Below are 115,343 nucleotides of genomic sequence, written 5' to 3' on the forward strand. Positions count from 1 at the left end.
ATCCGCCAGCCCATCACCGTGCTGGAAAACGGTGACTGGCTGCTACCGGTGTTCTACTGCCGCGTTCAGCCGGGAGAGAAATGGGTCGGTAACGATGATGACAGCGCCGTGAAAATCTCCAGCGATCAGGGTAAAACCTGGCGCGAATATCCGGTGCCAAACAGCACGGGCTGCGTACATATGAATATCACCCCATTGCAGGACGGCACGCTGCTGGCGCTGTACCGCAGCCGCTGGGCTGATTTCATCTACCAAAGCCGTTCAACGGATGGCGGTAAAACCTGGTCAGAGCCGGTAGCAACCGATTTGCCGAACAACAACTCGTCTATTCAGGTGACTACGCTGAAAAACGGTCATCTGGCGCTGGTGTTCAACCACATGAGCGCCGCCGATGCCACCGATCGCCGCCTATCACTGTACGATGAAATCGAGGATGAAGAAGACAAAGCCAGCGGTGCCAAAATGCCGGAAGTGCAAACCGGTGGTCGTAGCGCCTTCTGGGGCGCACCGCGCGCACCGATGACGCTCGCCATTTCGGAAGACGGCGGTAAAAGCTGGCCGTGGCAGCGCAATATCGAAGTGGGTGACGGTTACTGCATGACCAATAACTCAACGGAGAAGCTGAACCGCGAGTTCTCTTACCCCAGCGTCAAGCAAGCGCCAGACGGTAAGCTACACGTCGCGTTCACCTACTTCCGTCAGGCGATCAAGCACGTCGTGGTGAGTGAAGAGTGGGTCAAGGCGAGTTAAGGCTGTCGCTCCTTTAGAGCCTGAGATACACGGAGCGACCACGGGGCGAGGCTTCCCTACGGGAACCTCATCCCCGTGTTTCTCCTAAAAATAGGCTTAAGGTTAAACCGCGCTGCTTTTTCTCTTTTCCTGCGGGGCTCTCCCCCGCTATCTTCCTTCAGGACACTATTATGATTGCAGGAAACCTCAACACCCTCAAACTCGCCACGCTGCCCGATGCGCTGTGGGCCATTCTGTCCGCGCCGGGCATGTCGTTGGCTGAACTGAATGCGCTACCCGAAGGCCGTTATCAGCCAGAAGGGGCCGAATGGTTTTACAACATCGGCACCGTGAATACCGCGCCGCGCGCCACACGACATACCGAATTCCACAGCAACTATCTCGATATCCAACTGATTCTGGAAGGCGAGGAGATTATCGGTTACGGTCTGAATGATGTGCATGGGCAGCCCGCGACTGAACGTAAGCCAGATCTCTATATTCTGGAGAACCCACAGGTGCCGCATCAGATCCACCTACGGGCAGGCGACTTCGTCACCTTTTATCCGGGAGAAGCCCATCAGGCGCTGTGTGCGATTAACGACAGCCCTGCTCCGGTCAAAAAAGCCGTGTTTAAAATCCCCGTCACGTTGTTGTGATTAGAACAGTTATACCCTAAATAATTCGAGTTGCAGGAAGGCGGCAACCGCGCGAATCCCCAGGAGCTTACATAAGTAAGTGACTGGGGTGAGTAAGAGAAGCCAACGCACATGCAGCTTGAAGTATGACGGGTATTAAGGAGACATTGCATGTCAGCGACAGCCCCTAAACACGCCCTGATTACTGGTAGCAGCTCGGGGATCGGTGCAGCCATCACACAAAAATTACTGGCAGAAGGCTGGCGGGTAACCGGCCTGTCACGCAAGCCGGGGGATTATTCACATCCACACTTTACCCACCGTGCGGTGGATATCATGGATACGCCCGCGCTGACTCCCATTCTGGACGAGATTGTGCAGGTTGATGCCATCATCCATGCCGCGGGCATCATGAAGGCCGCCCCGCTCGGCCAGCTTTCCTTGGAGGACGGTGAAACGCTGTGGCGATTGCATATCAATGCAGCGCAGGTACTTGCCGACCGTCTGGTCGATAAGCTGCCGCAAGGTGGCAGAATCGTACTACTGGGCAGTCGCACATCTAGTGGCTCGGCAGGACGCAGCCAGTATGTCACGACTAAATCCGCGATGATCGGCATGGCAAGAAGTTGGGCCGCGGAATTGGCTCCGCGCGGTATTACCGTAAACATCGTTGCACCGGGCGCAACAGAAACCCCAATGCTGACGATGCCAGGTCGCCAGAGTTCGCCTCCGAAGCTGCCGCCGATCGGGCGCTTCATCCAGCCGCAGGAAGTGGCCGATCTCGTGGGTTACCTGCTCTCCCCGTCTGCCGCAGCCATGACCGGCCAGCAGTTGGTGATGTGCGGCGGTGCATCGCTGTAGCACTATCTGTTCCTTCGATTACAGGCCAATTATCTGAAGCGTAGATTGGCCTGAACTATCTCATCCTCTCTTGCTGCCTTCCTGCAATTAAAACCATGTAGAATATACAACCCCCTTTAATTTATTACTAATACACTCATTCGAAATAATTAATAATAAAATAATAATAAAAAACCCAATATAATAAAATAGAATAAATTGATCTCAATCAAATTATTATCCCACCATCGTTAAAATAGTGGCTACACTACCTTAGATGCCTAAATTAATTATTAAAAGACAGCGTTAGATAACCAATAAACTAAAAAACAAAATCACCATATAATTAGAATTCAGTTAATAACGCAATGGAATAGCAATGTAATATAAAAATCATTGAATATTTTTATAGAATAGAGAAGGATCGGCATCATAAAAACACGCCATTAATAAAAATATCAACATTCAGGCTGATATTCCCCCTGCCTATTCCACCTTTCGGATATTACACAGAGTACTTCCCTTATTGCCTTCTATTAAATCAGAAAAAATAACAGCAGGAGACTTTCGTATGGATAATGACACGTTAGCGCCAGACACAAACCATTTTTCATTCGGTAACAGCATAGTGAATACCGAAAAAATGGCCAGACGGGATAGCAGCAAAAAATCCTCCGCGGAGGAAAAAGTAGCGAAGCAAGAAATGCTTACGCCACGTATGCAACGCCTGCGCGCACGCTATTTGGAAGCGCGTCCCAGCATATCTATTTATCGTGCGTTAGCCTTTACCGAGGTCGCAAAAAACAACCCCGGATTGCCACCGATTCTGCTACGTGCGAAATCCTTCCGTAGAGCCTGCGAAACTGCCCCCATCTTGATTCAGGATGAAGAACTGATCGTAGGGCATCCCTGCGGTAAACCCCGAGCAGGTGCCTTTTCTCCTGATATTGCCTGGTGCTGGGTACGGGACGAACTGGACACCATGAGCACGCGGCCTCAGGATCCATTTCAGATTTCAGAAGAAGATAAAAAAACGATCCGCGAAGAAATTACCCCATTTTGGCAAGGTCGCTCGCTGGATGAAGTGTGCGAAGCACAATATCGTGAAGCTGGTCTCTGGGAATTCAGCGGAGAAACCTTCGTCAGCGATCTCTCTTATCACCAAATCAACGGCGGCGGCGATACCTGTCCGGGTTACGACGTGCTGCTCTTTACTAAAGGGATGAAGGGCATCAAAGCCGATGCACAGGCAAAGCTTGCTGAGCTGGGTATGGAAGACCCGGCTCATATCGATCGTATCTATTTCTATAAGGCGGCGATTGAAACCTGCGACGGCGTCATGGCCTATGCCAGCCGCATCGCAGCACATGCACGTGAACAGGCTGCACAGGAAAACGATGCCTTACGACGTGCTGAACTGCTGATGATTGCCGACGTAAACGAGAACGTGCCGGCCAATCCCCCCAAAACGTTGCAGGAAGCTCTGCAAAGTATTTGGACGCTGGAGTCTTTATTTGAAATTGAAGAAAACCAGACCGGTATTTCGTTAGGACGCGTCGATCAATACTGCTACCCAATGTATGAAGCCGACATTCAATCCGGTCGTCTGACGCGCGAGCAGGCACTGGAACTGCTACAGATGTTCATTATCAAATGTGCGGAACTGATGTGGATGTCCAGCGAAAGCGGCGCGAAATATTTCGCGGGCTATCAGCCGTTCATCAACCTGACGGTAGGCGGGCAGAAACGTAGCGGAGGCGATGCCTGTAACGATCTGACCTACCTGATCATGGATGCAGTGCGTTTTGTGAAAGTGTATCAGCCTTCACTTGCCTGCCGGATTCATAATCAATCGCCGCACAAGTACATGGAAAAAATTGTCGATGTGGTCAAATCCGGTATGGGTTTCCCGGCATGTCACTTCGATGATTCCCATATCAAGATGATGCTGCGCAAAGGCTTCGATTTTGACGATGCACGCGATTACTGCCTGATGGGCTGTGTAGAACCGCAAAAATCGGGCCGAGTTTATCAGTGGACATCAACGGGCTATACACAGTGGCCCATCGCCATTGAATTCGCCTTAAACCGTGGACGCATGATCCTATTCGATCGCGTTCAGGGGGTGGACACTGGCGAGTTAAGCTCGCTGGACACGTTTGAGGCTTTTGATCGCGCAGTGAAAACACAGATCGCACACATTATCCGCCTGTCGGCGATTGGCACTGTGATCAGCCAGCGCGTACATCGCGATATCGCACCCAAGCCTCTGATGTCGCTGCTGGTGGAAGGCTGTATGGAAAAAGGTCAGGACGTGGCTGCCGGTGGTGCATTAATCAATCATGGGCCTGGACTCATATTCTCTGGGTTAGCCACCTACGTCGATTCCATGATGGCTATTCGGAAACTCGTTTATGAGGATCGTAAGTACACACTGGAGCAGATGCGTGACGCTCTACTGGCTAACTTTTCAGGCTATGAAATGCTGCACAGAGAGTGCCTGAATGCGCCGAAATTCGGTAATGACGACAACGCCGTTGACCAACTCGCGCGCGATATCACCGAATGGACAGAACGCGAATGCCGCCAATACAAGATGCTCTATTCCACCTTTAGCCACGGCACCTTATCTATCTCCAACAATACGCCGATCGGCGCATTGACCGCAGCCAGTGCAAACGGGCGTTTGGCGTGGGCGCCGCTCTCCGATGGAATCAGCCCAACCCAAGGGGCAGACAAAAAAGGGCCGACGGCAAGCATCAAATCGGTCAGCAAAATGAATGTGGAAAGCATGAATATAGGCATGGTGCATAACTTCAAATTCCTTAAAGGCATGCTGGACACGCCAGAAGGTCGTAACGGGCTTATCACCCTGCTGAGAACGTCCTCCATTCTGGGCAATGGTCAGATGCAATTCAGCTACGTTGACGATGAGGTGTTGAGAAAAGCCCAGCAAGCGCCGGAGAAATACCGTGATTTAATCGTCCGCGTGGCGGGCTATAGCGCGTACTTCGTTGAGCTATGCAAAGAGGTTCAGGATGAAATCATTAGCCGCACCATGATTGAGAAATTCTGAACCATCAGCAGCGAACATGAATAAGGCGCACGCCTTGAACAAGGACGTTTATCTTGCCATGGGCGGGTGACATGTGGAGAGAGAGATGGAGCCAGCAAAAGACATCACAGGCCGAATATTCAATATTCAGAAGTATTCGATCTACGACGGGGATGGCGTTCGTACGCTGATCTTTATGAAGGGCTGCAATATTCGCTGCCCTTGGTGCGCCAATCCAGAGGGAATACGTCGCGCTTACCAAATCCTGTTCTCCCCTGATAAATGCCTGCACTGTGGCAAATGTGCCGAGGCGTATCCCCGCGGTATCCACACGCTGATCGCGGATGAATGTGGCTCGCGATTTCATCATATCGATCGCACTGTTCAATGCACAGGCTGCCGAAAATGCGAGGTGGCATGCCCCTCCAATGCCCTCGATATCGTAGGGAAAGACATGACAGTCGCAGAATTGATGGCCGTCATCATGCAGGACTACAGCTTTTATCAGTCTTCCGGCGGCGGCGTGACGCTCAGCGGCGGAGAGGTAAGCCTGCAAACGGATTTTGCCGTTGCACTCCTTCAGGCGTGCAAACAAAAGATGATCAATACCGCAGTAGAAACACAGGGGACAACGTCAATATCCCACTATGACCAACTGGCAGCGGTAACGGATATGTTCCTCTTCGATATTAAACATATCGACACGAATCAGCATAAAGCGCTGTTTGGCATAGGAAATGAGAACATACGGCGTAATCTGGAACATCTGGTCGAGTTGGGTGCCAATATCGTTATTCGTATGCCGCTCGTTCGCGGATACAACGATTCATATGACGCCATCATGGGTGCGATTCACTATGTAAAAAAGCTAGCGAAACGCGGCAATGTGCGACGCATCGATATCCTGCCCTATCACCAGCTAGGCCGTAAAAAGTACGAAAGGCTAGGCATGATTTATCCAATAAAAGCGGACCCCAGCTACAACGAGGAAGAGTTAAACCGTTTGGACGCTTTCTTTGACGAGTTTGATTTCGACATTCAGCTGGTTCGTCATTAAAGAAAAAACTAGACCCTAAATAATTCGAGTTTCAGGCAGGCGGCAAGAGAAGGACAAATTCGTCGGGAACGAATTTGACCAGCCGCTGGCTGGCCTCCGGTGAGAGACAGAATGTCTCTCATTTCATCCCGATGAGCTTACTCAAGTAAGTGATTCGGGTGAGTGACAAATCTGCCGGAGGCAGGTTTTAACGCTGCTGGCAGCGGCCCCAACGGGGCGAGACACACGTAAGTGTGCCGAGTAGCGTAGCCAACGCACATGTAACTTGAAGTATGACGGGTATAGACCACGAATTCTTAACAGCAGATAAATCAGGAGCAATACTATGTCACTCAGAAAGCAGTCATGGCTGTGGATGTTATTGGTCATCTTGTCAGAAACGTCCGCTACCTCCACGTTAAAAATGTTTGATAATAGTCAGGGAATGACAAAGGCAGCATTACTGGCGATTATTATTCTGCTGTACTGCGTTTGTTATTATTCACTCTCAAAAGCCGTAAGGCATCTCCCCGTTGGGCTAGCTTATGCCACCTGGTCTGGTACAGGTATTTTATTAGTTTCAACGCTCAGTATTATTTTTTACGGACAGCACCCTGATATCCCAGCAATCGTTGGAATGATCGTGATTGCTACAGGCATAACGATCATGAATCTCTTTTCTAAAATGGGCGTGGATGAACAGCCTGAAAAACTGGATAGCAGTAACCAGAGTCAGCCATTAGAGACAAAAATCATTCACTGAAAATAAGGATACTCATCATGTTCAACGGATTCTTATGGTTGGCACTTTCGATTGGTTCGGAAATTACTGGCACATCGATGATCAAAAAAACCGATGGCTTTAAAAAGCGCACGCCTTCCATTATCGTTATTCTCGCTTACTGCCTCTGCTATTTTTCGTTAACCCGTGCAATGGGCTATTTACCCGTGGGGATTGCCTATTCGTTATGGTGCGGCTTTGGCATCATCGGCGTGACATTTATTTCGATGCTGCTTTATAAACAAAAACCGGATTTACCCGCTGTATTTTCAATGGTACTTATTATCAGCGGGGGCGTTATCATGAACCTATATTCAAGCATGTAAAACGTATCCAATACGCTTCCTTTTACTGCTGTCCGCTAACTCATTAATCATCAGACATCGCTTTCTTCGCACGAACTCAAAGCCGAGGTACATAAATCACCCCGGCGGAGTGCGGACCTAACACGTTGACGGATTAGCTGTTCTACTTTCTATCCCTTGCTAGCTGCTGGCGCGGGGTTCGAAGATGAACGTCACTTTTTCCAGTACGGGTGGGCGATCGGCGTTATCCATCATGGCTAACACCAGACGCCCAACCTCCGCACCCAGCTTTTCATAGTCAAGCCGCATCGCGGTCAGTGCAGGGAACGTGTGTTCACATTGCTCAGAACCATCCAGACAGGCGATCGCCAGATCGTAAGGGACTTTCATCAGGCGGCGTTGGCATTCAAAGAGCGCGCCCAACGCAATTTCCTCATGGCTACAGATAATCGCGTCCAGTTCCGGCTGATTTTGTAGCAGTTCCGTCATGGCATAACGGCCAAACTGTAGGCTGGGGGCTTCCGGGATCGTAATCTTCAAATCCGCATTGTGATAATGCGCCAGCATGGCTTTATTCCAGCCGTTCAACTGCTGTTTTTGCAGTCGGTTATCGGTATGCGCACCGATATAGGCGACGTGACGATACCCCTTTTCCAGCAGCGAAAGGGTTAACTGCTCAGCTGCATCGGCAAGGGCGATATCAATATTGATATTCGCACTCAGCGCGGCAGCGCCGGAAACATTCACCGTAATGACGTTACTGGCCTGAATGAGATCTTGGGTACGTTGTGAAAGCTGCGCACTGAATAACACCAGCGCCGCTGGCCGCTGCTGCAAGAGCTTTTCAACCATTCCCGCTTCAGTGTGCTGACGATACTCATGGCAACCCATGATTAACGACACGTTATGTTTGCCAACCGCCTGCTGTAATGCCTGAACAAAACGGACGCTGGCACGATCTTGCTGAAAAGGATAAAGCACCGCAATCGTGGGCTGATAGGCGGATGCCAACGCACCGGCCGCACGGTTCGGTACATAACCCAGCGTTTTTATCGCATCGTCGATTTTCTTCTGCGTGGTATCAGAAACTAGCTCCGGCTCCCTTAATGCACGAGAAACCGTCATCACGCCGACACCCGCATGGTTCGCAATGTCCTGTAGCGTCACGCGGTTAGCGCTCTCGGTGAGCAGGCTGGCCTCTTGATTGGGCTCATAGCCTAATGTTCTGGCGGCCAGCTCCACTTTACTGCGTAACTTATCAGAGACCAGATCGGGCTTGCGCATCACGCGCGACACCGTCATCGTCCCTACGCCCGCGTAGTCGGCGACATCCTGTAGCGTAACCTTACCGGTACTGCGACGCTTACGCATGCTCACTTCCTCTCCATTCCATTCGTCATTTTTCTCAGCGTACAGCCGCGATAAAAACCTGTTAATTCATTGCGTTCAGGCAATGTACAGACACCACAACGTTCCGGTGACTGCATCACTTATGCCGTGCCATCCACAGTGTGCCTCTGTCTGTTCGCGGGGAACACGTCTTAGCCCCGCTTGTGCTAAGCCGGTCACAGTTAATGATAGGCATATCAGTTAGCGCTACCTTTTTAGATGTTAATCACATTATTTTCGACGCCAGCACACTATCCTGCGTTCAGAATGATACAGAGGTGACTCTAATGCTTAACACTTTACTAACACCAGATGTTGTTCAAATCTTACCTGCCTGTGACGACTGGCGTCATGCTATCGCTTTGTCCTGTAAGCCATTATTAGATAATGGCTCGATTGAACCCACCTATATTGAGGCGATCTATCGCTCCCATGAGGCAATCGGCCCTTACTATGTTGTCGGCCCTGGAATCGCCATGCCGCACGCTCGCCCAGAAGACGGCGTAAACAAACTCAGCGTCAGCCTGACGCTGATTCGTGACGGCGTGGCTTTCCATTCTGACGGTAACGACCCCGTACATTTGCTGATTGTTCTGGCCGCCACGGATAGCAATAGCCATATCGATATTATTTCACAGCTCGCTCAGTTGTTCGACACGCCTGATGACGTCGCCGCGTTAATTAACGCGACAGAGATAGAACAGGTGCTTTCCGTTATTTCTCGTTATTAAACGCCACCAGAGGACACAGATTATGAAAATTACAGTCGTATGCGGTAACGGCCTGGGTACCAGCCTGATGATGGAAATGAGCATTAAAAACATCGTTAAAGAACTCGGCGTAGTTGCGGACGTGGATCACGTGGACTTAGGTTCGGCGAAAGGAACGGACAGCGACATTTTTGTCGGAACCAAAGACATTGCCGAACAGCTCGTCGCGCAGGCGGTAGGGGGAAAAATCGTGTCCCTGAATAATATGATCGACAAAGTGGCGATGAAAGAACGCCTGTCGATCGCTCTGACAGAACTTGGCGCCTTATAAGCAGAGGGATCAAAAATGGAATTCTTCCGTTTTTTAATGAGTGATGTGCTGTCTGAACCGTCAATATTAGTTGGTTTGATTGCGCTTATCGGTCTGATTGCCCAGAAAAAACCTGCCACGGAATGCATCAAAGGGACGGTGAAAACCGTAATGGGTTTCCTGATCCTCGGCGCGGGCGCGAGCCTGATTGTCTCATCGCTAGGCGACTTCGCCGCGATTTTCCACCATGCGTTCGGTATCGCGGGTGTAGTGCCTAACAATGAGGCGATTGTCGCGGTCGCCCAGAAGAACTTCGGCACCGAGATGGCGATGATCATGTTCTTCGCGATGGTCATTAATATCGCGATCGCACGCTTTACGCCGTGGAAATACATTTTCTTAACGGGTCACCACACGCTGTTTATGTCGATGATGGTTGCCGTGATTCTGGCAACGGCGGGCATGAAAGGTGTGCTGCTGATTACCGTGGGATCGCTGGTGGTTGGGGTATCGATGGTGCTGTTCCCTGCCATTATTCACCCGTATATGAAGAAAGTAACGGGATCCGATGACGTTGCCTTTGGTCACTTCTCTGCGATATCACAGCTGCTGTCAGCGTTTATTGGTAGCAAATTTGGTAATAAAGAGAAATCAACAGAAGACATGGAAGTACCGAAGAGCCTGCTGTTCCTGCGTGATACGCCGGTCGCCATCGCCTTTACCATGTTTTTCATCTTCATTTTCACCTGCCTGTTTGCTGGCCCAGAAGCGGTGAAAACGATGAACGCGGGTGGGAAAAACTGGTTCATGTTTTCGCTGATCCAATCCATTACCTTTGCCGCTGGCGTGTATATCGTGCTGCAAGGCGTGCGTATGGTGATTGCGGAAATCGTGCCCGCGTTTAAAGGCATTTCTGACAAACTCGTCCCCAACGCTAAACCAGCATTAGATTGCCCCGTCGTCTTCCCCTATGCGCCAAATGCCGTTCTGGTCGGCTTCCTGAGCAGCTTTGCCGCTGGGGTGATCGGAATGGTGCTGCTCTACCTGCTGGGTATGACGGTGATCATTCCCGGCGTGGTGCCGCACTTCTTTGTCGGCGCGGCGGCTGGGGTTTTCGGTAACGCTACCGGCGGACGTCGTGGCGCAATTTTAGGCTCCTTTACCAACGGGTTGCTGATTACTTTCATACCTGTTTTCCTGCTGCCAGTGTTGGGCAGTATCGGGCTGGCAAACACCACGTTCAGTGATTCCGACTTCGGCGCGGTGGGTATTTTGCTGGGTATTATTGTGCGCTAAGCGCCACAGTATTGATGTCATCCGAAACACCGATTTCAGTACGGAGGAAATGATGGAATTCTATTTAGATACGGCTGATGTAGCCGCAGTGGAACGACTCGCTGGCGTGTTACCGATTAAAGGCGTGACCACCAACCCGAGCATTGTCGCACGCGGAAAATCCGATATTTATAGCGTGCTGCGGGACATGCAGGCCGTTATCGGCGCAGAAGGACAGCTGTTTGCTCAGGTGATGTCACGCGATCCTGACGTGATGGTGGAAGAGGCGTTAAAGCTCAGAGATGTGATTCCTTCTCTGGTCGTCAAAGTGCCGGTAACACATGCAGGCTTACGTGCCATTAAGCAATTGACAGAATTGGATATTCCCACCCTTGGTACCGCTGTGTACGGTGCAGGGCAAGGGTTTTATGCCGCGCTGGCGGGCGCTCGTTATATCGCGCCTTACGTCAACCGCATTGATGCACAGGGTGGAGACGGGATTGCGCTAGTGAAAGAGCTGCAAACCCTGATTAACCTGCACAGTCCGCAGACTCAGGTGCTGGCAGCCAGCTTTCGCACTCCGCGTCAGGTATTGGACTGCCTACTAGCGGGGTGTCAGGCTATTACGGTTGACCCAGCCGTTGCCGAGCTGTTCCTGCAAGATCCTGCGGTTGACGATGCACTTAACCGCTTCGATCACGACTGGCAGGCACGCTTTGGTCATGCCAATCTTGGCTGATTGATGGAGAACACCACTCGCCGAACGGGTGGTGTTTTCAAAACGATCGTGTCATTAAAACGATCGGATGACTAAAACGATCAATGCAGGATGAACTCGCGATACTTTTCCACCAGCGTCAGAAAATCATCCAGACCGCATAAAGACAGGCTCTCTTCGTCATAATAACTCATGCCCTCCTCCAGCTCATCCGTGGTGAAAGACAGTTGATTCGCCTGAACCATGACTTCTTCTTCATCCAGCAATAGCGTGTATTCGTGGCCCACGCGCCGCCACTGCCGTTCGCTACCTGCGACGGAACGCGCTCCATCCTCTACGTCAGTCAATACCGTCAGTTGGCCTTTTACTTCTTCATTGAACCAGTGCCCAATCGCTTCATGTCCCATCGACATACGAACGATGACCTGACCCGTCACATCCCGCAAAAATTCATAGTCCATGATGCCATCCTCACTGTGATGTCTCTTCTGTTTAGTTTAGTCGCCTCTACACCCTATCGTCGTGATGCACCTTCACCTTTGATGTTGCAGATGCACAAGGTGGAATGGAGCAGGCAGAAAAAAAGGAGGCACAAGGCCTCCTTCGGTGTAGGGATGCGAACTATAGCGAGTTAGACAGTCGTCTGGAAGATCACGCCATCGGCTTTCTCAGTATATTGACCTAACTGGTCAAAATTCAGATAGCGATAGGTGTCCTGCGCGGTTTTATCCACCTGCGACATGTAGGTCTGGTACTCTTCCGGCGTCGGCAAACGGCCCAGCAGCGAGGCAACCGCAGCCAGTTCAGCAGACGCAAGATACACGTTAGCACCGGTTCCCAAACGGTTCGGGAAGTTACGGGTCGACGTAGAAACAACCGTCGCGCCATCCGCCACGCGCGCCTGATTACCCATGCACAGCGAGCAGCCTGGGATCTCGATACGCGCTCCGCTTTTGCCAAATACGCTGTAATAGCCTTCTTCCGTCAGCTGTGCAGCGTCCATTTTGGTCGGTGGCGCAACCCACAGACGGGTCGGCAGCTGGCCTTTGTGGCTATCCAGCAGTTTACCCGCCGCACGAAAGTGTCCGATGTTGGTCATACAGGAACCGATGAAGACCTCATCAATCTTCTCGCCCTGCACGTCAGACAGCCAGCGCGCATCGTCTGGATCGTTCGGCGCACACAGGATCGGCTCTTTGATGTCAGCCAGATCGATGTCGATCACCGCCGCATACTCGGCATCGGCATCGGCTTCCAGCAGTTGCGGATCCGCCAGCCATTTTTCCATACCCTGAACACGACGTTCCAGCGTACGACGATCGCCGTAACCTTCGGAGATCATCCACTTCAACAGCACGATGTTGGAGTTCAGATACTCGATGATCGGCGCTTTATCCAGCTTGATCGTACAACCGGCTGCAGAACGTTCCGCCGAGGCGTCGGTCAGTTCAAACGCCTGCTCGACTTTCAGATCCGGCAGACCTTCGATCTCCAGAATACGACCAGAGAAGATGTTCTTCTTACCTTTCTTCTCAACGGTCAGCAGACCTTGTTTGATGGCATACAGCGGAATGGCGTGAACCAGATCGCGCAGAGTAATACCCGGCTGCATTTTGCCTTTGAAGCGCACCAGAATAGATTCCGGCATATCCAGCGGCATCACGCCCGTAGCCGCAGCGAACGCCACCAGCCCAGAACCCGCAGGGAAAGAGATACCGATTGGGAAACGGGTGTGGGAGTCACCGCCTGTACCCACGGTATCCGGCAGCAGCATACGGTTCAGCCAGGAGTGAATAACACCATCGCCCGGACGCAGCGATACGCCGCCACGGTTCATGATGAAATCAGGCAGCGTGTGGTGCGTGGTCACGTCAACCGGCTTAGGATAGGCCGCAGTGTGACAGAACGACTGCATCACCAAGTCAGCGGAGAAGCCGAGACAAGCCAGATCTTTCAGCTCATCACGAGTCATCGGCCCGGTGGTGTCCTGTGAACCCACGGATGTCATCTTAGGTTCGCAGTATTCATCAGGACGAATACCCGCGACGCCGCAGGCGCGACCGACCATTTTCTGCGCCAGTGAGAAGCCTTTTTTGCTGGCTTCAATGGCTTTAGAAATACGGAAGACATCGCTGTGCGGCAAGCCCAGTGACTCACGCGCTTTAGACGTCAGCCCGCGTCCGATGATCAGTGGAATTCGGCCACCGGCGCGCACTTCATCCAGTAATACGTCGGTCTTCAGGGCAAATGTCGCTAACACTTCATTAGTGCCATGACGGCGTACTTCACCTTCATACGGGTAGATGTCGATCACATCGCCCATATTGAGATCGTTCACATCGACTTCGATCGGCAACGCACCAGCATCTTCCATCGTGTTGAAGAAAATTGGCGCAATCTTGCCGCCCAGCACCACACCACCACCGCGTTTGTTCGGAACATGAGGAATGTCTTCACCCATGAACCACAGCACGGAGTTGGTCGCAGATTTACGCGACGATCCCGTACCAACGACGTCACCGACGTACGCCAGCGGGAAGCCTTTCTTGTTCAGTTCTTCGATCTGTTTGATCGGACCCACGTTGCCAGGCTGATCGGGATCAATGCCTTCACGGGCATTTTTCAGCATCGCCAACGCGTGCAGCGGGATATCAGGGCGCGACCAGGCATCAGGTGCCGGAGACAGGTCATCAGTGTTAGTTTCACCAGTGACTTTAAAGACGGTAACGGTAATTTTTTCCGCCAGTTTCGGGCGGGACAGGAACCACTCGGCATCAGCCCAGGATTGAATCACTTTCTTGGCGTGCGCATTGCCTGCTTTCGCCTTTTCTTCCACATCATAGAAGTTATCAAACATCAGCAGCGTCTGGGACAACGCTTTCGCGGCAATCGGTGCCAGCGTGTCGCTGTCTAACGCATCAATTAGCGGATGAATGTTATAACCACCTTGCATGGTGCCCAACAGCTCAATCGCTTTTTCCTGGGTAACCAAGGGGGAAGTGGCTTCGCCTTTAGCGACAGCAGCCAAAAAACCGGCCTTCACGTAGGCGGCTTCATCAACACCGGGTGGAACGCGGTTAATCAGCAGATCAAGCAATACTTCCTCTTCGCCTGCCGGGGGATTCTTGAGTGACTCAACCAGCGCGGCCATCTGCGTGGCATCTAACGGTTTAGGAACAATCCCCTGCGCAGCCCGCTCGGCTACGTGCTTACGATATTCTTCTAGCACGACGTTTTCCTCGCTCTCATTGTCTTCATTATGCCCGGCGCCCTTGTTCCCCATTATGGTGTCCATGCCTGGGTGTCAGGGTGTGGATGTAAGGTAGTAGAGTGTCCGGTCCAGCCTCGTCAGCATATCAGGATTTGAATCGATTGTTAATTCGTTCACATAATAGCAACATTAATTTTTATTCAACTGTGCTATGTGTCCAATGTCACTATCACTGAAAAATACCGACATCAGCAGAATAGCATGCCCCTGACAGCGCACACTAACTATGCTGATTTAACCATGCAATATGTGGGTTTTTAACAATATAACGTGATTAAGCATCGTCTAAAGACGCAGCGATAATCAGAATGTTCGCAATAGAGTCTGAATAAGTGTTAACAGATGATAGGTGCCCCCACGGCAATGATGCCGGATGGCTTCATTGATAACAGGAAAGACTCCATGAAGATGAAACGATATATGCACGTGATTTCTGCCACACTTCTGGCGTTCACCGCATCTGTCTATGCCGCACCTATTGAGCTGGAGGGTATCGGCTTAACACGCGATATTCCTTGCAATGGCAATGATGTCAGTATTTCAGGCAACGGCAATAACATCGCACTCACAGGCAAATGTGCCGCTATTTCCGTCACGGGTTCCGAGCACAACGTAACATTCGATACCGCGACATCCCTTACCGTGACCGGTTCCGAGATTGCCGTTACAGGTCAATCAACCGGAGACCTGACCGTCGCCGCCTATAAAAACACGATCCGCACTCACATTATTGCCGATGATAAGCCAGTAAAGGTGAACGTAACTGGCACAGAACATCATCTCGATTTGGATTTTAAAGGGCCTGCTCTGGTCTCCTTCAATGGCATCAGTAACCGCCTATCATGGGGCGGAACAGAGCCGCAATTCTCGTCTAGCGGCGCCAATAACGTCATCAAACAAAAGCCCTAGCCTGCATTTTTTCTCTGACGTTACCAGTCAAGTTGGGGAGAAATGTGGCAATGATATGGTAAGCTCAATACATTAGATATCACTAAATTAGTCAGTCGCGCAGGATGGTATGAATATGGCGTTGAGCAATGCGGATCGGGAATTCATGCAGGACGGTGCGGCAAAAGCCGCGGCATTGCTGCGCGCGATTGGCAACGAAAACAGGCTGCTGGTACTTTGCTTGCTTATCGAGCACAGAGAAATGTCAGTTGGTGCGCTGCTTGAACACATCCCGCTGAGTCAGTCCGCTCTCTCGCAACATCTGGCGAAAATGCGTGAGGAAGGGCTGATTAGCTATCGACGCGAATCACAAACGCTGCACTACCGCATCGAAAATCACGACGTAGAAAAAATCGTCGCCACCTTAAAAGCCCTTTTCTGTCCCTGATAGCGATAATAAAAAATTTCTGGGAGAAATTTTTAACGTTGCGCCGCAACGGCTCGCAGGGATGGCGCGCCATAAAAAACGCCACGGGATTTCCCGTAGCGTTTGCGACTCAGTATGACGGGTATAAGATCTAGAACGACGTATTCACGCTGACAAAGAAAGTCCGTCCCGGTTCGTTGTACGTTGCCGCACCTGCACCCGCAATGGTGACAACGTTGTTGTTCACCACATCCTGCGCATTACCGGCACGGAACAGCCGCTTATCAAACAGGTTATCGATCCCCCCTGTCACGCTCAGATTCTTATTAAATTTGTAGCTACTGCTTAATCCGAACAGCGCATAAGGGCTTAATTCATTGGTTGCGCTACCGGTTACGCGATCGCCTTTATAGTTATACATCTTCGGTTTCTGACGACCATACCAGGTCACATCAGCCAAGAAGGAAAGCTTCTCCGTCGCCTGCCAGTCCACCGATGAATTCAGGGTAAATTCCGGCGTAATCGACAAATAATCGCCCGTGGTTTTATTTTTTGATTCCAGCATCCAGGTCAGGTTATTACGCCAGTTGATCGTCTCTGTGACAGGAACGGTCAGGTTACCTTCCAATCCTTGAATGACGGCTTTCGGTACATTTCCCCATTGGAAGATATTGGCGTTGTTGCGACCCGTATTGTTTCCACCTACAGCGTTACCAATGACATTGTTTCCTGATTCAATTTTGTTGCGGTAATCATTGTGGAAGTAGGTGATACCAGCAATCAAACCGTCGCGGTGAAACTCTAAACCAATCTCTTTATTCAGGCTGGTTTCCGCTTTCAGGTCTTCATTGCCGATCAGGTAGCAAGCAGTACCGCCAGAACAACCTTGTCCACGGCTATAAAGGATGTAGTTCTCGTTAGTCTGGTACAGATTCGGCGCTTTGTAAGCGCGGGCGATACCCAGCTTCAACGTGTAATCGTCACCCAATTCCTGCGCTAGGTTGAGCGACGGGCTCCAGTTGGTGCCTGCCGTGCTGTGATTATCGACACGCAGCGCCGGTGTCAACATGGTGCTTTGCGTCAGTTGGATATTATCTTCCACGAAAGCGGAAGCCAGACGAGCAGAGGATCGCTCACTACGGCCACCACTACTAAGAGAACCCACACTGCCCGCTTCAGTTGTCGTCTGCGAGTTAGAAACTGGATCCTTCATCTTCTGTTCGTTCCACTCAACCCCGAACGTTAGCACCTGATCGACCCAGACATTGAGCGGAAGATTCACTTCGTTATGCGCAGTGAAATTATCCAGCTTTATCGTGCCATATTGGTTCGGACTCGTCGTATCAAAAATACCTTCTAAACCGCCAGACAGTCCCTCAAGGATGCGGGTATTGTGCGTACGCTCGTATTGCAGATACGACGTAGAGCTGACGCCGCTGTCCCAGTAGCCGCGATGCGTGACCGCAAAATTCTGGCGGTACATACGGTTAGTTTCCTTGCCATAATTGCTTACGACAAGCGGATTAGTATTGGTATTTTGCGAATCGCCCGCATAGATATTGCCCTGACGACTGGAGCCGGCTTCAAACTCCAGCGACTGCTGCTTAGTCATATCCCAACGTAGCAGGCCGCTGATATCTTTGTTGCGCACCCCTTCACGCCCAGAAGGCAGTGAAGCGGACTGATTACCGGCACGCGCTGACTGATGTCCTTCATTAATATCGCGCGCATCAGCCTCGGTTTTATTCAGATTACCGTAGAGGCGGAAGCTCAGGCTATCGGTCAGGCCGCCCATCAGGCTGAAATCGGTACGCTTGGTCGCACCTTCCGCGCTATGTTCCGGCGCGTTCAGATAAGTATTCCAGGTACCGTGCCATTCTTGCATCGGCTGTTTGGTGATGATGTTGACCACACCGCCCGCTGCGCCGTTACCATAGCGCGCCGCCGCTGGGCCGCGCAGCACTTCAATGCGCTCCACCATATCAGCAGGCACCCAGTTGGTGTCACCGCGGGTATCACGCTCGCCACGCCAGCCATAACGCACTTCTGTACGGCTCGACACCGGCTTGCCATCCACCAGAATCAGGGTGTTTTCTGGTCCCATGCCGCGGATATCGATCTGGCGATTGTTACCACGCTGGCCGCTGGTTGAGTTACCGGACAGGTTTACGCCCGGCATGGTGCGAATGAGTTCTGACAGATCGTTAGCGGGCGGGCGCTTGCTGATATCCTCAGCCGTAATCACCGATACACCTGGAGCTTGACGCGTTTGCTCCGCAGCCGTCACCACCATCGTATCGCCCGATGGACTGCTTTCGGCCTGATTCTGCACCTGAGGGGCAGGTTCTGTTGAAGGAATGGTCGAGGTCTGCGCCGCACTCAGAAACGAAGTCATCCCGCAGCTAACGCCAATGAGCGTCGCCAGATAACGGCGCGATTGTGGTAATTTCATCAAAATTATCCTGCCCTGTAAGAAATGAATAAGTAGCCTGAAAAAGGTTCAGCATCGTGATTGGTGCAGCGACACCTAACGACCATCAGCAAAGGCGCTGAATAACGGCGGAGATAAAACGCGCAGACATGGCGGTTATCGGGAGAGAAGCGTCATACAAACGGGGCATCACGTATCGTTGTTATGAAATACTGTGTGTAGTCAATCAGCCCTTTTCTCCGCATTGCCGGAAATGGAAAATACATTTATCGTGCAATGTGACCTCTCCAACGAAAAATGCTATTGAGAAGTATTTGCATTACCATTTTGGCGCGGTCATTGTTACATTTGTCATTCAGGACGGGGTTTGCTCTAGCAGCAAAATGTTTTGCCAAAGCATCAAAATGGAAGGCGCAGGTCGAAGGGTTTAATCAGGTAGGTAATCACGTGCGCAGCTTCACTCAGTCATCAAAGCCGATCTTCAAAGATCACATCGTTCAGCAATCGAGTCTGGTCGCGAATAATTACCGTTTTATTGGTCCCCGGTTGATCGATAACACGCCGGTGCTATTTGGGTCTTTCACGGTTGTGCAGCTCAATCCGCATCTGATCCTGCATACTGCGGATGTGATTAATCGTCACAACATGAAAACCCAAAACCTGCTGGATAGCGCGATCAAGCTAGCCATTGTGGTGAGCGGCAATGCGCATATTTCATTTGGCCATCAGGAACTGCATCTGGGAGAGAGCCAGCCAGCTTCGCTGATTGCGCTGACGGAACCGACGATGTTTACCCGCATCGGTAAGCGTGATGAATATGAACGCACCATTACGCTGACGTTCGATAGGGAATGGTTGTACGGCAATATGATGGATACCGTTGGCGACTGGCAGGCCATCCACGATTTCACGCAGACCCACCTTGCGACACACTTATGGACACCGTCCCGGCAGGCGCGGGCAATTGCCTTACAAACGCTGGATGCTAATCCTTGCCAAACGCCGCTCCAGCGCCTTTATCTGGAAACGCAGTGCATGAGCCTGATTATCGAAGCCTTTACTTCACTGACCGCCAGCGTGGCACAGGAGAAAAGCAGCGGTGTCACCTTACGCGGTTACCATCGTATCCAGCAGATCAGAGACATGCTGGAGAGCGGTAGCGCCGATCATCTTTCAATGAGTGAAATCGCTAAAAGCGTCAACATGAGTGAAAGCACGCTGCAGCGCCATTTTCGCCAAACGTTCAATATGAGCGTTTTCGAATACCTGCGTAACTGTCGCCTACAACGCGCCATGCTAGCCTTGCAAAAAGACGGCATCGGTATTGCACAGGCGGCCAGCATCGCGGGTTACAACAGCCCCGCCAACTTTGCCACCGCGCTACGCCGTGCATTCGGCATTACACCCGGGCAGCTAAAAGACCGCTTCTGATTCCGCTCGTTAATAACCAAATGGAATTTATTATTCCGTTTGGTTATTAATCGCCATTTGGCGATACACAGTAAATTAGTATTTTTCTGCCAAGATGCCTGACAACTCATGACCAATCAGACTGATATCACCGCAACGCTTGCCCACCACATTATCCATAGCGAGCCAAACCAAGACGCGATTGATGCCGCCCGTGAAGGGGTGACTGACTTCATCTCCACCGCGCTCCCGATCGCACAGGGTGCGATTGCCGATAGCGGGCTCGCGCCGTTAAAGCAGGTATTCAGCGGCACGGACAGCCTGACGCGAAGTCTGATTTTGGGTTATGCCGGCCACGTACTGGATTTTGACGATTATCATCCGGCGTTTCGCGGCCACCCCAGCACCGTTATTCTTCCCGCGCTGTTTGCCCTTGCCGCGGAGGATTCGTCCGTTACGGAAGACGCATTTTTGACGGCCTATGTGATAGGCGTAGAAGCCGCTGGCAGAATCGGGTTGGCATGCGGCCCGCGCCATTACAGCCTCGGTTACCACAACACAGCAACGCTCGGCGCTATCGCCGCCGCCGCCGCCGCTGCACGTCTGGCTGGCGCGTCGGTAGAACAGACACAAACCATTCTTGGCTTAGCCGCCACACAGGCCGCAGGGCTGAGAGCGCAGTTTGGTTCGGCGGTCAAACCGCTACACGCCGGACTTGCCGCCAGAGCAGGATTAACCGCCGTTAAGATGGGATTAGCAGGCTTCGAGGGCAACAAGCAGTTGGTAATTGAGGCGTTTCTTGCCGCGCATGGCGATCAAAAACAGCAGCCAGCGCTGCTGGTTGAAAACTGGGGAGCGCCGTGGCGCATTCTTTCCCCCGGTCTGGAATTCAAACGCTACCCAACCTGTGGTGGAACCCACAGCGCCGCCGAAGCCGCGTTTGCACTACGGGAGCAGTGGCATAAGCAGAACGGCGCGGATGCCGATCTGGCAGACGCCATCGAAAGTATCACGGTGACCTTCCCACCGGGTGGCGACGTTGCTCCTTTTATCCGTAACGCGACCAACGGCGTCGAGGCACGATTCAGTCTGGAATATGTGATTGCGGCGGCACTGATTGAAGGGGAACTAAAGCTGACGCATTTTTCAGAAGCGCCAGTTGAAGCAGCGATCGCCGCACTGGCGAATCGAGTCATACGCCGCACCGATGAAACCGCGCCACCCGATGAGCTTGACCCAGAAGCGCGTTTTCATGAAGTTACGCTGCATTTGCGTGACGGTAGCGCCCTAATTCAGCGCACAACGCGTCAGGAAACATCGGCACGCCCCACCGATCTGCGAGCCAAATTGCAGCAAACCATCGGTTCTCTGGCGCATCTCGACAGTAACCAGATCGCCGATCGTTGCACATTACGGCAAGAAGGCGATCTTCGCTATTTACTTGGGCTGTTGTTTTAACAAAATACTGGTTTAACGGGATGCGGGCTTTAACCATTGATCCAGAAAGCTAAAGACTTCGTCCTGCTGTTCCTGATAGAAAACATGTCCCAGTTCAGGCCAGATCTTGGTTTGCAGCTTGCTTTCCGCCTGTTGGGATTGCCACACCTTGTGCATTTTGGCGTAGGCATCCTCAACCGAGATCGTCGGGAACAGCTTATCTTTACCACCGTTAAACAACAGCATCGGCTTCGGTGCCGCCACGCTCGCCACATCCGGGAAATCAAAGCGCGTCGAAAGCCCCGGATGCAGCATATAGAATGCCGACTGCCCTCTGAGTACGTTATTACCCGGCGTCATTAACCCGTCGTATGTACCAATCCAAGATACCGCCGCGGTTGCCGCTACCTTGTCGGACAGCGCTGCTAGCTGCCAGGCACGATACGCACCCATTGAAAAACCAACGACGCCGATACGTTGTTTGTCAACCTGTTCAAGCGATGCCAGAAAATCCGTCGCCCGCATATCTTCGTAGGCCATCAGACCGGCGAGTGAACGCCCAAGATTAAAGAAATTGCTCGCCAGCGCCTGCTGCTGCTCATATTTTATCGGGCCGCGCGCTCCCCAGCCGAGCGCATCCACCGCCAATACCACATAGCCCCGCTTCGCCAGTTCATCCCCGACAAAACGACCGGTGAAAAACTTATCGGCCCACGCCTGTGCAGAAGCTAGCTGTTCGTTATTGCCCCATGGTTTGATCATCTTCTCTTTGCCGATATCAAACTTGGCGCCGTGGTCATGCAGCAGGATCACCGCCGGATGCGGCCCCGCGCTTTTTGGTGTTAGGAGCAGTGCGTCTACACGACTTTCATCAGTGAGGTTGAAGGCGACTTTCTCTGCAGTGTAACTGCCGCGATCCTGTTTTTCAATCGCCTGAGGCGCAAAGTCTTTAGTAGAGTCAGGCGTCAGAAGCAGCGAACGTAGCGTTTTTCTCGACTGGGATTGCCACTGGCTAAAATCTGCAAAGTTCCCAGATAGCCAGGAGTCGGAGTAGGTCATCTGCTGTTTAAGCTGCGGATAAAATGAAGGCAGCCCTTCATCCGTCACCGCCTGATCCGCCGCTATTTGAGAGTGAGGGTTCATATCGTTAGCCATCAGTGAAGGGCTGGCAAGCAACGCCGCCAGTAGCAAGACAGAAGAGCGTAAGACATTAAGATTCATCATAACCTCAAAAATAAAACATCGTTTCTTTTTTGAGGTTTGATTGTAATTGACGTGGCTAAAAATAAACGGACGGAACGTGTATTCTGCGAAGCCATAGGCAAAAAAATTTATCGCAGTAGTAGGACGACATCAGGCTACTGATTCGTCTCGTTTGCGTTCAGCCACCAGCACAACCCCTTTTCGCGATTCATTCGGTGCAAGGCTCCAGATATCGCTTTCGGGAATACTACGACCATCGTATCGGATTCGTTCTCCGTCATACGGCCAGAAAGCACGCTGTTCTGAGTCGAATACAAATACCTGAATACCAACCTCTTTACGTGCCATACGTGCCCACAACGCCTTCCCACCAGGGAATTGAACGTTATCACTCACCAGCACGATGCCGTCATTAATGAGCGCCTTATACATAGCGCTAGCGACATTGGCGTTTCGTTCACGTTTAGTGACAATCACACCTTCAACCTGAGCAAGGTTGTCATCCACCAGTTGCAGGTTCTCGTAATAACCGATGACCGCCAAAATAGTTTCAGTTTCGTCATCGCTGTTACGGGATTTCAGGTCAATTTTTGCGACGACAACATGCCGTAAATCACCGTTAACGTCATCAGGCTCTCCATATATGGCAACGCCGTGATGCCGCTCATTATGGATATAAATATCCACAGCGCGACCGTTCACACTCGTTTCGCCAATTTTCCGATATTCCCGCGCCATAGTGGCGGGGCTATATGACATTGGAAGAATCGCCATATCAAAACTCCCGCTATCGTTGAGTACTGGTGACATTGTAAGCATAGCCTGTTGCTCGTCGTTGGGGCCTATAATACCAAACATCATGCGTATTTATTAGCCAATTTACGCGGTAGCATTCCCAAACAAACATTGCGCCATGGCAGAGCTGGGAAACAGTTAACCCAATGATCCAGTGCCACAGGCAAAAAAAATCCGGCACCTTTACGGTACCGGATTAGATTTACGCTATTCGAACCTGAGAGAGCTTACTTCTTCTTCGCTTTCGGGTTCGGCAGGTCAGTGATGCTGCCTTCAAAGATTTCAGCAGCCAGACCAACAGACTCATGCAGCGTCGGGTGCGCATGGATGGTCAGCGCGATATCTTCCGCATCACAACCCATTTCGATCGCCAGACCGATTTCGCCTAACAGTTCACCACCGTTAGTACCGACAATCGCACCACCGATAACACGATGTGTTTCTTTGTCGAAAATCAGTTTGGTCATACCTTCAGCGCAATCAGACGCGATAGCACGGCCAGACGCCGCCCATGGGAAGATCGCGGTTTCGTAGCTGATGCCTTTCTCTTTGGCTTCTTTCTCAGTCAGACCCACCCACGCGACTTCCGGTTCGGTATAGGCGATAGAAGGAATCACTTTCGGATCGAAGTAGTGTTTCTTACCGGAGATCACTTCGGCAGCAACATGGCCTTCATGCACGCCTTTGTGCGCCAGCATCGGCTGACCGACGATGTCGCCGATAGCGTAGATGTGCGGCACGTTGGTGCGCATTTGTTTATCAACATGGATGAAGCCGCGATCGTCAACTTCCACGCCCGCTTTACCTGCATCCAGATTTTTACCGTTCGGTACACGACCGATAGCAACCAGAACTGCATCGTAACGCTGTGGCTCGGCTGGCGCTTTTTTGCCTTCCATCGTCACATAGATGCCGTCTTCTTTGGCTTCTACTGCCGTCACTTTGGTTTCCAGCATCAGATTGAACTGCTTGCTGATACGCTTGGTGAAGACCTTAACGACATCTTTGTCAGCGGCCGGAATCACTTGATCGAACATTTCAACGACGTCGATCTGTGAACCCAGAGCATGGTAAACCGTACCCATTTCCAGACCGATGATACCGCCGCCCATAACCAACAGACGTTCTGGGACGCTTTTCAGCTCCAGCGCATCGGTAGAATCCCATACACGCGGGTCATCATGAGGAATGAAAGGCAGTTGGATCGGACGTGAACCCGCAGCGATAATCGCGTTATCGAAGTTGATTGTCGTTTTGCCGTTTTCACCGTCAACTTCCAGCGTGTTGGCACCCGTAAATTTGCCCAGACCGTTAACGACCTTAACTTTACGGCCTTTCGCCATACCAGCCAGACCACCGGTCAGTTGGTTGATGACTTTTTCTTTCCACAGACGGATTTTATCAATGTCGGTTTTAGGTTCACCGAACACGATACCGTGTTCCGCCAGTGCTTTGGCTTCTTCAATGACTTTAGCGACGTGCAGCAGGGCTTTGGAAGGAATACAACCCACATTCAGACACACCCCACCCAGCGTGGAGTAGCGCTCTACCAGTACGGTTTCCAGACCCAAATCCGCCGCGCGGAATGCAGCAGAGTAACCCGCGGGGCCGGCACCAAGTACCACTACCTGAGCTTTAATTTCAGTACTCATCATGACCTCTTAATTGATTTCCGGCGGGTCTGTGACGTCACACCCGTCATCATTCAGATTTAGGGCGCATTTTTAATAACGCCCTCTTCCACCGGGACGTGTCTTTGCCACTGTAGTTTACAAAATCGTTAACAATTTTGAAACAACAAGCGACTAACGATTTGTCCTTGATCACTGACAGCTGTAACAAATAACAGCTTATCAGAAAAAAGCCGGCCGTCAGGCCGGCTTTTCGATTACATCACCAGACGGCGGATGTCAGACAACGTATTGTTAATAATGGTAATGAAGCGAGCACCATCAGCACCGTCAATGACTCGGTGGTCGAAGGAGAGAGACATCGGCATCATCAGACGCGGAGTGAACTCTTTACCATTCCAGACCGGTTCCATCGCGGACTTAGACACACCAAGAATAGCAACTTCCGGCGCATTGACGATCGGCGCAAAGTGCGTAGTCCCGATACCGCCCAGGCTGGAGATAGTGAAGCACCCGCCCTGCATTTCGCCAGCGGTCAGCTTACCGTCACGTGCTTTCTTGGAGATCGCCATCAATTCACGAGACAGTTCGACGATACCTTTCTTGTTCACGTCTTTGAACACTGGAACCACCAGACCATTCGGGGTATCAACTGCTACACCGATGTTGATGTATTTCTTCAGCGTCAGACGTTGAGCATCTTCAGACAGTGAACTGTTGAAACGAGGCATTTGCTCAAGCGCAGCAGCAACGGCTTTCATGATGAAGACAACTGGGGTGATTTTCACATCCAGTCTGCGCTTCTCAGCTTCCACGTTCTGCTGTTTGCGGAACGCTTCCAGATCGGTGATGTCAGTTTTATCGAAGTGCGTAACGTGCGGGATCATCACCCAGTTACGGCTCAGGTTAGCACCAGAGATTTTCTGGATACGGCCCAGTTCCACTTCTTCAACTTCACCAAACTTGCTGAAATCGACTTTCGGCCATGGCAGCATGCCCGGCAGACCGCCGCCAGCGGCAGCAGTTGGCGCAGCTTCAGCTCGTTTCACGGCATCTTTCACGTAAGCCTGAACGTCTTCGCGCAGGATACGGCCTTTACGACCAGAACCCTTCACTTTCGCCAGATTCACGCCGAATTCACGTGCCAGACGACGGATAACCGGCGTCGCGTGAACGTAAGCGTCATTCTCAGCGAACTCGCCCTTGCCTTCCGCTTTCGCTGCCGGTGCAGCAGCAGATTTTGCCGTCGGAGCCGGTGCAGCCGCTTCCTGCTTAGCAGCCGGAGCTGGTGCAGCGCCTTCGACTTCGAAGACCATGATCAGTGAGCCGGTTTTAACTTTATCGCCGGTGCTGATTTTGATTTCTTTAACCGTACCCGCAAACGGCGCAGGGACTTCCATCGAAGCCTTGTCGCCTTCAACGGTGATCAGTGATTGCTCAGCCGCGATTTTATCGCCGACTTTAACCATCACTTCAGTCACTTCAACTTCGTCGCCGCCGATATCTGGTACGTTAACTTCTTTCGCCGCAGAGGCCGCTGGTGCAGCAGCAGGTGCCGCTTCAGTTTTCTCTGCTGAGGCTGCAGGTGCGCTGCCCGCCACTTCGAAGACCATGATCAGAGAACCGGTAGAGACTTTATCGCCATTGCTGATTTTGATCTCTTTAACCGTACCGGCGAAAGGTGCCGGAACTTCCATAGAAGCTTTGTCGCCTTCTACAGTGATCAGAGATTGTTCAGCAGCAACAGTGTCGCCCACTTTAACCAGTACTTCGGTCACTTCAACTTCGTCACCGCCGATATCCGGTACGTTAACTTCTTTCGCCGCGGAGGCCGCAGGTGCAGCAGCCGGAGCGGCTTCTTTCTTCTCTTCTGCCTTAGCAGGTGCAGCGTCAGCTGCACCGTCGGCGGAATCGAAAATCATGATCAGTTTGCCGGTTTCAACTTTGTCACCGACAGAGACTTTAATCTCTTTCACGACACCCGCCTGCGGAGAAGGGACTTCCATAGAAGCCTTATCACCTTCAACCGTGATCAGCGACTGTTCAGCTTCAACTTTGTCGCCAACCTTCACCAGCACTTCGGTGACTTCAACTTCATCTGCACCGATGTCCGGTACGTTGATTTCGATAGCCATGTAATCTTTACCTCTTATGCCAGACGCGGGTTAACTTTATCTGCATCGATGTTGAATTTAGTGATGGCATCTGCAACCACTTTCTTATCGATTTCACCGCGTTTAGCCAGTTCACCCAGAGCCGCAACCACGACGTAAGACGCATCCACTTCGAAGTGGTGACGCAGGTTCTCACGGCTGTCAGAACGACCGAAACCGTCAGTACCCAGTACGCGGTAATCGCTCGCCGGGATGAAGTTACGGATTTGCTCAGCAAACAGCTTCATGTAGTCAGTAGATGCAACCGCTGGCGCATCGCTCAGTACCTGAGCCACGTAAGGTACGCGCGGCGTTTCGGTCGGATGCAGCATGTTCCAACGCTCACAATCCTGGCCTTCACGTGCCAGTTCAGTGAAGGAGGTTACGCTGAATACGTCAGAACCGATGCCGTAGTCTTTCGCCAGAATCTGAGCCGCTTCACGAACGTGACGCAGGATAGAACCAGAGCCCAGCAGCTGAACTTTACCTTTGCTACCCTCAACCGTTTCCAGCTTGTAGATACCCTTACGGATACCTTCTTCCGCACCCTGCGGCATCGCAGGCATGTGGTAGTTTTCGTTCAGCGTGGTGATGTAGTAGTAAATGTTTTCTTGCGCTTCACCGTACATACGGTTCAGACCGTCATGCATGATGACAGCCACTTCATAAGCGTAGGACGGATCGTAAGAAATACAGTTCGGGATAGTCAGAGACTGAATGTGGCTGTGACCATCTTCGTGCTGCAGACCTTCGCCGTTCAGCGTTGTACGACCAGAAGTACCACCGATCAGGAAGCCACGCGCCTGTTGGTCACCCGCTGCCCAGCACAGATCGCCGATACGTTGGAAACCGAACATGGAGTAGTAGATGTAGAACGGGATCATTGGCAGATCGTTGGTGCTGTAAGACGTTGCCGCCGCCAGCCAGGAAGAACCTGCGCCCAGTTCGTTGATCCCTTCTTGCAGGATCTGACCTTTTTCGTCTTCTTTGTAGTAAGCAACCTGCTCACGGTCCTGCGGGGTGTACTGCTGACCGTTCGGGCTGTAAATACCGATCTGACGGAACAGACCTTCCATACCGAAGGTACGCGCTTCATCGGCGATGATTGGAACCAGACGATCTTTGATAGACGGGTTCTTCAGCATCACGTTCAGAGCACGAACGAAAGCGATCGTGGTGGAGATTTCTTTATTCTGCTCTTCCAGCAGCGTGCGGAAATCTTCCAGCGTTGGCAGTTCCAGCTTTTCGCTGAAGTTAGGCTGACGGGTTGGCAGGTAGCCTTCCAGTGCCTGACGACGCTCGTGCAGGTATTTGTACTCTGCAGAATCTTTATCAAAGGTGATGTACGGCAGTTTTTCGATGTTTTCATCGCTAACTGGCACGTTGAAACGATCGCGGAAGTAACGCACGCCTTCCATGTTAATTTTCTTAACCTGGTGAGCGATGTTTTTACCTTCAGCCGCGTCGCCCATACCATAACCTTTAATGGTATGCGCCAGAATAACTGTAGGTTTGCCCTTGGTCGCCTGCGCTTTTTTCAGTGCAGCGTAGACTTTCTTCGGATCGTGACCACCACGGTTCAGTGCCCAAATTTGATCGTCGGTCCAGTCTTTAACCAGTGCAGCCGTCTCCGGATATTTACCGAAGAAGTGCTCACGCACATAGGCACCATTTTTGGATTTGAAAGTCTGGTAGTCACCGTCAACGGTTTCGTTCATCAGTTGGATCAGTTTACCGCTGGTGTCTTTACGCAGCAGTTCGTCCCAACGTCCGCCCCAGATAACCTTGATAACATCCCAGCCAGCACCGCTGAAGATGCCTTCCAGTTCGTTAATGATTTTGCCATTACCGGTAACTGGGCCATCCAGACGTTGCAGGTTACAGTTGATAACGAAGACCAGGTTGTCCAGTTTTTCACGGGTCGCGATGGTGATCGCACCTTTGGATTCTGGTTCATCCATTTCACCGTCGCCCAGGAAGGCATAAACGGTTTGCTTAGAGGTGTCTTTCAGGCCGCGGTGTTCCAGATATTTCAGGAATTTAGCCTGGTAGATCGAGCCAATCGGGCCCAGACCCATAGAAACGGTCGGGAACTGCCAGAATTCCGGCATCAGTTTAGGATGCGGATAAGAAGACAGACCTTTACCGTGAACTTCCTGACGGAAGTTGTTCATCTGATCTTCAGTCAGACGGCCTTCAAGGAAGGCACGAGCGTAAACGCCCGGAGAAATGTGGCCCTGGAAGTAGACCAGGTCGCCGCCGTCCTGCGCATTGCGAGCACGGAAGAAGTGGTTGAAGCACACTTCGTAGAATGTGGCGGAAGACTGGAAAGAAGCCATGTGGCCGCCCAGATCCAGATCTTTTTTCGAGGCACGCGACACAGTCATGATCGCGTTCCAGCGAATCGCTGAGCGAATACGGCTTTCCAGATCCAGATCACCTGGGTATTCCGGTTCGTCTTCCACAGCGATGGTGTTGACGTATTGACGCGCAGCCAGACCAGCAGCAACACTTACGCCGCCTTTACGTGCTTCACTCAAGACCTGATCTATCAGGAACTGAGCGCGCTCAACACCCTCTTCACGGATGACCGATTCGATCGCCTGCAGCCAGTCGCGGGTTTCGATCGGATCCACGTCATTATTTAAACGATCTGACATGGTTATTCCTTATCTTCTTTAATCAGTTAGTTTATTGGAGCCTGTCTTCCTGCATTCTGGCTTAGGTTTCGCCATAAGCAAAACGCATGAAGACAGGCTCATCGTCGTCATTGCCGCATTCAGAGCCCCAAAGTACGGATGCTCAATCCCTGCGTTGCTGGAGCCGACGCAGCGATCTCTCGCGCCGACTATGTTCCCGGTTAAGATCCAGCAATACTTCCTCAATAAACGCCAGATGGCGATGTGATGCTTCGCGCGCCTTTTCTGGCTCACGGGCAACAATAGCCTCAAAAATGCTGGCGCGATGAACGCTCACCTGAGCCAGCACTTCACGGCTCAAATAAAGCAATTCAAAATTCTGCCTCACGTTCTGTTCGAGCATCGGCCCCATACAGCGCACCAAATGCAGCAAAACCACATTATGCGTGGCTTCTGTTACAGCAACCTGATACTGCATAACGGCTTCTGACTCGGCGTCCAGATCGCCCGCTTCCCTCGCCTTCTCAATCACGGCATGACAATCCCGGATACGTTGCAGATCCGACTCTGTGCCACGCAACGCAGCATAGTAGGCAGCAATGCCTTCCAGCGCATGACGCGTTTCCAGAAGATCGAACTGTGATTCGGGATGTGTGCTCAGTAATTCTGCCAGCGGATCGCTGACACTTTGCCATAGATTGGCTTGAACGAAGGTACCACCACCCTGACGGCGCAAAAGGAGACCTTTGGCTTCCAGGCGTTGAATGGCTTCTCTCAGAGAAGGGCGGGAAACATCGAACTGTTTTGCCAGTTCGCGCTCCGGTGGGAGCTTCTCGCCGGGGCGCAAGGTTCCCTCAAGGATCAGAAACTCCAGCTGCTGTTCAATCACATCTGACAGTTTGGGCTGACGGATCTTGCTGTATGCCATAGTGAATTCTTCTCTGCGAATGGCGCGGAGTCAATTGGTAATACCAATTTCAAAAACGTGACGCTAAAGTAACAAAGTATTCACCTTCTGTCCATAAGGACCTTGAGCTAAATCACCAATCCCAACAGATTTTAACAATTGCACGAGAAACATGCGGCAAAGTGATAGCCCGCCTGTGGTATGACCATTAATCCCCCCTGTCTATATTTTAACTTTTTTGAAACGTAAAGCAGGCAATGCTGAACCGTTTAAATGCACAAATAGTGAATTATTATTCAAAAAATAAGACTTTTTATTCTTACAAAGATAGCGGAATTACCAATAGCTCCCTAACAGGGTAAACATCATTCTTACCGCGGGGATAAAGAGATAATAAAAGGGAGTAAGCCCAAAGAGGTATTACCCCTCAAATTCTCCATCGGTTCTCTCATCATTAGGGGTTCAATTAAGGAGGAATAACAATTTTGATGTCACGATAGTTTTTAGTTATCAGACTATAAGAAATCAGTGCAATCTTGCGCACTTACCACTATTCTCTGGCAAACGGTAGATATTTTCTTATTTTAAGAAATACCATTCCGTAAAAATAAAATTACACAAACGTACAGTCACTAATACGTGTGTTCGTTCACACCGTGTTTTTTACTTGCACTGGCAGAGGGTTAAATTTGATGGATAATCAACAAACGGACGGCACGCTAAAGCGTGGTTTAAAAAACCGTCATATTCAGTTGATTGCCTTGGGTGGCGCGGTAGGTACTGGCCTCTTTCTGGGTATTGCGCAAACAATTAAAATGGCTGGGCCATCGGTCCTGTTAGGCTATGCAATTGGCGGCCTGATCGCGTTTCTCATTATGCGCCAACTGGGTGAGATGGTGGTGGAAGAGCCGGTAGCCGGATCGTTCAGCCACTTTGCTTATAAATATTGGGGCGATTTCGCTGGTTTTGCATCTGGATGGAATTACTGGGTGTTGTATGTTCTGGTCGCCATGGCCGAACTCAGCGCCGTAGGGATTTACGTTCAGTACTGGTGGCCAGACATTCCGACTTGGGTGTCCGCCGCCGTCTTCTTCCTGCTGATTAACGCCATCAATCTGGCGAACGTCAAAGTCTACGGTGAGATGGAGTTCTGGTTTGCCATCATCAAAGTCGCAGCGATTATTGGCATGATCGCCTTTGGTGGCTGGCTGCTAATCAGTGGTACAGGCGGGCCGGAAGCAACCGTAACCAATCTGTGGGCGCAGGGCGGATTCTTCCCCAATGGCGGGCTAGGTCTGGTTATGGCAATGGCCGTTATCATGTTCTCATTTGGTGGCCTCGAACTGGTCGGGATTACCGCAGCAGAAGCGGATGACCCAGAGAAAAGCATTCCGCGCGCCACCAATCAAGTTATCTACCGTATTCTGATTTTCTACATCGGTTCACTCGCTATCCTGCTGTCACTTTACCCATGGGGCAAAGTGGTGGAAGGCGGTAGTCCGTTCGTCATGATCTTCCATGAGCTGAACAGCAACGTCGTGGCGACAATACTGAACGTCGTGGTACTGACCGCAGCGCTATCGGTGTACAACAGCTGTGTTTATTGCAACAGCCGCATGCTGTTCGGGCTGGCGAAACAGGGGAATGGACCGAAAGTACTGGAAACCATCGATAGCCGTGGCGTTCCCGTTGTTGCTATCGGTATCTCTGCGCTGGCGACGGCGCTCTGTGTACTGATCAACTACCTTATTCCCGGCAAAGCGTTCGAGCTATTAATGGCACTGGTTGTGTCTGCTCTCGTGATTAACTGGGCGATGATCAGCTTAGCGCACCTGAAATTCCGTGCGCAGAAGGATAAAGAAGGCACAGTGACCAAGTTTAAAGCGCTGCTTTATCCGCTGGGTAACTACATTTGCCTGCTGTTCCTGGCGGGTATACTGGTCATCATGTTCCTGACGCCGGGCATTCAGATTTCCGTCATGCTGATTCCAGTCTGGCTGATTATTCTGGGCGTGGGCTACTTCATCAAAAAGAAAAATCAGGCGAAGTAAGCCTCAGCGTTCATACCCTATCCCATTCTTTTCCATGGCCGACTCTGTCGGCCATTTTCATATTTGCTATATCCATCACACTTTGCCCCACCCGACCCATTTGTCCATTTTTGCAACCGATTTCATACGCTCTTTTATCCCTAGCGAAGGGAATAATCGTGTTTACACGTTAAGCACAGGAGTCGTATTCATGAAGAACAACGCACTGTCAGTTAAAGAAAAGATCGGCTACGGAATGGGTGACGCAGGATGCAACATGATTGGCGGAGCCATCATGCTATTTCTGAGCTATTTCTACACGGATATCTATGGGCTATCGCCCGCCTTGGTCGGCACCCTGCTACTCTCCATCCGCGTTATCGATGCCGTCACGGATCCGATTATGGGCGCGATCGCCGATCGAACCCAAAGTCGATGGGGTCGCTTTCGGCCTTACCTGCTTTGGGTTTGCGTACCCTACGTTCTGTTCAGCGTACTCATGTTTACCACACCGGACTGGAGCTACAACGGCAAAGTCATCTATGCCTTCGTCACCTATTTCCTGATGTCGCTGACCTACACCGCGATCAACATCCCTTACTGCTCGCTGGGTGGCGTGATCACCGCGGACCCGCATGAGCGGGTTTCCTGTCAATCATACCGCTTCATTATGGTCGGTATCGCCACGCTCATTCTCTCCTCAACGTTACTGCCAATGGTCGAGTGGTTCGGCGGTGAGGACAAAGCACGCGGCTACCAAATGTCGATGGGCGTAATGGCGATTATTGCCTTATTCATGTTTCTGTTTTGCTTTGCCACGGTTCAGGAACGGATCAAACCTGCCATCCCTACCAATGATGCACTGAAAGCGGATCTGAGAGACGTCTGGAAAAACGACCAATGGCCGCGGATCCTGCTGTTAACCTTGTGCAACGTCTGCCCCGGATTTATTCGCATGGCGGCCACGATGTACTACGTCACCTGGGTGATGGAAAAATCAGTCTCATTCGCCAGCCTGTTTATCAGTCTCGGCGTAGTCGGCATGATGTTCGGCAGCGCGTTAGCAAAGCCGCTTACCGACCGTTTCTGCAAGCTGAAAGTGTTTTTCTGGGTCAACATCGCACTGGCGATCTTTTCCAGCGCCTTCTATTTCTTCAACCCTCATCTCACCAGTTTTATTCTGGTGATGTACTTCCTGCTGAATATCCTGCATCAGATCCCTTCACCGCTCCACTGGTCTCTGATGGCTGATGTGGATGACTATGGCGAGTGGAAAACGGGCAAGCGCATCACGGGGATTAGTTTCTCAGGCAATCTGTTCTTCCTGAAAGTCGGGCTGGCGATTGCGGGGGCCATGGTGGGCTTCCTACTGTCCTACTATGGCTATGATGCCAATGCCAAACAGCAAAATGCAGAGGCAATGAATGGCATCATTATGTTGTTCACCATCATTCCCGGCGTAGGTTATTTGATCACCGCAGGCATTGTGCGTTTACTGAAAGTCGATCGCCAGCTCATGCAACAAATACAAATTGATCTGGAAAAGCGCCGTAATAACTATCGAGAACTGAGCGATAGCCACGGCGGTCCGGCACTCAACGTAAAAACAGGAGGAAAGAATGATGAACCCACATCAATGGCCTAACCCACTGATTGAGCAACGGGCAGACCCTTTTATTCTTCGTCATACAGATGGTCAGTACTATTTTATTGCCTCAGTCCCCGAATACAATCGGCTCGAAATTCGTCGGGCCAGCTCGCTGGAAGCACTTCCCCACGCTACCCCGGTGACGATCTGGCGCAAGCATGAACACGGCCCCTTAAGCGCACTGATTTGGGCACCGGAACTGCATGTAATTGATGGCAAATGGTATATCTATTTCGCCGCAGCACCGACGGAGGAAATCAAGGAGGGGTTATTCCAGCACCGCATGTTTGTATTGGAATGTGCAGACAGCGATCCACTTACAGGCCACTGGGTTGAAAAAGGCCGGATTTACACGCAATTCGATACCTTCTCACTGGATGCCACGCACTTTGAACATCGTGGAAAGCGCTACTATCTGTGGGCGCAAAAAGATCCCGCCATTGCGGGCAACTCGAATCTGTATCTGGCGGAAATGGAAAACCCGTGGACGCTGAAAGGCACGCCCGTCATGTTGAGCAAACCGGAACTGCCGTGGGAAGTGATAGGTTTTAAAGTCAACGAAGGCCCCGCCGTCATTAAGCACGGCGAACGCCTCTTTATCACCTATTCAGCCAGTGCCACCGATGAAAATTACTGTATCGGCTTACTGTGGGCGAATGCGGATAGCGATCTGTTGAACCCGACAAGCTGGCATAAATCGCAGCAGCCGGTCTTTACCACCAGTTGGGAAAACCGGCAATTTGGGCCGGGGCATAATAGCTTTACCCAAACAGAAACGGGCGAGGATGTGCTGGTTTACCATGCCCGCAATTACACAGAGATCGAAGGCGATCCGCTGTATGACCCGAACCGCCACACCCGGATTAAAACATTCAGCTGGGATCGTAACGGCATGCCGGCGTTCGGTGAACCTCCCGCAGACAGGCAATAAACGAGAAACGGGTGCGTTGGAGCGTATGTTGGGAAATCAGACCAGCGCACCGTATATCGTCAGGAGTGCGACCACGACCACCAGCGCCAACGTCACCTTTTTCGCCAGCGTTACAGCAGCTTTGGGCGTTTCTACAGGCTCAATGTGGGATTCACGCGCCAGAGAAAATTGAGCCAACTGAGTTAACACCCAGTATTGCGAGCTGCGGGCATCCCCCAGCGATGCGAACCAAGCTGGCAGCGCTTTTTCGCCGTGGCCCAGCAAAGCGTAAGCAGCACCAGCCAAACGAGCGGGAATCCAGTCAAGCCAATGCAGCAAACTATCAACACCGGACTGTGCGCGTTCCAGCGGCGTGTGGTGCCGTGCCAGCCAACTCTGTCTGGCACGTAAAAATGCGTATCCCATCAGCGTAATCGGCCCGTAAGGCCCAGCTACGACGAACCAGAATAGCGGGGCTAAATAGAACCGGAAGTTTATCCACAGCAATGCATTTTGCAGTTCTTTCAATTGCTCACTTTCGCTCGTGCCCACTGGCAGACCGTGAATCAACGCCAGTTCAGCCGCCATTTCACGGCTGGCGTCCGACTCGCCGCGCTGCGCCGCCTGCAAATAACGCCGATAGTGCTGACGAATTTCACCCGCGCCAATGCACATTAGGCTGATGACGATCCACAGCAAAAGAGAAATCAAGCCAAACAGAATACCGCTCGTTAGCCACAGCAGAGCAGCCACCACGCCCATACTACACAGCGTCAGGAACAGCGTTTGAAATAAAGACGGAGGCGAAACATGCCGAAATATCACCTCAAGCCGGTGATCGATCTGCCAGTGCTCTCCCTGTTTGAACAACCGTTCCCATGCCAGCGTAAGCAACAGTGTAAACAGCGTCATTGGTCTAGGCTCCCTTTGTTCTCTGTCCAGTTTTCTTGTAGCAAACGATGATAGCCGTCCCAGTCAAATGCAGGGCCGGGGTCGGTTTTACGGCCTGGAGCGATATCGCTATGCCCGGTAATTCGCGACGGCGTGATGGGATAATCCCGCATTAATAGGTGCGTAATCGCAGCCAAAGCGTGATATTGCTCCGTGGTAAAAGGCAGCGTATCTGTGCCTTCCAGCTCGATACCAATAGAGAAATCATTGCAGCGTTCACGTCCTTCAAACACCGAGACACCAGCATGCCAAGCACGCTCATCGAAAGACACATACTGTGTGGTTTGTCCGTCGCGGCGGATCAGGCAGTGGGCTGCTACGCGTAAATGGGAAATATCGGCGAAATAGGGATGCGCCGTAGGATCCAAGGTAGCGGTAAACAGTTGATCAATATACGGGCCACCAAACTCACCGGGCGGCAGACTGATATTGTGAATCACCAGTAAGGAAGGCACCTCATTATTTGGGCGACCATCATAATGCGGCGAAGGCGTGTGTGTAATGTCGGATAACCAGCCATTTTCCAAAAGCATCGGCGATAACCTCGCATCGTATCGTTAGCCGGCTGAATCAGGCGAAAAATCTATTTCAGGAGTAAAACAATTGGAGCCAAAAGTCCTTGTATCAAAGATACCATGTTTCACACCATCCTATCTATCCAACTGGATATCAATAGGTTTTACCGTTCGTTTTGTGATATTCCCGTCGCCTTTCTGCCTATACTTAATACCGATGCCCTTTTTATCAAAGTAAAATCCCCAACACCATTATGTGATTAAAATCACATAACAAATGTAATAGCGCAATAAAAGGCAACCGTTTTCGTGCATTGCGTCTATTTTTACTTAGAATGCATGACAAAATTATCTTCTGATTTTTTTAGATATTACCAAAACTTATTTTTCGGTCTTACGCACGACATAAATAACGTCTAACACTATGGTACTTAACATGAAAAAAACTTTCGCCGCAGGTGCCTTGCTCGCACTGTCATGCTCAATGCCAGCCCTTGCTGACGACAATAAAGCCGAATACCTGTCCGACTGGTGGCATCAGAGCATTAACGTCGTCGGCAGCGCCCACACGCGCTTCGGACCGCAGTTGAGCAGCACGACCTACCTGGAATACGAAGCATTTGCGCGTAAAGACTGGTTCGATTTCTACGGCTACGCCGATGTGCCTAAATTTTTCGGTGGTGATCCCGACAGCCGCGGCATTTGGGACAAAGGCTCTCCGCTGTTTGTCGAGATCGAACCGCGCTTCTCTATTGATAAACTGACGGGAGCTGACCTCAGCTTTGGTCCGTTTAAAGAATGGTACATCGCCAATAACGTTATCTACGATCAGGGCCGCAATAGTGGTTCACGCCAGAGCACCTGGTACATGGGCTTAGGCACCGATATTGATACCGGCACCGATCTGTCTCTCTCATTGAACGGTTATGCCAAATACCAATGGCAGAACTACGGCGCAGCGAACGAAAATGAGTGGGATGGCTACCGCGTAAAAGTGAAATACTCTTACCCGCTGGGCTCTCTGATGGGCGGTAACGTCTCTTATATCAGCTTCACCAATTTCGATTTCGGTTCAGAACTGCGTGATAAATCGAATTCAAGCCGCACTAACAACTCCATTGCCTCCAGCCATATTTTGGCGCTGGGCTACGACCACTGGCACTACTCTTTCGTCGCACGTTATTTCCACAATGGCGGCCAATGGGCTGATGGCGCAGAACTCAATTTCGGCAAAGGCCCGTTTGAAGTGAAATCTACCGGCTGGGGCTACTACCTGGTCGTCGGTTACAACTTCTAAAATCATGTTTTCTTTCCGGCGAATGCACATGTTCGTCGGAAGGTTAATAACAGTAACAGTCTGAATTATAATAATTATTCATTCTGGATGTCCGGATATAAACAAGGTAGCATAGACCTCCGAATCCCCCTTCGGAGTTTTGCCATGTCAACGCGTCGCTACAGTCAGGAACAACGCCAAAAAACCTTGCTTGCTCGTATTGCACAAGATATCCCTACCAGCGTGCAACTGGCCTTACGTGAAGATTTAGGTGGCATCGTCGATGCTAACCAAGACATTACCGCGCTTCTGCTACCCGATAACGAGATCGTCAGCGCACGCATTATCACGCGTGAAGCGGGTATATTCTGCGGTACGCGCTGGCTTGAGGAAGTCTTTTCTCAATTGGGCAACACGACAACGATCGTCTGGCACGTCGCCGATGGCGAAACCATCACCCCCAACCAAACGCTGTGTGACATCACAGGGCCAGCCAAACAGCTTCTGACGGGCGAACGCACGGCGCTAAATTTCCTGCAAACGCTATCCGGCGTCGCAACCGAAACCAGCCGCTATGTTGCAGTACTACAAGGAACACGCACCCGGCTGCTAGATACGCGCAAGACGCTACCGGGGCTGCGAACTGCACTGAAATACGCCGTATCATGCGGCGGCGGAGACAACCATCGGCTTGGTTTATCCGATGCCTTCCTGATCAAGGAAAACCATATCATCGCCGCGGGCTCAATCAAAAATGCGGTAGAAAAAGCACAGTCTTTACGCGGCGATGTTCCGGTAGAAGTTGAAGTCGAGTCGCTGGATGAATTACAGCAGGCGCTAGAAGCGGGTGCAGATATCATCATGTTGGATAATTTTAGTCTGGATAACATCCGGGAAGCCGTGAGCTTAACGCAAGGCCATGCGCTGCTGGAGATATCCGGCAATGTCACCCTAGACACGCTGCGTGGCTATGCGGAAACCGGCGTGGACTATATCTCAGTGGGGGCGTTAACCAAGCACGTGCAGGCAATGGACTTATCCATGCGCTTTATCTAATCGCTTCCCTATTTCTACCGACGAGGTGCCATTCCGCACCTCGTTCGCATTTCTTCATCTCATCCTCCCCATAACATCGTAACAATACGGACTTTCTGTCCCACACGGACGTTCGGTCTTGATAATGTGAATAATGCGTACCTGCCTGCAAAAATTTTTTAATTCTCTGCAAATGCCTAAAAACATGTCGTAGCGCTTTCCTGTTTTCATTTTTCCCGCTCGTCAGCCTTCACTCCCTTTTCTATGCTGCCAGCCATTCATATGGATTTATGCATCGCCATATTTGTGCGCCACAAAATTTATATTCAACAACAGGGAAATCAACATGACAAAACAACAGGGATTCACACTGATTGAGCTGATGATCGTCATTGCGATCATCGCCATCCTCAGCGCTATTGGCGTCCCCGCCTATCAAGGCTATCTGCAAAAAGCGGCACTGACGGACATGCTACAAACGATGGTGTCTTATAAAACGCCAGTCGATCTCTGCGGTCTGGAAAATGCCGCATTTACCGCCTGCAACGCAGGTAATCAGAGTATTCCGGGCAGTAAATCTTCACGCTACGTCAGCGCCGTTAGCGTCGCCCAAGGGGTAATTACATTGACAGGGCAAGCCACTCTGCAAGGCCTGCGTGTTGTTCTGACGCCAGTGTGGGATGCCGAAACGGGCGCTTCACGCTGGACGAAAAACTGTGCCACGGATGACAACGCAGAGAGCCTGCAATCCGCCTGTCAGGACGTTTTCCGTTTCGATAATACGGCGGGTTAATTATGACGGATTCTTCCTTCTCCTCCGAGCATACGCTCAGCGAGTTACAAACACTGTGCCGACGTTATCAGGCATTGCTGCTTAACCTCGATGAACAAACGCTGTCGGTCGCCGTCACGACGTCCCCTTCTGCGGAGATGATTGCCGCGCTGCGTTTCGCCAGCAATCGCCGAATTATGGTGGAACAATGGCCACAGGCCAGAATGGAACAACAGCTTAATCCGGTGAATGCCGTTGCCGAGCCAGCAGAGACTTACCATGCCAGCACCGATCGCTCCAGCACTGGGCAACAGGATCAGGATGACGCCTCCCCCGTCGCGCAATTTATCCATCAAACGCTGCGCCTCGCCGTTCAGCGCCGCGCCTCTGATATCCACTTTGAGCCGCTGTCAGACAGCTATCGTGTGCGGCTACGGATTGACGGTGTGTTGCAGTCAATATCCGCGCCCCCTCCCGAGCTGACAAACCGAATTACCGCGCGGCTGAAAATCATGGGCAAGTTGAATATTGCCGAAAGGCGATTACCGCAAGACGGTCAATTCAGCCTGATGCTGGATCAACAGCCCTACTCGTTACGCATCGCTACCCTCCCCGTGCAGCAAGGAGAAAAAGTCGTACTGCGTATTTTGCAGACGCACCAGCAAGAGTTGGCGCTGGATAAGCTCGGGCTCACCGCAAAGGCATTACAGCAGGTTATTAGCGTGCTGAGCGCCGCACAGGGGATGATGCTCGTCACTGGCCCAACAGGCAGTGGAAAAACGGTGACACTTTACAGTGCGATACGCTGGCTGAACGATAGCAGCCGCAATATCTGTAGCGTATAAGATCCGGTCGAAATCCCCTTACAGGGAATCAACCAAACAGCCATCAATCCTAAAGCCGAGCTGGGATTTGGCCGAATCTTACGTGCGCTGCTGCGACAGGATCCGGACGTCATTATGATTGGTGAAATTCGCGATACCGAAACCGCAGAAATTGCGGTAAAGGCCGCACAAACTGGCCATCTGGTCATGTCCACGTTACATACCAATTCTGCCGTAGAAACCCTGACTCGCCTCAGTCATCTGGGTATCCCCGGCTATCTGTTAGCCGCAGCACTAAAGCTCATCGTCGCACAGCGTCTTGTACGTCGATTATGCCCGCACTGTAAAACCCAGGGAGAACCACTACTCTCACTGCCAAACGACGTATGGCGAGGGCCATTACACCATTGGCAAGCTCACGGCTGTAGCCACTGTTTCTCTGGCTACTATGGCCGTGTCGCGCTCTATGAATTACTGCCCATCACGCCGGATTTTCAGGCAGCGTTAGCGGGCAACGCCAGCGTAGGGGAATTATCCGTTCTGTCACGTAACTCAGGTTTCCCAACGTTGCTGGCTGCAGGGCTGGAGCTGGTTAACGACGGTATGACCTCGCTTGCTGAAGTCTATCGAGTTGTTGGTGATGAGTGGTCGATGAATCAGGAGGCGCAATGAAGCTAGAACGCTTATATCACTGGCAGGCAATCACGTCCGAGGGAGAATTTGCCGAAGGTGAGCTCATCAGCACACGCCGCCAGCACGTCTATGCTAGCCTGATTGCACAAGGCTACCAGCCTCTTCTCGTAAAAGTCGGTCATTATCTATCGCTCCGCTACTGGAAGCGCGAACAACTCGGCGAATTAATCAAACAGCTTGCAGCACTGCTACAAGCAGGGCTGCCGCTATTAGATGCATTAAAACTGGTGTCGGAACAGCATGATCGCCCCGGCTGGCGCTGCGTATTACGAGACGTTCGCACCCATGTTGCTCAGGGAAGTTCGCTATCCGAAGCATTGCTCTACTATCCCCACATCTTTCCCGTTCTGTATCGCTCCTTTATTGCCGTCGGCGAATTAACAGGGAAACTAGACACATGCTGCCTACAGTTAGCACAACAGCAAGAAAAACAATCCAGACTGCAACAGAAAGTCATCAAGGCGCTGCGCTATCCCTGTTTTGTTTTAACAATCGCAATAGTGGTCAGTATGATGATGTTGATTCTGGTTTTACCCGAATTCGCGACGCTCTATTCCTCGTTCAACGCGCCATTACCGTGGTTTACCCGACAGTTGCTTCATCTGGCAGAGGTAATCTCTGGTTACGGATTCATTGGGTTGCTGGTACTAAGTTTTCTGATGCTAGGGTACGCCCAATTGAGGGAGAAAAGGCCATTATGGAAAATCAGGGAACAAGAATGGCTGCTGAAGCTTCCCGTGGTATCCAGTCTGCTACGCGGTAAATCGCTGAACCAGATATTTACTATCCTGGCTATGACGCAACATGCTGGTTTGACGCTTCCTGAAGGGCTGGATGCCGCCGCGACGATCCGTCACCCGCTTTATCAAGCCGCGATTCAACAGATACAGGCGCAGTTGCATCAGGGCACGTCGCTATACGATGCCACACAGCATCACGCCGCGCTGTTTCCCGCACCTTGTCCGCAATTGATTCGCGTTGGGGAAGAAACCGGTGCGCTGGATGCGATCTTTACACAGCTGGCAGAATGGCACGAGGGGCGCGTACAACAGCAGGCGGACATGTTGACACAAACGCTAGAGCCGTTACTGATGATGGTCGTCGGGGGAATGGTCGGGGCGCTAGTGATTGGCATGTATTTACCTATCTTCCAACTGGGGAATGTATTGGCCGGAGCCTGAACCGACCAATACAACACGACACGTCTACAAATCAGATCGCACCACCACCGTTAACAGCGAAAAGATCGCGCATAACAACGGTAACTACCCATTGAAAATACGGTTTTCCTGCTCGGCTACGCGGATAAATGTTGTGCGCTTCGTCAGCTCTTTCAAACGGGATGCACCGACATAGGTACAGGCAGACCGTAGGCCACCAAGAATATCACGTACGGTATTATCTACCGGACCGCGCAGTGGCAGTTTCACGGTTTTGCCTTCTGCGGCACGGTACTCAGCCACACCGCCGACATGACGTTCCATCGCAGATGCGGAACTCATCCCGTAGAACAACATCATTTTCTCACCGTTTTCTTCAACGATGGTTCCTTCACATTCATCGTGTCCTGCCAGCATACCGCCCAGCATGACAAAATCGGCTCCGCCACCGAATGCTTTCGCGACATCGCCCGGCATAGCGCAACCACCGTCGCTCACAATTTGCCCACCGAGACCATGAGCCGCATCGGCACACTCAATCACGGCGGAAAGCTGAGGGTAACCCACCCCCGTTTTGACACGCGTTGTGCAAACAGAGCCGGGGCCAATACCGACTTTCACGATGTCCGCGCCAGACAGAATGAGTTCTTCCACCATTTCGCCCGTCACCACGTTTCCCGCACAGATAACCTTGTCAGGGCAAGCCTCACGCACTTTTTGTAGGAACGTGACAAAGTGCTCAGAATAACCATTTGCTACATCGATACAGATAAATTTCAGTTCAGACGACAGCGCCAGAATTTGCTTTAACTTGATGAAATCAGCATCAGAGGTCCCACTTGAGACCATGACATGGCGTAATACCGATTCTGGGGCGCGTTGCACAAACTGGGACCATTGTTCGACAGAATAGTGTTTATGGACAGCCGTCAGAACATCAAAAGAGGCCAGGACTTCCGCCATACTAAACGTACCCACGGTATCCATATTGGCGGCGATAATCGGAACACCGGACCAGTTGCCTCCGGCGTGAAGGAAGGTGAATTGACGTTCTAGTTCAACGTCGGAGCGGCTTTTCAGCGTCGAACGCTTTGGCCGGATGAGAACGTCTTTAAAGCCTAACTTTAAATCTTCTTCAATACGCATGAGGTTCGAGTTCCTGGTGAGTGACGGCGGAATGCTCAGTATCGTTACTGGGCATAATCGTGTTTAAAAAAATAATGCCCTTTACCAGTGACGTTATCATACGCAGGAATAATCCTGCGGCAAGACTGCGATTTTCACTTTATTTGGGATAAAATCAGAAAAATTTACCTATCGCCTAACAAGATGATAGCGTGGAGCAAACTACGGCTTATGCCTGATTGGCTTCAGGGGAATAGGAATCCATTCCTTTTCCTTGAAAATAGTAGAAATGTTAATTTTTCAATACAGGTGCAATGACATACATCGTAGCCTTAACAGGCGGTATCGGCAGCGGGAAAAGCACCGTAGCCGATGAATTTGCCAAATTAGGGACCACTATCGTTGATGCGGATATCATCGCGCGTCAGGTAGTCGAGCCAGGGAAACCCGCACTGGATGCCATCAGGCTCCGGTTCGGCGACGCCGTGCTCAATGCCGATGGCTCATTGAACCGTTCTGCGCTACGCCAACGAATTTTCTCCTCGCCAGAGGAGAAACAGTGGCTGAATAACTTGCTCCATCCGTTGATCCATCAGGAAACACAGGCCCAGTTTCGAGCCATATCCACACCGTACATTCTGTGGGTCGTCCCTTTACTGGTGGAAAACGGTTTACAACAGCGAGCACAACGTATTCTGGTCGTTGATGTAGACAGAAAAACACAGCTTGAACGCACACTGGCCCGCGATGGTATCAGTCTGCAGCAAGCAGAAAACATACTGGCAGTACAGGCAACCCGAGAACAGCGCCTGGCTTGTGCCGATGATATTATTGATAACAGTCGCTGCCCAAACGCGCTGGCTCAACAGGTTGCGGAATTACACCGCCATTACCTAGAGCTAGCCGCCTCCGCAGCCGACAGGATGGCTAAGAATGAGTGACGCTTCCTCAACAATTTTATTTGAATATCCGCTGAACGAAAAAACGCGTACCTGGTTGCGTATCGAATCATTATCGCAGCAGTTGCATCAAAACCATTCCCTTACCGATATGGGAAGTGCTCTGACATTTTTTCGCGCTATCGCCGAGTTGCTTGATGTGCTGGAACGTGGAGACGTGCGTACCGAGTTGCTGAAAGAACTCGAGCGCCAACAGCAAAAGCTGCTGCAATGGAGTGATGTGCCGGGCGTTGACATGGAACGCATCCACTCGCTGCGACGTCAGTTGAAAGATCTGTCCAGTACGCTGATGGCAGCACCACGGATGGGGCAGTTCTTACGAGAGGATCGCCTGATTGGCATGGTACGTCAGCGACTCGGTATTCCCGGCGGTTGTTGCAGTTTCGACCTACCTACTCTGCATAGCTGGCTGCATCAGCCTAAGGAACTGCGTGAGCAATTGGTTTTCAGCTGGCTTAATTCTTTGTCGCCGCTCAAACAAGCGCTGGATATGATCCTGGAACTGATCCGCCACTCCGGCACATTCCGGCCGCAGACCAGCTTGAATGGTTTCTTTCAGGACAATGCCTCTGATGCTGATCTGCTGCGTTTACGTCTTGAACAGATGCATCAGCTCTATCCACAAATATCCGGCCATAAGACACGCTATGCCATCCGTTTTCTGCCATTAGATAGCGAAAACGGCCACATTCCTCCTCGTTTAACGTTTGAACTGGCCTGCTGCTAGGCTCAGCCCTAACAAACAAAAACGTGTTAAGTATCAAATAGATATTAAGTATAAATAGAGTGAAGAAATTTTATGACAACAGAGATTACGACGGTAAAGTGCCCAACCTGCAAGCAGGCGGTCATTTGGGACGCAGCCAGCATCTATCGCCCATTTTGTAGCAAGCGTTGTCAGCTCATCGATTTGGGAGAATGGGCTGATGAAGAAAAGTGTATTCCGAGTGATGATATGGTTTCAGACAGTGAAGACTGGAGCGAAACGCGCTAACAGCCACGTTTCGCGATAACGAGTTCAGACAGGCAAGATTCGATTAAAGCGATTTCAGCCAGCGGATCACCTCCGCATTCGCTGGCGGAAACTCGTCCTCACGCAACGCCTCCACGCTCACCCAGCGAGATTCCTGACCTTCTCGGCCATAGGGCTCTCCTTGCCACGTTTCAACCAGAAAGAAATGAAGCGTGATGATTCTCTCCGGCGTAGAAAACGTTTTATCGTTTAGCGGCTGGGGGGCGATGGCCTCGATACCCGTTTCTTCGTGCAGTTCACGAATCAGAGCCTGCTCAGGGGTTTCGCCCGCTTCAATTTTACCGCCGGGAAACTCCCACATCCCTGCCATATGAACACCATCAGGGCGACGAGCAATGAAATATTGCTGTTCCGTATTACGGATGATGCCCACCGCGACGGATAACTGTTTTTGCGTCATGACCATTCCTATCAGATTCTTATCAAGTAAAAGGCGGTCAATGACCGCCCTTGTACTTATCACATTTTAATCACTGGATTTAGCAGTCAATTATTTCTGTAAGCGACCGTGGCACTGCTTATATTTCTTGCCTGAACCACATGGGCAAGGATCGTTACGTCCAATTTTACGGTCTGCCTGCGCCGGTGAACCCGTATTGAGGCTGTCTTCTTCCTGATGACTAAACTGCTGTTGCTGCGCTAAACGCTCAGCTTCTTCACGGCGTTGCAGCTCCAACGCTTCGATTTCTTCCGGCATTCTCACCTGAACTTTGCTCAACGTACTGATCACTTCATATTTCAGTGATTCCAACATCGCGGCAAACATAGAGAACGACTCACGCTTATATTCTTGTTTCGGATCTTTCTGTGCATAACCACGTAAATGGATGCCCTGACGCAGGTAATCCATTGCCGCCAGATGCTCTTTCCACAAGGAATCCAGTGTCTGCAACATCACGCCTTTTTCGAAGTTGCGCATGACTTCATCGCCAACCACTTCTTCTTTGCGATGATAAACGTCAAGCGCCTGCTGGAAAATACGCTCACGCAGCGTTTCTTCGTGCAGTTCAGGCTCTTTATCCAGCCACGCCTTAATAGGCATATCCAGATCGAAATCGTTCTTCAGGCGCTGTTCCAGGCCTTCCGTATCCCACATTTCTTCCAGAGACTGCGGCGGAATATAGCTGTCGATGGTCGTTTTAAACACATCCTCACGAATACTGGTGATGGTTTCACTGATATCGGACACGTCCAGCAGTTCGTTACGCTGCGTGTAGATCGCACGACGTTGGTCGCTCGCTACATCGTCATATTCCAGCAGCTGTTTACGAATATCAAAGTTACGGCTTTCCACTTTACGCTGTGCGTTAGCAATAGCCTTGGTGACCCACGGGTGCTCAATGGCTTCACCTGGTTTCATACCCAGTTTACGCATCATGTTAGAAACACGATCGGACGCAAAAATACGCATCAGCGCATCTTCCATCGACAGGTAGAAGCGTGATGAACCCGCATCCCCCTGACGACCGGAACGGCCACGAAGCTGGTTATCGATACGACGAGATTCATGGCGCTCAGTACCGATAATGTGCAAGCCGCCCGCCGCCAGCACAGCATCATGACGCACTTTCCAGGCTGCTTTAATTTCTGCAATTTGCTCATCATCTGGGTTTTCCAGATGTGCCACTTCTGCCTGCCAGCTACCACCCAAGACGATGTCCGTACCGCGACCGGCCATGTTGGTTGCGATAGTGACAGCGCCAGACTGCCCGGCCTGAGCAACGATATCTGCTTCCATCGCGTGGAACTTCGCATTCAACACACTGTGTTTGATGCCCGCTTTCTCCAGCGCCTGAGAAACCACTTCTGATTTCTCAATGGAGATCGTACCAACCAGAATCGGTTGACCTTTTACGGAGCGGTCTTTGATATCTTCAATGATGGCATCGATTTTTTCCTGCTCGGTCATGTAGACCAGATCAGGCAAGTCTTTACGAATCATCGGACGGTTGGTCGGCACCACAATCGTATCCAGCTTATAAATGGAGCTGAACTCGAAAGCTTCGGTATCTGCCGTACCCGTCATACCTGCCAGTTTTTCATACAAGCGGAAGTAGTTTTGGAAGGTAATGGAAGCCAGCGTCTGGTTTTCATTCTGAATGGCCACCTTCTCTTTCGCTTCCACAGCCTGATGCAGGCCATCGGACCAGCGACGCCCCTGCATGGTACGTCCAGTGTGTTCATCAACGATGATAACTTCACCGTCTTTTACAATATAATCCACATCGCGGGCAAACAGCACATGCGCACGCAGCGCGGCAGTAACATGGTGCATCAGCATAATGTTCGTCGGAGAGTACAGTGATTCCCCCTCTTCCATAATGCCTTCTTTCACCAGCAGCTCTTCCACCAGAACCAGACCACGCTCGGTGAGGTTCACCTGACGCGCTTTCTCATCAACAGAGAAATGGCCTTCGCCGTGGAAAGTATCCGAATCCTCTTTATCCTGACGAATCAGGTGAGGAATAATTTTATTGACGCTGATATAAAGCTCGGAACTGTCTTCAGCCGGGCCGGAAATAATCAGTGGCGTACGCGCTTCATCTATCAGGATGGAGTCAACCTCATCCACCAGCGCATAGTACAATTTACGCTGCACACGTTCTTCCGGGCTGAAAGCCATGTTGTCACGCAGGTAGTCAAAACCGTATTCGTTATTGGTACCGTAGGTAATATCTGCGGCATAAGCTTCACGCTTCGCTGGTGCAGGCATCCCCGGCAGGTTGATACCCACGCTCAGGCCAAGGAATTCAAACAAAGGACGGTTATTTTCGGCATCACGCTGTGCCAGATAATCGTTCACGGTAACCACATGTACGCCACGGCCAGTCAGCGCGTTCAGGTACGCAGGTAACGTTGCTGTCAGCGTTTTACCTTCACCAGTACGCATCTCCGCAATACACCGCTCGTTCAGCACCATACCGCCAAGAAGCTGCACGTCGAAGTGACGCATGCCAAAGACACGCTTACTGGATTCACGCACCACGGCGAAGGCTTCCGGCAGCAGGTTCTCCAGCTTTTCGCCTTTTTCCAGACGAACACGGAACTCCAGCGTTTTCGCTTGCAGCTCCTCATCTGAAAGTTTTTCCATTTCTGGTTCTAAACGACTAATAACATCGACATTTTTACGCATACGACGCAGCGTACGATCGTTACGGCTACCAAAAATTTTGGTTAGGATATTCATGACCATAATAATTTTAATCTCACAAGTGCCACGTATCCAGTGGCAACACAATATCGAAAACCTGAGAAACTCAGCAAAAACGAGAGAAATTTCTTCAGCTAATTATCTATTACACTTTCAGCTGAGAAGGTAGGGTCCTGCACGGATGCCGCGGATTTGGGCAAGCCAGATGCCGATTTGATGATGTGCCTGAGGATAAAAAGTGACTCGTCCAGCATGGGGGGAGATCACAAAGGGAAACTGGGAATCCTGCGTCAGCAACGCATTTAGCGTATCCAGTAACACCAGAGAATGGGGCTGTAGTTCGTCAACCTGTTGGGCATTGGCCGTCTGTGGCGTCGTCAATGCAAAGGAAAGGTGGCGGATTACCGTACGAATCGCATGCTGATGCCAGTAATCAACGCTATAGGACGAGCGCCGATGCGCTTCCTTTAGCGCCACCAGATCGGTAAGGCTTAGTGATACACTATTCTGGCGACTAACACTGGAGGCTGAATTAGGGTGTGAGACAATATCCTGTGATTCATTCAGGCTTGTCGGCAGACCAAGACTCGCCGCAACCATCCCTAATAAGAGATGCGGCCAGAAATAACGTCTGCCAAATTGTCGCCAACGATTTAGAATACCAATCACGAGTTAACATCCACCGGAGCCAGGTCTATGCGTGATAGCCGCCCACAATCACTGGAATTTCTGTTTGATAGCGCATCAATGTCGGGTAAAGGCCCGCTACAAGATGTGCAACAGCGCGCTATCGCCTTATTAAAACTCAACCGTGCCGTACGCGGATTACTGCCTGCACCGTTGCACCCATGGTGCCGCGTCGCTAATTACCGGCAAGGTTTGCTGATACTGGAAACCGCCAACGCCAGTTGGCTGATGCGGTTACGTTACGAACAGCCTGCGTTGCTCTCTGCATTACGCGCACAAATATTACCATCATTGGCTTCAATCGACATCAGGATTAATCCAACGCTTGCCGCAAAAGGGCATGAAATCGTGAAAAATAGTGACATTTCAGCGACAGGGAACACCGACAGCAAACCGTTGCGTCAGTTGAGTGAACAAAGTGCGGAGACATTGAGGACGTTAGCAGGCAATAGCCCAGAAAAACTCAGAAAGATATTAGAACGACTGGCTTCACTGGCCGGAGAGAGTACCAGTAAAACCAGTCGTAATAAGAAGTGACTACTTCAGGTGTTACGCCAGCACGATAGACGGTGCTTTAAACGCCAGCGGCATTTCAGCTTCATCTTCAAAGGTCACGTATTCCCACGCTTCCTGATTTGCCAGCACAGCCTGCAACAATTTGTTGTTGAGAGCATGGCCTGATTTAAATGCAGAAAACGCACCGATGATGTTATGACCACACATAAACAGGTCGCCGATGGCATCCAGCATTTTATGGCGGACAAACTCATCTTCAAAACGCAGACCGTCTTCATTCAGTACGCGGTAATCGTCAACGACGATGGCACAATCCATACTGCCGCCCAGGCACAACCCACGAGACTGCAAGTATTCGATATCGCGCATGAAGCCGAACGTACGCGCACGACTAATCTGGCGAACAAACGCATCAGCAGAGAAATCCAAACGATAGCGCTGGTTGCCCGCATCAATCGCCGGGTGGTTGAAGTCGATAGTGAAATCCAAGCTAAAGCCGTTAAACGGTTTCATTTCGGCCCACTTGTCGCCATCTTCAACGCGAACTGACTGCTTGATGCGTACGAATTTCTTGGCACAGTTCAGCTCTTCGATACCCGCATCTAACAGCAGATAAACGAACGGGCTGGCGCTGCCATCCATAATTGGAATTTCCGGTGCGTCAACATCAATGACAATATTGTCAATGCCCAACCCTGCAAGCGCAGCGTTAAGATGCTCCACCGTAGAAATACGCACGTCATGCTCATTAACCAGGCAAGTACAGAGCATGGTATCACGCACGGATTTTGCATCAGCCGGGAAATCAACCGGGGGATTCAAGTCTGTGCGGCGATAGATGACCCCGGTATTTGCCGGTGCAGGACGCATGGTCAACGTGACCTTCTTGCCAGTATGTAACCCGACACCAGTCGCCTGAACAATACGTTTTAATGTACGTTGTTTGATCATCATTTTATCTCGCATGTTACTGAACCTACCGACCTAGTATAGACCAAGCTCGGGGGCACAGTTTAGCACAAAGAGCGGAGATTCCAACGTTATCTGGCAGCAAATTAGTCTGCCTGCTTACGCAGAAACGCCGGAATATCCAGATAGTCTGGCTCTTTATTCGTCTGCGGATTCTGGTCGTTAACCACTTTGGCAGCCGGTTTTTCCTGCGCCAGCGGTGTCATACCGTGTTGCTGGTAACGATGATCCATCACAGGCTGACTAGCTTGCTTATTCGTCACCAGAGTAATCTCAGGACGTTTGTCCATGCCGATCCCCGTTGCAACAACCGTCACACGCAGTTCATCATTCATTTCAGGATCAAGCGACGTACCGATCACTACTGTCGCATTGTCGGATGCGAATGCACGGATGGTGTTACCTACCGTCTCGAACTCATCCAGACGCAGGTCGAAGCCCGCAGTGATGTTGACCAACACGCCACGTGCGCCAGACAGATCGATATCTTCCAGCAGTGGGCTGGAGATCGCCATTTCTGCTGCTTCTTCTGCACGGTCTTCACCGCGCGCAACACCGGATCCCATCATGGCATAACCCATTTCGGACATCACGGTACGTACGTCTGCAAAGTCGACGTTCATCAGGCCAGGACGCGTGATCAGCTCGGCAATACCCTGCACCGCACCTTTCAGTACATCATTTGCCGCGCCAAATGCATCCAGCAGGGAAATACCGCGCCCCAGCACTTTCAGCAGCTTGTCGTTTGGAATCGTGATCAGCGAGTCGACGTGCTTAGACAGCTCGGCGATACCCTGCTCCGCAAACGCCATGCGCTTTTTGCCTTCAAAGTTGAAAGGCTTGGTCACCACAGCAACGGTCAGAATGCCCAGGTCTTTTGCTACTTCGGCCACAACCGGTGCAGCACCTGTACCCGTACCACCGCCCATACCTGCGGCGATAAACACCATGTCTGCACCTTCCAGTGCTGCACGTAGTGCTTCACGATCTTCTTCAGCCGAATTACGGCCAACTTCCGGGTTAGCGCCTGCGCCCAAACCTTTCGTGATGCCGCTACCGATCTGAATCGTCTGGCCAACAGCCGTTTTACGTAATGCCTGCGCATCCGTGTTGACCGCAAAGAATTCGACGCCTTCGATGCGCTCGCGCACCATGTGTTCGACGGCGTTACCGCCGCCGCCGCCGACGCCGATGACTTTAATCACCGCGTCGTTGGTTAATTCCATTGGTTCAAACATAATTTCTCTCCGTTTGTGCCTGTAACTGCGAGATCATAAAACTGTGCCAGGTGATCTCTTTGATAAAATTAAAATTCTTTCCTCAACCAGCTGTTGATTCTCTTGAACCAGTTGCTCACTGAGGCACGTTTTTCGACTTCATGCTCACCACCTAGGTGAGATTCTTTTCCGTAATGGAGCAACCCAACCGCCGTTGAGTAATAAGGCTCTTGGGCATAATCCGTCAGCCCTGTTATATTCATTGGTTGTCCAATACGCACCTGTGTGTGGAACACACGCTGCGCACAGGCCGCCAGACCGTCTATTTGCGCGGCACCGCCCGTCAGCACAATCCCTGCCGCCAGATGGTGTTTCACGCCTTGTTGACGCAACTGCTCCTGCAACTGTAAAAGTTCATCGTTCACCAGATTCAACAGCTCGGTGTAACGTGGTTCAATCACTTCCGCCAATGTCTGTCTTTGCAGACTGCGGGGTGGACGTCCTCCAACGCTCGGGACCTCCACATTCTCATCTTTGCCGACGATTGCGCCTAATGCACAACCATGGCGTACCTTGATCGCTTCGGCATCCGTCGGCGGTGTGCCAAACGCATAGGCAATGTCGCTTGTAACTACATTGCCAGCATACGGAATCACTTTAGTGTGTCGCAATGCGCCGCCGGTATAGACCGCGATATCCATTGTACCGCCACCGATATCGACTACACACACACCCAGCTCACGTTCGTCTTCTGTCAGCACCGCATAGCTGGATGCCAGCCCTGCAAAAATCAGTTGGTCGACCTTTAAGCCACAGCGTTCAACAGCTTTGACAATATTCTTAGCCATATCGTTATGGCAGGTTATCAGGTGGACTTTCGCCTGCATGCGCACGCCGGATAAGCCAACCGGGTTTTTAATCCCTTCCTGATAATCGATCGCGTATTCCTGTGGGATCACATGGAGAACTCGGTGCTCATCGCGCACGCGCACAGACTTGGCGGTGTGTACCACGCTTTCTACGTCGTCCTGCGTAACCTCTTCTTCTGAAATAGGCACCATCCCTATTTCATTCTGGCAACTGATGTGTTTTCCCGACAGCGCCAGATACACGGAAGAGATCTGGCAGTCTGCCATCAACTCAGCCTGATCAATAGCGCGCTGAACACATTTAACGACCGATTCCAGATCGTTTACGCCACCTTTATCCATACCGCGTGACGGGCAACTGCCCACGCCAATAATATTGACCATGCCATCGGGCAGAACTTCCCCTACCAGCGCAGCCACTTTTGCTGTACCGATTTCCAGCCCAACTACCAGTTTTCTGTCCGTCGACTTGATCATTGTTGTTTAGCCTGTGCCTGTTTCTGGTTACTGTTCTGTTGCTGATCAATGTCTTGTTGCTGACCAACTCGCTGCCGATCAACGTTTTGTTGATCAAGCAAGGCTGGAGCCCAACCTATCGCGGCCCCGCTGTCGTACCGCAAGTCCACATGGCTGAGACGTTTGTTTTCGCTCTGAGCCTGCCGCTGCAACAGCGGGTACAGCTCGATAAAGCGTTGCAGACGTTTAGCCCTATCATCCCGCCCTAATTCAAGGCGAGTATCATCATCTAATCCTAGCTGCCACGAATGTCGCGCACTCATCGCAACCATCTTTAACGTAAACTTTCCAGCAGCCAGCGTCTGATTCATTGTGCGATAACCTTCCAGCACCTCTGCCTCACTACCTTCCGGGCCATACAGCAGTGGCAGCTTGCGATTACCAATGCGTTCGGCAGGTACACTGAACGAATTTCCTTCCGCATCAACCATTAGCTGATCATTCCAACGCGCAACCGGAACATATTCAACCAGATGAATCTTTAATTCGTCCGGCCACTGCTTACGCACGCTAGCCTGCTTTATCCACGATAGACGCTCGATCTGCTGCTGGATCACATTCACATCTTGTGTCATGAACGTTCCAGGCGACCCCAACGACAAAATTGCCTGACGGATATCGTCGTTGGTGGTGTACTGCCTTTCCCCTGTTACTGCCATGCGGGAGAGCGGCAAGCGGCTGGCATCTTTCATCCACCCCACCACCATCCAGCCTCCCCAGACGATCGTCCCTATCACCATCAGCAGGAAAATTACTCCTGCTAATTGGCCTCCATTACTGCGACGTGTTCCTTTCGTCGGTTCTGGCTCTCGTCCGCGTGTATTCAGCGCTGCCTGCGACATATCAGCCAGCAAGCTCCAGAATTTTCACGACCAATTGCGAGAAAGTCAGGCCACGTTGACGCGCCGCCATAGGAACCAGACTGTGGCTCGTCATCCCCGGAGAGGTATTCACTTCAAGCAGGTAGAAAGCGTCGTCGCTATCCAGCATAAAATCGACACGTCCCCATCCGCTGCAATCTACCGCACGATAAGCCGCCATCGCCAATGCAGCTAACGCTTGCTCTTGCTCGTCTGACAAACCACTCGGACAGAAATACTGCGTATCATCCGATAAATACTTCGCTTCATAATCGTAAAACGTACCCGCGGGTTGAATACGAATAGAAGGCAATACCTCATCACCTAGGATAGCAACCGTATACTCTGGACCGCTCAGCCATTTTTCGACCAGAACATCGTCATCGTGGCGGAATGCTTCTTCCAGTGCGGCAGGCAGGTCGCTAAGCGTATTCACTTTGCTCATACCCACACTGGAACCTTCACGGCTTGGCTTGACGATCAGCGGCAACCCGAGATGGGTGAACTGCGCCAATAACGTATTCGCTTCCGTATCTAAATATTGGCGACGATCCAGCGCCACATAAGGCGACACCGGCAACCCCACCGCTTGCCACACCTGTTTGGTTCGGAGCTTATCCATCGTCAGTGCAGATGCCATGACGCCGCTACCGGTATAAGGCAACCCCAGAAATTCCAGAACACCCTGCAATGTGCCATCTTCACCACCACGACCATGCAAGGCGATAAAAACGTTGGTAAAACCTTCTTCTTTCAACGTCGTCACAGGGAAGTCACGCGTATCAACCGCATGCGCATTGATGCCCGCTTCTTTCAGGCCAGCCAAAACCGCCTGACCGGAAAGTAACGACACTTCACGTTCGGCAGAGGTTCCACCAAGCAATACAGCAACTTTCTCAGTCATGATGTTCCTCATTCGCTTATCTGCGGCTGTAATCTGGAATCAGCCAGTTTACGCGCCAGTTTACCGATATTGCCGGCACCCTGAACCAAGATCAGGTCTTCACCTCGTAGCGCCTGTGACAACAGTTCCGGTAAAGTATCCATATCCGTCACCAGAATCGGATCAATCTTACCTCTTCCGCGAATCGTACGGCACAGCGAACGGCTGTCTGCACCTGGAATCGGCGATTCTCCTGCGGAATACACATCCAGCATCAGCAACACGTCAACCTGTGATAACACGTGCGCAAAATCGTCATACAAATCGCGGGTTCGCGTATAACGATGCGGCTGAAAAATCATGACCAGCCGCTTATCCGGCCACCCAGCACGGGCCGCTTTAATCGTGGCATCGACTTCCGTCGGATGATGACCGTAATCATCCACCAACATCGCTGTACCACTTTGCCCATTCACTAGTTCAAGCGGGTATTCGCCGAGAAAATCAAAACGACGACTGGTGCCCTGAAAACGCTCAAGTGCACGTAGAATTGCTTCGTCATCAATACCTTCATCGGTCGCTACAGCAACCGCTGCCGCCGCGTTGAGCGCATTGTGACGCCCCGGTGCATTCAGCGTGACATTGAGCAACGTTTTGTCTTTTCGCTCCAGCGTAAAGTGCCCTTGCGCGCCTGTCTGGCGATATCCAGCAACGCGCACATCCGCATCATCGCTAAAACCATACGTAGTGATATGGCGGCCAACGCGCGGCAACAGTTCGCGAATAACAGCATCGTCAATACACATCACAGCCTGACCGTAAAACGGCAAATTGTGCAGAAAATTGATGAACGTCTGCTTCAGGTTCTCAAAATCGCCCTGATAAGTGTCCATATGATCGGCTTCAATGTTGGTCACAATCGCCACCATCGGCTGCAAATGCAGGAAAGACGCATCGCTTTCATCGGCTTCTGCAATCAGGTAACGGCTTGATCCCAAACGCGCATGTGTTCCTGCCGCTTTCACTAAGCCGCCGTTCACAAACGTCGGATCCAATCCCGCTTCCGCGTAAATGCTGGTGACCATCGCCGTTGTCGTCGTCTTACCGTGCGTACCCGCGATCGCAATACCGTGACGAAAACGCATCAGTTCTGCCAACATCTCTGCACGACGGATCACCGGAATACGTGCGTCATGTGCGGCGACAATCTCGGGGTTATCCGCAGTAATTGCACTCGACACCACAACCACACTGGCGTTCAGAACATTCTCTGCACGATGGTGGAAATAAATCTGCGCGCCAAGTTTGGTCAACTGCTGCGTCACCGCATTCGGTGCCAGATCGGAACCGCTAATTTCATAACCTTCGTTGGCCAACACTTCGGCGATACCACCCATGCCAGCACCACCGATGCCGACAAAGTGTATGTGCCGGACGCGATGCATCTCGGGCACGATTGAACGTAGTTTCGCCAGTTGTTGAGTATTCACTTTATTCTATCGCTACCTTGTAGCGCCGTCGCACAGCCTTCTGCCCGACAACGTTGTATTAATTAACCATGAGCCACATGTGTGGCCCGACTGCCTGCCGCTGCACTGACTTCCGCCGCAACCCGCTCGGTTGCATCTGGAATCGCCACTGCACGGGCTTTTTGCGCCATTTTCAGCAATGTAGTGCGATCCCAACCGGACAACACCTCGCTGACAGCCGCCACGCTGAACTGTGGCTGCTCAATAATTTTTGCTGCACCGGCCTTTTCCAACGGCAGCGCATTCCAGTACTGCTGCCGATCTTTATGCTGAAACGGCACAAACAGCGCCGGCAACCCGGCTGCCGCAATTTCACTGACGGTCAAAGCACCGGAACGGCACACTACAACGTCAGCCCAAGCGTAGGCTGCAGCCATATCATCAATAAATTCGGTAATCTTGTGCTGCGTCTGCCCAGCATCCTGATAAGCCTGCTGAACGGTTAATAACGCGCCTTTACCGACCTGATGCCAAATCGTAATACGATCGCTCAACTGTGCTGCTACGCCGGGTAGCGTTTGGTTCAGCACTCTTGCGCCCTGACTGCCACCAACAACCAGCACCCTCACAGGGCCTGAGCGATCGGCTAATCGTGTTTCTGGCGCAGGCAGTGCCAACACATCGGTTCTTACCGGGTTACCCACGACATCCGCTTTGGGAAACGCGCCCGGAAATGCCTGCAATACTTTTTTAGCGATATGGGATAACCAGCGATTGGTCAGCCCTGCAATACCATTCTGCTCATGCAGTACAACCGGAATGCCACACAGCCAGGCAGCCAGACCGCCGGGGCCAGAAACGTAACCGCCCATACCCAGCACCACATCAGGCTGGTAACGACGCATAATCGCCCGCGCCTGACGCACTGCCTGAAAAATACGGATCGGAGCACTTAACTGCGCCCGAATGCCTTTACCGCGCAAGCCAGAAATGCGGATAAAATCAATTTCGATACCGTGCTTAGGCACCAAATCGGCTTCCATACGATCCGCCGTACCTAACCAGCGAACCTGCCAGCCCTGCGCCATCAGGTGGTGTGCAACCGCCAGCCCGGGGAAGACATGCCCGCCCGTGCCACCAGCCATCACCATCAAACGCTTGCCTTCGCCACTCATCGGGCACCTCTCGTAAACGCCTGCGCTTTTGTCAGACGCGTTTCAAAATCAATGCGTAACAGCAAAACAATCGCCGTCGACATAATGAGCAAACTGGAACCACCGTAACTGATCAGCGGTAGCGTTAACCCTTTAGTCGGTAGCATTCCCGCCGCTGCGCCAACGTTCACCAGCGTCTGAAAGCTGAACCAAACGCCAATCGAACACGCTAGAAAGCCCGAAAAGCGCTGATTGATCTCCAGCGCCCGCTTTCCGATAGACATCGCGCGAAAAGCGACGAAGAATATCATTAACAACGCCAAAACCACACCGATATACCCCAGTTCCTCACCTAAAATAGAGAAAATGAAATCGGTATGCGCCTCCGGCAAATATTCCAGTTTCTGTACTGAATTCCCTAGACCTTGCCCCCAGAATTCACCACGCCCAAACGCCATCAGAGATTGTGTTAACTGGTAGCCGTCGCCGAACGGATCTTCCCACGGGTTCCAGAAAGACGTCACACGCCGCATACGGTAGGGTTCAGCCACAATCAGCAGGGCAACGGCAAACCCGCCGGAACCAATGATCGCCAGAAACTGCCACATCTTGGCACCAGCCAGAAACAACATTGCTAGCGTCGTAATAAACAGCACGACTACAGTGCCGAGGTCAGGCTGAGCCAGCAACAGCACAGCCAACACCACCATCACGCCCATCGGTTTGCAAAAGCCCCAGAAGTTATTTCGGACTTCTTCAACCTTGCGCACCATGTAACTAGACAGGTAGCAAAACAGCGCCAGCTTGGACAATTCCGCAGGCTGGATGCGCAATGGCCCCAGTGAAATCCAGCGTGATGCACCGTTGACCGAGCTTCCCACTGCAAGTACAACCAGCAGCATGACCATGGCAAGCAATAGCAGCACTGGGCTGTAACGCTGCCATATCTCCATTGGGATGCGCAGGGTGATTAACGACAAGCCAAATGCCAAACCCAAATAAATCGCATCACGCTTCGCAAATAAAAACGGGTCGCTGGCAAGACGCTGCCCAACAGGCATGGAAGCCGACGTTACCATCACAAAACCAATCACAGCCAGTCCAAGCGTCAGCCACACCAGCGTTCTATCGTACAGAACGATGCTGAGCGTATCGCTTTCGCGCGTCCCCATAACCCAGCTCTTGATGCGTTCGATAAACGCCATTCCGGAGAACCGCATTAGCCTAGCTCCTCCGCCAGACGAGCAAACTCATCGCCTCGCTGTTCAAAACTGCGAAACTGATCCAAGCTAGCGCAAGCCGGCGACAGCAACACCATATCGCCCGGCCTTATACGTTCAGCAATAACGCGCATCGCCTGTTCCATCGTTTCTGTCTGCTCGGCAATTTCTGGGCGTAACGCTGCCAACTGTTGCCCGTCACGACCAAAGCAATACAAACGAATGCGCTCACCCTGTAAATACGGCACCAATGGCGAGAAATCAGCAGATTTCCCGTCACCACCTAATAGCAGATGCAAAGTGCCGTCTACAGCCAAACCGCTCAATGCGGCTTCGGTGCTGCCTACATTGGTGGCTTTGGAATCATTGATCCACCGCACGCCATTGCGCTCAAAGGCCATTTGAAAACGGTGCGGCAGCCCGGTAAATGACGTCAACGCCGTCAGCGCAGACGCGCGTGGAATCTTCACAGCATCAGCCAGCGCCAGCGCCGCCAATGCGTTCGTATAATTGTGCTGCCCGACAAGCTTGATTTCACGGGTGTTGAGCACACGTTCACCGTCCACCCGCAGCCAGGTTTCGCCCTGCTGGCGGTTAAGGTGATAATCGCCAACATCAACGCCAAAACTGCGGCAGCGCGCATCCGCCCCGCGAACCGGCATGGTCAGCGCATCGTCAGCATTCACAACACACAAATCTGCGTGTTCATAAATATGCAATTTCGCCGCCCGATACTGCTGTAAACCAAACGGGTAACGGTTAGTGTGATCTTCCGTCACGTTCAGAATCGTTGCCGCAGCAGCGTGCAGGCTAGTCGTCGTTTCCAGTTGGAAGCTCGACAACTCTAGTACATACAGCTGAGCGGGATGTTCCAGCAATTGCAGCGCAGGTAGGCCAATATTGCCACCGACGCCAACCTGCCAGCCTGCGGCACGCGCCATTTCACCGACCAGTGTCGTCACCGTGCTTTTACCGTTAGATCCGGTAATCGCCACAATCGGTGCCTGCGCTTCACGGCAGAACAGTTCGATATCACCAACAATTTCAATGCCAGCGTCAGCGGCGTCACACAGAATCGGCGTCGCCAACGCAACACCGGGGCTGGCGACGATCAAATCCGCGCTCATCAGCCAGTCTTCATTCAGGCTACCGAGATGTCGTTCTACCTGCTCCGGCAGCTTATCCAGACCCGGTGGACTGATACGGGTATCCACCACGCGCGGTACGACACCACGCGCGAGAAAGAAATCAACACAGGAGAGCCCGGTCAGACCCAACCCGATAATGACGACTTTTTTACCCTGATAGTCCACCATGTCTTATCGTACCTTCAGCGTTGCCAGGCCAATCAGCACCAGCATCAACGAAATAATCCAGAAGCGCACAATTACGCGCGGTTCCGGCCAGCCCTTAAGTTCATAATGATGATGAATTGGCGCCATGCGGAAAATCCGCTGCCCGCGCAACTTAAAGGACCCAACCTGCAGAATCACCGACAGCGTTTCGACCACGAACACACCGCCCATAATCACTAACAAAAACTCCTGACGCAGCAAGACCGCAATCGTCCCCAGCGCGCCGCCCAACGCCAGTGAACCAACGTCACCCATGAACACCTGCGCCGGATAGGTGTTAAACCACAGGAATCCAAGCCCCGCGCCAACAATTGCAGTACAGACGATCACCAACTCACTGGCATGACGGATATATGGAATATGCAGATAACCGGCAAAATTCATGTTCCCTGTTGCCCATGCCACCAGCGCAAAACCAGCAGCAACAAACACGGTCGGCATGATTGCCAAGCCATCCAGACCATCGGTCAGGTTTACGGCATTACTGGTGCCGACAATGACAAAGTAGGCCAGCGCAACATAGAGCAGACCCAATTGCGGCATCACATCTTTGAAAAACGGCACGACAAGCTGTGTGGCTGGCGTATCTTTACCGATGGAATACATGGTGAAGGCCACCACTAACGCAATCACTGACTGCCAGAAATATTTCCAGCGGGCAATCAACCCCTTGGTATCCTTGCGGACCACTTTGCGGTAATCATCAACAAAACCGACCGCGCCATAGCCTGCTAGCACGAGAAGTACGCACCAGACATATGGATTAGACAGATTCGCCCACATCAAAACGGAAACGATAATCGCCACCAAGATCATCACGCCCCCCATCGTCGGGGTACCGCGCTTGCTGAAATGTGATTCTGGCCCTTCGTTACGCACAACCTGCCCAATCTGCAAACGTTGCAGCCAGGCGATCATATGCGGTCCCATCCATAAGGAAATAACCAATGCGGTCAGCAGGCTGACAATGGCGCGGAACGTCAAATAAGAAAAGACGTTAAAACCGGTATAAAGTTTGGCCAAATGTTCGGCCAGCCATACTAACATTGCGCATTCTCCTGTAATGCATGTACAACCTGCTCCATCGCAGCACTGCGTGAGCCTTTAACCAATACGCTGATGACGTTATGTTCTGACATCAGCACCTTCAAACGTGAAACCAGCGCGGCTTTATCCTGAAAATGTTCACCATTGCCGCTGGCAGTGCCGATCAATTCACTCAACGTTCCCACACTCAATACGCGATCGATGCCCGCAACACGCGCCGCTTCGCCCACTTGACGATGACACTCAGGGGCTTCATCCCCCAGTTCACCCATATCACCGACGACCATCACGCGGTAGCCTGGCATTTCCGCCAGTACCTGTGCGGCAGCCGTCATCGAACCCACATTAGCGTTGTAGCTGTCATCCAACAGCAGCTTGCCTTCAGACAAAGCAATCGGAAACAGCCGCCCCGGCACTGCCTGAAGCTGGGATAATCCAGATTTAACGGCTTCCAACGTCGCCCCAACGGACATTGCCAGTGCAGTCGCCGCCAGTGCGTTCGACACATTATGCCGGCCGGGTAAAGGGAGCAGAACCTGCGTTTCACCAAATGGCGTGTGCAGCGTGAAATGCGTACCTTGCGCCAACACGTCTACGTCGCTGGCAAAAAAGTCGATGTCGCAAGCGGCCTGCGGCGAGAAACGCCAGACAGTTTTATGATTCAGCATGACCTGCCAGTGCGGGAAATCGTTACTGTCCGCATTCACGATCGCTACGCCGTCTACTGGCAAACCAGAAAAAATCTCACCTTTTGCCTGCGCTACACCAGCCAGTGAACCAAAACCCTCCAGATGCGCAGCGGCCAGATTGTTGACCAGCGCGCTTTCCGGACGCACCAGATCGGTGGTATAGGCAATCTCACCAATGTGATTCGCCCCCAGTTCAATGACCGCAAACTGGTGTTCCGCCGTCAAACGCAGCAGCGTTAACGGTACACCGATGTCGTTGTTAAAGTTACCGGCGGTATACAGCACGGAACCACACTGGCGAAGAATCGCCGCCGTCATCTCTTTAACCGAGGTTTTTCCGGAAGAGCCTGTCAGTGCAACAACGCGCGCCGTTGACTGCTGACGAACCCAGGCCGCCAATTGTCCCAACGCCAAACGCGTATCGCTCACCAGCAGTTGTGGTTCATCAACAAGTAAGCGCTTACTGACTAACAGAGCCGCCGCGCCGCCTTTTACCGCATCAGCGGCGTAATCATGCGCATCAAATTTTTCGCCTTTCAGCGCGACAAATAAGCAGCCGGATGACAACTTACGCGTATCGGTTGAAACGTCTTCAATATCGATGTTTTCACCAATCAACTGCGCATTGAGCACCGTGGCGAGTTGCTGCAAGGAAACGCGAATCATGCGATCACCCCCAGCAGACGAGCAACGGTGATACGATCCGAATAATCAAGACGCTGATTGCCAACCAGTTGGTAATCTTCGTGTCCTTTGCCCGCAACCAGCACAACGTCATTTTCCTGAGCCTGCATAATCGCACTGGTGACCGCTTCGGCACGTCCGTGAATCACCTGAACCCGTCCGGCATCCAGCAGCCCAGAGAGAATATCGGCAACGATCGCCTGAGGTTCTTCACTACGCGGGTTATCATCAGTCACTACAACGCGATCGGCCAGCTGTTCTGCGATGCCACCCATAAGTGGGCGCTTACCTTTATCGCGATCGCCACCGCAGCCAAACACACACCAGAGTTTGCCCTGACAGTGCAGACGTGCCGCTTCAAGCGCTTTTTCCAGCGCATCTGGTGTGTGAGCGTAATCAACCACAACCGTTGGTTTTCCTTCAGCGTGGAAAACTTCCATACGACCGCACACGGGCTGCAGTTGAGATCCCGCGATAACCAACTTGTCGAGCGGGTAGCCAAGAGACAGCAGCGTCGCCAGCGCCAGCAGCATATTGCTGACGTTAAACGCGCCCATCAGGCGGCTTTCAATTTCGCCCTGTCCCCAGCTTGAATCAAACGCAATCGTGGCGCCGTTGTCGTGATAATCAATCTGTGTCGCTTTCAACCAGCGCCCACGGCAGCCGGGAACTAAATTGTTTTCCATCGTCACAGCAACAGCATCAGGCAGCTTTGCTAACCAACGTAGCCCGACCTCATCATCAGCATTGATAATCATCTGCCCAACGCGATGCTCGGCAAACAGCAACCATTTGGCCGCTTCATAGCTTTCCATATCACCGTGGTAATCAAGATGGTCACGGCTCAGGTTGGTGAACACTGCCGCCGTAAATGGCAACGCAGCCACGCGGTTTTGTACCAGCCCGTGGGAGGACACTTCCATTGCGGCAAACGTCGCACCTTGTTCTACTAACTGGCTTAAAACCTGCTGAACATCGACGGCGGAACCCGTCGTATTTTCTGTTGGAATAGCCCGACCCAATAGGCCATTGCCTACCGTGCCCATCACTGCACTCATTTCGCCTAATGCCTGGCTCCACTGCGCCAGAAGCTGAGTCGTCGTCGTTTTCCCGTTGGTTCCCGTTACCCCAATCAGCTGTAATTTTTCCGCAGGCTGCTGATAGAAACGGCCTGCCAGTGCGGAAAGCCGCTGATTCAGACTACTGAGATACACCACTGGCACACCGTGCATTTCGCGAACGGTACCATCAGCGGCCTCACCGTCTGCCTCAGCAACAATCGCTGCTACGCCTTGCGCAATTGCCTGCGGAATATAGCGCCGTCCATCTGCTTTGTGCCCAACAATTGCGACAAACAGATCCCCGGCAGCCGCGACGCGGCTGTCTAATATCATTTCCCGCAGCGCGCACGCCGGGGCGTCTTGCACCCACGGCGCAAGTAAATCGCGCAAATTACGATCTGCCACGTGATCCCTCTTCTCTATTAATTACAAACTCGTTTTTGTCGCCCGTCGGCAACGCATCCGGTTCAATATTCATCGTACGCAGAACGCCGCCCATAATGGCGCCAAAGATTGGCGCAGAAACCGCGCCGCCGTAGTACTTTCCTGCCTGCGGATCGTTGATCACAACAACGAGAGCAAAGCGTGGATTACTGGCTGGCGCCACGCCCGCCGTATAGGCAATGTATTTGTTGATGTATTTGCCATCCGGTCCAACTTTCTTGGCCGTACCGGTTTTAATCGCGATACGGTAACCTTTGATGGCCGCTTTAGTACCGCCGCCGCCGGGCAGCGCAACGCTTTCCATCATGTGCACCACGGAACGTACCAGCGCTTCCGAGAAGACACGCTCGCCTGGAACGGGTGGATCGACTCTGGTAATCGACAGCGGACGGTAAATACCGAAACTGCCGATCGTGGCATAGACTCGCGCTAACTGTAACGGTGTTACCATCAGCCCGTAGCCGAAAGAAAAGGTGGCCCTCTCTATGTCAGACCACCGTTGTTTTTGAGGGTATAAGCCACTGCTTTCTCCAACCAACCCCAAATTGGTCGCTTTTCCTAATCCAAAGCGCGCGTAAGTATCTACAAGCGCAGAGGAAGGCATCGCTAACGCCAGCTTAGATACGCCAACGTTACTCGACTTCTGAAGCACACCCGTCAGCGTTAATTCACTGTAACGCGCTACGTCTTTGATTTCATGACCATTGACGTAATACGGCAGGGTGCTTAGGACACTATTTTCTTTCACCACCCCGCGCTGCAGCGCCGTCATCACCACCATCGGTTTAACGGTAGAGCCGGGTTCGAAAATGTCGGTAATCGCGCGGTTACGCATAATGTCTTGCGGCGTACCCGACAGATTGTTCGGGTTATAAGACGGGCTATTCGCCATTGCCAACACTTCGCCAGTATTCACATCAACCAGTACGGCCGTTCCTGACTCAGCTTTGTTAAACGCAACAGCGTTATTGAGTTCGCGGTAAACCAGCGCCTGTAAACGCTCATCAATACTGAGCGCTAGATTATGTGCAGCCTGGCTGTCAACGGAGGAGATATCTTCAATCACGCGGCCAAACCGGTCTTTACGCACGGTTCGTTCACCGGGTTGCCCAGTCAGCCAGCGGTCAAAACTTTTCTCTACCCCTTCGATACCTTGCCCATCGATATTGGTGAAGCCGATGAGGTGAGAGGTCACTTGTCCAGAAGGATAATACCGGCGGGACTCCTGCCGTAGATTAATGCCCGGCAATTTCAGCTTATGGATGTATTCGCCAATAGCGGGGTTCACCTGACGCGCCAGATAAACAAAGCGCCCTTTAGGATTAGCATTGATCTTGGTTGACAGCTGATCTAACGGGATATCAAGCGCATCGGAAAGTGCTTTCCAGCGTGTATCCAGCGTAATGCCACCACGCTCGTTGACTTCTTTCGGATCAGCCCAGACGGCATTCACCGGCACGCTGACGGCCAAAGGACGGCCAGCGCGATCGCTTATCATACCGCGCGCCGTTGGCACTTCCTGCACTCGCAGGGAACGCATATCCCCTTCGCGCACCAGTTTGTCTGGGTTGATGACCTGAAGATAAGCTGCGCGAGCCATTAAGCCAGCCATCGCAAACAGGATACAGCCGCAAAGCAACGCAAAACGCCAGCTAACAAAGCTGGCTTGATCTTCCTGGCGCTTTAACTTTCCTGTACGTGCTGCTTTCATACTTAGCTGGCTGCCTATTTAGTTCATTGTTTAACCACAATATTTTCCTGTGACGGATCAACATGCCCCATTTGCAGTTTTTCCGTCGCGATCCGCTCAACGCGGCTATGATCCCCTAGTGAGTTCTCCTCCAGGATCAGATTTCGCCATTCAATATCCAACGCATCACGCTCCAGCAGAAGCTGTTCGCGTTCTGCTGTTAGCAAGCGCGTGCGGTGCGCCGTCGTTACCACAAAGACCGCAGAAATCAGCACGGCAACCATCAGCAACACCGGGAGCTTTGCATTACGCAGCAGATCCTCACCGATGACACCGACCAGAGTATGCCGCTCGTTACCGATCATGCAGGCAGTCTCTCAGCGAACCTAAGCACGGAACTGCGCGCGCGTGGGTTTTCTGCCACTTCCGCTTCCGAAGGCATCAGTTTCTTTCCAACAGGTTTTAACGTCTGTCCGCCCTGGCTGCGCAACTGCTCTTCCGTTAACGGCAAGCCAGCTGGTACCTGTGGCCCACGGCTTTGATGGCGAATAAACCGTTTTACAATCCGATCTTCTAACGAATGGAAGCTGATCACCGACAAACGCCCCTGCGGAGCCAGTACGCTCAGTGCGCCTTCTAACGCACGCTCGATCTCTTCTAATTCGCTATTGATATAAATGCGAATTGCCTGAAAACTGCGCGTTGCCGGATGCTTATGTTTTTCCCGAATCGGACTGGCGGCAGCGATCAACGAGGCCAGCTCTTTTGTCCGCGTCATCGGCTCAGTACGATTACGTTCTACAATCGCGCGGGCAATTCGCTTGGCAAAGCGCTCTTCACCGAACGTTTTCAAGACCCAGACAATGTCGTCAGCTTCCGCTTTCATCAACCATTCAGCAGCGGACGAACCCCGTGTCGGATCCATACGCATATCCAGCGGGCCATCACGCATAAATGAGAACCCACGCTCAGGGTCATCAAGCTGCGGGGAGGAAACGCCAAGATCGAGCAGAACGCCATCGATTTGCCCAGTAAGCCCGAGTTCCGCGACATAATCCGCCATGGCGGAAAACGGCCCGTGAATAATAGAGAAACGTGAATCGTCAATTGCCTTAGCGGCTTCAATAGCCTGAGGATCGCGATCGATAGCTAACAGACGCCCTTCCGGCCCCAGTTGGGAAAGAATCAGACGAGAGTGACCACCACGGCCAAATGTACCGTCGATGTATATGCCGCCGCTGCGAATATTCAGGCCATTTACTGCCTCATCCAACAGGACGGTGGTATGTTTATAATTTTCCAGCATGACTATAGCGATAGGTCCTGCAACCGCTCAGATAAGGGTTCCTGAGTCGATTGTTCAGCGTCAATATCATCCTTGACCTGTTGATACCAAGTCTGTTCATCCCACAGTTCAAACTTGTTGAACTGTCCGACTAGCATCACTTCTTTTTTAAGGTCCGCATGCTGCCTTAACGTATTCGCAATCAACAAACGTCCCGCACTATCCATTTGACACTCGCTAGCATGCCCCAACAACAAACGCTGAACGCGACGTTCAGCGGGGTTCATGCTCGACAAACGAGACAGCTTTTGTTCAATAATTTCCCATTCAGGTAAGGGATAAAGCAGCAGGCATGGCTGATGCAGGTCAATGGTGCAAACCATTTGACCTTGCGATTCCCCGTACAGCATTTCCCGGTATCGGGTAGGCACGGCAAGGCGCCCTTTACTGTCGAGGTTAACCAGCGTAGCCCCACGAAACATACCTGAGTTACCCCTCCATAACCTTTTTCACCACTTTACCCCACAAAATCCCACTATTAAGAGTGTACGGAGGGTATGAAAACCTTGTCAAGCCAGAGCGGACGCGCTTTGGGATTATTCCTGAATGAATTGGGGCCGATATAGAGGTAAAAAGAATAAGGAGTCAGAATTAATAAAGATTAACGTCATGATAATTTGAGAGAAATTCATAGCAAAACGGGATCATTGCAAACATATAGCGACCAACTCCAGTATCTCGATTATTTTTATTGTCACATGCTGATACTAAAGATAAAGGTTTTCAGAATAGTCTCACCAGACCAAACACCTTGAATACCAAGGATTGCCGAGCCTGCAAAATCCTACTGCGCCGGTTAACAGTTGCTCAATGTCACATTTTTAACATCAACATCATCGATTTTGTATTAATCAGCCAATTTACTTTAGGTTAAGCACTCTCACCGACGGATCGGGCTTCCTGAAAAGAAAAGCAGGCTCAGAAAACATGCCGAATAAATTGTGCATCCCACATTTCCAGAGAAGCATTAAATCTTCGAAGAAACGCCACGCGTCCTAAAAAACTCAACTGATTGTTTTTAAAAACTTTAAATTCTTTGCCGCGATAAAAAAACGAGAAATTTGCCGGATAGAAATAAAGTAGCGAAAAAGTATAAAAAACGCTCACAAATAAATATATTTACCTAGTATCAAGCCAATCATTCAGTGATGTAAACTACGCAAATAAAATAAGGCATGACAAAAAACCACATAATTCAGCCTAACCAGTTTATCCGCCCTAAGAATGGAGCAGCCAGGTATGTTTTCCCCGACGTCACGATTGCGAAGCGCCACCGCTGATACCTTTGCGCTCGTTGTCTACTGTTTCATCATCGGTATGGCGATTGAAATCATGCTTTCCGGGATGAGCTTTGAGCAGTCACTGTCTTCACGTCTGCTGTCTATCCCCGTCAATATTGCTATTGCCTGGCCATACGGACTTTATCGCGATCGCGTGTTGAATGTTGCCAAACGCCACGGTGGTGACCATTTCTTCGTGCGCAGCGTTGCCGATCTGTTTGCGTATGTCAGTTTTCAATCCCCTGTTTATGCTGCGATTCTCTGGGTTATCGGGGCAAGTCCTGCACAAATCCTGACCGCAGTCACCAGCAACCTGGTGATATCAATGGTGATGGGCGTAACGTATGGCTATTTTCTGGAATATTGCCGTCGGCTATTTCGAGTCGCATTGCCATAACAATGAATTGAGATCGGATAAAGAAGAGACGCCATAGCAACCTATGGCGCAGAAAGGCAGAGAGAGATTACATCCGGCTCAGTGAGCCACGACGATACAGATTACGCCGGATACGATTCAAGCCAGGCTTCGGCCTTTTCGGTTCATCCAGACTGGCCAGCACCAACTCCAGTACGCGCTCCGCAACTTCACGATGGCGCTGAGCGACAGATAGTACTGGGCACTCCAGATAATCCAACAGCTCATTATCCCCAAAGGTCGCGATAGCCAGATTATTCGGCAGACGCCCGTTAATCTTCAGGTTAACGTCCATCACGCCCTGTAATAACGGGAATGAGGTGGTGAATAACGCTTCTGGCATAGGATTATTTTGCAAATAATCCATAAACGCGGCGGCAGAAGCCACGCGCTCATAGCTATTGGAATAAAGATAATTCACTTCACGCGGATCGCCCGCCCACGCCTGACGGAACCCTTGTTCACGCAGGAAGCTGACTGAAAGTTCAGGCAAAGCACCAAGATAGAGTACCGATTTCGCAGGCATTTTCCTTAATTCTTGCGCCAGCATTTCAGCATCTTCAAGATCGGCCCCCACCACACTGGTAAAGTGCTCACGATCTAATGCTCGGTCTAATGCAATAATCGGCAGGCCACCGTTTATCCAACGCTGATAAAACGGATGCTCAGGTGGCAACGCGGTAGAAACAATAATCGCATCAACTTGGCGCTGTAACAGATGTTCAATACAGCGCATCTCGTTGTCCGGCTGATCTTCGGAACATGCGATTAATAACTGATACCCACGCTGTCTGGCCTGACGCTCCAGATAATTAGCGATGCGCGTATAGCTGGTATTTTCCAGATCGGGAATAACCAGACCAATTGAACGTGTGCGCCCGGCACGTAATCCAGCCGCGACGGCGTTGGGATGATAATTGTGCTCCCTGACGACAGCCATGACTTTCTCAACGGTCTTATCGCTCACGCGATATTGTTTGGCTTTCCCGTTAATGACATAGCTGGCTGTCGTGCGTGAAACACCCGCAAGACGCGCGATTTCATCCAGTTTCACGGTAACCCCTTAGTAGGCCGGAAATAAGTAGGCCGGCTAAATAAAATAATATGATGACCATAAAATCATCATGGATATGGCGTAGATCTAACAGCAGAAGCTTTTGCACGGCAACTGCTTTTATCACGTTACCCACATATTTCAAGCTGCCACATCAATAATGGACGTCTTTTAAGCTGAATATATTACGCCTACTATATCCCAAATAATTCGAGTTGCAGGAAGGCGGCAAGGGAAGGAATCCCGATGAGCTTACTCAGGTAAGTGATTCGGGTGAGTAAGCGCAGCCAACGCACATGCAGCTTGAAGTATTACGGGTATATAAGATAAGAGAAATAAAAAGGCCCGATACGATTATATCGGGCCTCTTAAAGGAAAAAGCAGCGGAAAGTCGATTAACGCATGATTTTATCGCCGCGCGATACGCCGACGATTCCAGAACGCGCCACTTCAACAATTTCGGACACTTCACGCACGGCACTGAGGAACGCATCCAGTTTATCGCTAGTGCCAGCAAGTTGTACGGTATAAAGCGAGGCAGTGACATCCACAATCTGACCGCGGAAAATATCGGCGCAGCGTTTCACTTCTTCACGGGCATAACCTGTGGCCTGTAGCTTCACCAACATGATCTCACGCTCAACGTGCGCACCCTGACCGAGTTCACTGACGCGCAGGACATCCACCAGTTTGTGCAGTTGCTTTTCGATCTGTTCCAACACCTTCTCATCGCCTACCGTCTGGATAGTCATACGGGATAGCGTAGGGTCTTCGGTTGGCGCTACGGTCAGGCTTTCGATATTGTAACCGCGCTGAGAAAACAGGCCGACAACACGGGACAAGGCGCCTGATTCATTCTCAAGTAATACTGATAAAATCCGACGCATGATCAGGTCCTCTCCGTTTTGCTCAACCACATTTCATCCATCGCCCCGCCGCGAATCTGCATAGGGTAAACATGCTCGCTGCTATCGATGTTGATATCAACAAATACCAGACGATCTTTCTGCGCCAGTGCTTGAGACAGCTTACTTTCCAGTTCGTCCGGCGTATCGATAGAAATCCCGACGTGACCGTACGCTTCAGCCAGCTTGACGAAATCCGGTAACGATTCCATATAAGAACTGGAATGGCGGCCAGAATAAATCATGTCCTGCCACTGCTTCACCATGCCGAGGAAACGGTTGTTCAGGTTGATCACCACAACCGGCAGATCATATTGCAGTGCTGTAGAGAGCTCCTGAATATTCATCTGAATGCTGCCGTCACCCGTTACGCAAATTACCGTTTCTTCCGGTAGCGCGAGCTTAATGCCCAATGCCGCAGGCAAGCCAAAGCCCATCGTGCCCAGTCCACCGGAGTTCACCCAACGGCGCGGCAAATCGAAAGGATAATACAGTGCAGCAAACATCTGATGCTGGCCGACATCCGATGCCACATACGCTTTACCTTCGGTCAGCCGATGCAGCGTTTCAATCACCGCCTGCGGTTTAATCTTGTCGCTTTCGGTGTTGTATTTCAGGCAGTGACGCCCACGCCACTGCTCGATACCTTGCCACCAGTCACGTAGCGCATCAAACTGCTGCTGTGCGCCATCCTGTGCCAGCAACTCCAGCATCAGGCTTAGTACCTGTTTGGCATCGCCAACGATAGGGATATCCGCGTTTACCGTTTTGGAAATCGACGCAGGATCGATATCAATATGCAATACCGTCGCATTCGGACAGTACTTCGCCAGATTGTTCGTCGTACGGTCGTCGAAGCGCACCCCTACGGCGAAAATCACATCAGCGTTATGCATAGCTAGGTTGGCTTCATACGTCCCGTGCATTCCCAGCATGCCGAGGCACTGACGGTGCGTTCCAGGGAATCCGCCCAGCCCCATTAGGGAGGTTGTCACTGGCAGGTTCAGTTTTTCCGCAAGCGTCAGCAGCTCTTCGTGACACTCTGCGTTAATCACGCCACCACCACTGTAGATAATCGGCTTTTCTGCCGCCAGCAGGGTTTGCAACGCACGGCGAATCTGACCTTTGTGCCCTTGAACCGTTGGGCTATAGGAGCGCATGCTGACGCTTTCGGGATAAACGTACGGCAGTTTATTCGCCGGACTCATGATGTCTTTTGGTAGATCGACGACCACCGGCCCCGGACGTCCGGTTGATGCCAGATAAAAGGCTTTTTTCAGGATCGTCGGGACATCTTCAGCTTTCTTGACCAGAAAGCTATGCTTTACGATAGGGCGGGAAATTCCCACCGTGTCGCATTCCTGAAAGGAATCATAGCCAATCAGCGAGGTGGCCACCTGACCGGACAACACCACCATAGGAATGGAGTCCATATACGCAGTAGCGATACCGGTGATGGCGTTTGTCGCACCAGGACCGGAGGTGACCAGCACGACGCCGACCTCACCCGTCGCACGCGCATAGCCATCCGCCATATGTACCGCACCTTGCTCATGCCGCACCAAAATATGTTCGATACCGCCAACCGTATGCAGGGCGTCGTAAATATCCAGCACCGCACCGCCCGGATAACCGAACACATGTTTTACGCCCTGATCGATCAACGATCGGACCACCATTTCGGCGCCTGACAACATCTCCATGGATCTGCCTCTTTTGTTCAGAATGCGGAATCCGCTTCTGTATTGACCGGGGGAACTCCCCGCGCTCACGTTGTGTTAATACTGTTAACTTTTAGTACAAGAATACGAAATATTATAGGGATTACTGATAACCCATTAACATAACGCCAGATTATGACGCAGACAAACGGCAAAAAACCACCGCCCTTAATTGCGCCCAGAGGAAATCGAACGTGAGGGGAAAAATAACTGAGATAAAATACTAACTGGGAACCTTCAGACCTGAGAGATCGTCCATAAAAGCCATAAATTACAGAGCGAAATTTTGAGGCCGAAAAACCACATTTCTTTTCAGGAAACGAGCGTCTCGGCCTACGACATCATCAAGACTCTACGTACATCGCATCAATTTCCAACTGATAACGCTGGTTGATGATCTTCCTACGTAGCTTGAGCGTTGGCGTCAGCTCCCCTTCCGCCATCGAAAACGGCACTGGCAACAACGTGAATTTCTTCACCTGCTCAACGCGGGAAAGCTCTTTCTGCATCTCCCGCAGGCGCTGCTCGAACAGTTCAATAATATGGCTGTGGCGCAGCAACTCCAGACGATCGTGGTACTTCAAGTTGATGGAGTGAGCGTATTCTTCCAACGCGTCGAAACACGGAACGATCAGTGCAGACACGTACTTACGCGTGTCTGCAATAATCGCAACCTGTTCGATAAAACGATCCTGTCCAAGCGTGCCTTCCAGATGCTGCGGTGCGATATATTTACCGCCTGAGGTTTTCATCAGATCTTTCAACCGTTCGGTAATAAACAGGTTACCGTTGGCATCCAGCTCTCCCGCATCGCCGGTTTTCAGCCAGCCGTCTTCGGTAAAGGTTTCTGCGGTTTCCTGCGGACGATGGAAATAACCCCGCATGATGGTCGCGCCACGCACCTGGATCTCTTTTTCCTCACCAATGCGTACCTCAATACCCGGTAGCGGCGTACCGATAGAGCCCAAGCGGAATCGGCCTTCTTCCCAGCAGGAAACCGTCGCGCAGGTTTCGGTCATGCCGTAACCATAAATGATGCGAATCCCGATCGACCGGAAAAACAGAATAATGTTGTCATCCAGCCGTGCGCCCGCTGCGGGCATAAAACGAATCTCCCCCCCCAGAAGCTGACGCAGTTTCCCTAACACCAGCCGGTCAGCATAGTGATGCATGACGCGGCGAAAAAGTCCGCCCTTTTTCGTCGTATTGCTAGCCAGAAAAGCGTGTTGCCCCTGCGCAATAGCCCAGTTGAACAACCGCTGGCGATACCAGGGAGCCTGTGCCACTTTTTCATGGATTGCGCTGTAAACTTTCTCATAAAAACGCGGTACGGCGCACATCACAGTAGGTTTCACCGCAAGCATCGCACCACGCACTAAATTCGTATCGCTGAGGTACACGTTCTGTGCGCCACAGTGCATAACAACGAAACTCCAGGCACGCTCGAACACATGGGAAAGCGGTAAGAAGCAGAGTGAGACATCATTTGCCGACATGCTTAAGCGATCGTCGTGTAGCTTAAGCTGCATCGCCATGTTGGTGTAATCCAGCATGACGCCTTTCGGCTCACCGGTGGTGCCAGAGGTATAAATCAGCGTAAACAGATCGTTGAGATCGCGGCTGTCGATGCGCGTCTGCCATTCATCACGCCAAAAATCGTCTACGGCCTGCGCTTCAAACTCATGCAGCGATTGCACAATATCGCTACCACGCAGATTGACGTCTTTATCCATCACAATGATATTTCGCAACTGTGGACAGGTATCGCGTAGCGCTAGCAGTGCATCCAACTGTTCCTGACCGCCGACGAATATCGTACGGATATCGGCATCATTGATTATGAATGCCGCCTGCGCTGTCGTATTCGTGGCATAGATTGGCACGCTGATCGCCCGCAGGTGCAGCAGTGCCAGGTCAGCCAGCGACCAATTCATTGAGTTATGCGAGAAAATCGCAACCCGTTCCTGAACATCCAGCCCCAGCGCCAATAGCCCACTGGCAATGCGTTGAATGCGCTGCCCAGCCTGTGTCCAGGTGAGCTGCTGTTCGCCCGCAGGCGTCCACTCGCGCAAGGTAATACGACCTGCGCAGTGATTGATCTGATCTTGAACCCGGTGAACCACATGGTATGGCTGTAAATGATTATTCATCTGTAAAAGAATTTCTAAGGGGAATGAATTTGACAGCGTTTCAGCGTACAGCTGTACATTATTTGGCGTGCAGTCTACCGTCATTGTTCAAAACCGCAACGATCTTTCGTTCATTCGCCGTTGGCTATCGCTGGTTTACTTGACGCACGTCACACCAATCAAAAGTTGACATAACCCTGATAATCGCGTACCAATAATGCAATACCGAATTTTAGATGACGAGACACGACACTATGTTCAAGTTTACTGTCCTACTAAGCCTACTACTAAACGCATCCTTCTTGCGCGGTAGGTTTGTGGGCAGACTTCAGAACTAAGTTTCTCGCCACACGATACAAAAACCCGCGCTGATGCGCGGGTTTTTTTTTACTCGCCGAGCGCTAAGTACAAGTAGACACGACAAGGAACTAAACCGATGAGCGAGCAAGTCATTATTTTTGATACCACATTACGCGATGGTGAACAGGCTTTACAGGCGAGTTTGAGTGTAAAAGAAAAACTGCAAATTGCCTTCGCTCTGGAGCGTATGGGCGTTGATGTCATGGAGGTTGGCTTTCCAGTGTCATCTCCCGGTGACTTTGAATCCGTTCAAACCATTGCCCGCAACATCAAAAATAGTCGTGTGTGCGGTCTGACTCGCTGCGTAGAAAAGGATATCGATGTTGCCGCAGAAGCGCTGCGTGTCGCAGAAGCCTTCCGTATCCACACCTTTATCGCGACCTCACCGATGCACATCGCCACGAAGCTGCGCAGCACGCTGGACGAAGTCATTGAACGCGCCATTTACATGATAAAACGCGCACGTAACTATACAGACGATGTTGAGTTCTCCTGCGAAGATGCGGGCCGGACACCCATTCCAGACTTGTGTCGCGTGGTTGAGGCCGCAATCAACGCGGGCGCTCGCACGATTAATATCCCGGACACCGTCGGCTACACCATGCCGCATGAGTTCGGTAATATCATCGCCTCGCTGTACCAACATGTTCCGAATATCGATAAAGCCATCATTTCTGTTCACACTCACGACGATCTGGGCTTGGCAGTCGGCAACGCAATGGCAGCCGTTCACGCAGGAGCGCGTCAGGTAGAAGGTACGTTGAACGGTATCGGTGAACGTGCCGGCAACTGTTCACTGGAAGAAGTGATCATGGCGATAAAAACCCGCCATGACATCTTGAACGTCCATACCAACATCAACCATCAGGAAATCTACCGCACCAGCCAACTGGTCAGCCAGATTTGCAACATGCCCATCCCAGCTAACAAAGCGGTCGTGGGTGCCAACGCTTTCGCCCACTCTTCTGGTATTCATCAGGATGGCGTGCTGAAGAATCGTGAAAACTACGAAATCATGACACCGGAATCCATCGGCCTGAAAGAAGTGCAGTTGAACCTGACTTCCCGCTCTGGTCGTGCGGCGGTGAAACACCGTATGGAAGAGATGGGCTATCAGGATAACGATTATAATCTGGACGATCTGTACTCTGCCTTCCTGAAACTGGCGGATAAAAAAGGCCAGGTATTTGATTACGATCTGGAAGCGCTGGCCTTTATCAGCCGCCAGCAGGAAGAACCTGAGTTCTACCATCTGGATTATTTCAGCGTTCAGTCTGGTTCTAGCGTGATGGCAACGGCCTCAGTCAAACTGATCTGCGGAGAAGAAACGCAGTCAGAAGCGGCGACGGGTAATGGCCCAGTGGATGCCGTTTATCAGGCGATCAACCGCATCACGGGTTATCAAGTTTCGCTGGTCAAATACCAACTGACGGCCAAAGGTCAGGGGCGCGATGCGCTGGGTCAAGTTGATATCGTCGCGGATTATCAGGGGCGTCGTTTCCACGGCGTTGGTCTGGCAACGGATATCGTTGAATCTTCCGCACAAGCAATGGTAAATGTATTAAACAACATCAAACGTGCTCAGCAGGTAGAAAAAGAAATTCAGCGTCTGCAGCAGCACAATAACCAACAACAAAACGATAGCAAACAACAAAACAGTCAGGAAACAGTGTGATGACAAAGAGCTACCATATCGCCGTTTTACCCGGAGACGGCATTGGCCCAGAAGTAATGGCACAGGCCCATAAAGTACTGGATGCGGTACGTCAGCGTTTTGGCATTCGCATTACCACCAGCGAATACGACGTTGGCGGTATCGCCATTGACCGTCAGGGCACACCGTTGCCGCAGGCGACCGTCGCAGGCTGTGAGCAGGCCGATGCGATCCTGTTCGGTTCCGTTGGCGGCCCGAAATGGGAACATCTGCCACCGGCAGAACAACCGGAGCGCGGTGCATTATTACCTCTGCGTAAGCACTTCAAATTGTTCAGCAACCTGCGTCCTGCGCGTCTGTATCAGGGGCTGGAAGCGTTTTGTCCGCTGCGTAGCGATATCGCCGCGAAAGGTTTTGATATTCTGTGCGTGCGCGAGCTGACGGGCGGAATCTACTTCGGTCAGCCGAAGGGCCGTGAAGGTAGCGGTCAATATGAGCGCGCTTTCGATACCGAGGTGTATCACCGTTTCGAAATTGAACGTATCGCGCACATCGCGTTTGAATCCGCACGTAAACGTCGCAGCATCGTGACCTCCATCGATAAAGCCAACGTGCTGCAAAGCTCCATTCTGTGGCGCGAGATCGTTACTGAAGTCGCTAAAGCCTATCCAGATGTAAAACTGTCTCATCTGTATATCGATAACGCGACGATGCAATTAATTAAAGACCCGTCTCAGTTTGACGTGATGCTGTGTTCTAACCTGTTCGGTGACATTCTGTCCGACGAGTGCGCCATGATTACCGGCTCAATGGGCATGCTGCCTTCCGCGAGCCTCAACGAACAAGGCTTCGGGTTGTACGAACCTGCTGGCGGTTCTGCACCGGATATCGCGGGTAAAGACATTGCCAATCCGATTGCACAGATTTTGTCACTGGCGCTGCTGTTGCGTTACAGTCTGGGGGCAGATGATGCCGCAGAGGCAATCGAAAAAGCCGTCAATACTGCGCTGGCTGAAGGTTACCGCACCGCCGATCTGGCAAGCGCCAGCAACGCGATCGGTACCAGTGAAATGGGCGACGTTATTGCGCGTTTCGTGGCGCAAGGGGCATAACCATGGGTAAGACGTTATATCAAAAATTGTTCGATGCGCACATCGTTCATGAAGCGCCGAACGAAACACCGTTGCTGTATATCGACAGGCATCTGGTGCATGAAGTGACCTCTCCGCAGGCGTTCGACGGCCTGCGTGCGATGGGCCGCAAGGTTCGTCAACCGGGGAAAACCTTCGCGACCATGGACCACAACGTGTCCACGCAGACCAAGGACATCAACGCCAGTGGTGAGATGGCCCGCATTCAGATGCAGGAGCTAATCAAGAACTGTGCGGAGTTTGGCGTTCAATTGTATGACCTGAACCACCCGTATCAAGGCATCGTTCACGTTATCGGCCCAGAACAAGGGATGACGCTGCCGGGTATGACCATCGTTTGCGGTGACTCACACACCGCAACGCACGGCGCATTTGGCTCACTGGCCTTCGGCATCGGTACGTCGGAAGTGGAACATGTGCTGGCGACGCAAACCCTGAAACAGGGTCGCGCCAAAACCATGAAGATTGAAGTCACCGGTGATGCTGCTCATGGCATCACCGCGAAAGACATCGTGCTGGCGATCATCGGTAAAACCGGTAGCGCGGGCGGCACCGGCCATGTGGTTGAATTCTGTGGTAAAGCTATTCGTGCGCTGAGCATGGAAGGCCGTATGACGCTGTGCAACATGGCCATTGAGATGGGCGCGAAGGCCGGTCTGGTTGCACCAGATGAAACCACGTTTAACTATCTGAAAGGTCGTCAGTTTGCCCCGAAAGACGCAAACTGGGATGCCGCCGTTGCATACTGGAGCACGCTGAAATCCGATGATGACGCGCAGTTCGACACTATCGTCACGCTGGACGCCGCGCAAATTGCACCACAGGTCACCTGGGGCACCAACCCCGGTCAGGTTATCGCCGTTAATCAGGAAATCCCTAACCCTGATTCTTTCAGCGATCCGGTAGAACGCGCCTCTGCCGCCAAAGCTCTGGCCTATATGGATCTGCAACCCGGCATTAAACTGACCGACGTGAAGATCGATAAAGTCTTCATTGGTTCTTGCACCAACTCACGTATTGAAGATTTGCGTGCGGCGGCAGAAATCGCCAAAGGGCGTAAAGTTGCCGCAGGCGTTCAGGCTATCGTCGTACCCGGCTCCGGCCCGGTAAAAACCATGGCGGAGCTGGAAGGGCTGGATAAAGTGTTCATCGAAGCAGGTTTTGAGTGGCGCTTACCGGGCTGCTCCATGTGTCTGGCGATGAACAATGACCGCCTGAACCCCGGCGAGCGTTGCGCATCAACCAGCAACCGTAATTTTGAAGGCCGTCAGGGGCGCGCTGGACGCACCCATCTGGTCAGCCCGGCGATGGCTGCTGCAGCTGCGGTGACGGGTCGCTTTGCCGACGTCCGCGAGTTGAATTAAGAGAGAAACCGACATGGCTAAATTTACCCAACACACAGGTCTGGTGGTTCCTCTGGATGCCGCTAACGTCGATACTGACGCCATCATTCCCAAGCAGTTTCTGCAAAAGGTGACGCGTACCGGTTTCGGCCAACATTTGTTCCACGACTGGCGCTTTCTAGACGATGCCGGTCAACAGCCTAACCCTGAATTTGTGCTGAACAAACCGCATTACAAAGGGGCGAGTATCCTGCTGGCGCGGGAAAACTTCGGCTGTGGCTCTTCCCGTGAACACGCACCGTGGGCGCTGACCGACTACGGCTTCAGCGTCGTTATCGCCCCAAGCTTCGCCGATATTTTCTATGGCAACTCGTTTAACAACCAACTGTTACCAGTGAAGTTGAGCGACGAGGAAGTGGACGAGCTGTTCAAGCTGGTGGACGAGCAGGAAGGTATTACTTTCACTGTCGATCTGGAAAATCAGGTTGTTCAGGCGGACAGCAAACGCTATCCGTTTGAAATCGACAGCTTCCGCCGTCACTGCATGATCAACGGATTAGACAGCATCGGCCTGACGCTGCAACACGAAGCATCGATTACCGAGTATGAAAAGAATCAGCCGGCGTTTCTGAACTGATTTGAGATTACGGATAGTTTGAGATTATGGATAGTATGAAGCCCGCATTTTTGCGGGCTTTTTCTTTTTTAAATTAAGCGCTAAAGCAAGGCAGCAATGAGATAAAAAGCCAGCATACTCAACAGCACGGCGACCACAATATTTCTGATAAAAAATGAAATAACGACACTCACAATCGCGCCGAGGAAATAAGGGTTATCAGGAAATGCGCGAATAACGCCGTGTTCCATTAAAATAATCGGCCCACAAATCGCAGTGAGTAAACATGGCGCGGAATACTTTAAAGCACGATGGAGTAAAACAGGAATTTTTACCGGAACAGCGGGCTCAAGAAAGATATAGCGATTAAAAAAAACGATCCCCGACAGAACGAATATCAATAACCAACTCATTTTTCTTCCTTAAGCACAGATGCGATGAATACAGAGAAAAACATACCGCCGACACCGGCAATAGCGATGGCACCGTCTATCTTGAAATAGGTCAATAGCATCGATAATAGCAGGGAAAACAGGACACCAGAAAAGGTACTGATTTTCTTGATCATCGGGACAACGATGGTGATGAACGTGGCAACGATAGAATAATCAAGGTGATATTTATCCAGGTCAGGCACAGCAGACGCCATAAGCACGCCAAGAATGCTAAAGATATTCCAAAAGATATAAAAGGTGACGCCCGCACCGATTAAATAGCTGGCGCTGACATTATTCTTCCTATCTTTCTTTTCACTGAGCGCAAAAAGTTCATCTGATAATAAAAAACCAATAGGCAGCCGTTTTCTTAATTTCAAGGTCGAAACGTATTCGCGTAATGTCAGGCCGTATATCAAGTGCTGTGCGGTGATAAAGAAAACGGATATTAATAACGTCGCGACATTCGCCCCAGACATGAGCAATCCTAACGAGACTAATTGTGCGGCTCCCGCAAAAATAATAGCGGACATCCCGATACTTTGCCCGACGGATAATCCCGATTGGATAGCCATTGAGCCAGCAAGAATCCCCCAGGGCACAACCGATAAACAGAGAGGAAGCATTTCAACCACGCCGGTCATAAAGTGCTTCCACGGGCTAATTGTGTCTTTTACTGCCGATGACGAACGAGCTACGGTGTTTTCCATATAACATTGCACTACCATAAATAAATCGATAGCGGGAAATTAACAAAACGCGTTTTAATAGTATTGGATAAAGTTGCTGCGTCTCAGAATAGAGAACGAGCCTATTTATACCCTAAATAATTCGAGTTTTAGGACAAAACGTTAACGTTTTAAACAACGCACAGGCAACTTGAAGTATGACGGGTTATGCGTTGCCTTTAGCAAACTCGCCTGGCGTCAGCCCCAAAGAATTTTTGAAATGACGATGGAGGTGGCTCTGATCGGTAAACCCACACGACACAGAGACATCGAGGATAGAACTACCTTTACGCAATAGGTCTTTAGCCTTGCGCAGACGAGCCTGAATCAAATAAGCGTGGGGCGTAATACCGACAACCGCTTTAAACTGCCGTAAGAAGTGCCACACGCTGAGCTCGGCGAGTTCTGCCAATTCAACGAGAGCGAGTTCTCTCTCAGGATAGCTGTCCATAAAGGCTTTAACGTTCAGTATATTTTGAGTCGCAATGGGCAACATTTGTGGCGTCAGGCGAGTCTTGCTATAGCGCATCGTTAGCCAGGTCAGTGAAGATAACAGTAGCGTTTCTTTCAATAGCATATTGCCCGGCTGAGCAAGCATATTGAACGTCATGAGCAACTGTTCCGCCAACCCTGGATCGTGCACCACAGCATCAGGAAACCACGGAATGGAATCCTTTGAGCGTTGAAGCTCCTGATTAATTGAACGAAAAAGGTCAGGATGCGGATAAATAGCCCGATAGGCCCAGCCGGTTTCGACCTCAGAACTTCCCGTATGCACATCGTCCGCATTCACCAAGATGATGTCACCTTTGGGCGCAACATGCTCTGCACCTGAACGATAAAAGCGCTGAGCGCCCTGCTCAATCACGCTGATGCAATAGGTATCATGAACATGCCGAGGAAAACGCTGCTGGTAGTACTGCGCCTGCAACATATCCAGACCGCCGAGTGCGTCAAGGTGCTTGAAGTTTGTCTGCTCTTGCGCAACCGGCTTTTTATGCACGCATCAATCCTCTTATCGTTTGTACAAAATTGCTCTGGCGGAGAAGCAACATGCGAGCGTTATCATCCAGAAGCAGTGAACCTGTTTCATTGATTCTATCAGAAGTGGATTAACATCCCATGCGGGAAAAAACGTCGAAAAAAAGCCAGCGACACAAGCCGCTGGCGATCAATGATACATCTCTGTTTTTTACCGCTCTGGCTTTTTTACCAACGGGATTACATCAGGTGAAACCTAGACACCCCAAGATTCAACCTCTCAGCCTGCTGCTCCAGCGATGAGGCAGACGAGGAAGCCTCCAACACCAGCGTCGTGTTTTGTTGCGTAACCCGATCCATTTCTGATATCGCTAACGACACCTGATTGATACCGCTGCTTTGCTCATCGGAAGCCAGCGCAATCTCATTCATGATCCGGGTGACGTTATTAATTTCGGCGACAATCTCAGCCATCGCTTTACCCGCTTCAGACGCCAGCGTCGTCCCCTCCGTCACTCTGGTTGCGGATTCTTTAATTAGTGCGGCAATCTCTGTCGCTGCGTTAGCAGAGCGCTGTGCCAGATTACGCACTTCTCCTGCAACCACCGCAAACCCTTTGCCTTGCTCACCCGCTCGGGCGGCTTCCACCGCCGCATTCAGCGCCAGAATATTGGTCTGGAATGCAATCCCGTTAATAAGCGCAATAATCTCAGAAATTTTGCCTGAACTTTTGGCAATGTCCGCCATCGAACCCACAACCTGTTCCACAATGCTGCCACCGTTCACCGCTTTAGACGACGTATCCGTCGCCGCCTTGCTAGCATGATGCGCATTATCGGTATTTTGTTTCACCGCCGCCGTGAGCTGTTCCATACTGGCAGCCGTTTCCGCCAGCGCCGCAGCCTGCTGTTCCGTTCGTGCGGACAAATCTGTATTGCCAACGGCGATTTTCGTCGAACTGCTGTGAATAGACTCCGCGCTATCACGCACCGAGCCAACCGTTTCTGAGAGTGAATCCTGCATTTGCTGGATATTGTTACCCAAAATGCCTATTTCATTTCTCCCCACATCCGCACGCGCACGCGTTAAGTCCCCCTGCGCGATCGCCTGTATACGCGACACCCAATACTGTATTGGGTTAATAATAACTCGGCGAATTAATAAGAACGTCATGCCGGTTAACACGATGGCAAGAATAAATGCCCCGGTCATGAGCGTGTATCCCAGCGTTGAATGTCTCTCAGCCGTCACATTAATATTCTTGGCCATCTCAACCCGATAAAGGTAGGACGCTTTCAGCGGCACATCGTACTCATCATCCAATTTAGACATCGTCGTCGACTCAAACGCATTGAGTTCTTCAACATTACCTTTTTTCGCTATGTCAAACATGGGCTTGGTACCCCGCTCAACATAATCGCTATAACGCGCTTTTAGCTCATTATCACGGGCGAGTTCAACATCAGAACGGGCCGCTCTATTTTGATATCCGTTAAACATTTGCTGCGACATCACCAGCCGTTCTTCTGCGGCTTTCATACTGGCGTTGTAATTGTTCGTAAGACCATTATGTAAATGGTTCACGGCATGCAGCAAATTCATACGTGCCGCACGCATATGGTTAGCGCTATCAACTAACTCCATCCGAACATTCAATTCCAGCGTTGATTCATTTAATGACAATTCTGCCTGCTTCAGAAAGTAGGATGATGTTGCGACAGCAACGGCAAAGAGCAGTAAAACACCAGAAAAAACAATAATAAAAAGAGGCGTTAACTTAATATTATGCACCCCAGGGGAGGAATGCCAAGGTTCTGATTTTTCGTAAAGTGCTATTGACTGATACGGTACATCGCTCATTTTTACATCCGTCGAGTTATTCAGAAAGTTGCTGTGAAGTGAATTTCAGGTAAACAAGGAAAAATAAAACGCCACCACATGTTACATAGCATTTAAATATTATAACAATGTGCGTTAAGTACGAGAGAAAAAATAGGAACCTCTAAAAATAATTTTATCTACAAGATCGCCATCACGGAAAAGCGTCATTTCAACGAAAATCATTTCAATTAAAAACAATTCAAAACGTAAACTATTACATAAGGTTAGTGAATCATCTTGGTCACCACACTTACGTGACCATTCATTATTAGTATAGAAACACATTCATAGAATTGTTTAATTTTAATGACAATGAATTCCATTCTAATATTTTATTTTTGGTATTAAATCATCTTCACGTTAGCATTATCTGCATACCACCCTCTGCAGGCAGGCTTTCCCTCTTCTTCTCAACCTACTTTTGCGAAACCGCACGCAGCCTCATCACGTCGTTTAATTTTCAGAGAAATAAGCGGGTATATTTCACGCTCCACCAATGGAAGCGTTGACATTCGTCAACATAAAAATTTACCATGGCCCTCTATAGCGATGAAAAAACATCCAAATAAGCATATACAGGAAGCTATTGAATACGCATTAACGCGGGGGTGGCGTTTTTATTCCAGTAACGGACATGCATTTGGCAGGCTTATCTGCAGCACGCCAGACCACAGTACTCATATAATGAGTATTTGGTCCACGCCATCAGTCTCGGAAAACCACGCAAAGCAAATCCGCCGCAACGTCGATAGCTGTCTGGCAATGCAGAAACAGTAGAAGACACATACGGCTTACTGAGGAATTTATGGCAACGTATCACTTCTCTCTCACGCTATCGGGCGTTTGTGCAGACACCGCAGGACTAGAAGATGCACTTTTTGCCAGCGGCTGCGACGATGCTCTGATCTGCTTCTATGGCAACGCCGTCTATCTCGAATTTGATCGAGAAAGCCCGCATTTTTCTACCGCAGTCATCAGCGCTATTCATGATATTGAGTCCGCAGATATTCAGGCAAGAGTCCACTCCGTCGATGCGGCCTGGGTTGGGATTAGTGACATCGCCGCCTTAGCCGCGCTGTCGCGTCAAGCCATTGCGCTTCTAAAAGATGGAAAACGTGGCGCAGGCGATTTCCCCTCTCCGGTTCAACGCTTACGCGGTACATCGCCGCTATGGGAGTGGAGTGATGTCGCCGACTGGCTAGCCAAACAAAAAAAAATACCACAGGAATTGGCCGACAACGCTCGGCAGCTTGCCACGATTAATCTGGCCTTGCAGATACGCAATGCACACCAGCAGGACGAATTGGCGCGTTATTGTGCATTGCTCAGCGAGGGTAAACCATTACGTGAAAACTACCGCTGATATCTCCTTAGGGTAAACCATCAGCGACAACTCAAACGCGGTAAGCAGATCTGCACCATAAAAAAAACCAGCGAGAAAACTCGCTGGTTGGTGAAACATCACCATTACTCAGAATACATTTCCTCGCACCACCTAGAGCCAATGACGGTATTCGTCGTCGGACATTTCGTTCAGGTGCCACTGCGTCGCCTGCTGCAATAATGCAACGCGCTGTTGGGTAGACATCCATCGCAACCACTTCACTTTACAGGTCGATAAGTAGGTTCGATAGAACTGGGACAAACGGGAAATTGTCATGAGCCACCTCCTCTCTTTCCTTGTTAGAAAGTATCGACGTAATATAGGGAAAGATAAATTGATGACTTTAGTGCAGGGAGTTCCTCTTTTATGTCTTCTCCTCGATTGCAACAACAGTTCATCCGTCTGTGGCAACACTTTCAGGGACAAACCACCGACACCACGCTGCAAGAGCTGACGGGGGTGCTGAACTGCTCACGCCGCCATATCCGCTCGTTATTGAACGCGATGCAGCTGGAAGGCTGGCTCATCTGGCAGGCAGAAGCCGGAAGAGGAAAACGTTCGCAGCTCTCCTTTGTGTATACCGGATTAGCGCTACAGCAACAGCGTGCCGAGGATCTGCTAGAACAGGATCGTATTGAGCAACTGGTGCAGTTGGTCGGTGACAAAGAAGCGGTGCGCCAGATGCTACTCTCCCACCTTGGCCGGAGTTTCCGGCAAGGAAAGCACATTCTGCGCATCCTCTATTACCGCCCATTACGCAATTTGCTGCCCAGTTCGGCACTGCGGCGCTCAGAAATGCATATTGCGCGACAAATTTTTAGCGGCCTGACCAATATAAATGAGGAAAATGGGGAACTAAAACCCGACCTGGCTCATCACTGGCAGATGCTAGCACCGCTGCACTGGCGCTTTTATCTGCGGCCGGCTATCCGTTTCCATCACGGTCGTGAACTCACGATGGACGACATCACCACATCATTATCACGGCTCATTCCGCTTCCACTCTTCTCCCATATTGAAGCGGTGAATTCACCGATGCCGTTTGTGATTGATATCCGGCTGAGTAGCCCAGATAAATGGCTGCCGTGGCTCCTGGCCAGCGTGCACGCCATGATTCTGCCGCAGGAGTGGCAAACGCTGCCGAATTTCGCCCAACACCCGATTGGCACCGGGCCTTACGCTGTAGTACGCAATAACAGCAGCCAGTTGAAGATCCGCGCCTTCGACGACTATTTTGGCTATCGGGCGCTGATTGATGAGGTCAACATTTGGGTCTTGCCGGACGAGCCGGAAGAAATGCCAGTGTCTGTCCAATTCCAGTCTGATGATTCCCACCATGAACAGCTGGAAAGCCGAATGGAAGAAGGCGGTTATTTCCTGTTATTCGACAAACGATCGCCGCTGAACCAGCGTCCAGAAGCGCTGCGATGGCTCAGACAGGTATTTAACCCTGTTTCGCTGCTCAGCCACGCCAATACCAGCAACCAGCGCGACTGGTCACCCGCCTACAGCCTGCTGCCGCGCTGGCATCACCATCATCCCGATACGCCACAGTCCATTCCCGATGGGCTAACCGACGTCACGCTCACGTTCTATCAGGAACACCCAGAGTACCGGATATTAAGCGAGATTATGCGCACGCTGCTGGCACAACAGGGCGTTACCCTACATCTTCAGACCATCAGTTACGAAGATTGGTATCAGGGCAATGCCGAGAGCGATATCTGGTTTGGCAGCCTGAATTGTTATCTGCCGCTCGAATTCTCGCTGTTTGCCATGCTCTATGAGCTGCCACTGGTGCAACATTGCCTGAATGACGACCTAGATACCGATGCACAGCAGTGGCGTAGCCATACGTTACCAATGGCGGAATGGTGTGAAAAACTCATCAAGAGTGGGCAGTTGCATCCGTTATTGCATCATTGGCTGCAACTTCAAGGGCAGCGCAGCATGCGCGGCGTCAGGATGAATATGCTGGGCTGGTTTGATTTTAAATCCGCCTGGTTTGCACCGCCGGAACGCTGATTGCATTAGAAAAAAGTGCGGGGCACGTTGAATCGCTCCGCACATTTCTGCCTATTTTTGCAACTGCATCCGTAAGAAATGCTCGACGTCGACCGTCTCGTAACCATTACGCTCATTGAACGTGCGGGATTTGTCCCACCACATCCCCTCCCCCAAAGCAAACGCGGCCCGGTAGCGTGCCATTGCGTCATCTGGAGCAACTTTCAGATCCCTGCGCAATTTGTCCAGAGTCCATAGTGTCTTCTCAAAGATCTTCCCTGTGACACGTTCAACGACATCAGCAAGTTGCCCGTATGAGATCGTGTCACCTGCCACGTAGACAACCTCATTAACCCATCGTGGTTCGCCCAGCAAGATTTCAGTCGTAAGCCAGCCAATATCTTCGGGGATCGTCACGGTCACCTTCGTATCCCAACTTCCCAGACCGTGAAGAATTCCGCGATCCAGATCCACTACATCGAAGGCGGGCTCAAACAGGAAACTCGTGAACATACCGGTCGAAACAATCACCCATTCGGTGCCCAGCTGGCTACGTAGCAACTGTCTCACGTCATACTGTTCATCAAAAACCGGATGGCCGCTTTTTCGACCCACGACGTCATAATCAACACCGAATTGCCAAGGGAAATAGCGCGTGACGTTGGCAGCCAACACTGCTCTGGTTATTTTCATTTGAGTGCCCGGCCCTGCTACGAATCCCGAACAGTTCAATACCGTCTTATAATTCCTGAAAAGCTCGATCAGAGCGTGTTCATCAGAGGCCAGATCGAACCCGATAACGTCAACCCCTAGTGCACGGAGTTCGGTCAGTGTTGCCATACCCTGCTCCGACGGATCGTTAATTGTACTTGGCGAGACGAGTACTGTGACCGACAACGGCAAGGCTCGCGCACGCGGTGCAAGAGCACGCAATACCGCCATACCGAGTTGCCCTGCGCCAAGTACAAGAATATCTTTCAACGCTGTTCCGCGGTCATTCACGCTTTAACTCCTTCAAAATTTCAAATTATCTCTATCACAGGGAGTGATGAACACCCCCATGCATTCAGTGTGCTAACATGCCCTTGGTCTGATAATACTTGTCAGCACAAGGATATTTAGAGTTCGAGTGTCATGTTATACAAAAATGTGAAGATGATAAGATTCAGCCACATCACTTCATAATTTGAAAAAATCAAACGATAAGGTGATATAGCTGCTAATACGGCAGTACGCCTTACACGTCTTATCAACGTTTCATCGCAAATAGGGAGACATCATCGTATGGATCGGTTTCAGGCCATGGAAACATTTATCCGTGTGGTCGATGCGGGTAGTTTCAAAAAAGCGGCGGAAACCCTGCATGTTCTGCCATCCACCGTCACCCGTAGCATCAAAGAACTCGAATCACATCTTGGTGCTCGGTTACTTAACCGAACGACGCGAGCACTCAGCATTACGGATGTTGGCCTGCGCTATTACGACAGTTGCAAAGCGATCTTACGGGATGTGCACGCGGCGGAAAGCGTAACGGCACAGCAAAAGGAGGAACTACAGGGAACGATCAGAATCGGGGCGACACCTTCTCTGGTCAAAAATTTCCTTATCCCGGCACTACCCGACTTCTGTGAACGTCATCCTGGAATAAGGTTGGACTTCCACCTAGGTGATGCCACTGTGGATATTGTCCAGCAGGGTATCGATTGTGTCATCAGAACCGGAGAACCGCCGTTATCGCGACTGGTCGCACGGCGACTCGGTACGTTCCAGTGGCATATCTGCGCTTCCCCACGCTATCTTGAACAGCATGGACACCCCACAACGGTGGACTCGCTCAAAGAGCATACCGCAGTGGGATATACCCACAGCCGGACAGGTCGTTCAACGAGTTGGGGGTTTCACGATGAGGCACACACCGTAGCGATTCCGCGAGCAGGACAGATCAGCGTAAATGACACCGATGCGTATGTCGCCGCAGGCGTAGCCGGTCTGGGCCTACTACGCATTGCCAGCTATATGGTACGCCAGCAACTCTCTGATGGACATCTTGTCAGGCTGCTTCCTGATATCGGATCACCGTTTGAACCTATTTTCATCCTCTACCCGCAAAGCCGCCACCTTTCGCCTGCTATCCGCGCCTTTATCGACTGGTGTACCGCGCTAATCGAGAAGGAATCCGTGAAATGGTGAATGTCCACAAACAGAACAACCAAGGTCATTACGTTAAACGAAATTGTGCACGTACTGCGGCTGCGGCTGAATGAGCATTCAAATCTGGTTCGCGCCGCCGGAACACGGAGAGCCTTTCACTGTCCGACTTAACCCTTTACAATGAGCCGTTCTCAACGGGGTGCGGAAAATTTTTCGCTGAGAAGATACCCGTCGAACCTGATCCGGTTAATACCGGCGAAGGGATTTGAGAGTGCGGCTTATTGCTGCCTCGAAGTCCTTTGCCACCCTATGATTCTCAGGAGTGCAAAGTGTTAAATCAATTATTACAGCGTTCAGCCATCGTGCTGAAAACCAGCCTGCCTTGTCTGTTACTGCTCTCAGCATCCGCTTTCGCCAAGCCCGCGCTTACCGTTTATACCTATGACTCATTCGCTTCCGAGTGGGGTCCAGGCCCCGTCATCAAGACCGCGTTTGAAAAAGAGTGCGAGTGCGAACTGAATTTCGTCGCGCTGGAGGATGGCGCGTCGCTGCTGAATCGTCTGCGTATGGAAGGAAAAAATAGCAAAGCGGACGTCATTCTGGGGTTGGACAACAACCTGTTGCAAGCTGCTGAGCAAACCGGCCTGTTTACGCCACACGGTCAGGACACCAGCACCGTCACGGTGCCGGGCGGCTGGAGCAATAAAACGTTCATCCCTTACGACTACGGCTATTTCGCGTTTGTGTATAACAAAGACACGCTGAAGAACCCACCGAAAAGCCTGCATGAACTGGTGGACAGCAACGCGCCGTGGAAAGTGATCTATCAGGACCCGCGCACCAGCACACCGGGACTGGGTCTACTGCTGTGGATGCAGAAAGTGTACGGCAACGATGCACCGCAAGCCTGGCAAAAGTTGGCGAAAAAAACCGTTACCGTCACTAAAGGCTGGAGCGAAGCCTACGGCCTGTTCCTGAAAGGGGAAGCCGATCTGGTACTGAGCTACACCACGTCACCGGCCTATCACATCATCGAAGAGAAGAAAGACAACTACGCGGCGGCTACCTTTAGCGAAGGGCATTATCTGCAAATCGAAATCGCCGGACAGTTGGCTTCCAGCAAAAATCCCGAGCTGGCAAAACGCTTTATGCAGTTCATCCTGAGCCCAACCTTCCAGCAGGCGATCCCCACCACCAACTGGATGTATCCGGCGGTGAAAACCGAACTGCCAGCAGGCTTCGCGACGCTCGCGGTTCCTGAAAAAGCCATGCAGTTCAGCGCGCAGGAAGTCGCCGATCAAAGGACGCAGTGGATTCAGGCATGGCAACGCGCCGTCAGCCACTGATCGGCGGACGTCTGTGGCCAGGGCTACTGGCCACCACGCTGTTAATTTCCGTTGCCGTACTGGCTTTTGGCGCACTGTGGATACAGGCACCAGAAAGCCAGTGGCGCACGCTATGGCATGACAGCTATCTCTGGCATGTAATTCGGTTTACCTTCTGGCAGGCCTTTCTCTCTGCGCTATTTTCTACCGTTCCGGCGATTTTTCTTGCCAGAGCGCTTTATCGACGGCGCTTCCCCGGCCACCGCTGGCTACTGCGCCTGTGCGCAATGACGCTAGTGCTTCCCGTGCTGGTCGCCGTTTTTGGCCTGCTTAGCATTTATGGCCGACAAGGCTGGCTGGCCTCTGCGCTGGGCTGGTTTGACCTGAAATACACCTTTTCGCCCTATGGATTGCAAGGCATTCTGCTGGCACATGTGTTCTTCAATCTGCCGCTGGCAACACGACTGCTGTTGCAGTCACTGGAAGGGATCGCCACCGAGCAGCGTCAGTTAGCCGCCAATCTGGGCATGAACAGCTGGCAGCATTTCCGTCTGTTGGAATGGCCTGCCCTGCGCAGGCAAATTTTACCAACCGGCGCGCTGATTTTTATGCTCTGCTTTGCCAGTTTTGCCACCGTTCTGTCGCTAGGCGGTGGCCCGCAAGCGACCACGATTGAGCTGGCCATCTATCAGGCATTGAGCTTTGATTACGATCCGGCACGCGCGGCGCTGTTGGCATTAATTCAGATGGTCTGTTGTCTCGGTTTGGTTCTGTTGAGCCAGAGGTTGGGTAGTATTTTGCCTGTCGGCAGTACGCAGCAGCTTGCCTGGCGTAACCCGCAGGATAGCGCCTTAAGCCGCCTCACTGACGGCCTTCTGATCGGTGCGCTGTTGCTGCTGGTCGTTCCCCCCTTGCTAGCCGTGGTCGTTGATGGCGTGAACCGCTCATTGGTTTCCGTGCTGCAACAGCCCGTGCTCTGGCAAACGCTGTTTACCTCGCTACGTATTGCCTTAAGCGCGGGACTGCTGTGTCTGGTGCTGACCATGATGCTGCTCTGGAGCAGCCGCGAACTCAAGTTACGCCAGAAGCCACTCTACGGGCAGTTGATGAATCTAAGCGGTATGCTCATCCTCGCCATGCCGGGTATTGTTCTAGCAACGGGTTTTTTCCTGCTGCTGAATAACAGCATCGGGTTGCCGCAATCTCCTTACGTGCTGGTGGTATTCACGAATGCGTTGATGGCAATCCCGTATGCTATTAAGGTGCTGGAAAACCCCATGCTGGACGTTGCCGAGCGCTACAACCGACTCTGTATTTCACTGGATATTCGCGGTTGGCAGCGATTGAAGTTGATCGAACTCGTCGCGCTGAAACAGCCGCTCGCGCAAGCGTTAGCCTTTGCCTGCGTGCTGTCGATCGGGGATTTTGGCGTTATCGCGCTATTCGGTAATGAGCAGTTCCGCACGCTGCCGTTCTATCTGTACCAGCAAATTGGTTCCTATCGCAGCGCCGACGGCGCAGTCACGGCACTGTTGTTGATGCTGCTGTGCTTTATGTTATTTACCCTGATTGAGAAACTGGCAGGCCGTCATGATCGCGCTTGAGAAATTGACCTACTTCTATCAGCACTTACCCATGCGTTTTGATTTTCACGTCAAACCGGGAGAGCGCATCGCTATCCTTGGCCCCAGCGGCGCGGGAAAAAGCACGCTGTTAAATCTGGTGGCTGGCTTCCTGATGGCAGACAGTGGCGAATTGAGGCTTAACGGTGAATCTCACCGCGAGACGTCCCCAGCCAAGCGGCCGGTTTCGATTCTGTTTCAGGAAAATAACCTGTTTCCTCACCTGACGATTGGGCAGAACATCGCACTGGGGCTACACCCCGGCCTACGGCTCAATGCGGCACAGCGCGCAACGCTGCAGCAGATTGCTGACAGGGTCGGATTAACCGATCTTCTTGATCGTCTGCCCTCGCAGGTGTCCGGTGGACAGCGTCAGCGCGCGGCATTAGCACGCTGTCTGGTGCGTCACCAGCCCATTCTGCTGTTAGATGAACCGTTCTCGGCACTCGATCCCGCGCTACGTCAGGAAATGCTCGATCTGGTTGAAAGCGTGTGTGAGGAGCGCAAGTTCACGCTATTGATGGTGTCCCACAATCTGGATGATGCCATGCGGATCGCAAAACGTACGGTACTGATCGTGGACGGGCAGATTTATTATGATGGGCCGACTCAGGCGTTACAGGATGGCAGCGCCGATGCTGCCGCCATCCTGGGAATTTCACGCTCGTCTTCCGATTAAAGAGTTAAGGTAAAGCCTGATAGCGCAGGTTACTGAACGTGACCTCGCCTTCGCCCGACGCATATAACGCTGGCCGCAAGCTGAGGAAGTCATACGCGACGTTGTGATGGTAGCCGGACACTTCCATCTGCACCGGATATTTCTTCCACGGTTCCTGATCCGAGGTTCGGGTGTAAAACGTCACGATGTGGCGATCGTTTTTCATCCGAATTTGCACCTCATTACCCGTGATGTGCGGCAATTTCTTCTCCGCCCTTTCCAGCCCATAGCGGTGCATCACCGTGCCATACTGATTAAACGACAGCCCGACGTACAGTTTTGCATTGTAGAACAGCAGTAAACCGGCCTGTGCTCCGGGGGCGAAATTCGCCGTGACTTCAATTTGGTAAGCCTGATCGCCGGGGATCATCGTCAGCGGCGCACTGTCTTTTGGCGATGTTCCTTTTGCTTTCAGGTGCAGCTTGCCGTCGGTGAGCGTAACCCGCTTTAGCTCTTCCGCATTAGCACGGTAAAAATGCCAGCGAGCCGGAAATTTCTCGTCGGTGAAGCTATCAGACCAACCGATGCCGTGAGGCACCGCCTCGCCCCCTTCCGGTTTACGAATCGGTTTGCCGGTATCGAATCCAGCAGAGGTAAACCAGCCGTCAGCACCCCAGACAATCGGCTCCAGCATTGCCTGCCGACCCAGCGTCATAAAGCCGTTTTCATACCCGTGATACACCATGTACCAATTTTTATCCGGCCCTTCGATCAGCGTCGCGTGACCGCGCGACCACCACTTATCTGAACGATCCTGCGTGCGGATAATCGGGTTATACGGTGAGTTTTCCCACGGCCCGTTGATCGACTTCGATCGAGCCGCAATCACCATGTGTCCCGTTGGTGGCCCAGCCGTGCCGCCTTCCGCCAGCACCATGTAGAAGTAGTCGCCGTGGCGCAACATCTTCGGCCCTTCCTGCGAGAAGCTTTCCACATCCCACGCTTCTGGGTACTGCCATCCCTGATAGACCACCTCCATTTCACCGACCGTCGACAGCCCATCATCCGTTAACTGCACACGGTTGCCGCCAGACATAAAGATGTAACGCTTACCGTCTTCCCCCACTACATGGCCGGGATCGCTGGCCGGATTTTTCAAGCCAGTATCTTTCGGCGGCGTCCACGGGCCGCGAATATCATCGGCGGTGATCACATACAGCGTTTTCTTTTTCGTCCCTTTGGCATCGATAATCCGGTTCGTCGTGAAGTAGAGGTAATATTTATCGTTGTGCTTCACTAGATCTGGAGCCCAAATTGCGTCAACGGGCATCGTTATCGCGGGGCCAAGCGGCTGCCAGTTCACCAAATCGCGCGAGTGCCAAATTAGCAGTCCGGGGATATCGTCAAATGACGAGAACGTCATGTAGTAATCCTCCCCATCTTTGATAATCGTAGGGTCGGGATGATCGCCCGCAATGATAGGGTTGAGGTAGCAGCCATTACCCAAATCCGCCTGACGCTGCTGTTCAATACCCCGCATCCATTCGTTGGCGGGGCCAGCCTGACAGGCGATCGCCTGGCTTATACCCATCGCCATCAGCAAGATGCCACTCAGCGCGCCTTTCCCCACCGTTCGGGAGATACTCATTTATTACCACCCCATTATCTCAATGATTATTTGATAATTTATAACATTGAAACCGTGTTCCAGTTGTGAAAACAGTCACGCTTCTCTGGCTTTTGGATGAAAAATTAAGCGGTAATAGCGCGACGAAATATCAATATATTGTGATCAATGAGACATTTTTAGTTTTTATCCCTTGTGGGTATTGTGTCTTTTTGTACTGCTGTGCTTATATGGATTGGCGATTGATGACGCATTCGAACACAACGCTCGACCATAAAGCGCTCGAATGTAAATAACCCGAACATAAATTAGGATTCCCGTGACGCACTACTCTTCTTCCACTTCAGCACTACTAAACACCGCGCATATTGACGCGGTCGTCGTCGTGCTCGTGGCAGTCGTCGTGGTCGTCGTCGGCAGCGCGCCGTAACGGGTTCCGAATCGAAGATTCTCAAACCCCGCCGGCGCCAGCCGAGCGGGGTTTCTTGTTTCTACCCTCCCCGCTCCGACACCGCACCGGCCCTGATGAAGGATGTAAACATGCGTTATACAGGCGCTCAGTTGATTGTTCGGCTGCTCGAACAGCAGGGTATCACCACCGTAGCGGGCATTCCCGGCGGCGCGGCACTGCCGTTATATGATGCTCTTAGCCAAAGTCAGACTATCCGCCATGTTCTTGCCCGCCACGAGCAAGGCGCGGGATTTATGGCACAAGGCATGGCGCGAGCCAGCGGACGCGCTGCGGTTTGTATGGCGTCCAGCGGCCCAGGGGCGACCAACCTGATTACTGCCATCGCCGATGCCAAACTGGATTCAATCCCGCTGGTGTGCATCACCGGTCAGGTGCCTTCCAGCATGATCGGCACCGATGCGTTTCAGGAAGTCGACACTTACGGCATCTCCATTCCCGTCACCAAACATAACTATCTGGTTCGTGATATCAACGAACTGCCGCGCGTGATCCCAGAAGCCTTTCGCATCGCGCAATCGGGCCGTCCCGGCCCGGTGTGGATCGATATTCCAAAAGATATTCAGAACGCGACCATTGAGTTGAGCGAACTGCCAGACATTTTCCCTCTCGATACGCCACCGACTATTGCTCAGCAGGAAATTGAACGGGCTGCGGCCATGATTAACGCAGCCCAGCGTCCGATTCTCTATCTGGGTGGCGGAATTATTAGCGGTGTCGCACACGAACAAGCGGTTCAACTGGCGGAACGCGCTAGCCTGCCAACTACCATGACGCTGATGGCTCTGGGTGCTATGCCCGTAGATCATCCGCTGTCGCTCGGTATGTTGGGGATGCACGCCGCACGATCAACCAATCTGATCTTAGAACAGGCGGATTTGTTAATTGTGCTGGGTGCGCGTTTTGACGATCGTGCCATTGGTAAAGCGGAACAATTCTGCCCACAGGCCAGCATCATTCACATCGATATTGATCCGGCCGAGTTAGGCAAGATCCGCCAGCCGCACGTGGCGATCAATGCCGATGTCGCCGAGGTGCTGGATCATCTGCTGCCACATATCACCCCACAGCAGCGTGGCGTATGGCGTGCAACCGTTAGCGGGCTGCAACAGGAATTTCCGTTCAGCATGCCGAATGCTGACGACCCATTAAGCCATTATGGACTGGTTCAGGCCACGGCGCAGGCGCTGACGGATGATGCCATCATCACGACCGATGTCGGCCAACACCAGATGTGGGTCGCTCAGTCTTACCCACTGCGTCGTCCGCGCCAGTGGCTGACATCCGGCGGGTTTGGCACGATGGGCTTTGGCTTGCCTGCGGCGATTGGCGCAGCGCTGGCCGAACCGGATCGCACCGTGGTGTGTTTCTCGGGTGATGGCAGCCTGATGATGAATATTCAGGAAATGGCGACCGCGGCAGAAGAAGGGCTCAACGTAAAAATCGTCCTGATGAACAATCAGTCACTCGGTCTGGTTCACCAGCAGCAGGATATGTTTTTCCAGCAGCGTATCTTCGCCGCCGATTACCGCTACAACACCAATTTTCTCGCCATTGCCGCAGGTTTCGGCTTTGCAACCTGCGATCTGAATGCGGCAGCCGACCCGCAGGCCGCGTTGAAAGAAGCGCTCAATCAACCCGGTCCAGCGTTGATCCACGTACGCATTGACGCCAATGAAAAAGTTTTCCCCATCGTGCCACCGGGCGCAGCGAACATCGATATGATCGGAGATTAATGACTATGCAAACTCAACCAACGTCAAATCAGGTCACGCTAGAACTCTCAGTACGCAATCACCCCGGCGTGATGTCACACGTTTGCGGCCTGTTTGCCCGCCGGGCATTTAACGTAGAAGGCATTCTCTGTATGCCACTGGCAAACGGTGAAGAAAGCCGAATCTGGCTACTTGTCAAAGATGACCAACGACTACAGCAGATGATCAGTCAGGTGGAGAAACTGGAAGACGTCCTTCAGGTACGTCGTCACGGGGAAGAAATGCGTATTTTCGAGCAGGTCGCCGAGTTTTACTGCTAGATGGCGTGGCCGGGTCTTCCCCGGCCTGCCCAATCTCACCCGTTGAGCACCTGCCACAACAGGTGCCGGTAAACCGGCATCAGCGGGTGCTGAATCAGCACGATCAACGATGCAACCGCCGCCACAAATATCACTGGAGCCACCCAACGCAGGCGTCTGAGCGGCACCTTTTTGCTAAACCAATCATGCTGTTTACGCTTATCACTGCGCCACCAGCGCCAGTTTAACCAGCCTGCGACCCACACCACGATGGCGGTTACCAGCAACAACCACTTAAAGCCCGCGCTGTTGGCCCCTGCGGGAATATCAATCGCAACCCCAGCCAGAATACCGGGTAAGAAATAGGCCGGTGGCCACAGCAGGCAGCCGATGATATTCGGCACCGCGAATTTATAAGGCGGTAAGCCCAACATTCCCGCCACCATCGGGATTAATGGCCGCGTCGGGCCGACAAAACGCCCGATCAATATCGTCGGCATCGGGTGTTGATACAGGGCATATTCGGTTTTATTCAGTAACGCCTGATACTTTTTCAGGAAAGACCAATTATGCAGCGGCGCTTTGAAGCGCATGCCAATAAAATAAGAAATCCAGTCCCCGAGCAGGCAACCGATAATTCCAGCCGCCCACGCTGGATACAGCCCCATTTGTCCGCTGCCAATCAGCGCCCCCAGCGTTGCCATCATTACCGTGCCCGGCAGCAGCAGGCCCACCAGAGCCAGAGATTCCAGAAAGGCAACCAGCATGACGGCGATCAGTGAATACGCGAGTGATTGAGTAACCAGATGATCCAGCCACGCTTCCATAAAACCTACCCGTACTTTATAAAAACAAAGATTGTCTGGATCATAGCAGAAGCCGTCAACTCCTGATTACTGGTCAATTCTTTTGCACCGACGGGCATCTACACTTATGATAGCGGTCATTTTTTGCCACCGTGCCGCACTGCCACTATGTTTTTTAAACTACTCAACCATCTCGGGTTACGACGCCTTATCCTACTTCTGGCAGTGGCAAGCGCATTAGTGACGCTGGCAAACAGTTTTTATGCCAGCTACCGCGTCCAACGAGAGCTTCTGATTGATAACACACTTGAAGCCAATCGCGTTTACGCCACCAAGCTAGCGGCAATGACTCATTCTTTCTTTAAAGAATCTCAGCAACAGTTAGCCTACAGCGCCAATATCGTCGCCACCCAGATGGATGATAAAGCGAGTCTATTTAAAGAAGCTGAGCGTTTACGGCTACAGACCAGCAATTTCAACTCTGTCGTCATTGCCGATGAAAAAGGTATCGTCAGAGCAACATCACCCGATACCTTCCAGCTAATCGGAAAAAGCCTGACAACAGACGGCGCACTCGAAGCCTTGAAAGAAAGGCGCTCTCTCATTAGCCAACCCTATATTTCTGCCGCCAATAACTTCATCGTGCTGATATCTACACCGATTTTCACACGGGATGGGCGCTACAAAGGCTTTGTCGGTGGATCGATCTATCTTAAACAGCCTAGTGTTCTCAATACGCTATTAGATAAACACTATTACCGCGACGGCTCTTATATCTACGTCACCGATAAAAACAAACAAATGCTGTATCACCGCGATATAGAGCGTATTGACAAAACAGAAACCAATAACCTGAAGATCGACGCGCTGCACGAGGATAATGGCAGTCAGCATATGGTGAACTATCTGGGTGAGAAAATGTTAGCGGGCTATGCCGTTGAATCCACCTCGCAGTGGGAGATTGTCGCACTCCGCCCGACAGACATTACGCTGAAACCACTGGATGGCCTGATGCTAAACGTTCTGCGCCACACGCTTCCGCTAGCGCTTTTAACCATATTCTGCGTCTGGCTGCTTGCCCGGCTCATCGCGCAGCCGCTTTGGCTATTGGCACGCAGCGCGAATAAGATGGATGCAACAGACGTCTCCGATGATATTAGAAATATCCATTCTTGGTATTTTGAAGCCTCGCAGCTCAAACAGGCGATGTTACTGGGTATCGATTTACTCCAGCGTAAGATTGGTAAATTACGCTCTGAAGCACACTCAGACCCGATGACTGAACTGCTCAATCGTCGTGGGTTGGATAGCGCTCTCCGCTATTGGCAGATGGGGCAGAAAAGTTTTGCCGTCATCGCGCTGGATATCGACCGCTTTAAACGCATCAATGATACCTACGGGCACGACGTGGGGGACAACGTCATTCGTGATTTGTCGCAGTTGATTCGTAGCAACTCGCGCGATTCCGATATTCTGTGCCGCAGCGGTGGCGAAGAGTTCCTGATCCTGCTGCCGGAAACCACGCTGGATGTGGCACTCGACATTGCCGAACGTCTGCGGCAACGCACGCAGGAATCAACCATTCCTGTTGTGGGTAGTATTACGATCTCTTTGGGCGTGGCGCTGTGGCAACCGGCCGTCAACGATATATCAATCGAGCGAACCTTCAAGCTAGCGGATGAGGCTCTGTATAAAGCCAAGCAAGAAGGCCGCAATCGCGTGGTTTCAGCCGTACACGACGAGTATTAACCCCAACTTCCCCTGCCTTTATAACAGGTGATGCCGCTGGACATTACCTGTATAAATAACCATACTTAGCGTTATTCTCCTTCCTTATCTCGCTTGCTATAAAAGGCCGCTTAGTGACTCAGGTTCGTCAGGGGTTTCTACTGACCCGCCACTGGAACGATACGCCAGCAGGCACGCAGGTTGAATTCTGGCTGGCCACCGATGAGGGCCCGCTGCTCGCACGGCTGCCAGTACAAGAGGCTATTGCCTTTATTCCCGCACAGCAGGAAGCCCTTGCAAGAACACTCTTACAGCAGGAAAAACGCTGGCAGTTAAAGCCGCTCGCCATGCAGGATTTCCATCATCAACCGCTGTTGGGGCTGTATTGTCCGCAATACCGTCAGCTACTGCGGTTGGAAAAGTTACTGCGAGAGGGAGGTGTTCAGGTCTACGAAGCGGATATTCGCCCGCCGGAACGCTTCCTTATGGAGCGCTTTATCACCGCGCCCGTATGGCTGAACGGTACACCCACATCAGACAACCTGCTGACGCAAGCCCGCATGAAACCCAATCCTGACTATCGCCCGACGCTCAGGCTGGTCTCACTGGATATCGAAACCAACCGCCACGGTGAGCTTTACTGCATCGGGCTGGAAGGCTGCGGACAGCGCCAGGTTTACATGCTCGGCCCGCCTAACGGTACGCCTGAACACGATAATTTTAATCTTGAGTACGTCGCCAGCCGCCCGCTACTGCTGGAAAAGCTGAACACTTGGATGCAGCAGCACGATCCCGATGCCATCATCGGCTGGAATCTGGTGCAGTTTGACCTGCGCGTTTTGCAGAAACATGCCGAACGCTACCACATCCCACTCAAGCTGGGGCGCAACGGGCAGGCGTTGGAATGGCGAGAACACGGTTTTAAACAGGGACATTTCTTTGCCAGCGCAACGGGTCGTTTGATTATTGACGGTATTGAAGCACTCAAATCTGCAACGTGGAATTTTGCCTCATTCAGTCTGGAGTTTGTCGCGCAGTCGCTGCTGGGAGAAGGCAAAGCCATCGACACGCCCTATCAGCGGATGGATGAAATCGACCGCCGTTTTGCCGAAGATAAGCCTGCACTCGCTCGCTATAACCTGCAAGACTGCGAATTGGTCACGCGTATTTTCGACAAGACCGAGCTGTTGCCCTTCTTGCTGGAACGCGCTAGCGTCACCGGGCTGGCAGCAGACCGTAGCGGTGGTTCCGTCGCGGCATTTTCTCACCTCTATTTACCGCGCATGCACCGCATGGGTTATGTCGCCCCCAACCTGGGCGAGGTCGCGCTTGAAGCCAGTCCCGGCGGATTTGTGATGGATTCGCGTCCCGGCCTCTATGATTCGGTTTTAGTACTGGATTATAAGAGCCTCTATCCCTCGATTATCCGCACCTTTCTGATCGACCCAGTCGGGCTGGCAGTGGGAACACAGAATCCAGACGCTCAGCACGCTGTCTCCGGTTTTCGTGGTGCGTGGTTCTCCCGTGAACAGCACTGCTTGCCTGCCATTGTCGAGCAAATCTGGCAAGGGCGTGAAGCAGCGAAGCGTACCAACAATAAGCCACTGTCGCAGGCGTTGAAGATCATCATGAATGCCTTTTACGGCGTACTGGGTGCCACAGGCTGCCGTTTCTTCGACCCACGCCTCGCCTCCTCTATCACCCTGCGCGGTCATGAAATCATGCGTAAAACGCGCGAGTTGATAGAAGAACAAGGCTATCAAGTGATTTATGGCGATACCGACTCCACGTTCGTCTGGCTTAAACATGCGCACAGTGCAGAGGAAGCCGCAAAGATTGGCAAATCACTGGTGCAACACGTTAATCAGTGGTGGACACAGCATCTGCAAGACACCCAGCAGTTAACCAGCGCGCTGGAGTTAGAGTTTGAAACGCATTTTCGCCGCTTCCTGATGCCGACGATTCGCGGCGCGGAACAAGGCAGTAAAAAACGCTACGCCGGACTTATCGACACGCCACAGGGCGAAAAGATGGTGTTCAAAGGGCTGGAAACCGTGCGTACCGACTGGACACCGCTGGCGCAGCAGTTTCAACAACAGCTCTATCTGCTGATTTTTCAACAACAGCCTTATCAGGACTGGCTGCGGGATTATGTTGACCATACGCTGAACGGTGATTTTGACGATCTGCTAATCTACCGTAAACGGCTGCGCCGCAAGCTTGACGATTACCAGCGCAACGTGCCGCCACACGCCAGAGCCGCTAAAATCGCCGATGACTATAACCGCCAGCAAGGGCGGCCACTGCAATACCAAAACGGTGGCTGGATCAGCTATGTGATGACCGTCAACGGCCCCGAACCGCTGGAAACCCGACATTCACCGCTGGATTATCAGCATTATGTAGAACGCCAGCTCCAACCCGTTGCGGACGCCATTCTTCCTTTCCTGCATGATGATTTTGCTACACTGGTGACAGGTCAGATGGGATTATTTTAAATGCCTAGATCGGATGATCTTAAATCAAAGCGGTTAATTCACGGTACAGCAAGTTTTGAGAGGTGACGAATGCGCCGTCATCCATTACCATAACGCCCTTTCTGAATTTGCATCGCAGCATTATCAGCACTCGATAATGTAATCAGACATTCCCCCGACACAGACGAACATCGAGCTAAGAATTTATGCCTTTTACACTTGGTCAGCGCTGGATCAGCGATACGGAAAGCGAACTTGGACTGGGAACGGTTGTTGCCGTCAATACGCGTATGATAACGCTGCTTTTCCCTGCCAGCGGTGAAAACCGACTTTATTCCCGCAGTGACGCCCCCATCACCCGTGTGATGTTCAATCCCGGCGACACCGTCACCAGCCATGAAGGCTGGCAGCTCAAGATTGATGACGTGCGAGAAGAAAAAGGGTTGCTGGTGTATTGCGGCCAACGCCTGGACGACGAAACGCCAGCGGAACTGCGTGAAGTCTTTCTGGACAGCAAACTCACGTTCAACAAACCGCAAGATCGCCTGTTCGCAGGACAGATTGATCGTATGGATCGCTTTGCGCTGCGCTATCGCGCCCGTAAGCATCAGAACGAGCAGGCGCTGCAACAATGGGGCGGTTTGCGCGGCATGCGCGCCAGCCTCATCCCCCACCAGCTTCACATCGCTTATGAAGTCGGCCAACGCCATGCGCCACGCGTTTTGCTGGCGGACGAAGTCGGTCTAGGGAAAACCATTGAAGCCGGTATGATCATCCACCAGCAATTGCTGGCGGGTCGTGCCAGTCGCGTGCTGATTGTCGTACCGGAAACCCTGCAACATCAGTGGCTGGTTGAAATGCTGCGCCGCTTTAACCTGCTGTTCTCACTGTTTGACGACGAGCGCTATGCCGAAGCCAAGCTGGACAGCAGCAATCCGTTTGAAACTGAACAGTTGGTGATCTGCTCGCTGGGATTTGTTCAACGCAGCGCCCAGCGCTTTGCGCAGTTAGTTAACACCGACTGGGATCTGCTGGTCGTGGATGAGGCCCACCATCTGGTCTGGAGTGAAGAAAGCCCCAGCCCGGAATATCAGGCTATTGAAGCGCTGGCACGCGCCACTCCGGCCGTTTTGCTATTAACCGCAACGCCGGAACAGCTTGGCCAGCAGAGCCACTTTGCACGCTTACGCCTGCTCGATCCCAACCGTTTCCATGACTATCAGGAATTCGTTGCCGAACAGCAGCAGTACCGTCCGGTCGCCGATGCCGTCACACTGCTGTTAGCGGGTGAAAAAGCCCAAGCGGCTGAACTGAATGTGCTAAGCGATCTGCTGGGCGAACAGGACATTGAGCCGTTGCTGAAATCCATCAACAGCGACAGCGATGACAATCAGAAGGCGCGTCAGGAACTGATCACCATGTTGATGGATCGCCACGGCACCAGCCGTGTGTTGTTCCGCAATACGCGTCAGGGCGTTAAAGGCTTCCCGCAGCGTGTCCTGCATCAAATCCGCCTGCCGCTGCCAGCGCAGTACCAAACGGCAATCAAAGTTTCCGGCATTATGAATGCGAACAAGCCACTGGAAACCCGCGCGCGCGATATGCTGTACCCTGAGCAAATTTATCAACAGCTCGAAGGGGACGATGCCACCTGGTGGAACTTCGATCCGCGCGTGGAATGGTTGCTGAACTACCTGACCACCAACCGTGATGAAAAAGTGTTGGTGATCTGCGCACAGGCAGCGACAGCGCTCCAGTTGGAGCAAGTGCTGCGCACGCGTGAAGCCATTCGCGCCGCCGTCTTCCATGAAGGGCTGTCTATTCTGGAACGTGACCGCGCCGCCGCCTATTTTGCATCTGAAGAAGAAGGCGCACAGGTGCTGATCTGTTCAGAGATCGGATCCGAAGGCCGTAATTTCCAGTTTGCCAGCCATTTAGTGATGTTCGATCTGCCGTTCAACCCCGACTTGCTGGAGCAGCGTATTGGCCGTCTGGACCGCATCGGGCAGGCAAAAGAAATTCAGGTTCTGGTGCCGTATCTGGAAAACACCGCCCAGGCTCTGCTGGTACGCTGGTATCACGAAGGGCTGGATGCGTTTGAGCACACCTGCCCAACAGGTCGCACCATCTATGATGCGCACCATGCACAGTTAATCGAGCGACTGACGACCGTCGGTGAACAGCAGGGACTGGATGAGTTTATCCATACCTGCCGCCAACAGCACGACAGCCTGAAGCAACAGCTTGAACAAGGTCGCGATCGTCTGCTGGAAATGCATTCTAACGGCGGCGAACAGGCTCAGCTGTTGGCACAAGCCATTGCCGAACAGGATAATGACGTCAACCTGGTGACATTCGCCCTGAACCTGTTTGATATCGTTGGCATCAATCAGGAAGATCGCAGCGATAATCTGATCATTCTGACACCATCCGATCATATGCTGGTGCCGGATTTCCCCGGTCTGCCGCAGGACGGTTGTACGATCACCTTCGATCGCGATCAGGCTCTCTCACGCGAAGACGCGCAGTTTATCAGTTGGGAACACCCGCTCATCCGTAACGGGCTCGATCTGGTGCTGTCCGGCGATACCGGAAGCTGTGCGGTTTCCTTGCTGAAAAATAAAGCGCTGCCGGTCGGTACACTGTTGGCAGAACTGGTTTACGTTGTGGAAGCTCAGGCACCAAAACACCTGCAACTGACCCGCTTCCTGCCACCAACACCGGTTCGACTGCTGATGGATCGTAAAGGCACGAATCTGGCCGCACAGGTGGAGTTTGAGAGCTTTAACCGTCAGCTCAATGCGGTGAACCGCCATACTTCCAGCAAGCTGGTGAATGCAGTGCAATCCGATGTTCACGCTATGCTGCAACAGGCAGAAGCGTTGGTGGAAACGCAGGCGCGCCAGCTAATCACTGAAGCGCAACAGCAGGCCGATCTGCAACTGCGCCGCGAGCTGGAACGTCTGGAAGCGCTGAAAGCCGTCAATCCTAACATTCGTGAAGATGAGCTGACCGCGCTGGAAAATCAGCGCGAGCAGGTGCTGAGCAATCTGCACGAGGCCAACTGGCGTCTGGATGCGATCCGTCTGGTCGTGGTAACGCATCAGTAATGTGCCGCCCGTCGCCCGTCCTATGCGTTATGCGTTATGCGTAGTATGGGCAGCTAGGTTTTTCAGCGTACGGATAGCAGCATATTAGGGAAAGCGCGGGGATGAGGTTTCCGCAGGAACACCTCGCCCCGTGATAGGCCCGTGTATCTCGATCAAACAGCAACGACGTCCCTGTCTTTTGCGTATTTTGGAGCGTGAATGGAACCCTATAATCCACCTACCGATCCCTGGTTGCATGTTCTGTATCAGGATCAGCACATCATGGTGGTGAATAAACCCAGCGGTCTGCTGTCGGTTCCCGGCCGCGCGCCAGAACACAAAGACAGCGTAATGAACCGCATTCAGGCTGACTACCCCACGGCCGAATCCGTTCATCGTCTGGATATGGCAACCAGCGGCGTGATCGCCGTCGCACTCACGAAAGCTGCCGAGCGCGAATTAAAACGTCAGTTTCGCGAGCGCGAGCCCAAGAAATCCTACCTTGCCCGCGTCTGGGGACATATGGCACAGGATGAAGGCGTCATCGATCTGCCACTGATCTGCGACTGGCCAAACCGCCCGAAACAGAAAGTCTGCTTTGAAACAGGAAAATCAGCACAGACAGAGTATCAGGTACTCTCGCGTGACGATGACGGTACAACACGCGTCAAGCTGATGCCGATTACCGGTCGCTCCCATCAACTGCGCGTCCATCTGCTGGCACTCGGCCACCCTATCCTCGGCGATGGGTTTTATGCGCATCCTGATGCCAAAGCGATGGCACCCCGCCTTTTACTGCACGCACAAGAGCTGGCTATCACGCATCCGGCTTTCAATACCCCGATGCACTTTCGTTGCGAAGCGGATTTCTGAGATCAACACGCTGTTGGTGTTTTCAAATCTGGCTTGATGGCACGATAAAATGTGAAGCGGTAAAAGAGGGAAGCAATGAAGGGGGAAGGATACGGATTATTTTGTCTGATTCGCGCTTTTCAACAATTCATAAGCGGCCTGAATATCTTGCGCTTTGCGCTTGGCCATCTCCATCATTCTCGGCGAAAGTTTCTTGGCGACCAGCTTATCGGGATGATGTTCGCTCATGAGTTTGCGATAGGCGCGTTTAATCGTCACGGCATCATCACTACTGCGCACACCCAGCGTACGACAGGCGCTCTCGACCGTTGGCCCACGTAGCGGTGAGGGCGGGCGTTGGCCGCCATAAGAGTGTCCATTGGAGTAACCGTTATTACGGCGTTGTTGCGATTTCCCGTTTTGGCGTGACTGATTCTGCCGAGACTGCTGCCCAGTGGGGCTTTCCATATTCCGCAGGAAAAACTCAAACTGCTCACGCGTCACGCCCAGTTCATCAGCAATCACATACAGCACACGACGTTCATTCGGATGCAGAACACCATCGACAAACGCGACCTGAAGCTGAATTTCCAGAAACATCTTAATTAAATCAAAACGCCCCAGACAGGCGTCACGCAGCTTGCGCAATTTTATTCGCAAAGGGAATTGGCCAGCCTTTCCCTCGCGGAAAGCCCGTTGGGCGGCAGCTCTAGCGTCACCAAACAGCTCGAGGCGATCCATCATTTTGGTCGCTATATTGATATCAGCTTCCGTCACCCGGCCTTTGGATTTGGTCAGATGCCCCATGGCCTGAAAGGTCGTGAGAAAGAACAATGACTGACGGGTAGACTGAGCAGAGAAATAATCACGGCGACGCGATGCCCGGGCTCTGTCAATCCAATGCCCCATCAATAAGCCCATGATCATTCCCCAGATGCCAGTGCTTGAGACGATTCCCAGCGCCAACCCCAGCAACTTTCCCCAATACCGCATATACTCCTCAAATCCTCATGCCGTCAGCTAAAAATTGCTTTATCATACCTGTCATTTATCTTTGCACCTAACGGCGGTGCGTATATAAGCGGTGGGGATTTAACACTGGCGCAACGCTAACGAGTGATATAGTCTCTGACCGTTTGCCGACATGATGCCCCTGATGACGGAACACCTGATAACACGTATGAAAAAAAGTTTCCCAACTCTGCTGGCCACTCTGGTTTGGTCGGCGCTTTACAGCCAGCACGCGCTGGCCGATCTCGCTGAACAGTGCATGCTGGGTGTACCCACGTACAGCAGGCCGCTGGTAACAGGCGATCCCAATCAGCTGCCGGTCAATATTCAGGCCGACAAAACCGAAGCCAACTATCCCGACAATGCCAAATTCATCGGCAATGTTAACATCCAGCAGGGTAACAGCATCATGACCGCCGAACAGGTGGAGCTGAACCAGTTGGATCCGGCAACGCAGGGTAGCACGCCTACGCGTACTATTACCGCGACGGGAAAGGTCCACTACGACGATAATCAGGTCATCCTAAAAGGCCCTAAAGCCTGGGCCAACCTGAACACCAAAGATACCGACGTCTATGAAGGCGACTATCAGATGGTGGGCCGTCAAGGGCGTGGTTCCGCCGACAAAATGAAAATGCGTGACAGCAATCGCTACACCATTCTGGAAAACGGCTCCTTCACGTCCTGTCTGCCGGGAGATAATAGCTGGAGTGTCGTCGGTTCGGAAGTGATTCAAGACAGAGAAGAACAGGTTGCTGAAATCTGGAACGCGCGTTTCAAGATTGGTGGCGTGCCTGTATTCTACAGCCCGTATTTACAACTTCCTATCGGCGATAAACGACGCTCTGGCTTTCTGATCCCCAATGCGAAATATGGTAGCAGCAATGGCTTTGAACTGCTGACGCCCTATTATTGGAATATCGCCCCTAATTTTGACGCCACCATCACGCCGCATCTGCAAACCAAACGTGGCATGCAGTGGCAGAACGAATTCCGCTACTTGACCACACCGGGCCTTGGCGTTATTCAGTTCGACTGGCTACCTAGCGACAGTGAATACGCCAAAACCTCACAGCAAGACGATAATGATACCCGCTGGCTACTCCACTGGGGCCACAGCGGCGTAATGGATCAGGTGTGGCGTTTTGACGCAGACTATACAAAAGTCAGCGACGACCGCTACTTCACCGATCTGGATTCGCATTACGGTTCAACCACCGATGGTTACGTTACCCAAAAACTCAGTACGGGCTATGCGAACCAAAACTGGAATACCACACTGTCCACCAGACAGTTCCAGGTCTTTTCCAATGCGACCAGTCGTGATGTCTACCGCGCTGAGCCACAGCTTGATATCAATTACTACCAGAATGATATCGGCCCAGTTGATATGCACCTTTATGGTCAGGCGGTAAAATTTACCAACGTCAACGACAATCGGCCGGAAGCGACACGTCTGCACGTTGAGCCAACGCTAAATCTCCCGCTGGCAAACCGCTGGGCCAGCCTGAATACCGAAGCCAAACTATTAGCGACGCACTACCAACAAGATAATCTGGATCGTTACCGTGCCGACCCGACTGTCAGCGATGTTAATAAAAACGCGCTTCAGAGTTCCGTTAACCGCGTCATGCCACAATATAAAGTCGATGGCAAAATGGTCTTTGAACGCGAAATGGACTGGTCTCAAGCCTATACCCAGACGCTGGAGCCTCGCGCGCAATACCTGTACGTACCTTATCGCGATCAGAGCAGCATCCATACCTATGACTCGACGTTGATGCAGACCGACTATTCTGGCCTGTTCCGCGATCGCAGCTACAGCGGTCTGGATCGCATCGCGTCCGCGAATCAGATTGCGACCGGTGTCACCACGCGTATTTATGATGATGCGCTGGTTGAACGTTTTAACGCTTCTATTGGTCAAATCTATTACTTCGATCGTCCTCGCACCGGTGACCGCAACACGTCGCTCGATAAAAGTGATAATAACGGCAGTCAGGTATGGGCCGGTGATTCTTTCTTGAAAATCGATGACAGTTGGGGCGTTCGCGGTGGTCTGCAATATGACAATCGTCTGAACGAAGTCGCGCTGGGCGACGCCGTGTTAGAATACCGTCGTGATGCGGAACGTCTGGTGCAGTTAAACTACCGCTACGCTAGCCCTGAATATATCCGCGACATGCTGCCGAACGTGACCAACCAAGGTTCTCAGCAAGGTATTTCGCAGGTAGGTGTTACCGCTAGCTGGCCGATCGTCGAACGTTGGGCTGTTGTGGGTGCTTATTATTACGACACCAAGGCCAATCAGCCGGCAAATCAGCTTATTGGCTTACAGTACAATACCTGCTGTTGGGCCGTGAGCGTCGGTTATGAACGTAAAATTACCGACTGGAACAGCGCCAGCCGCAGCAGTGAATACGACAACAAAGTGTCGTTTAATATCGAGTTACGTGGTTTAAGCAGTAATTACGGCTTGGGTTCTGACAAAATGCTGCGCTCGGGTATTTTGCCTTACCAGCGCGCATTCTGATGTCATGCAGAGTGCTGGGTCGATAAGGATAGTAAACAGGCTGTTTCACTGAAACGTTGGAACTTTTAACCCGCCTTGCGGATGAAATAATGGGAAAGGTATGAAGAACTGGAGAACGCTTATTCTCGGATTGGCACTGAGTGCCTCTACCGCGTTCGCAGCACCACAGGTGGTTGATAAGGTCGCAGCAGTCGTCGATAACAGCGTCGTATTGGAAAGCGATGTAAACAGTCTTTTGCAGTCGGTAAAACTGAACGCCCAGCAGGCCGGGCAGCAGTTGCCAGATGATGCCACGTTGCGTCATCAGATTACCGACCGTCTGATCATGGATAATATCATCCTGCAAATGGCGCAGAAGATGGGTATCCAGGTGACGGATGAGCAGTTGGATCAGGCAATTACTAATATTGCCGCTCAGAACCGGATGTCTATCGATCAGTTAAAGAGTCAGTTGGCTAATGAAGGTCTGAACTACAACACCTACCGTAGCCAGATTCGCAAAGAGATGCTGATTTCGGAAGTGCGTAACAATGAAGTCCGTCGTCGCGTTACCGTACTGCCACAGGAAGTCGATACGCTGGCTAAGCAGATTGCGAACCAGACCGGCGAGAATGATGAGCTGAATCTGAGCCATATTCTGATCCCATTGCCGGAAAACCCGACTCAACAGCAGGTTGATGAAGCGGAAAATCTGGCAACGTCTCTGGTGAAACAAATCAACGAAGGGGCGGATTTCGGTAAGCTGGCCATCACCTATTCATCTGATTCTCAGGCGCTGAAAGGCGGCCAAATGGGCTGGGGCAAGTTGCAGGAAATTCCAACGCTGTTTGCTGAACGCTTAACACAGGTGCAGAAAGGCCAAGTCGTCGGCCCGATCCGTTCTGGTGTGGGTTTCCACATTCTGAAAGTTAACGATATTCGCGGCGGTAACAAAAGCGTATCGGTAACTGAAACGCACGCTCGCCATATTTTGATCAAACCGTCTGTGGTGATGACGGACAGTCAGGCGCAAGCCAAACTGGCCGACGTAGCACAGCAGATCAAAAACGGTAGCACCGATTTCGCTGCACAAGCCAAACTGCTTTCTCAGGATCCTGGATCGGCGAATCAGGGCGGCGACCTTGGTTGGGCTTCTCCAGATATGTACGATCCGGCTTTCCGCGATGCGTTGCTGAAACTGAAGAAAGGCGAAATCAGCCAACCGATTCACTCCTCTTTTGGCTGGCACCTGATTCAGTTGCTGGACACTCGTCAGGTTGATAAAACCGACGCGGCGCAAAAAGAGCAAGCGTACCGTATGATCTTTAATCGTAAATTCGCTGAAGAAGCGCAAACCTGGATGCAGGAACAGCGTGCAGCGGCTTATGTCAAAGTGATTAATGGTGCCACTAACTAATGCAGACTAAGAGCAATACGCCACGCGTTGTGATCACCCCCGGCGAGCCCGGTGGGATTGGCCCCGATCTGGTGATTGCTCTGGCACAGCAGGCCTGGCCTGTAGAGCTAGTGATCTGTGCGGATCCTGACCTATTATTAACTCGCGCATTGCAGCTGTCTATGCCGCTGACGCTGCGTGACTATCAACCCGGCCAGCCCGCACAACCACAACAGGCAGGTAGCCTCACCATCCTGCCGATCGTCGCATCAGCAACCGTCATTGCAGGTCAATTGAATGTGGCTAACAGCGCTTATGTCGTTAAGACATTAGCCCGTTCATGTGATGGCTGCCTAAACGGCGAATTCGCCGCGCTGATTACCGGCCCAGTACATAAAGGCATTATCAACGATTCCGGTGTTCCTTTCAGCGGGCACACTGAATTTTTCGCCGATCGCAGCAGCCGTGAGCGTGTTGTCATGATGCTAGCGACGGAAGAATTGCGCGTCGCTTTAGCGACCACGCATTTACCGCTTGCTGCCGTTTCTGCGGCAATTACCCGCCAGAGCCTGCATGAAGTCATCACGATCTTGCATCATGATTTGCAGACAAAATTCGGCATCGTTCAACCACAGATCTATGTTTGTGGACTGAATCCTCATGCTGGTGAAGGCGGCCATATGGGCCGTGAAGAGTTGGATGTGATTAATCCGGCACTGGACGAGCTACGGCAACAGGGCATCACGCTGATTGGGCCGTTGCCTGCCGACACACTTTTCCAGCCAAAGTATCTGCAACACGCTGATGCCGTTTTGGCGATGTATCACGATCAGGGGCTCCCGGTTCTGAAATATCAGGGCTTCGGGCGCGCTGTTAATATCACACTGGGGTTACCGTTTATCCGCACATCGGTCGATCACGGCACAGCACTAGAGCTGGCCGCAACCGGCAGCGCTGACCCCGGTAGTTTCATCACGGCATTAAATCTTGCCATTAAAATGATAAAGAATAGTAATGAATAATCGCGTACACCAAGGTCACTTCGCCCGTAAACGTTTTGGGCAAAACTTTTTAAACGATCACTTCGTGATCGATAGCATCGTATCGGCGATTCATCCTCAGCCGGGTCAAGCAGTAGTAGAGATCGGCCCAGGCCTCGGCGCGCTGACCGCGCCCATTGGCGAACGGATGGATCGTTTTACCGTTATTGAGCTGGATAGAGATCTGGCAGCACGGTTGGAAAAACACCCAACGCTGAAAGATAAGCTGACGATTATTCAGCAAGACGCCATGACGATCGATTTCGCCGCGCTCGCTGAACAGGCTGGGCAACCGCTGCGCGTTTTTGGCAACCTGCCGTATAATATTTCCACACCGCTAATGTTCCACTTATTCACCTATACTCAATCTATCCGTGACATGCACTTTATGTTGCAGAAAGAAGTGGTTAACCGCTTAGTAGCAGGGCCAAACAGTAAAACCTTTGGACGCCTGAGCGTTATGGCACAGTATTATTGTCAGATAATTCCGGTGCTTGAAGTGCCACCAGAGGCATTCAAGCCCGCACCTAAAGTTGATTCCGCCGTAGTGCGACTCGTCCCTCATGCCGAGCTCCCCTACCCAGTCAGCGATATTCGAATGCTGAGCCGCATCACCACGGAAGCGTTTAACCAGCGCCGTAAAACATTGCGTAACAGTCTGGGCAACCTATTCACCCCAGAAACGCTCACCGAGCTGGGTATCAATGTCACCAGCCGCGCAGAGAATGTGACCGTTGAGCAATATTGTCGATTGGCAAACTGGTTGAGCGAGCATCCTGCAAAACAGGAATAACTGGAGTTCATCATGATTAATGCGCCCCGTGTTTGTGTACAAATTCAGAGCTTCTATGTGGAATCACAATCAGAGCCTGATGAAGAACGTTTCGTGTTTGCTTACACGGTTACGGTTCGCAATCTGGGGCGTCATGAAGTCCAGCTTTTGGGGCGTTATTGGCTGATCACCAACGGTAATGGCCGTCAGACTGAAGTTCAGGGTGAAGGCGTAGTCGGTGAACAGCCGATTATCGAGCCTGGCGGCGAGTTCCAATATACCAGCGGTGCAGTCATGGAAACGCCCCTCGGCACAATGGAAGGCCACTACCATATGGTTGACCATCAGAGTAAAGCGTTTCAGGTCCCAATCCCCGTCTTCCGACTGGCAATCCCCTCACTGATACATTAATTATGTCTACCTATTTAGTTGGCGATGTTCACGGCTGTTTAGTTGAACTTAAAGCGCTATTGGCGCAAGTTTCCTTTAATCCTGAGCAAGATACGCTCTGGCTAACTGGCGATTTAGTTGCACGCGGGACGGACTCGCTTCAGGTTCTGCGCTTCGTTCGTTCTCTCGGTTCATCTGTCCGTATGGTGCTTGGCAATCACGATCTGCATCTGCTGGCCGTTTATGCCGGTATCAGCCGCAATAAGCCGAAAGATCGTCTCAATGATCTCCTCACTGCACCGGACGCAGACGAGCTAATCAACTGGCTACGTCGCCAACCGATCTTACAGGTTGATGAAGATCTGAAGCTGGTCATGGCACACGCGGGCATAACACCACAGTGGGACCTGCCGACGGCACTGGTGTGTGCACGCGAAGTCGAATCGATCCTGAGCAGCGACAGCTACCCGCTCTTCCTTGATGCCATGTATGGCGATATGCCGAACCACTGGAGCCCGGAACTCAGCGGTCTGGCTCGCCTACGCTTTAGCACCAATGTCTTTACCCGCATGCGCTACTGCTTCTCTGGCGGGCAGTTAGATATGCTCTGCAAAGAGCAGCCGGGTCAGGCACCTTCACTGCTAAAACCGTGGTTTGATCTGCCGAGCCAAGTTGCTGGGGAATACGCTATTGCATTCGGCCACTGGGCATCACTGGAAGGGAAAGGCACGCCGGAAAACATTTATGCGCTAGATACCGGGTGCTGTTGGGGGGGAGAACTGACTATGCTACGTTGGGACGACAAGCGCTATTTCACGCAACCGTCACTCTCATCAAATACCGAACTCTCAGGTGATATCACGCTCTGACTCAGTGAATAGATGCACGGATGCATCCACCTCATCACCAGCCGTACTATTGTCATAGAAAGGGAAAGTGTCACAGAAAGGGGAAGGTCGTCCCAGACTGACTCTTTTTGGATGACGGAACGGCTAACGCCTCGGCGGGAATAGACCACACGCCACCGCCAAGAAGCCCAGCCAGACCCACAGTTTCTACTCCACCCAATGGTAATTCACGGCGGCGCGGATCGCTCAAACGGTCAGTATTCAGATTACTGTTTTTATTCGCCATATGTACTGCCTCCTTCGTATCAAACACAGTGATTTACATGTATTTCGAATTAACCACATTTCAATTTAACTACGCGAGCGACAGCGTGTTTCTATACTAGCAATGGCAGGTGACGGAAATGTGACCGGCAAACGTTGGAAAGTGAAGAGATGCCCTAACCGCCAATTGTTTAAAGATCGAGATACACGGGGTGACCACAGGCTGAGGCGTCCCTACGGGAACCTCCCCCTGTATTTCCCCTAAAAACGAGCTTAAATGGCCAACATTCGGAGGTACCCCTCAATGTGGGGGCTTATGAGGTTCAACAACATGTGTCACCCGCGGTTGAGAAGTCGCGGAGCATTGCACCACCAGCATACCCATGACTATTAACGCGACACCGGCTATTCGTCCCAGAGTCGCGGGCTTCACCGCCAGCCCCATCAAACCAAAATGATCGATAATCAGCGATGCGACAACCTGACCGACAATCACGCAGACAATAAAGCCTGAAGC

Annotated in this window: 98 protein-coding genes, 1 pseudogene and 1 riboswitch (2 of these 100 only partly in view); of the genes and pseudogenes, 52 read left to right on the top strand and 47 right to left on the bottom strand. The window is 51.7% G+C overall.

The window, feature by feature from the left end:
* From DCX48_09510 to DCX48_09540, 7 genes are all read left to right on the top strand, one after another.
* A protein-coding gene (locus DCX48_09510; GenBank protein ID QXE14716.1) for a glycosyl hydrolase crosses the window boundary here: on the top strand, nucleotides 1–750 show its 3' portion. Its footprint begins 438 nt before the window's first position; only the last 750 of its 1,188 coding nucleotides appear in the window; its start codon lies off the left edge, out of view; its stop codon occupies nucleotides 748–750.
* A 170-nt stretch (nucleotides 751–920) separates the two neighbouring features.
* Complete coding sequence (locus DCX48_09515) at nucleotides 921–1,388, top strand: YhcH/YjgK/YiaL family protein (protein ID QXE14717.1); 468 nt, start codon at nucleotides 921–923, stop codon at nucleotides 1,386–1,388.
* 150 nt (nucleotides 1,389–1,538) lie between these two features.
* Nucleotides 1,539–2,228: an SDR family oxidoreductase gene (locus tag DCX48_09520; protein QXE14718.1), complete on the top strand. Its 690-nt coding sequence runs from the start codon at nucleotides 1,539–1,541 to the stop codon at nucleotides 2,226–2,228.
* A 550-nt stretch (nucleotides 2,229–2,778) separates the two neighbouring features.
* Complete coding sequence (cutC, locus tag DCX48_09525; GenBank protein QXE14719.1) at nucleotides 2,779–5,283, top strand: choline trimethylamine-lyase; 2,505 nt, start codon at nucleotides 2,779–2,781, stop codon at nucleotides 5,281–5,283.
* An 85-nt stretch (nucleotides 5,284–5,368) separates the two neighbouring features.
* Nucleotides 5,369–6,319, top strand: coding sequence for a choline TMA-lyase-activating enzyme (gene cutD / locus DCX48_09530; protein ID QXE14720.1), 951 nt, complete (start codon nucleotides 5,369–5,371; stop codon nucleotides 6,317–6,319).
* Nucleotides 6,320–6,644: 325 nt separating this feature from the next.
* A complete protein-coding gene (locus DCX48_09535; protein ID QXE14721.1) occupies nucleotides 6,645–7,061 on the top strand; it encodes a multidrug efflux SMR transporter in 417 nt (138 codons plus the stop codon).
* A gap of 17 nt (nucleotides 7,062–7,078) precedes the next feature.
* Complete coding sequence (locus tag DCX48_09540) at nucleotides 7,079–7,405, top strand: multidrug efflux SMR transporter (GenBank protein QXE14722.1); 327 nt, start codon at nucleotides 7,079–7,081, stop codon at nucleotides 7,403–7,405.
* Between the two features lie 159 nt (nucleotides 7,406–7,564).
* Here DCX48_09540 and DCX48_09545 read toward each other — a convergent pair whose 3' ends face one another.
* Complete coding sequence (locus DCX48_09545; protein QXE14723.1) at nucleotides 7,565–8,755, bottom strand: LacI family DNA-binding transcriptional regulator; 1,191 nt, start codon at nucleotides 8,753–8,755, stop codon at nucleotides 7,565–7,567.
* Between the two features lie 305 nt (nucleotides 8,756–9,060).
* Between DCX48_09545 and DCX48_09550 the strand changes: the two genes are divergently transcribed.
* The 4 genes from DCX48_09550 to fsa are packed head-to-tail and all read left to right on the top strand — an operon-like array spanning nucleotide 9,061 to nucleotide 11,807.
* Nucleotides 9,061–9,504 carry a PTS sugar transporter subunit IIA gene (locus DCX48_09550; protein QXE14724.1) on the top strand — a complete coding sequence of 148 codons (444 nt, stop codon included), beginning with the start codon at nucleotides 9,061–9,063 and terminating at the stop codon, nucleotides 9,502–9,504.
* Nucleotides 9,505–9,526: 22 nt separating this feature from the next.
* Nucleotides 9,527–9,814 (top strand): PTS sugar transporter subunit IIB, encoded by a 288-nt coding sequence (locus DCX48_09555; GenBank protein QXE14725.1) that lies wholly within the window; start codon nucleotides 9,527–9,529, stop codon nucleotides 9,812–9,814.
* Between the two features lie 15 nt (nucleotides 9,815–9,829).
* A complete protein-coding gene (locus DCX48_09560; GenBank protein QXE14726.1) occupies nucleotides 9,830–11,089 on the top strand; it encodes a PTS ascorbate transporter subunit IIC in 1,260 nt (419 codons plus the stop codon).
* Nucleotides 11,090–11,141: 52 nt separating this feature from the next.
* On the top strand, nucleotides 11,142–11,807 hold the full coding sequence (gene fsa / locus DCX48_09565) for a fructose-6-phosphate aldolase (GenBank protein QXE17204.1): 666 nt from the start codon (nucleotides 11,142–11,144) through the stop codon (nucleotides 11,805–11,807).
* Between the two features lie 80 nt (nucleotides 11,808–11,887).
* On the opposite strand, the gene DCX48_09570 is transcribed toward fsa, so the two are convergent.
* Together DCX48_09570 and acnB are read right to left on the bottom strand one after the other, a co-directional pair.
* Nucleotides 11,888–12,247 (bottom strand): UPF0231 family protein, encoded by a 360-nt coding sequence (locus DCX48_09570; GenBank protein QXE14727.1) that lies wholly within the window; start codon nucleotides 12,245–12,247, stop codon nucleotides 11,888–11,890.
* 170 nt (nucleotides 12,248–12,417) lie between these two features.
* Entirely contained in the window at nucleotides 12,418–15,015 is a 2,598-nt protein-coding gene (gene acnB / locus DCX48_09575; GenBank protein ID QXE17205.1) for a bifunctional aconitate hydratase 2/2-methylisocitrate dehydratase, read from the bottom strand.
* Nucleotides 15,016–15,459: 444 nt separating this feature from the next.
* Here acnB and DCX48_09580 point away from each other — a divergent pair, with 444 nt between their 5' ends.
* Nucleotides 15,460–15,966, top strand: a complete 507-nt coding sequence (locus DCX48_09580) for a DUF3060 domain-containing protein (GenBank protein ID QXE14728.1) — start codon at nucleotides 15,460–15,462, stop codon at nucleotides 15,964–15,966.
* A 115-nt stretch (nucleotides 15,967–16,081) separates the two neighbouring features.
* Nucleotides 16,082–16,393, top strand: coding sequence for a transcriptional regulator (locus tag DCX48_09585; GenBank protein ID QXE14729.1), 312 nt, complete (start codon nucleotides 16,082–16,084; stop codon nucleotides 16,391–16,393).
* Between the two features lie 130 nt (nucleotides 16,394–16,523).
* Here the strand turns inward: DCX48_09585 and DCX48_09590 are convergent, their stop codons facing one another.
* Nucleotides 16,524–18,824 carry a TonB-dependent siderophore receptor gene (locus tag DCX48_09590; GenBank protein ID QXE14730.1) on the bottom strand — a complete coding sequence of 767 codons (2,301 nt, stop codon included), beginning with the start codon at nucleotides 18,822–18,824 and terminating at the stop codon, nucleotides 16,524–16,526.
* A 426-nt stretch (nucleotides 18,825–19,250) separates the two neighbouring features.
* On the opposite strand from DCX48_09590, the gene DCX48_09595 reads away from it, so the two are divergent.
* Together DCX48_09595 and DCX48_09600 are read left to right on the top strand one after the other, a co-directional pair.
* Nucleotides 19,251–20,234 (top strand): AraC family transcriptional regulator, encoded by a 984-nt coding sequence (locus DCX48_09595; protein ID QXE14731.1) that lies wholly within the window; start codon nucleotides 19,251–19,253, stop codon nucleotides 20,232–20,234.
* A gap of 108 nt (nucleotides 20,235–20,342) precedes the next feature.
* The gene (locus DCX48_09600) at nucleotides 20,343–21,671 is read left to right on the top strand and encodes an immunity protein (GenBank protein ID QXE14732.1); all 1,329 of its coding nucleotides are present in this window, start codon (nucleotides 20,343–20,345) and stop codon (nucleotides 21,669–21,671) included.
* Between the two features lie 12 nt (nucleotides 21,672–21,683).
* Here DCX48_09600 and DCX48_09605 read toward each other — a convergent pair whose 3' ends face one another.
* From DCX48_09605 to pdhR, 6 genes are all read right to left on the bottom strand, one after another.
* Nucleotides 21,684–22,871 (bottom strand): alpha/beta fold hydrolase, encoded by a 1,188-nt coding sequence (locus DCX48_09605; protein QXE17206.1) that lies wholly within the window; start codon nucleotides 22,869–22,871, stop codon nucleotides 21,684–21,686.
* Between the two features lie 132 nt (nucleotides 22,872–23,003).
* A complete protein-coding gene (locus DCX48_09610; protein ID QXE14733.1) occupies nucleotides 23,004–23,627 on the bottom strand; it encodes a hypothetical protein in 624 nt (207 codons plus the stop codon).
* A 248-nt stretch (nucleotides 23,628–23,875) separates the two neighbouring features.
* Nucleotides 23,876–25,300 (bottom strand): dihydrolipoyl dehydrogenase, encoded by a 1,425-nt coding sequence (gene lpdA / locus DCX48_09615; protein ID QXE14734.1) that lies wholly within the window; start codon nucleotides 25,298–25,300, stop codon nucleotides 23,876–23,878.
* A 236-nt stretch (nucleotides 25,301–25,536) separates the two neighbouring features.
* Complete coding sequence (locus tag DCX48_09620; protein ID QXE14735.1) at nucleotides 25,537–27,414, bottom strand: pyruvate dehydrogenase complex dihydrolipoyllysine-residue acetyltransferase; 1,878 nt, start codon at nucleotides 27,412–27,414, stop codon at nucleotides 25,537–25,539.
* Nucleotides 27,415–27,428: 14 nt separating this feature from the next.
* A complete protein-coding gene (gene aceE / locus DCX48_09625; GenBank protein ID QXE14736.1) occupies nucleotides 27,429–30,092 on the bottom strand; it encodes a pyruvate dehydrogenase (acetyl-transferring), homodimeric type in 2,664 nt (887 codons plus the stop codon).
* Nucleotides 30,093–30,234: 142 nt separating this feature from the next.
* Complete coding sequence (gene pdhR, locus DCX48_09630; GenBank protein ID QXE14737.1) at nucleotides 30,235–30,999, bottom strand: pyruvate dehydrogenase complex transcriptional repressor PdhR; 765 nt, start codon at nucleotides 30,997–30,999, stop codon at nucleotides 30,235–30,237.
* 671 nt (nucleotides 31,000–31,670) lie between these two features.
* Between pdhR and DCX48_09635 the strand changes: the two genes are divergently transcribed.
* The 3 genes from DCX48_09635 to DCX48_09645 all read left to right on the top strand — a co-directional run bounded on the left by DCX48_09635 (nucleotide 31,671) and on the right by DCX48_09645 (nucleotide 35,587).
* Nucleotides 31,671–33,029, top strand: a complete 1,359-nt coding sequence (locus tag DCX48_09635) for an amino acid permease (GenBank protein ID QXE14738.1) — start codon at nucleotides 31,671–31,673, stop codon at nucleotides 33,027–33,029.
* 190 nt (nucleotides 33,030–33,219) lie between these two features.
* On the top strand, nucleotides 33,220–34,653 hold the full coding sequence (locus DCX48_09640) for an MFS transporter (protein ID QXE14739.1): 1,434 nt from the start codon (nucleotides 33,220–33,222) through the stop codon (nucleotides 34,651–34,653).
* A complete protein-coding gene (locus DCX48_09645) occupies nucleotides 34,628–35,587 on the top strand; it encodes an alpha-N-arabinofuranosidase (GenBank protein ID QXE14740.1) in 960 nt (319 codons plus the stop codon). Before DCX48_09640 ends, DCX48_09645 begins: the two co-directional genes overlap by 26 nt.
* Nucleotides 35,588–35,623: 36 nt before the next feature.
* Here the strand turns inward: DCX48_09645 and ampE are convergent, their stop codons facing one another.
* The gene (gene ampE / locus DCX48_09650; protein QXE14741.1) at nucleotides 35,624–36,478 is read right to left on the bottom strand and encodes a beta-lactamase regulator AmpE; all 855 of its coding nucleotides are present in this window, start codon (nucleotides 36,476–36,478) and stop codon (nucleotides 35,624–35,626) included.
* Nucleotides 36,475–37,050, bottom strand: a complete 576-nt coding sequence (gene ampD, locus DCX48_09655; protein ID QXE14742.1) for a 1,6-anhydro-N-acetylmuramyl-L-alanine amidase AmpD — start codon at nucleotides 37,048–37,050, stop codon at nucleotides 36,475–36,477. The genes ampE and ampD overlap by 4 nt, the downstream gene beginning before the upstream one ends.
* A 418-nt stretch (nucleotides 37,051–37,468) precedes the next feature.
* Between ampD and DCX48_09660 the strand changes: the two genes are divergently transcribed.
* The 5 genes and pseudogenes from DCX48_09660 to hofC all read left to right on the top strand — a co-directional run bounded on the left by DCX48_09660 (nucleotide 37,469) and on the right by hofC (nucleotide 42,813).
* Nucleotides 37,469–38,329 carry a nucleoside-specific channel-forming protein Tsx gene (locus DCX48_09660; protein QXE14743.1) on the top strand — a complete coding sequence of 287 codons (861 nt, stop codon included), beginning with the start codon at nucleotides 37,469–37,471 and terminating at the stop codon, nucleotides 38,327–38,329.
* 144 nt (nucleotides 38,330–38,473) lie between these two features.
* Nucleotides 38,474–39,364 (top strand): carboxylating nicotinate-nucleotide diphosphorylase, encoded by an 891-nt coding sequence (locus tag DCX48_09665; GenBank protein ID QXE14744.1) that lies wholly within the window; start codon nucleotides 38,474–38,476, stop codon nucleotides 39,362–39,364.
* A 325-nt stretch (nucleotides 39,365–39,689) separates the two neighbouring features.
* Nucleotides 39,690–40,136, top strand: a complete 447-nt coding sequence (locus tag DCX48_09670; protein ID QXE14745.1) for a prepilin peptidase-dependent pilin — start codon at nucleotides 39,690–39,692, stop codon at nucleotides 40,134–40,136.
* A gap of 2 nt (nucleotides 40,137–40,138) precedes the next feature.
* Nucleotides 40,139–41,611 (top strand): annotated as a pseudogene (gene gspE / locus DCX48_09675) (type II secretion system protein GspE).
* Nucleotides 41,608–42,813 carry a protein transport protein HofC gene (gene hofC / locus DCX48_09680; GenBank protein QXE14746.1) on the top strand — a complete coding sequence of 402 codons (1,206 nt, stop codon included), beginning with the start codon at nucleotides 41,608–41,610 and terminating at the stop codon, nucleotides 42,811–42,813. The pseudogene gspE and the gene hofC overlap by 4 nt, the downstream one beginning before the upstream one ends.
* An 84-nt stretch (nucleotides 42,814–42,897) precedes the next feature.
* Here the strand turns inward: hofC and DCX48_09685 are convergent, their stop codons facing one another.
* A complete protein-coding gene (locus tag DCX48_09685) occupies nucleotides 42,898–43,938 on the bottom strand; it encodes a GMP reductase (protein ID QXE14747.1) in 1,041 nt (346 codons plus the stop codon).
* A gap of 293 nt (nucleotides 43,939–44,231) precedes the next feature.
* Between DCX48_09685 and DCX48_09690 the strand changes: the two genes are divergently transcribed.
* The 3 genes from DCX48_09690 to yacG all read left to right on the top strand — a co-directional run bounded on the left by DCX48_09690 (nucleotide 44,232) and on the right by yacG (nucleotide 45,870).
* Nucleotides 44,232–44,858, top strand: coding sequence for a dephospho-CoA kinase (locus DCX48_09690; GenBank protein QXE14748.1), 627 nt, complete (start codon nucleotides 44,232–44,234; stop codon nucleotides 44,856–44,858).
* A complete protein-coding gene (zapD, locus tag DCX48_09695; GenBank protein QXE14749.1) occupies nucleotides 44,851–45,603 on the top strand; it encodes a cell division protein ZapD in 753 nt (250 codons plus the stop codon). The genes DCX48_09690 and zapD overlap by 8 nt, the downstream gene beginning before the upstream one ends.
* A gap of 72 nt (nucleotides 45,604–45,675) precedes the next feature.
* Nucleotides 45,676–45,870, top strand: a complete 195-nt coding sequence (yacG, locus tag DCX48_09700; GenBank protein ID QXE14750.1) for a DNA gyrase inhibitor YacG — start codon at nucleotides 45,676–45,678, stop codon at nucleotides 45,868–45,870.
* A gap of 43 nt (nucleotides 45,871–45,913) precedes the next feature.
* Here yacG and mutT read toward each other — a convergent pair whose 3' ends face one another.
* The 3 genes from mutT to secM all read right to left on the bottom strand — a co-directional run bounded on the left by mutT (nucleotide 45,914) and on the right by secM (nucleotide 49,729).
* Nucleotides 45,914–46,309, bottom strand: coding sequence for an 8-oxo-dGTP diphosphatase MutT (gene mutT, locus DCX48_09705; protein QXE14751.1), 396 nt, complete (start codon nucleotides 46,307–46,309; stop codon nucleotides 45,914–45,916).
* 90 nt (nucleotides 46,310–46,399) lie between these two features.
* The gene (gene secA, locus DCX48_09710) at nucleotides 46,400–49,102 is read right to left on the bottom strand and encodes a preprotein translocase subunit SecA (GenBank protein ID QXE14752.1); all 2,703 of its coding nucleotides are present in this window, start codon (nucleotides 49,100–49,102) and stop codon (nucleotides 46,400–46,402) included.
* 111 nt (nucleotides 49,103–49,213) lie between these two features.
* Complete coding sequence (gene secM / locus DCX48_09715; protein QXE14753.1) at nucleotides 49,214–49,729, bottom strand: secA regulator SecM; 516 nt, start codon at nucleotides 49,727–49,729, stop codon at nucleotides 49,214–49,216.
* A gap of 27 nt (nucleotides 49,730–49,756) precedes the next feature.
* Here secM and DCX48_09720 point away from each other — a divergent pair, with 27 nt between their 5' ends.
* Nucleotides 49,757–50,284: a DUF721 domain-containing protein gene (locus DCX48_09720; protein ID QXE14754.1), complete on the top strand. Its 528-nt coding sequence runs from the start codon at nucleotides 49,757–49,759 to the stop codon at nucleotides 50,282–50,284.
* A 12-nt stretch (nucleotides 50,285–50,296) separates the two neighbouring features.
* On the opposite strand, the gene DCX48_09725 is transcribed toward DCX48_09720, so the two are convergent.
* From DCX48_09725 to mraZ, 16 genes are all read right to left on the bottom strand, one after another.
* Complete coding sequence (locus DCX48_09725; protein QXE17207.1) at nucleotides 50,297–51,214, bottom strand: UDP-3-O-acyl-N-acetylglucosamine deacetylase; 918 nt, start codon at nucleotides 51,212–51,214, stop codon at nucleotides 50,297–50,299.
* A gap of 104 nt (nucleotides 51,215–51,318) precedes the next feature.
* Nucleotides 51,319–52,470 carry a cell division protein FtsZ gene (gene ftsZ, locus DCX48_09730; GenBank protein QXE14755.1) on the bottom strand — a complete coding sequence of 384 codons (1,152 nt, stop codon included), beginning with the start codon at nucleotides 52,468–52,470 and terminating at the stop codon, nucleotides 51,319–51,321.
* Nucleotides 52,471–52,538: 68 nt separating this feature from the next.
* Complete coding sequence (gene ftsA / locus DCX48_09735) at nucleotides 52,539–53,795, bottom strand: cell division protein FtsA (GenBank protein QXE14756.1); 1,257 nt, start codon at nucleotides 53,793–53,795, stop codon at nucleotides 52,539–52,541.
* Nucleotides 53,792–54,676: a cell division protein FtsQ gene (ftsQ, locus tag DCX48_09740; GenBank protein ID QXE14757.1), complete on the bottom strand. Its 885-nt coding sequence runs from the start codon at nucleotides 54,674–54,676 to the stop codon at nucleotides 53,792–53,794. The genes ftsA and ftsQ overlap by 4 nt, the downstream gene beginning before the upstream one ends.
* 1 nt (nucleotide 54,677) lies before the next feature.
* Nucleotides 54,678–55,598: a D-alanine--D-alanine ligase gene (locus DCX48_09745; protein ID QXE14758.1), complete on the bottom strand. Its 921-nt coding sequence runs from the start codon at nucleotides 55,596–55,598 to the stop codon at nucleotides 54,678–54,680.
* 8 nt (nucleotides 55,599–55,606) lie between these two features.
* On the bottom strand, nucleotides 55,607–57,067 hold the full coding sequence (locus DCX48_09750; GenBank protein ID QXE14759.1) for a UDP-N-acetylmuramate--L-alanine ligase: 1,461 nt from the start codon (nucleotides 57,065–57,067) through the stop codon (nucleotides 55,607–55,609).
* A 62-nt stretch (nucleotides 57,068–57,129) separates the two neighbouring features.
* Nucleotides 57,130–58,221 (bottom strand): undecaprenyldiphospho-muramoylpentapeptide beta-N-acetylglucosaminyltransferase, encoded by a 1,092-nt coding sequence (gene murG / locus DCX48_09755; protein QXE14760.1) that lies wholly within the window; start codon nucleotides 58,219–58,221, stop codon nucleotides 57,130–57,132.
* Nucleotides 58,218–59,420, bottom strand: a complete 1,203-nt coding sequence (ftsW, locus tag DCX48_09760; protein ID QXE14761.1) for a cell division protein FtsW — start codon at nucleotides 59,418–59,420, stop codon at nucleotides 58,218–58,220. Before ftsW ends, murG begins: the two co-directional genes overlap by 4 nt.
* A complete protein-coding gene (locus tag DCX48_09765; protein ID QXE14762.1) occupies nucleotides 59,420–60,736 on the bottom strand; it encodes a UDP-N-acetylmuramoyl-L-alanine--D-glutamate ligase in 1,317 nt (438 codons plus the stop codon). The genes ftsW and DCX48_09765 overlap by 1 nt, the downstream gene beginning before the upstream one ends.
* 3 nt (nucleotides 60,737–60,739) lie before the next feature.
* Nucleotides 60,740–61,822, bottom strand: a complete 1,083-nt coding sequence (locus DCX48_09770) for a phospho-N-acetylmuramoyl-pentapeptide-transferase (GenBank protein QXE14763.1) — start codon at nucleotides 61,820–61,822, stop codon at nucleotides 60,740–60,742.
* Nucleotides 61,816–63,177: a UDP-N-acetylmuramoyl-tripeptide--D-alanyl-D-alanine ligase gene (gene murF, locus DCX48_09775; GenBank protein QXE14764.1), complete on the bottom strand. Its 1,362-nt coding sequence runs from the start codon at nucleotides 63,175–63,177 to the stop codon at nucleotides 61,816–61,818. The genes DCX48_09770 and murF overlap by 7 nt, the downstream gene beginning before the upstream one ends.
* Nucleotides 63,174–64,661 (bottom strand): UDP-N-acetylmuramoyl-L-alanyl-D-glutamate--2,6-diaminopimelate ligase, encoded by a 1,488-nt coding sequence (locus DCX48_09780; protein QXE14765.1) that lies wholly within the window; start codon nucleotides 64,659–64,661, stop codon nucleotides 63,174–63,176. The genes murF and DCX48_09780 overlap by 4 nt, the downstream gene beginning before the upstream one ends.
* Nucleotides 64,648–66,411, bottom strand: coding sequence for a peptidoglycan glycosyltransferase FtsI (locus tag DCX48_09785; GenBank protein ID QXE14766.1), 1,764 nt, complete (start codon nucleotides 66,409–66,411; stop codon nucleotides 64,648–64,650). Before DCX48_09785 ends, DCX48_09780 begins: the two co-directional genes overlap by 14 nt.
* Nucleotides 66,412–66,434: 23 nt before the next feature.
* Nucleotides 66,435–66,755: a cell division protein FtsL gene (gene ftsL, locus DCX48_09790; GenBank protein ID QXE14767.1), complete on the bottom strand. Its 321-nt coding sequence runs from the start codon at nucleotides 66,753–66,755 to the stop codon at nucleotides 66,435–66,437.
* Nucleotides 66,752–67,696, bottom strand: a complete 945-nt coding sequence (gene rsmH / locus DCX48_09795; protein QXE14768.1) for a 16S rRNA (cytosine(1402)-N(4))-methyltransferase — start codon at nucleotides 67,694–67,696, stop codon at nucleotides 66,752–66,754. Before rsmH ends, ftsL begins: the two co-directional genes overlap by 4 nt.
* A 2-nt stretch (nucleotides 67,697–67,698) precedes the next feature.
* Entirely contained in the window at nucleotides 67,699–68,157 is a 459-nt protein-coding gene (mraZ, locus tag DCX48_09800) for a transcriptional regulator MraZ (protein QXE14769.1), read from the bottom strand.
* Between the two features lie 817 nt (nucleotides 68,158–68,974).
* On the opposite strand from mraZ, the gene DCX48_09805 reads away from it, so the two are divergent.
* A complete protein-coding gene (locus DCX48_09805) occupies nucleotides 68,975–69,412 on the top strand; it encodes an L-alanine exporter AlaE (protein ID QXE14770.1) in 438 nt (145 codons plus the stop codon).
* Nucleotides 69,413–69,479: 67 nt separating this feature from the next.
* Here the strand turns inward: DCX48_09805 and cra are convergent, their stop codons facing one another.
* From cra to DCX48_09825, 4 genes are all read right to left on the bottom strand, one after another.
* The gene (gene cra / locus DCX48_09810; protein QXE14771.1) at nucleotides 69,480–70,484 is read right to left on the bottom strand and encodes a catabolite repressor/activator; all 1,005 of its coding nucleotides are present in this window, start codon (nucleotides 70,482–70,484) and stop codon (nucleotides 69,480–69,482) included.
* Nucleotides 70,485–70,879: 395 nt separating this feature from the next.
* Nucleotides 70,880–71,371, bottom strand: coding sequence for an acetolactate synthase small subunit (gene ilvN, locus DCX48_09815; GenBank protein ID QXE14772.1), 492 nt, complete (start codon nucleotides 71,369–71,371; stop codon nucleotides 70,880–70,882).
* A gap of 2 nt (nucleotides 71,372–71,373) precedes the next feature.
* Nucleotides 71,374–73,092 (bottom strand): acetolactate synthase 3 large subunit, encoded by a 1,719-nt coding sequence (gene ilvI / locus DCX48_09820; protein QXE14773.1) that lies wholly within the window; start codon nucleotides 73,090–73,092, stop codon nucleotides 71,374–71,376.
* A 362-nt stretch (nucleotides 73,093–73,454) separates the two neighbouring features.
* Nucleotides 73,455–75,260, bottom strand: a complete 1,806-nt coding sequence (locus DCX48_09825; protein QXE14774.1) for a long-chain fatty acid--CoA ligase — start codon at nucleotides 75,258–75,260, stop codon at nucleotides 73,455–73,457.
* Between the two features lie 415 nt (nucleotides 75,261–75,675).
* Here DCX48_09825 and DCX48_09830 point away from each other — a divergent pair, with 415 nt between their 5' ends.
* The 4 genes from DCX48_09830 to leuD are packed head-to-tail and all read left to right on the top strand — an operon-like array spanning nucleotide 75,676 to nucleotide 80,384.
* Entirely contained in the window at nucleotides 75,676–77,274 is a 1,599-nt protein-coding gene (locus tag DCX48_09830; protein ID QXE14775.1) for a 2-isopropylmalate synthase, read from the top strand.
* Nucleotides 77,274–78,365 carry a 3-isopropylmalate dehydrogenase gene (gene leuB, locus DCX48_09835; GenBank protein ID QXE14776.1) on the top strand — a complete coding sequence of 364 codons (1,092 nt, stop codon included), beginning with the start codon at nucleotides 77,274–77,276 and terminating at the stop codon, nucleotides 78,363–78,365. The genes DCX48_09830 and leuB overlap by 1 nt, the downstream gene beginning before the upstream one ends.
* Nucleotides 78,366–78,367: 2 nt before the next feature.
* Complete coding sequence (gene leuC, locus DCX48_09840; protein ID QXE14777.1) at nucleotides 78,368–79,768, top strand: 3-isopropylmalate dehydratase large subunit; 1,401 nt, start codon at nucleotides 78,368–78,370, stop codon at nucleotides 79,766–79,768.
* A 13-nt stretch (nucleotides 79,769–79,781) separates the two neighbouring features.
* Nucleotides 79,782–80,384, top strand: coding sequence for a 3-isopropylmalate dehydratase small subunit (leuD, locus tag DCX48_09845; protein QXE14778.1), 603 nt, complete (start codon nucleotides 79,782–79,784; stop codon nucleotides 80,382–80,384).
* An 80-nt stretch (nucleotides 80,385–80,464) separates the two neighbouring features.
* On the opposite strand, the gene DCX48_09850 is transcribed toward leuD, so the two are convergent.
* The 4 genes from DCX48_09850 to DCX48_09865 all read right to left on the bottom strand — a co-directional run bounded on the left by DCX48_09850 (nucleotide 80,465) and on the right by DCX48_09865 (nucleotide 84,366).
* Nucleotides 80,465–80,776 (bottom strand): AzlD domain-containing protein, encoded by a 312-nt coding sequence (locus DCX48_09850; GenBank protein QXE14779.1) that lies wholly within the window; start codon nucleotides 80,774–80,776, stop codon nucleotides 80,465–80,467.
* Complete coding sequence (locus DCX48_09855) at nucleotides 80,773–81,507, bottom strand: branched-chain amino acid ABC transporter permease (protein ID QXE14780.1); 735 nt, start codon at nucleotides 81,505–81,507, stop codon at nucleotides 80,773–80,775. The genes DCX48_09850 and DCX48_09855 overlap by 4 nt, the downstream gene beginning before the upstream one ends.
* A 184-nt stretch (nucleotides 81,508–81,691) precedes the next feature.
* Nucleotides 81,692–82,528: an AraC family transcriptional regulator gene (locus tag DCX48_09860; GenBank protein QXE14781.1), complete on the bottom strand. Its 837-nt coding sequence runs from the start codon at nucleotides 82,526–82,528 to the stop codon at nucleotides 81,692–81,694.
* 218 nt (nucleotides 82,529–82,746) lie between these two features.
* On the bottom strand, nucleotides 82,747–84,366 hold the full coding sequence (locus tag DCX48_09865) for a HAMP domain-containing protein (protein QXE14782.1): 1,620 nt from the start codon (nucleotides 84,364–84,366) through the stop codon (nucleotides 82,747–82,749).
* A 570-nt stretch (nucleotides 84,367–84,936) separates the two neighbouring features.
* Between DCX48_09865 and DCX48_09870 the strand changes: the two genes are divergently transcribed.
* Together DCX48_09870 and DCX48_09875 are read left to right on the top strand one after the other, a co-directional pair.
* Nucleotides 84,937–85,164: a hypothetical protein gene (locus DCX48_09870; protein QXE14783.1), complete on the top strand. Its 228-nt coding sequence runs from the start codon at nucleotides 84,937–84,939 to the stop codon at nucleotides 85,162–85,164.
* A gap of 28 nt (nucleotides 85,165–85,192) precedes the next feature.
* Nucleotides 85,193–85,750 (top strand): hypothetical protein, encoded by a 558-nt coding sequence (locus DCX48_09875; GenBank protein ID QXE14784.1) that lies wholly within the window; start codon nucleotides 85,193–85,195, stop codon nucleotides 85,748–85,750.
* Between the two features lie 132 nt (nucleotides 85,751–85,882).
* Here the strand turns inward: DCX48_09875 and sgrT are convergent, their stop codons facing one another.
* Nucleotides 85,883–86,047: a glucose uptake inhibitor SgrT gene (gene sgrT / locus DCX48_09880; GenBank protein ID QXE14785.1), complete on the bottom strand. Its 165-nt coding sequence runs from the start codon at nucleotides 86,045–86,047 to the stop codon at nucleotides 85,883–85,885.
* A gap of 90 nt (nucleotides 86,048–86,137) precedes the next feature.
* On the opposite strand from sgrT, the gene sgrR reads away from it, so the two are divergent.
* Nucleotides 86,138–87,796, top strand: coding sequence for an HTH-type transcriptional regulator SgrR (gene sgrR / locus DCX48_09885; protein QXE14786.1), 1,659 nt, complete (start codon nucleotides 86,138–86,140; stop codon nucleotides 87,794–87,796).
* 51 nt (nucleotides 87,797–87,847) lie between these two features.
* Here the strand turns inward: sgrR and DCX48_09890 are convergent, their stop codons facing one another.
* Nucleotides 87,848–88,777 carry an aromatic alcohol reductase gene (locus tag DCX48_09890; GenBank protein QXE14787.1) on the bottom strand — a complete coding sequence of 310 codons (930 nt, stop codon included), beginning with the start codon at nucleotides 88,775–88,777 and terminating at the stop codon, nucleotides 87,848–87,850.
* Between the two features lie 282 nt (nucleotides 88,778–89,059).
* On the opposite strand from DCX48_09890, the gene DCX48_09895 reads away from it, so the two are divergent.
* From DCX48_09895 to thiQ, 4 genes are all read left to right on the top strand, one after another.
* The gene (locus tag DCX48_09895) at nucleotides 89,060–89,965 is read left to right on the top strand and encodes a LysR family transcriptional regulator (GenBank protein ID QXE14788.1); all 906 of its coding nucleotides are present in this window, start codon (nucleotides 89,060–89,062) and stop codon (nucleotides 89,963–89,965) included.
* A 146-nt stretch (nucleotides 89,966–90,111) separates the two neighbouring features.
* Nucleotides 90,112–90,208, top strand: a riboswitch (TPP riboswitch).
* Between the two features lie 47 nt (nucleotides 90,209–90,255).
* The gene (locus tag DCX48_09900; protein QXE14789.1) at nucleotides 90,256–91,272 is read left to right on the top strand and encodes a thiamine ABC transporter substrate binding subunit; all 1,017 of its coding nucleotides are present in this window, start codon (nucleotides 90,256–90,258) and stop codon (nucleotides 91,270–91,272) included.
* On the top strand, nucleotides 91,248–92,855 hold the full coding sequence (gene thiP, locus DCX48_09905) for a thiamine/thiamine pyrophosphate ABC transporter permease ThiP (protein QXE14790.1): 1,608 nt from the start codon (nucleotides 91,248–91,250) through the stop codon (nucleotides 92,853–92,855). The genes DCX48_09900 and thiP overlap by 25 nt, the downstream gene beginning before the upstream one ends.
* Nucleotides 92,842–93,552, top strand: coding sequence for a thiamine ABC transporter ATP-binding protein ThiQ (thiQ, locus tag DCX48_09910; protein QXE14791.1), 711 nt, complete (start codon nucleotides 92,842–92,844; stop codon nucleotides 93,550–93,552). The genes thiP and thiQ overlap by 14 nt, the downstream gene beginning before the upstream one ends.
* 4 nt (nucleotides 93,553–93,556) lie before the next feature.
* Here thiQ and DCX48_09915 read toward each other — a convergent pair whose 3' ends face one another.
* The gene (locus tag DCX48_09915; GenBank protein QXE14792.1) at nucleotides 93,557–95,179 is read right to left on the bottom strand and encodes a xylan 1,4-beta-xylosidase; all 1,623 of its coding nucleotides are present in this window, start codon (nucleotides 95,177–95,179) and stop codon (nucleotides 93,557–93,559) included.
* Nucleotides 95,180–95,465: 286 nt separating this feature from the next.
* Between DCX48_09915 and ivbL the strand changes: the two genes are divergently transcribed.
* From ivbL to ilvN (DCX48_09930), 3 genes are all read left to right on the top strand, one after another.
* Nucleotides 95,466–95,588: an ilvB operon leader peptide IvbL gene (gene ivbL, locus DCX48_09920; GenBank protein QXE17208.1), complete on the top strand. Its 123-nt coding sequence runs from the start codon at nucleotides 95,466–95,468 to the stop codon at nucleotides 95,586–95,588.
* 95 nt (nucleotides 95,589–95,683) lie between these two features.
* The gene (gene ilvB, locus DCX48_09925) at nucleotides 95,684–97,363 is read left to right on the top strand and encodes an acetolactate synthase large subunit (GenBank protein ID QXE14793.1); all 1,680 of its coding nucleotides are present in this window, start codon (nucleotides 95,684–95,686) and stop codon (nucleotides 97,361–97,363) included.
* A 5-nt stretch (nucleotides 97,364–97,368) separates the two neighbouring features.
* A complete protein-coding gene (gene ilvN, locus DCX48_09930) occupies nucleotides 97,369–97,662 on the top strand; it encodes an acetolactate synthase 1 small subunit (protein QXE14794.1) in 294 nt (97 codons plus the stop codon).
* A 35-nt stretch (nucleotides 97,663–97,697) separates the two neighbouring features.
* On the opposite strand, the gene DCX48_09935 is transcribed toward ilvN (DCX48_09930), so the two are convergent.
* Nucleotides 97,698–98,468 (bottom strand): DedA family protein, encoded by a 771-nt coding sequence (locus tag DCX48_09935; protein QXE14795.1) that lies wholly within the window; start codon nucleotides 98,466–98,468, stop codon nucleotides 97,698–97,700.
* A gap of 147 nt (nucleotides 98,469–98,615) precedes the next feature.
* On the opposite strand from DCX48_09935, the gene DCX48_09940 reads away from it, so the two are divergent.
* The 4 genes from DCX48_09940 (at nucleotide 98,616) to rluA (ending at nucleotide 106,614) form a co-directional block, all read left to right on the top strand.
* Nucleotides 98,616–100,196, top strand: a complete 1,581-nt coding sequence (locus DCX48_09940) for a GGDEF domain-containing protein (protein ID QXE14796.1) — start codon at nucleotides 98,616–98,618, stop codon at nucleotides 100,194–100,196.
* Between the two features lie 113 nt (nucleotides 100,197–100,309).
* Nucleotides 100,310–102,673, top strand: a complete 2,364-nt coding sequence (locus DCX48_09945; GenBank protein ID QXE14797.1) for a DNA polymerase II — start codon at nucleotides 100,310–100,312, stop codon at nucleotides 102,671–102,673.
* A 185-nt stretch (nucleotides 102,674–102,858) separates the two neighbouring features.
* Entirely contained in the window at nucleotides 102,859–105,762 is a 2,904-nt protein-coding gene (rapA, locus tag DCX48_09950; GenBank protein QXE14798.1) for an RNA polymerase-associated protein RapA, read from the top strand.
* A gap of 198 nt (nucleotides 105,763–105,960) precedes the next feature.
* Entirely contained in the window at nucleotides 105,961–106,614 is a 654-nt protein-coding gene (gene rluA / locus DCX48_09955) for a bifunctional tRNA pseudouridine(32) synthase/23S rRNA pseudouridine(746) synthase RluA (protein QXE14799.1), read from the top strand.
* 96 nt (nucleotides 106,615–106,710) lie between these two features.
* Here rluA and djlA read toward each other — a convergent pair whose 3' ends face one another.
* A complete protein-coding gene (gene djlA / locus DCX48_09960; GenBank protein ID QXE14800.1) occupies nucleotides 106,711–107,586 on the bottom strand; it encodes a co-chaperone DjlA in 876 nt (291 codons plus the stop codon).
* Nucleotides 107,587–107,773: 187 nt separating this feature from the next.
* Here djlA and lptD point away from each other — a divergent pair, with 187 nt between their 5' ends.
* The 6 genes from lptD to apaH all read left to right on the top strand — a co-directional run bounded on the left by lptD (nucleotide 107,774) and on the right by apaH (nucleotide 114,583).
* Entirely contained in the window at nucleotides 107,774–110,137 is a 2,364-nt protein-coding gene (gene lptD, locus DCX48_09965; protein ID QXE14801.1) for an LPS assembly protein LptD, read from the top strand.
* A gap of 100 nt (nucleotides 110,138–110,237) precedes the next feature.
* Nucleotides 110,238–111,533, top strand: coding sequence for a peptidylprolyl isomerase SurA (surA, locus tag DCX48_09970; GenBank protein QXE14802.1), 1,296 nt, complete (start codon nucleotides 110,238–110,240; stop codon nucleotides 111,531–111,533).
* On the top strand, nucleotides 111,533–112,534 hold the full coding sequence (gene pdxA, locus DCX48_09975; GenBank protein QXE14803.1) for a 4-hydroxythreonine-4-phosphate dehydrogenase PdxA: 1,002 nt from the start codon (nucleotides 111,533–111,535) through the stop codon (nucleotides 112,532–112,534). Before surA ends, pdxA begins: the two co-directional genes overlap by 1 nt.
* A complete protein-coding gene (gene rsmA / locus DCX48_09980; GenBank protein QXE14804.1) occupies nucleotides 112,527–113,345 on the top strand; it encodes a 16S rRNA (adenine(1518)-N(6)/adenine(1519)-N(6))-dimethyltransferase RsmA in 819 nt (272 codons plus the stop codon). The genes pdxA and rsmA overlap by 8 nt, the downstream gene beginning before the upstream one ends.
* Before the next feature lie 12 nt (nucleotides 113,346–113,357).
* Nucleotides 113,358–113,735, top strand: coding sequence for a Co2+/Mg2+ efflux protein ApaG (gene apaG, locus DCX48_09985; protein ID QXE14805.1), 378 nt, complete (start codon nucleotides 113,358–113,360; stop codon nucleotides 113,733–113,735).
* Nucleotides 113,736–113,737: 2 nt separating this feature from the next.
* Nucleotides 113,738–114,583 (top strand): bis(5'-nucleosyl)-tetraphosphatase (symmetrical), encoded by an 846-nt coding sequence (gene apaH / locus DCX48_09990; GenBank protein QXE14806.1) that lies wholly within the window; start codon nucleotides 113,738–113,740, stop codon nucleotides 114,581–114,583.
* A gap of 70 nt (nucleotides 114,584–114,653) precedes the next feature.
* Here the strand turns inward: apaH and DCX48_09995 are convergent, their stop codons facing one another.
* Together DCX48_09995 and DCX48_10000 are read right to left on the bottom strand one after the other, a co-directional pair.
* Complete coding sequence (locus DCX48_09995; protein QXE14807.1) at nucleotides 114,654–114,848, bottom strand: hypothetical protein; 195 nt, start codon at nucleotides 114,846–114,848, stop codon at nucleotides 114,654–114,656.
* A gap of 279 nt (nucleotides 114,849–115,127) precedes the next feature.
* On the bottom strand, nucleotides 115,128–115,343 hold the 3' end of the coding sequence (locus DCX48_10000; protein ID QXE14808.1) for a DMT family transporter. 309 nt of this gene lie beyond the right edge of the window; the window shows 216 of its 525 coding nt (coding positions 310–525); its start codon lies beyond the right edge, outside the window — the gene reads right to left on this strand; it ends in the stop codon at nucleotides 115,128–115,130.

The sequence above is a fragment of the Pectobacterium atrosepticum genome (assembly GCA_019056595.1).
Lineage (GTDB): Bacteria > Pseudomonadota > Gammaproteobacteria > Enterobacterales > Enterobacteriaceae > Pectobacterium > Pectobacterium atrosepticum.

Coding starts and splice junctions, on each gene's coding strand:
- DCX48_09515 (QXE14717.1), top strand. CDS start 921: ATGATTGCAGGAAACCTCAACACCCTCAAACTCGCCACGCTGCCCGAT.
- DCX48_09520 (QXE14718.1), top strand. CDS start 1,539: ATGTCAGCGACAGCCCCTAAACACGCCCTGATTACTGGTAGCAGCTCG.
- cutC (QXE14719.1), top strand. CDS start 2,779: ATGGATAATGACACGTTAGCGCCAGACACAAACCATTTTTCATTCGGT.
- cutD (QXE14720.1), top strand. CDS start 5,369: ATGGAGCCAGCAAAAGACATCACAGGCCGAATATTCAATATTCAGAAG.
- DCX48_09535 (QXE14721.1), top strand. CDS start 6,645: ATGTCACTCAGAAAGCAGTCATGGCTGTGGATGTTATTGGTCATCTTG.
- DCX48_09540 (QXE14722.1), top strand. CDS start 7,079: ATGTTCAACGGATTCTTATGGTTGGCACTTTCGATTGGTTCGGAAATT.
- DCX48_09545 (QXE14723.1), bottom strand. CDS start 8,755: ATGCGTAAGCGTCGCAGTACCGGTAAGGTTACGCTACAGGATGTCGCC.
- DCX48_09550 (QXE14724.1), top strand. CDS start 9,061: ATGCTTAACACTTTACTAACACCAGATGTTGTTCAAATCTTACCTGCC.
- DCX48_09555 (QXE14725.1), top strand. CDS start 9,527: ATGAAAATTACAGTCGTATGCGGTAACGGCCTGGGTACCAGCCTGATG.
- DCX48_09560 (QXE14726.1), top strand. CDS start 9,830: ATGGAATTCTTCCGTTTTTTAATGAGTGATGTGCTGTCTGAACCGTCA.
- fsa (QXE17204.1), top strand. CDS start 11,142: ATGGAATTCTATTTAGATACGGCTGATGTAGCCGCAGTGGAACGACTC.
- DCX48_09570 (QXE14727.1), bottom strand. CDS start 12,247: ATGGACTATGAATTTTTGCGGGATGTGACGGGTCAGGTCATCGTTCGT.
- DCX48_09580 (QXE14728.1), top strand. CDS start 15,460: ATGAAGATGAAACGATATATGCACGTGATTTCTGCCACACTTCTGGCG.
- DCX48_09585 (QXE14729.1), top strand. CDS start 16,082: ATGGCGTTGAGCAATGCGGATCGGGAATTCATGCAGGACGGTGCGGCA.
- DCX48_09590 (QXE14730.1), bottom strand. CDS start 18,824: ATGAAATTACCACAATCGCGCCGTTATCTGGCGACGCTCATTGGCGTT.
- DCX48_09600 (QXE14732.1), top strand. CDS start 20,343: ATGACCAATCAGACTGATATCACCGCAACGCTTGCCCACCACATTATC.
- DCX48_09605 (QXE17206.1), bottom strand. CDS start 22,871: ATGAATCTTAATGTCTTACGCTCTTCTGTCTTGCTACTGGCGGCGTTG.
- DCX48_09610 (QXE14733.1), bottom strand. CDS start 23,627: ATGGCGATTCTTCCAATGTCATATAGCCCCGCCACTATGGCGCGGGAA.
- lpdA (QXE14734.1), bottom strand. CDS start 25,300: ATGAGTACTGAAATTAAAGCTCAGGTAGTGGTACTTGGTGCCGGCCCC.
- DCX48_09620 (QXE14735.1), bottom strand. CDS start 27,414: ATGGCTATCGAAATCAACGTACCGGACATCGGTGCAGATGAAGTTGAA.
- aceE (QXE14736.1), bottom strand. CDS start 30,092: ATGTCAGATCGTTTAAATAATGACGTGGATCCGATCGAAACCCGCGAC.
- pdhR (QXE14737.1), bottom strand. CDS start 30,999: ATGGCATACAGCAAGATCCGTCAGCCCAAACTGTCAGATGTGATTGAA.
- DCX48_09635 (QXE14738.1), top strand. CDS start 31,671: ATGGATAATCAACAAACGGACGGCACGCTAAAGCGTGGTTTAAAAAAC.
- DCX48_09640 (QXE14739.1), top strand. CDS start 33,220: ATGAAGAACAACGCACTGTCAGTTAAAGAAAAGATCGGCTACGGAATG.
- DCX48_09645 (QXE14740.1), top strand. CDS start 34,628: ATGATGAACCCACATCAATGGCCTAACCCACTGATTGAGCAACGGGCA.
- ampE (QXE14741.1), bottom strand. CDS start 36,478: ATGACGCTGTTTACACTGTTGCTTACGCTGGCATGGGAACGGTTGTTC.
- ampD (QXE14742.1), bottom strand. CDS start 37,050: ATGCTTTTGGAAAATGGCTGGTTATCCGACATTACACACACGCCTTCG.
- DCX48_09660 (QXE14743.1), top strand. CDS start 37,469: ATGAAAAAAACTTTCGCCGCAGGTGCCTTGCTCGCACTGTCATGCTCA.
- DCX48_09665 (QXE14744.1), top strand. CDS start 38,474: ATGTCAACGCGTCGCTACAGTCAGGAACAACGCCAAAAAACCTTGCTT.
- DCX48_09670 (QXE14745.1), top strand. CDS start 39,690: ATGACAAAACAACAGGGATTCACACTGATTGAGCTGATGATCGTCATT.
- hofC (QXE14746.1), top strand. CDS start 41,608: ATGAAGCTAGAACGCTTATATCACTGGCAGGCAATCACGTCCGAGGGA.
- DCX48_09685 (QXE14747.1), bottom strand. CDS start 43,938: ATGCGTATTGAAGAAGATTTAAAGTTAGGCTTTAAAGACGTTCTCATC.
- DCX48_09690 (QXE14748.1), top strand. CDS start 44,232: ATGACATACATCGTAGCCTTAACAGGCGGTATCGGCAGCGGGAAAAGC.
- zapD (QXE14749.1), top strand. CDS start 44,851: ATGAGTGACGCTTCCTCAACAATTTTATTTGAATATCCGCTGAACGAA.
- yacG (QXE14750.1), top strand. CDS start 45,676: ATGACAACAGAGATTACGACGGTAAAGTGCCCAACCTGCAAGCAGGCG.
- mutT (QXE14751.1), bottom strand. CDS start 46,309: ATGACGCAAAAACAGTTATCCGTCGCGGTGGGCATCATCCGTAATACG.
- secA (QXE14752.1), bottom strand. CDS start 49,102: ATGGTCATGAATATCCTAACCAAAATTTTTGGTAGCCGTAACGATCGT.
- DCX48_09720 (QXE14754.1), top strand. CDS start 49,757: ATGCGTGATAGCCGCCCACAATCACTGGAATTTCTGTTTGATAGCGCA.
- DCX48_09725 (QXE17207.1), bottom strand. CDS start 51,214: ATGATCAAACAACGTACATTAAAACGTATTGTTCAGGCGACTGGTGTC.
- ftsZ (QXE14755.1), bottom strand. CDS start 52,470: ATGTTTGAACCAATGGAATTAACCAACGACGCGGTGATTAAAGTCATC.
- ftsA (QXE14756.1), bottom strand. CDS start 53,795: ATGATCAAGTCGACGGACAGAAAACTGGTAGTTGGGCTGGAAATCGGT.
- ftsQ (QXE14757.1), bottom strand. CDS start 54,676: ATGTCGCAGGCAGCGCTGAATACACGCGGACGAGAGCCAGAACCGACG.
- DCX48_09745 (QXE14758.1), bottom strand. CDS start 55,598: ATGACTGAGAAAGTTGCTGTATTGCTTGGTGGAACCTCTGCCGAACGT.
- murG (QXE14760.1), bottom strand. CDS start 58,221: ATGAGTGGCGAAGGCAAGCGTTTGATGGTGATGGCTGGTGGCACGGGC.
- ftsW (QXE14761.1), bottom strand. CDS start 59,420: ATGCGGTTCTCCGGAATGGCGTTTATCGAACGCATCAAGAGCTGGGTT.
- DCX48_09765 (QXE14762.1), bottom strand. CDS start 60,736: ATGGTGGACTATCAGGGTAAAAAAGTCGTCATTATCGGGTTGGGTCTG.
- DCX48_09770 (QXE14763.1), bottom strand. CDS start 61,822: ATGTTAGTATGGCTGGCCGAACATTTGGCCAAACTTTATACCGGTTTT.
- murF (QXE14764.1), bottom strand. CDS start 63,177: ATGATTCGCGTTTCCTTGCAGCAACTCGCCACGGTGCTCAATGCGCAG.
- DCX48_09785 (QXE14766.1), bottom strand. CDS start 66,411: ATGAAAGCAGCACGTACAGGAAAGTTAAAGCGCCAGGAAGATCAAGCC.
- ftsL (QXE14767.1), bottom strand. CDS start 66,755: ATGATCGGTAACGAGCGGCATACTCTGGTCGGTGTCATCGGTGAGGAT.
- rsmH (QXE14768.1), bottom strand. CDS start 67,696: ATGCTGGAAAATTATAAACATACCACCGTCCTGTTGGATGAGGCAGTA.
- mraZ (QXE14769.1), bottom strand. CDS start 68,157: ATGTTTCGTGGGGCTACGCTGGTTAACCTCGACAGTAAAGGGCGCCTT.
- DCX48_09805 (QXE14770.1), top strand. CDS start 68,975: ATGTTTTCCCCGACGTCACGATTGCGAAGCGCCACCGCTGATACCTTT.
- ilvN (QXE14772.1), bottom strand. CDS start 71,371: ATGCGTCGGATTTTATCAGTATTACTTGAGAATGAATCAGGCGCCTTG.
- ilvI (QXE14773.1), bottom strand. CDS start 73,092: ATGGAGATGTTGTCAGGCGCCGAAATGGTGGTCCGATCGTTGATCGAT.
- DCX48_09825 (QXE14774.1), bottom strand. CDS start 75,260: ATGAATAATCATTTACAGCCATACCATGTGGTTCACCGGGTTCAAGAT.
- DCX48_09830 (QXE14775.1), top strand. CDS start 75,676: ATGAGCGAGCAAGTCATTATTTTTGATACCACATTACGCGATGGTGAA.
- leuB (QXE14776.1), top strand. CDS start 77,274: ATGACAAAGAGCTACCATATCGCCGTTTTACCCGGAGACGGCATTGGC.
- leuC (QXE14777.1), top strand. CDS start 78,368: ATGGGTAAGACGTTATATCAAAAATTGTTCGATGCGCACATCGTTCAT.
- leuD (QXE14778.1), top strand. CDS start 79,782: ATGGCTAAATTTACCCAACACACAGGTCTGGTGGTTCCTCTGGATGCC.
- DCX48_09850 (QXE14779.1), bottom strand. CDS start 80,776: ATGAGTTGGTTATTGATATTCGTTCTGTCGGGGATCGTTTTTTTTAAT.
- DCX48_09855 (QXE14780.1), bottom strand. CDS start 81,507: ATGGAAAACACCGTAGCTCGTTCGTCATCGGCAGTAAAAGACACAATT.
- DCX48_09865 (QXE14782.1), bottom strand. CDS start 84,366: ATGAGCGATGTACCGTATCAGTCAATAGCACTTTACGAAAAATCAGAA.
- DCX48_09870 (QXE14783.1), top strand. CDS start 84,937: ATGAAAAAACATCCAAATAAGCATATACAGGAAGCTATTGAATACGCA.
- DCX48_09875 (QXE14784.1), top strand. CDS start 85,193: ATGGCAACGTATCACTTCTCTCTCACGCTATCGGGCGTTTGTGCAGAC.
- sgrT (QXE14785.1), bottom strand. CDS start 86,047: ATGACAATTTCCCGTTTGTCCCAGTTCTATCGAACCTACTTATCGACC.
- sgrR (QXE14786.1), top strand. CDS start 86,138: ATGTCTTCTCCTCGATTGCAACAACAGTTCATCCGTCTGTGGCAACAC.
- DCX48_09895 (QXE14788.1), top strand. CDS start 89,060: ATGGATCGGTTTCAGGCCATGGAAACATTTATCCGTGTGGTCGATGCG.
- thiP (QXE14790.1), top strand. CDS start 91,248: ATGGCAACGCGCCGTCAGCCACTGATCGGCGGACGTCTGTGGCCAGGG.
- thiQ (QXE14791.1), top strand. CDS start 92,842: ATGATCGCGCTTGAGAAATTGACCTACTTCTATCAGCACTTACCCATG.
- DCX48_09915 (QXE14792.1), bottom strand. CDS start 95,179: ATGAGTATCTCCCGAACGGTGGGGAAAGGCGCGCTGAGTGGCATCTTG.
- ilvB (QXE14793.1), top strand. CDS start 95,684: ATGAAGGATGTAAACATGCGTTATACAGGCGCTCAGTTGATTGTTCGG.
- ilvN (QXE14794.1), top strand. CDS start 97,369: ATGCAAACTCAACCAACGTCAAATCAGGTCACGCTAGAACTCTCAGTA.
- DCX48_09935 (QXE14795.1), bottom strand. CDS start 98,468: ATGGAAGCGTGGCTGGATCATCTGGTTACTCAATCACTCGCGTATTCA.
- DCX48_09940 (QXE14796.1), top strand. CDS start 98,616: ATGTTTTTTAAACTACTCAACCATCTCGGGTTACGACGCCTTATCCTA.
- rapA (QXE14798.1), top strand. CDS start 102,859: ATGCCTTTTACACTTGGTCAGCGCTGGATCAGCGATACGGAAAGCGAA.
- rluA (QXE14799.1), top strand. CDS start 105,961: ATGGAACCCTATAATCCACCTACCGATCCCTGGTTGCATGTTCTGTAT.
- djlA (QXE14800.1), bottom strand. CDS start 107,586: ATGCGGTATTGGGGAAAGTTGCTGGGGTTGGCGCTGGGAATCGTCTCA.
- lptD (QXE14801.1), top strand. CDS start 107,774: ATGAAAAAAAGTTTCCCAACTCTGCTGGCCACTCTGGTTTGGTCGGCG.
- surA (QXE14802.1), top strand. CDS start 110,238: ATGAAGAACTGGAGAACGCTTATTCTCGGATTGGCACTGAGTGCCTCT.
- pdxA (QXE14803.1), top strand. CDS start 111,533: ATGCAGACTAAGAGCAATACGCCACGCGTTGTGATCACCCCCGGCGAG.
- rsmA (QXE14804.1), top strand. CDS start 112,527: ATGAATAATCGCGTACACCAAGGTCACTTCGCCCGTAAACGTTTTGGG.
- apaG (QXE14805.1), top strand. CDS start 113,358: ATGATTAATGCGCCCCGTGTTTGTGTACAAATTCAGAGCTTCTATGTG.
- apaH (QXE14806.1), top strand. CDS start 113,738: ATGTCTACCTATTTAGTTGGCGATGTTCACGGCTGTTTAGTTGAACTT.
- DCX48_09995 (QXE14807.1), bottom strand. CDS start 114,848: ATGGCGAATAAAAACAGTAATCTGAATACTGACCGTTTGAGCGATCCG.